The organism is Nostocoides sp. (assembly GCF_037045025.1).
Lineage (GTDB): Bacteria > Actinomycetota > Actinomycetes > Actinomycetales > Dermatophilaceae > Nostocoides_A.
In genome coordinates this window covers 113,209-226,288 of record NZ_JBAOHM010000003.1, presented here as the reverse complement: position 1 = coordinate 226,288, position 113,080 = coordinate 113,209, and the positions used below count along the sequence as shown (strand labels likewise).

Genomic DNA, 113,080 nt, shown 5'->3' with positions numbered 1-113,080 from the left:
AGCGCGCCAGGTTGCGGGCCCTGCAGCGGGACGAGTCGGTCAACGCCTACCTGGCCGAGGCCCTTCGCCGTTATGCAGACGCTGGCGATGCGATGGAGACAATGGCGCGCGTGCTCTCGATCGCCGAGGCATCGACGCATGGCACGGGGCGCGGGGGCCGGGCGTGGACCCGCGATCAGTTGCACCGTGCCTGACTTCCTCGACACCAATGTGATCGTCTACGCATTCGACAACGACGAGCCGGTCAAGCAGCGGGTGGCGCGTCAGCTGATGCGCGAGCGTCCCGACGCGGTGATCAGCACCCAAGTCCTCCTGGAGTGGTATTCGGTCGTGACCCGGAAGTTCTCCCCGCCGATGCCGTCGGACCTGGCCGATTCGGCGTTGGCGTCACTGGCCGAGCTCGACGTGGTCTCTGCCGACGCGGAACTCGTCCTGCGGGCGGCGCAAACCGCCGCGGTGCATCAGGTTTCCATCTGGGACGCCATGATCATCGAGACGGCCAGCCTGGCTGGCTGCGAGACGCTCCTGAGCGAAGACCTCAGCGACGGCGCGTCCATTCGGGGCGTGACGATCCGGAATCCGTTCCCCGTCGAGTGAGCGGGACTTGCCAAGCGTGCGACACCAACTCCGCGTCGATCAGAGCCCACGGTGCTGGGCCCACAGGGTGGCGGCCTGCGTCGCTGCCGCCTCGATCAAGGCAATCACCGCCGCGGTCTGCGGCACGGTGAACGCGGTGTACCCGCCGCGGCCGCCGGCAATCGGCCGGCCGTATGCCTTGGCCGCGAGATGGCCGTCGGGTTGAAGCCGGACGGTGATCGACGTGAGGCGATACTCCTGCCCGCGCCGCTCGTCGTTCCATTGCAGATCGTCGGGGATCGCGACGTTGAGCGCCAATGCGGCTACATCCGGAGCGTCAGACACCTGATCAGCATCCAAGCGCCTGACGCGCTACCGCAAGGACCTTTCATCCGAGGCCGCGGACTGCTGCACGCCCGTGTACTCCCTATCCATCGGCGGCGGCGGTCGGCACCGGCCCGGCACCGTTTGCGGGCTTGCCGCTGGTTTGATCTGCCGTGTTGTGGGCCGGATCAAACCGGAGGGGTCACACCCGTTTGGTGTGGTGGGCCAGATCGCCATCTCGACCCGGGTGCGGACGTGGAGCTTGGCCATCACCGAGGTGATGTGGAACTTGACCGTACTCAAGCCGATGAAAAGCTCGGCGTTGGTCCGGCCGCGGGCCACCAGCACCAGCACCTCCTCCTCACGCTCGGTGAGCGGACGATCGGCTGGCTGACCGTCGTCGGCGCTCGGTCGACGAAGGTCGCCAGCAGCCACCGCGTCACGTTCGGGGCGATCAGCGCGTCCCCGTTGGCGGTCACCAGCGGGCGACTGCGGCGCCAAGCTCCGGGCTCTGGCTCAAGAACGGTGCCGGCGCCTGGGTCGCCTCGAAGCCGCCCCCGGCAGCGCTGACCGGGGCCGCCAACGCCAGCGGCCCCTTGGACATCGACCTGCTCTGGGCTTCCGGGCCCGCCGTCACCGACGCCACATTCATCAGCGGCCCCGGCAACAGCGCCAACCCCGGTGGGATCTGGCGCTACAAGTGGAGCGGCACCAACTGGGGCGGCGGCATGTGGACCAAGGTGACCAACTCCTCCCTCTCCACAGGCGCCATCGACATCGCCGGCAAGGGCACCGGATCCGCCTTCACGCTGTGGGCCGTCAATCCAACACGACCTACAAGGCAACATCACCGGTCACCTCCGCGACCGCCGCGTTGACCGCGGTCGCAACCACCCCCAACGGTGTCGCGGTCGCCGCCGCACGCACCGCCGACCGGATCGCCGTAGCGACCAAGGCCACCGCCGGCGCCGAACCGACCCTGTGGACCTTCACCACCTCCGCGGCCAACCTGACCAACGCCCTCAGCGACAACCCCGACTACCAGGGCCAAGGCCGCTTCCCCCAGGACCTGGCGCTCAGTTCGGACGGCACCCGCGCCGATATCTCCACCGCAGGTCAAGGAGTCGCCGCCGTCGACGGCCTCTAACTCACCCCATCGAACCCTCGCAGCGCGCGGGAGCCACCGTTCGCTCAACGTGACGAGTCGGCGGCCCGCCGCCAACGGGTGAGTTCCCTCCTGGTTTTTGCCGTCCCCGGATGCTCCGGGCCGAGAACCCGCTCGGTGTCCGGAACCAGTTCGGCGAATGCGGCGGCTGCGGCGGCCGGGTCACCCGCGTACCCCTGCCAGAGGGCGAGATTGTGCCGAGTGGTCAGAGTGTCCGGGTGGTCCGGGCCGAGGACCCGCTCGTGGATCCGACGTAGCTGATCGAACGCGTCGGCCGCTGCGGTGGGATCGTCCGCCTTTCCCTGCCAGAACGCCAGATTGCCGCGGGTCGCTAATGTTCGAGGATGCTCCGGCCCGAGGACCCGGGTCAGATCCGACAGCAGTTTCTCGAACTCCGTCATCGCCGCGCCTGGGTTCCCGGTCTGGCCCCACAGCAGGGCCCGGTTGTTCCGGGTGGTCAAGGTGTCGGGGTGATCGGGGCCGAGGAGCCTCTCCTGATCACGGACAAGACTGTCGAATGCCTGTGCGGCGCCACGGATATCGCCTGCATCCAGGCGCCAAACAGCCACGTTGTTCCGGGTGATCAGGGTTTGGGGGTGTCCGGGGCCAAGGACAAGTTCCTCGTCCCGCAGAAGCTCCTCGAACGCTGCCGCCGCGCCTGCCGGGTCCCCGGCGTGGCCCCGCCAGAGGGCCAAGTTTCCTCGGGCGGTCAGGGTGTTCGGATGGTCGGGACCGAGGGCCGTTGTGGTGTCCTGGACCAGCGTGTCGAACTGCGCGACAGCGCCGGCGGCATCACCGGCTTGTCCCCGCCAGGATGCGACGTTGTTCCGGGTGGCCAACACGGCGGGATCGTCGGGCCCCAGGATCGCCTCGCGTGCGGCGAGAACGTCACCGTATTCGCGGGCGGCCCGGTGAGGGTCGCCGGACATGCCCCGCCACCCCGCGAGCTCGTGGCGGATGGTCAAGGTGACCAAATCGTCTGTTGACCGTCGCTCTGGGTGACGACGTGGGGGCCGTGATCTGTCATCGAGGTTGCCGACGGGCGGTCGCATTGGTTTGAGTGTGGTGTTCGTGGTCCTCGGCGCCATCACTGTGCCGGGCTCGGGCAAGATGGGTGGGGTATTGGACGTTCACGGCCCTCGCGCGTGAGGTGTCGTGGAAGACGTCGCGGGAGGGCCGTGCCGGATGCGCGGAGGCATCGGTGCTCACAGTAGAAGGTGATCAGGCTCGGGTCGAGTCGCGGTTGGTGTCCGGACAGATCGGTTGTCCGGGGTGTTCTGGAGAGCTGCGCCCGTGGGGGTGGGCGCGGCCGCGGCGGGTGCATGGCATCGAGGCGGTGGTGCGTCCGCGGCGGGCTCGCTGTCCGGGGTGTTTGCTGACGCACGTGCTGTTGCCGGTGACGCTGTTGTTGCGGCGGGGGTACGCGGCCGGGGTGGTCGGTGCCGCGCTGACCGCTCGCGCGAGGGGGTTGGGACACCGGCCGATCGGGCAGGCGTTGGGGGTGCCGGGGGCGACGGTCCGAGGCTGGCTGCGGGTGATGGGCTCCCGGCTTGACCCGGTCCGGTCGTGGTTGCTGCAGGTCGCGGCCCTGGCCGGGGTGGACTGGGTGGTGCCCCAAGCGCAGGGGTGTCGGTGGCGGGACCTGTTGGCTGCCCTGGCCGCGGCGAGCGAGGCGGTCACGGGCCGGTTCGGCCGGGATGGGGTGCTCGGCCCGGTGACGGGCTGGCAGGTCGCCGTCGCCTGTTCCGGTGGTCGGCTGTTGGCGCCGGGGTGGCCGCCGGTCTGGCCGGGGCGGGGCGGCAACACGAGTTGCCCCTGACGCCTGGCCCGGGCAGGCGGCATCGTCGTAAGGGTTGTCCCTGACCGTGCCGCGGTCAGGTATTCCCCTTGCTTCAGAGGAGTTGTCGTGGAGTGCACACCCGAGCAGGAGGCGCACAAGCGGCGTGAGCGCGCGCAGCTGGTGGCGTTGTTCCGCTACCAGCTGATTAGTCCGGCCCTGGATCCGGGCTTGTCGCGCAAGGCCCGCGGGAAGGTGGTGCGCGCGATCGCGGCCCGCAGCCACGTCGGCCCGTTCGGTGGGCAGCACACCTACTCGCGGGACACATTGGATCGGTGGATCCGCCGGTACCGCGCCGGCGGGTTCGAGGCGTTGACGCCCTCGCTGCGTCAGCCGGGTTCCCGGATCGACACGGCGGTGCTGGAGCTGGCGGTCGCGCTCAAACGGGAGAACCCGGCCCGGACAGCGGCGCAGGTCGCGCGGATCCTGCGGGCTTCCTCGGGGTACTCCCCGTCCGAGTCGACGCTGCTGCGGCTCTTCCACCGGCACGAGCTGATCGGCCCAGCGACCGGGCAGGCGCCGGTGTTCGGCCGGTACGAGGCCGACGCGCCGAACCAGCGGTGGGTCGGGGACGCGTTGCACGGGCCGAAGATCGGCGGGCGCAAGACCTACCTGTTCGCCTTCTTGGACGATCACTCCCGCCTGGTGGTCGGCTACCGGTTCGGGTTCGCCGAGGACGTGATCCGACTGGCCGTCGCCTTGGAGCGCGCGTTGGCCTGCCGCGGGGTGCCCGGCGCCTGCTATGTCGACAACGGCTCGGCCTACGTCGATGCGTGGCTGCTGCGAGCCTGCGCCAAGCTCGGTATCCGGCTGATCCACGCCACCCCACACCGACCCCAAGGCAAAGGCAAAATCGAACGATTTTTCCGCACCGTACGCGAGCAGTTCCTCGTCGAGGTCCCCGACACCAGCGCCGCCGACCTGGCCGAACAGGCCACCACCGCCGCGGCGGCGCTGCTGGAACTGAACGCGCAGTTCACCGCCTGGGTCGAGTCGCTCTATCACCACCAGGTGCACTCCGAAACCGGTCAGAGCCCACTGACCCGCTGGAACGACGGCTGGCAGGCCGCCGGGCACGGCCCGACCATGCCAGCCGCGGACGCGTTGACCGAGGCGTTCTTATGGTCCCAGCTGCGCACCGTCACCAAGACCGCCACCATCAGCCTGCACGGCAACACCTACCAGGTCGAACCCGCCCTGGTCGGACGCAAGGTCGAACTCGTCTTCTCCCCGTTCAACCTCGAACAGATCGAGGTCCGCCACAGCGGACGCTCCTACGGCCAAGCCGTCCCACACGTGATCACCCGACACACCCACCCCAAGGCCCGACCCGAGACCCCCGAACCAGCCCCCGCCACGACCGGGATCAACTACCTGAACCTGCTCACCGACACCCACCACACCCACGTCGCCGACGACGAACGGATCGGCTTCCACGCCCTCTACGCCAACAGCCCCGAAGCCACCACCGAGCAGATCCCCGGGCAACTGTCCCTCGATGAAATGCTCACCGACACCACCTCGCGGCAGGACGCGGCCCGGTGAGTATCCAACGCCTGCAATCCTACTGGGGATTCACGGCCATGCCGTTCGGCCGGTCCCTGGCCCCCTCGATGCTGCACCGCCACGCCGGGCACGCCGAGGCCATGGCCCGCATCGACTGGTGCATCAGCCAACACGCCCTCGGGGTGATCACCGGCGAGGTCGGCGCCGGCAAGACCGTCGCCATCCGCGCCGCCACCGCCGCCCTGGACACCTCCCGACACGTGGTCATCTACCTGCCCAACCCCTCCGTCGGCGTCCGCGGCATGCTGCACCACATCACCTCCGCCCTCGGGCAAACCCCCACCTTCTACACCGCCACCCTGGTCCCCCAAGCCGCCGAGGCCCTCGCCGCCGAACACGCCGAACGCGGCCGCACCCCCGTCCTGGTCTTCGACGAAGCACACCTGCTCGACAACCCCCAACTCGAAGCCGTCCGCATGATGACCAACCACGGCATGGACTCCGGCGCCCCGTTCGCCGCGCTGCTAGTCGGACAACCCACCCTGCGCCAACGACTCCGCCTCGGCGTGCTCGCCGCCCTCGACCAACGCATCGCCGTCCGATACACCCTCACCGGGATGACCCCCGACGAAACCAGCGACTACATCACCCACCACGTCAAGATCGCCGGACGCACCGACACCCTCTTCAGCAACGACGCGATCACCCTGATCCACAACGCCTCCCGAGGATACCCACGCGCCATCAACAACCTCGCCGTCAACGCCCTGATGGCCGCATTCGCCAAAGACACCAACATCGTCGACGAGAAAGCCGCCCGCATCGCGATCTCCGAAACCGGCGCGGACTAACCAACCCCCGTCACCACGCCGAGCACCCCGTCACCACGCCGACCACGGCCCCGCCCGCCAACCGCGGACGGGGCCGTTCCACACCCAGACCATCGGCAAACCCGATGACGCCGCCATCCGCAGAATGAGCGACGGTCAACAATCGTCCCGGCCAAAGACACGCTCGGCGTCGTGGAGCAGTCCCTCGAATCCGGCGACAGCGGCTGCGGGGTCACCAGCTTGACCGGTCGCGTGAGCAAGGTTGGACCGAGCGGTAAAGGCGACGGGGTGTCCGGGTCCGAGGGTCTCTGTCAAGGCGTAGAGGACAGCCTTTGCTTCGGGGAAAGACCAGCTGTGGATGAGCCAGCCGAGGAGGCGTTCGAGCCCGGTGTGGCCGGGGAGGGCGGCCAGGGTTTCGGCTCTGGCGATCCATTCCTGGTCGACGCTGGGTTCCTCGGTCGGGGTGTCTCCGACCTCTTCCAGGGCGGCGGTGTGGATGTGCGCGCGGAGGCTGCTGGTCGTGGCGGTCACGTCGCTGGCTTGGAGCTGGGTTTCGAGAGCGGTCCGCAACGAGACAGGGAGGGCGAGAAAGGCGTCGGCGTCACCCTCGTTCAGGGCGTGAAGAGCGTCGTCGATGGTGGCGAGCAGGCCGAGCGCGGGGACTCGTTGCGCCGCTAGCCCCGAGAGCCATCGGCTGACGTGCGGAAGCGGGTCGGTCTGTAGGGAGTCGACCGCCTGGGCGAGGTAGACGTCCTGATCCGGGCTGCTGCCCCGGTGTTGAGTGAGTTGGTTGGGGTCGAACCAGCCCTTCAGGAAGTCGATGACCATGGGCAGTGGTTCGCCGCGGGTGTCCTTGATTTGGAACGCGATCCGCAACAGCGGCTCGCTCAGCTCGTAGTACGTGCGGCGCCGATCCATCATGTCGGTGATCGGGGTGCGGACGGGCGCGATCCAGCCGGCGTCATTGAGTTCAGTCACGGTTTTGCCGAGGCTGCGCTGATCGATACCTAGACGTCGGGCGAGTTCGGCGACATGCAGCGGGTGATCGGCGCCGGCCAGTTCGATGATGACCAGGCGCTGTTGCGGAGCCAGCCGGGCAAGCCTCTCCTGGTAGTAGGGGGTCAGATCGTCGAACCGGGTCAACAACAAGTCCACGAGCCGGTCGAGTTGGTGGATCTCTAAATCTAAACCCTCACTTACCACCGCCCACATCCGGGGCTGCCCGCCGGCGAGGTGTGCGATCGCCTCGACCCGGGCCCGCATCCGCGGTGTCGTCAGCTCGTTCGCGAGGTCGTCCTCACCACGGGCCCGGGCAAGGGCCTGAAGCATCTGCTGTGCCTGCTCGACGGTGAAGGGAGCCAGTTTGGTGGTGGTGAAGAACCCGTAGAACGGGCGCGCCGGATCCGACAGGTTGCGATCCACAGTGGTGGTCGTCGCAACCAGGAGCAGGGCCAGGTGGGCCTGGAGCAGATGCCGAAGCCGCTGCTGCCCGATCTCGCCGATCTGCTCAAGGATCCGATCAAGGTTCTCCACCAACACCACGACCGGGCCGTACCGGTCAACGGCGCCTCGAATCTGAGCCTCAAGGCTCTCAGCGTCGAGGTGACGGAACTGATCAGCGCCCTGATCGGGTTCGAGACGCGCTCGGATCTCGGCGAGCAGATGCCGGTAGGAAACAATCCCCCACGGGTCCTCGGGCAGCCACGCCACCTGCACCTTTGCTCCGTTATCGATGAGATCGCAAATCCGGTAATACGCGAGGGCGAGCAGGTGGGTTTTCCCGGAGCCGCGCGGCCCGACGAGCAAGGTGTGGTTCCGGCTCACGGAAGCGGCGGCGTCAACCACCCGGTCGAGGATCCGATCCAACAGGTCGTCGCGGGCGACGAAGACTTGCTCGAGTAGCTCGCGCCGCTGCAGGGATGGGGTGAAGCGGCTGACCATGCTCATCGGGCAGTCCCACGACAGCGCAGTCGCGTCCACATCCGGCGTAGAACCTCATACCGCCAGGCGACGAAGTCGCCGTGTCGGGACAGGTAATGGTCATCCAGGAGGTGATCGACCACCCGCGCAACCTGGGCCCTGTCATGGTGCAATACCTCAGCTATCTGTGGCGGCGACATCGGCGCAGGCTGGTCCGCCATGAAATCCAGGATGGCTTTGGCCAGGTCGGCGTCCTGCCCGTAGTTGGGGTCCAGCCGCGTCAGGAAATGAAGCGCCCCACGGCTCTGGTCGCGGTCGGCGACGAACGCGTCGAACGTGGCTGCCACCTCCTGTGCGGTGACGAGGCCAGAACCGTCGTGGAGCATCGACGCGAGAATGTGTAGTAGCCACGGGATCCCACCGCTGGACTCAACCAGCGCGGTGAGGGTGTCCTCGCCCGCCGTCGGCCTGTCGATCCCCAGCAGCAGCCGCTGAGCCAGCTCGCGCGCCTCCCCTCGTTCCAGCGGCCCCAGCGGCAGCGTGTCCAGATCATTCAGATCCCCCTCGGTGGCGCCACACTCCCGCAGCACATGATGGAATCCGATCGATCCGGCCACAATCCACCTGATCCGCCGGGCCTCCCGCCGTAACCCGCGCAAGGTCTGAAGGACCTCACGTGCAGCCTCGCCACCCTCATTCCGCGCGATCTGCCGGACGGCGAGGGGACCTCGTCCATGCACACCAACAACGGCCGCTCACCGGCATGCTCATCGACCGCCAACACGACCCGGCTCAGCAGGTGGGTCGCCGACAAGCTACGCACCCCAACCTTGACTTGCACCACCCCCAAGTTCACCCCCTCGATGTTGTCGAAGAGGCCCTGCAGCAGACCCCTCGCGGGACCCGAGACACCCTGATGCTTCCCAGCGCCTCCGCGGTCCGGATCAGGAACTCCTCCGCTGTGGTGACCCCCTCGTAGTCGATCATCACCGGAACGAAATCGTCCGTGGTGCGACAGAAGTAGGTCATCCAGAAGGACTTCCCCATGCGTCGCGGGTCCGTCAACGCCAAGTTGTTCCCAGCCAACAGCTTCCGCTGCGCAATCGATGAGGCCTTCACCCGCCCCACAAAATCCGCCGGGTCAGGATTCGACCCCGGCTGTGGCTTGATCGGTTTATTCATACGGGCTATCTCCCGTACGAATATACGGCATTACCCGTACAATCAAGTCAGCCTCGCAGACTAGCACCCCGCGCCGTGGTCACGGGTGGATGATCCCCAATCCGTACCCTCCGGTGGGCGACCGCCGCTCCCGGATGACCGTCGGCCTGCAGCTTGAAGTCGAGGCACAGAGGAGAGCCTGACCCTGCAGATCCCACCCAGCCCAGTCCGGTCGTCACCCTGCCTCAGGATCAGCCAGCGCGCGCAGCCGCATCAGCAACTCGTGCAGTCGCGCGGCGTCGCGACGGCCCAGGTGGGTCGTCCAGGCCTCCTCCACTGCCTCCTCGGCGGCGCGGGCGTGGGGGAGCAGCGCCATACCCCGATCGGTGAGCCGGACCAGCCGCGCCCGACCGTCCGACGGGTCGCGGACGCGTTCGACGTAGCCGTTGGCCTCGAGCCGGTCGACAAGCACCACGGCGGTCTGCTTGGCGATTCTCGCGCGGCCGGCCAGGACCAGCAGGCGCGTGCCTGCCTCGTCGATCCCGGCAAGGAGGCGGCCCTGGGCTCGGGTGATGTCGTCGAATCCGGCCGCGGCGAGCGCCGCGAAGACGTGGTCCTCGGCGGCTCGGTATGCCGCATGCATCAGCACGCTCGACGGCAGCCGCCGCTCCTCCGCTTCGGTCACGAAAAACAGCTCCTCTCCGGGCTTGATTAGTCCTAATATAGGACTATATGGGAGGTGGATCGTGAACGACGATGACGTCTGGGCTGCGGCCGATGAGCGGTATGCCGTAGCCCCCGGTCGCTAGGTCGGGCACGAGGAGACGCAGCCATGCAGGCGCACGTGCACCCGCCGCAGGCAGTCCGGTGCCCTCGGTCGCGTACTGGGCGATGTTCTCGCCCGCCGGGCTGGCGCCGATCACGACGACGTCATACGTCCGCGTCATCGTCGCCCTAGGAGACGCCGATCAGTCGGTCGCGTTCGACTCGAGCGCGCCGTAGACGAGCGGCACGTAGTTAGCGCCTGTGAGGAATTAAGCTAGTTTGGGTCGGGCGTGTCGGGGTAGAGGGTGTAGTTCCATTCCCCGTGGAAGGTGTGGCGGTGGAGTATTCCGCGGCGTTCGAGGTCGGGGATGACGGTGTCGGCGATTCTGATGCCGGCGGGGTAGGGGTTGGTGTCGAGGTCGGCGGCGACGTGCAGGCCGGTGGTCGTGGTGGTCGCGGCGATGGTGTTGACGACGACTTCGTGGCTGGTCAGTGGGCGGCTGCGCCAGTTCATGGAGATGTGCGCGAAGAGGCGGTGTTCGATTTTGTTCCATTTGCTGGTGCCGGGGGGTAGGTGGGTGACGGTGATGGTCAGCCCAGTCCGGGTGGCGAGGTCGGCGAGTTCCTTCTTCCACAGCCGGTTTTGGTAGCCGTTGGAGCCGCCGCCGTCGGGCACAGATCAGCAGCCGGGTGGCCCCGGGATGGGCCGCGGATCCCACCCGCTGCCACCAGGTCTCGATGGTGTGCACGGCGAACGCGGCGGTGTCGTGGTCGACCCCGACCGATACCCAGCCGGCGTCGTGGGCGACGTCGTAGACGCCGTAGGGGTTGACCTTGCCGAGGTCTTTGTCGGCGAAGTCGTGGACGTTGACCCGTTCCGGCTGGCCGGCCCGGTGCCATTCCCGACCGGGGTTCTTGAACGGTCCGATGAGTTCTTTCTTCTTCGTGTCGACGCTCATCACCGGGTCCCCGCTGACCTGATGGGCCGCTGCCGCGTCGGCCAGGTAGTGGAACTGGGCATCCCGGTCCGGGTTCTGGCTCCCGTCGAGGACCTTGGCGTTGGCCTGTAGCGAGTAGCCGCCCTCGGCCAGCAACCTGCGGGTCACATGATCACTGACCCGGTGACCCTTCGCGCGTAACTCCCGGGTCAAGGTCCGGATCGACTTACTCGTCCACCGCAACGTCGACATCGGATCCCCCAGCGTGGCCGGTTCGATCAACGCATCGAAATCCGTTGCCAGCGAAGGATCATGGGCCTCAACCCGCTTGCGCCCACCGCCCGGGCGGCGCGAGCGGCCGGGCGCCAATTCCACCCCACCACTGGCCTCGGCCCGACCCCGGCGCACCGTGTCCGCCGCCACTCCGGTCGCCGCGGCGACCACCGCCACGCCCTCGGCGCCGAACTCGGCCGCCTCCGCCCCAAGCCACAACCGACGCTGGAACTCCGACAAATGCGGCGCCACCACCGCATACCGGCGCGCCAACGACTCCGACACCGACACCGCGGACGTGGACATACCACAACCGTAGCCGTCCCAACCCCTAAAACGAAGTTATTTCGTCACAAGCCCTTAGGGCCGCGAAACCCGACACGGCGCCGCCGAGGTGAGCCTCGTACCGATGCGCGGCCTCGTTGTGGGTGATGGTGATGTCGCTCACTGGTCTACCTCATGTCTTCCCCTGTGGGGTGGATGGTGCTGCTGTAGCTGTCTCGGCGGCCACGGTGACGTTATCGAGGACATCGGTGAGCCACGGCTCGATCGCGCCGCGCTCGCGGACGGTTTGCAGCCCGGCGTGGTAGCCCGGCAGGTCGTTCTCGATCGCGGTCGACAGCGACAGGACGGGATGCTCCAGCACGCGTCGCTCGGCGAGCAGCAGGTTGACCAGGATTCGCCCGACCCGTCCGTTGCCGGCGATGAACGGGTGGATGGTCTCGAACTGGTACAGCGCCAGCGCTGCCTGGATCAGCGGGGGGTAGTGGCAGCCGTCCTCGTTGACGAAATGCTCCCAGTCGTTCATCAGGCTGGGCAGCTGCTCCGGCAGGGCAGCGACGAACTCGGCGGTGTCCGGAGTCGCATCGCGCTCGCCCACCCACACCGGCGAGGTGCGGTACTCACCGGGCCAGCGCGGCGGGTCGGGCAGGTTCCGGACCAGTGCCTCGTGGATGCCGAGGATGACGCGCTGCATGATAGGCAGGTCACCCCGCAACGTAAAGGCATGCGTGGTCGCCTCAACGTGCTGGACCACCTGCTGCACGGCCTCGCTCGGCGGTGTGGCTGGGTCGCCCTGGGCGCGGCGCACCTCCTCCAGGGTCACAGGTATACCGTCCGCGCGGGTGCTCGCCACCGCGTCCCGGATGAGCAGATCCTCGACGACCGGGAACGGGTCAGGCAGGCTTGTCACCATCGAGTTCAGTGCGGCCAGCGACTCCTCGGCCGGCCCCAACCGGGCCACGACGTCAGCGCCGAGGCGAAGGTCTCGTGGGATCGGCCGGGCGGCAAAGTAGGTGAACGCGAAGGGGTTGCTCGGCTCGCGCGCGGGTCGCCCGAACGCCGGGTCGTGGTAGTTCGCGGCGAACATCGGATGGTCCCGGGTCTCAGCAGCCCAGGGCCGCGTGGATGCCGGCGATGCCCACCAGGATCCCGATGACCGGGACGATGGTGGCGTCGGTGCCGCTCATACCAGATGTCCGAACGTGCCGGCGTTGAAGTCGTTGATCGCCTGGACGATCTCCTGTTCGGTGTTCATCGCGAACGGACCGTAGAAGATCACCGGCTCCCCGATCGGCTCACCGCCGAGGATGATCGCTCGGGCGCCGGCCTCGGGTGCGGTCAGGCGCACCACGTCTCCGTCACGCTCGAACAGACCGAGCTGCTCGAGCCCGATCGTGCCGCCGTCGGTTTCCACCTGGTCGTCGAGGACGAAGACCATCATCGTGTGGCCGTCGGGGACGGTGAGCTCGGCGGTCTCGTCGGCGGCGAGGTGGACGTCCCACAGCTCGATCGGCGTGTGCGTGCGGGCCGGGCCGACCTCACCCTCGAGGTCACCGGCATACAGGATGACGGTGCCGCCGCCGGAGAGCTTGACCTTGCCCATCGACTCGGCGGTCAGCGCCTGATAGCCGGGCTCGCTCATCTTGTCGCGGCTGGGCAGGTTGACCCACAACTGCATCATGTGGAACCGGCCTCCCGTCGCCGCCCACTCCCGCGCGTGGTACTCCTTGTGCAGGATCCCCTTGGCCGCGGTCATCCACTGGGCGTCGCCGGGATAGATGATGCCGCCGCCACCGGTCGAGTCGTGGTGTTGCACGGTGCCTTCGAAAGCGAGGGTCACCGTCTCGAAGCCACGGTGCGGGTGCGGACCCACGCCGCGTTGCCGGGTCGTCGGCGGGTACTCGCGCACGGGGTTGTAGTCCATGAGCAGGAACGGGTCGGCCGCCGCCTGCAACTCGGGACTGCCGGGCAGCAGCTGGGTGACATAGAAGCCGTCACCGACCCAGTGGAAGCCGTCGCCGGCGTGGACGCCGGCGAGCTGTCGTTGTCGCCATGTCAGATCCTTCTTTCGTATGCCGCGTCGCGCAGCATGCTCGTCAGCTCGCCGAGGTCGGTGAGCTGGGTGGGGAGCCGCGCTCGGCGAGCCGATCGACCATCCGGGTCAGCCCGGTGCGCGAGAGAATGACCCGCGAGGCGAGATCGCCATGGCGAACCCGCTCGTTGGGCCCGATGTTGATGAGCACGTCGAACCTCGGACATCGACAGGCGGTGATGGGTCCGGAACCCGGCGTCCAAGGCGCCGATGAGATCGGCATGCAGTTCGAGCATGGTGCGCCACACCCGAATCGGCTGGGGTTCCATTGATGCGGCCCGGCTCTGAGCCGGGCGCGCGGGGGAGAGGCGGGCGTGCTCACGAAGCGATGCCCTCGCGGCCTTTCGGTTGCGGAACTCGGTCACCAAACACGATTCAGTGCATCTGCACCTAAATAGTGCCGCGACCTCCGCGCGTATGCAAGCCGGCCACATCGGTCGTCACTGCATCCCGACGCCGTTGTCGAGATGTCGCGACGAATGCACGACCGGTATGCGGGGCACTGGGCAGAACTCGAGTCAGGTGGTGAGGTCGGAGTGCTGCTACTCGTAGTGCGTCCACATCCGGAGAACATGCACGACGTGCTCCGCCGGATCGACCTCATAGACCAGCCGGTGCTGGATGTTGATTCGTCTCGAATAACAACCGGTCAGATCGCCGACGAGCTTCTCATAGCGCGGAGGTGTGGCGAACGGATCCTCGGCCAGCACGTCCAGCAGGTGCTGGGCCTTCGCCTTCAGACCGGAGGAAGCAAGCTTCCTGGCATCCTTCTGCGCCTGGCGTGAGTAGACCACTCGCCAGCGGGACTCGGTCACCAGTCGAGATCAGTCGAGCCCACCTCGATGCCCTCAGCGCGGGCCTGCCGGATCGACTCGGACAGGCCGGGGACCGACTCGAGGAAGAGCGTCTCCTGAATCGCGCGCCAGTCATCCTCGCCGACGAGGACGGCGTTGCCGCGCTGACCGGTGATGGTCAATGGCTGCGACTCCTCGTTGACTTGATCGATGAGCCGATACAGGTTGGCTCTGGCGGACGTTACGCTCACTGCAGTCATCTCCCACCTCCAGCTCACAGCGTACGTCATCACGTACGCCGAGGCAAGAGTGCCCACTCTCGACGCGTGCACCGATTCGCGTCAACGGCCACGTGAGTTCCGGCCACTGCGGCGTCGACCTCTGTCGCCAGGCGTTCGCCGTCTCGCGACGGCGGAACCACAAGCAGCCACTATGCCGTGAGTCCGGTGGAAGGGCGCCGAGGCGTAGCGACAGGTGCACGCTCGCGGCATCCTGTTCGGGAATGGGCATTGTGGGTGGTGACCGCCGCTGCGGTACCCCGGAGCGTCGCCGATGCCCAGCCTCTCGAGCGCGCCCGGCCCGTCAGCGGCCTCCCCAACGACCTCGAGGTCGGGTTGCGCGCCGAGGATCATCACCAGGCCGGTGCGGACGAGGTCCTGGTCGTCCGCGACGACGACGCGAATGCTCACGCCGGACCCGCCGCTGGAAGAACGGCTTCGACGATCCAGCCACCCGCGGAATCCGGGCCGGCCGAGAAGGACCCACCCGAGGAGTTGGACGCGTTCAGCCGAGTCCGCCGATCAGGTCGTGAGCTACGGGGGCAAGGGGCAACGCCAAGGTGTTCGCGGCTCAGCCGCTCGCCGGCCTGCACCTGCGGCCACCGGTCATGACTGGGTCACCGGTGCGGGACCCGAGGTCGGGGGTCATCTCGCCGACCTGTTCCTGCTCCTCACCGGTCGCAGCCTCCATCGATCGCCTGTCTGGGCCCGGCGCCGATCAGCTGCGTTTCGCTCTGGCAACGCCTCGCTGACCGGCGACACCCGCCTCGTCAGGTGCGGGCCCCGCGGGCGGCGACCTATCCGATCCGGCCGAGGTCGCCGGCGAGGGCTTCGCTGCGGTCGCGGTGCATCGGGCATGAGGAAGTAGAGCAGGACCTCGAGCGGACGAGCGAGGCCCAGCATTTCGAAGGTCTGGGTGATGCGGGTGCCCTCGCCCTCGGGAGCCAGGTCATACGTCCAGCGGGTGCTGTTGCCGGGACCCTTGGTGTGGAAGGAGAAGCGCCTCCCCGCAACGACCTCATCAATGACGCAGGGCATCGACCACCGCATTCGGCCCACCCGGCTGGTGCCCTTGAACCGGGCGCCCACTGCGGCTTCGGTCGCTCCCGTGGCGTCCGTCGGCGCGGGTCCAGACCGTGCGGGTGGACAGCTGCGGGTCACCAGCCTCGACCTCGCCGGGGAACTGGTCGCGCAGCTCAAGATCGGACGGGTCCACCTGGACGGCATACGGCGCGAAGGTCGCTGCGGCTGCGCTCATCACGTGCTCCTTGGTCATCTGTGTCCGGGCCTGGTCACCGCGACCGTTCTCGTGTTCGCCACAAGATCCCCGCGAACGGGACGCCTGGACCAGTGGCCCGGGGGCCATGATGTGTGAGGATCGGGCCATTGCCCACGCGCGACCGGCTCTTCATCGGGTCGTCATCCTCGTCCGCAACGGCGTGATCCCCATGGAGATCGGCATCCCCCACCGCCTCTTCGGGTCGCCCGCGTCGTCGAGGTGCATCAGGTCGGGGCGGCCTCTTCGCACAGGCCGTGGCCCTCGCAGCGGGGCTGGTCGAGGATCAGCTGCATGGTTTGCCTCCAGGAGGGATCGGTGGGGAGTCGCGGCGGCTGGAGGGTGGTGACGGATTCCGCTCGCCGCTTCACTGAACAGTATGTCGCGTTAGTTCACATAATGTCCAATGCATGTCTGACATCATAGATATCAACAATGTGCATGTCCTGGCGGCGTGCGTGGATCGATGATCGGAGGTCACCCGTGATCCACCGCGTGCCCGGTAAGCCCGGCGGCCCCGCCGCAGCAGTGCCGGGGGACCGGCGTGGCCCACCCGATCGGCTCGGCTCGGTGGACCGGCTCGGCTCGGTCGATCTCAATCTGCTCGTGCCGCTGTTGGCGTTGTTGGAGGAGCGGTCGGTCACTGCGGCCGCTCACCGCGTGGGCCTGACCCAGCCGGCGATGAGCCACGCGCTGCGACGCATGCGCCGGCTCCTCGACGACGAACTCCTGATCCGGCAGGGCTCGGGGATGGCGTTGACGCCGCGGGCTCTCACCCTGGTGGGGCCGCTGCGGGCGGCGCTGCGTCAAACCGCGGATCTGGTGCGGCCGACCGCATTCGAGGCGGGTTCCGATCAGCGGGTGATCACGGTGGCGATGACGAGCAGCACCGCACTCACCCTGGGCGGTGAGCTGACCCGGGTGTTCGACTCCCGGGCTGCGCAGGTGACGTTGCGGTTGCGCACGGTGGCGTTGGCGGCCCCTTCGGACGACGTGTTCAGCCACGACGGAGTCGATGTCCTGCTGCTGCCCCGGGCCTTTGCCACGGCATACCCCCGGGAGCGGTTCTATGCCGACCGGTGGGCGGTGATCACGCGTCGCGACGACGCGCCGGTGGATGAGCTGATCTCCCGTCTCCCGCACGTGGTCTTCGACTCCGGGCGCTATCGTGTCCGCCCCTACGAGGTGCTCGACGAGCGCGGCGTGACCTATTCGATCCGCACCCGCGTCTCCGATCAACTGCTCATCCCGCACCTGGTGGCGGGGTCGGGTGGCATCGCCTTCCATCGCCACCACGTCGCCAGCCGGATGAGCGCCTTCCTCGGCCTTGCGGTGCACGAATTCCCTTATCCCATCGAGGAACTCGGGATCGACCTGGTGTGGAACCCGTGGCTGGCCGACGACGGGATGCGCGCGTGGCTGGACGCGGTGCTGCGGGAGGCCGCGGTCGCGACCGGGCACGACGTGATCGCTCGGCCCGGGTGATCCCCGTCATCCCGGCAGCTGAGTTCACCCATCCTCGACGGGGTTTCGCGTCATCCAGGGCGATCCCGGGGTCGCCGTCGTGACGGCGCTCGGCGCGATCGGGTCGTGCGTCAGCCAGCGAGCAGGTCGAGTCCGGTGCGCTCGCGCAGCTGCTCGAGCGAGCTGCCGAAGGTCTCCAGCACGGTGGCGATGCCGTCGGTCAGTTCGATGACCGCGACATCGCTGTAGATGCGCGAAACGCAGGCCAAACCCGTGACCGGATAGGAGAGTTCGCGAACCAGCTTGCTCTCGGCAGCCTTGGTGAACAGCTCCATCATGACGAAGGTGCGCTTGGCGCCGATGGCCAGATCCATGGCGCCACCGACGGCGGGGATGGCGTCGGCGACACCCGTATGCCAGTTGGCCAGGTCGCCGCCGAGCGAGACCTGGAAGGCGCCGAGGACGCACAGGTCGAGGTGACCGCCGCGCATGATCGCGAAGGAGTCGGCGTGATGGAAGTAGGACGCGCCGGGCAACTCGGTGACCGGGATCTTGCCCGCATTCGTCAGGTCGTGGTCGATCTGGTCGCCGACTGCCGCCGGCCCCATGCCGAGCATGCCGTTCTCGGTGTGCAGGGTGACGCCGTGCTCGTCGGTGAGGTGGTCGGCCACCAGCGTGGGCATCCCGATGCCGAGGTTGACATAGGCACCGGGCGGGATGTCGCGGGCCAGGCGGGCCGCGAGTTGCGGACGGGAGAGGGCCGATCGCCCGGCGGCGGTGGTCACTGGTTGCCTTCCTTCTCGTCACGGGCCGCCGGTGCGGCGACGGACACCAGCCGGGTGACGAAGATGCCCGGGGTGACCACCACCTCGGGGTCGAGCGTGCCGACCGGGACGATCTCGCGCACCTGAGCGATCGTGGTCGCCGCTGCCGTGGCCATGATCGGTCCGAAGTTGCGTGCGGTTTTGCGATAGACCAGGTTGCCCACGGCGTCGGCGCGGTCCGCCTTGATCAACGCGAAGTCGGCGCGAATCGGATACTCCAGCACATAGTTCCGCCCGTCGATGGTCCGCGTCTCCTTGCCCTCGGCCAGCAGCGTGCCGTAGCCGGTGGGGGTGAAAAAGGCCCCGATGCCGGCACCGGCGGCTCGGATCCGCTCGGCGAGATTGCCCTGGGGAACGACCTCCAGCTCGATCTCGCCGGCGCGGAACTTCGCGTCGAAGTGCCAGGAATCGGACTGGCGGGGGAAGGAGCAGATGATCTTGCGCACCCGCCCGAGGCGGATCAACTCGGCCAGTCCGACATCGCCGTTGCCGGCGTTGTTGTTCACCACCGTGAGGTCACCGGCCCCATGGGCGATGAGGGCATCGATGAGTTCCACCGGCTGGCCGGCGACGCCGAAGCCGCCGATCATCACGGTTGCCCCGTCGGGGATGTCCGCCAGCGCCGGCCGTGGATCGGAATGGACAGCCGTGGCCGTGGCCGAGGCGGGGGAGGTCATCGATCTGCCTTCCGGACGGAGAAGGGCAGCACGAGCCGGGACGGGTGCTCGGCGTCGCGATAGATCTTATGGGTCACCGGGTGCCCGACCGGCAGGTGGAAGGCATCGGGCGGCAGCAGCGCATTGTGCTCGTCGGCCATCGGCTCGTCGTTGGACAGCTCCGCCACCAACCGATGGCCGGGAGCAAAGGCGTTGGCGAACGGATAGATCCGGATGACGTACTCGTTGACGGTGCCCGGCTCGACCGGGACCGACCTCGTGTGCGGGTGATAGGGATTGCCCTCGGTGGTGCGCTCGTCGAGCTCGTGGTGCGAGGCCTTGAGATACCCGGCGGTGACCAGCTGACGCGTGCCGTCCGGGGCGGCATCCCAAAGGCGGAGAATAAAGTTGGTGTCCGGCTGGTCGATCTCGGCGAAGATGTGCGCGGCGCCGGTGCCGATCATCTCGGTGGTCTCGCAGAAGGGGGCGGTCGACCAGGTGAGCATCTCGACCTGGTCCGTCACGGTCAGGGGGGCCTGGAAGAAGCCGTCGGGAGCGGCATACGCGCTGCTCATCGTCTCGGGGTCGGGGGAGAGCCGGCGTCGCGGGCGCAGATAGAGGGGCCGGTAGTCGACGGGCAGGGGCCAGGAGTCGGCCGTGACCCACTCCTTGCTGCCCTCCACGTGGATCGAGACAGCCGGCTCGTCCATGACGCCGTTGTCGATTCCCTTGAGCCAGTAGTCATACCAGCGGAACATCTCGTCGTGGCACTCGACGAACGGCCGCGAATGCATGGGCGGATAGGGGCTGATGTCGATCTTCTTCGGCCCGCGCAGGGCATGGAAGAGCTCGAGCGTGCCGTCGAGTGTCCAGCCGCGGCCCTGGTTGAGCTCGAGATAGACGGGGATCTCGATGCCGGGGGCGAGCGTGATCGGGTTGCGCTCCTCATACCATGGGCCGTCGACCTCGTTCATGACGATGTCGAACCAGGCCTCGTGGTTGGTGGGGTAGTGCAGGACGTGCACCAGATTGGGCCACGCGGCGATGTCGGGGTCCTGCAGGCGCCGGGCGACCTTGTCGCGCAGCTCCTCGGGCGAAAACGTCTCCAGCATGCGGGATTTCACCCGGTCGGTGAAGGCCCATCCGGAGTCCCCGCCGCGGCCCTCGCGCGCGGCGCGCGGCATGAGCCACATGATGCCGCCGTGATAGGTCGTCTCGTAGAAGTCGTAGTGTCCGCCCGAGACGAAGATGGCCTTGAGCGACGGCGGGCGTTCGGCGGCGGCGAGCACCTGCATCGAGCCGAAGTAGGAGATGCCGATCATGCCCACGTTGCCGTCGCACCACGGCTGCGCGGCAACCCATTCGATGACGTCATAGGCGTCCTGGCCGAGCGGGACGCCGCCCGCGTTGTAGTTGCCGATGTGCTCGCCCTCGGAGTGACCCGTGCCGCGCAGGTCGCCGATGACGTGGACGTAGTCCTGCGCGACGACCCGGGCGATGTCGCCGGCCTCGATGCAGCCATCCCACATCGGGCTCGGGCGACGTTGCGGGGGCATGGTCAGGGCGAGCGCCTGCAGTTCCTTGCCATAGGGGCTCAACGCAAGCAGGGCCGGGCGCGGCGTGTCCTCAACCCCGTGATAGGCGTCCGCGGCCAGCGTGACCCCGTCGCGCATCGGGAGGCGCAGGTCCTTGCGGACGCAGATCTCCTGCCCGCCGGCGGTGACGGTCTGGACCTCAGCCATGGCAGCGGAACTCCTTGTGGTCGTGATGGTTGGTGCGGTAGCCGTGCAGTGTCGTGAAGAACGGCGACGGCTCCAGGGTGGGGTCGGCGGTGTAGCCGAGTTCGCTCGCCACCGCCTCGAACGGGGAGTACGCCGAATCTGTCTCGCGCAGGCCCTGGTTCAGGTAGGCATCGGCCGTGGCGCGCACGCGCGCCTCAATCGCCCGGCTCTCGGCCAGCACGTGCTCGGTCTGCTCGCGGTCCAGTTCGACCCCGTATGCCGTGCCGTCCGCGGACCGGTACGGGTGACCGAGGTAGAGCCGCTGCGGTCGGATCACCGCCTGCAGGAACTCGAGGGACGACCGGTAGTCGTCCGGGCTCTCGTATCCGGGAAAACCGTTGGCGGCGCCGTGGATCTGCACGGCGTCACCGACGAACGCGCTCTCTTGACCGTCGATGAGATAGGCGACGGAGCCGGGCGTGTGGCCGGGGATTTCGAGAACCGACACCGAGACGTCCCCGCCGAGCCAGAGAGTCTCTCCTCCACTGACGAGGAGCGTCGGCTCCATCTCACCAGAAATCACCTCGCGCGCCATCGCGGTCTGCTCGGCCTCGGCGGTGGGTTTGTCCAGGTACTGGTCGCGCACGGCGAGATAGTGCTCGACGTGTGCGCGCCGGGAGCGCAGCAAGTCGGCGTCTGCCTCGTGGATGACGACCTGCGCCTTGCGCCCGGTCATCTCCCACAGCTCATGCGCCCCGCCGAGGTGGTCGATATGCCCGTGGGTCAACAAGATCCACCGCACGTCGGCGATGTCGCGGCCCAGCGCCCGCAACGCGGGGGCCATGCCTTGTGCCGGGGAGCCGGCGATGCCAGTGTCGACGATCGCCGGCTCCGGCGCATCGATGAAGAAGGTGTAGAGCCCGAAGCGACCCCACGGCGAGACGAGAGGATGAACGGTCACCTGGTCTGGCATTGGCTCTCTTCCGGTGGGTCGGTCCCGCCGTGGGTGGGCGAGGTGGTGGGCTCGGGTTGCGGTGGCGGTCAGCCGCGCAGGAACTCGGCGGTCTCGGTGAACGCCCGGTGGTATTCGGGGAGCCACGAGAAGTTCTGGATGAAGCCGTGGTTGGCTGCGGCATACCGGCAGATCGTGGTGGGAACCCCGGCGTCCTGGAGTCGCCCCCCGTAGCGTTCACCCTCGTCACGCAGCGGGTCGTGCTCGGCGGTGACGATCAGCGCAGGGGGCAGACCGCTCAGGTCGGCCCGCTTGATGGGAGAGACGAGGGGATCGTCGGGATCGGCGCCGGCGAGGTAGAACGCGTTGAACGGCTTGAGACCCGCGGTCTCGAGTCCGTAGCCGGTTGCGTTCTCCCGCAACGAAGGATAGCGCTCGGTGTCGAAGTCCAGGTCGAGCGAGGGATAGAACAGGACCTGGTGGGTGATCGCGTCGACGCCGTCGTCGTGGGCAATCGCCGCGACCGCGGCGGCGAAGTTGCCGCCGGAGCTGTCTCCCGCGATGGCCAGCGTCGCGCCGTCCCAGTCCAGGTCCGCGCCGTGCTCGGCGGCCCAGCGGACCACGTAGTAGCAGTCCTGCAACCCGGCCGGGAACGGGTTCTCCGGGGCCAGCCGGAAGCCGACGCTGACGACTTTCAGACCGGTCTGCTGCGCCAGCGAGCGGGCCAGGGCATCGTGGGTGTCCAGGCTGCCGAGGAAGAAGGCACCACCGTGAAAATAGACGAGCAGCCCGTATGCCGCGCTCTGCGCCGGCGTGTAGATCCGCACCGGCACCGGCCCCGCGGTGGTGTCCGCGGTGGTGTTAGTGACGGCATACAGCTGCGGCCTGCGCTCCTTCGGCGCGGGCACCTGGGCCGCCTCCGCCTGGCGCAGCGCAACCGGATCGAGCGGCCCGGCAGGCATCGCGGGCAGGTTCGCCAAGACAGCGGCGATCTCGGGGTGGATCACTGCGAGTCCGATCCCGTCTGCCCGGCGGCGGTCTTCTGGCCCGGGAAGACGGCGTTGACCTCGTCCTCGGTCCAACCCTGCCGGGAGATCCGCTGCAGTTCGTCGGTGACCGGCTTGCGCGCGGCCATATAGGAGGCCAGGGCCTCCGTGATCGAGGATGCCTGCGCGAGCGCGTCGGCGATGGCGCCGGCGTCGAGGATGGCCGAGTTGGCGCCTTGGCCCTGGTGGTGGCACATCGAGTGGGCCGAATCACCCAGGAGGGAAACCCGATTGGTGACCCAGTTGTCGACGGGGTCGATGTCGTAGACGGCGCGGACGTTGACCTTGTCGAAGTCGAGGTCCTGCGCCGTCTTGACGATGCGCTCGTCGAACCCCTCGATGGTGGCGAGCATGTCGTCCTTGGTGACCTGTGGGGTCCACGTGCTGTCGGCGTTGAGGGCGGTGATGTCGAAGGACATCTGGCCGCGGTGACGCAGCGGCAGGACGTAGACCTTGGTGCCGCGCCCGAGATACATGCGCAGGTTGTCGTCGATGACCAGGCCGTGGGACTTGTCGGCGTCGACGACGACCCGATAGGCGTGCTCGCCCGCGAACCGTGGCTGCTGGTCGCTGAACAGCTTCTGGCGCACGGTGGACTTGATGCCGTCGGCCCCGACGACGAGGTCGGCTTCGGCGACCTCACCGTTGGCGAAGGTCAGCGTGACCTTGTCGGGCGACTCGGCGATGTCGGCCAGCCTGTGGCCGAGCTTGATCATGCCGTCGGGGAGCACGCCGACGAGGGCCTGGATGAAGTCGTTGCGATGGATCAGGTGGGTGTGGGTCGTGACCTCGTAGTCGTCCATACCCGGCCAGGTGTCCTTCATGATCGGGTTGTTGTCTGCGGTGAGGATCTCGAAATAGTCACTCGCCGAGGTGACCTTGGCGATGTCGTCGAAGATGCCCCATCTGCGGAACTGGTCCATCGACGAGGGGCGCAGGCCGATGCCGGCGCCGACCTCGCGAATCTGGGTGGCCTGCTCATAGACGGTCACCGTGGCGCCGAGCAGGCTGAGGGCCTTGGCCGCGCTGGCACCGCCGTAGCCGCCGCCGACGATGGCGATCGTGAGCTTCTTCAGTTGGGTGCTGTCCATGGGGCTCTCTCTTCGTTGAGTAATCAAGGGGTCTGGACGGTGAGGAAGTCGGCGGGGTTGGTCTCGAACAGCCTGGTGATGGTGGCCTCGTCGACCCCGGCGGCCCGTAGGTCGGGGATGAGGTCTTCGAAGAGGTAGTTGACGGTGTGGCCCTTGACGCCGGGCCACCCGAGCGGGCTGCAGTTGGCGTCGACGCCGGCGATGGCCTGGTCGAGGAAGCCGGCGCCGAGGAAACCGAGGAAGTGCTCGAGCCGCTCCTGGCGCGGGCGGGCCCAGAAGGGCGGATCCGCCAACTCGGTCTCGTAGCCGAAGGTGTCGAAGCCGACCCGGCCGCCCAGCTCGGCGATCCACCGGTCGCGGGTCCTCTCGGCGTTGAAGCCGTCGTCGGCGTGGCCGAAGATCACCCGGTGCAGCGGCAGGCCCTCGTCGTGGAAGATCTCGATCGCCGGCTCGGCGTCGATCGCGAGGTGAGTCATGATCGGGGCGCCGGTGTGGCAGGCCGCCCGGGCCGCAGCACGGTAGATCTTCTTGTCGAGCTCGGTCATCCGCCCGCCGCGGCTGACGCCGACCTTGATGACGCCGGCCTTGCTTCCCGTGCCGCCGATGCCGACGGTGAGCTCGTGGACGAAGACCTCGGCGAGGTAGTCGACGCCGGCGCGGGCGAAGTGGGCCAGGGCGGTGTCACCGCCGACGAAGCCGGTGCAGGCGACGATGTGGACCCCGGTCTTCGCGGACAGCGACTTGTAGTAGTCGATGTCGCGGCCGTTGCAGATGCCGGTCGCATCGACGAAAGTGCCGCCGCCGTAGTCGTGGAAGGCGCGCAGCTTGGGGACGGTCTCGGCATAGCGCTGCTCGGGCGTCTTCCACCACTGGCTGTCGAGTTCGCTGCCGGGCATGCCGTAGCCGATGTGCTCGTGGATGGCCACGATGCCCAGTTCTTCAGTGGCGATCGGCCCGAGGACCGTGTTGACCGTGCGCAATGCTCTCACCTCACCGCGGAGTTCAGGGGTTGTCGATGGCCCGTCACGCGGTGCGGACCGTCAGGAAGTCGTGGGAATTGGCGACCAGCAGGCGGGTGATGTCGGCGTCTGCCAGGCCGGCGGACGTCAGCCGGGGGACGAACCGGGTCAGCACGTGGGTGAGCGCGACAGCCACGTCGGGCACGCCCTTGGCGACGCCGATCGTGTTGCTGGCCAGCACGATCCGATCGGCGTGGCCGGCTTCGAGCAGGTCGAGCACCAGCCGGGCGCGGCGCTCGTCGTCGACGTGCTCACCGCCCTCGTGGCCGACGTGGTCGATGCCGACATAGGCTCCCCGGGCGGCCACACCGAGAGCCGCGCCGGCCTCGACGGCGTCGGCGCGGTCGAGCCCGCCGACCAGGACCCGGTCGGCCGCAAGCTGCTCCTGCAGCACGATGTCGAGCTCACCGAGGGGGTCCGCGCCGAAGCGGAAGGACAGCGGCGCGCCGGTGTCGCGGGCGGCTCCGGCGGCGCCGCGGGCCAGGCTCTCGTCGGTCGGGGTCATGCCGGCTCGGGTCGCGGTCGTGGTGATCAGACCGGCTGCGGCGCCCCGCTCCAGCCGCGGGATGACCATGCCCTGCGTGACCTCCGTGGCGAACAGGTCGGCGAACTTCTCGGCCGGCCACGGGGTGGGCGGGTTGGTCTGGGGCGTCAGGAAATAGCCACCGAGCAGCTCCTCCGGACCCATGCCCGTGGAGGCGACGATGTGCACGCCGGTGGCCCGGGACAGGGCCTCATAGAGGCGCAGGTCGCGGCCGTGGAACATGCCGGTGCTGTCGACGACCGTGCCGCCGCCGACGTCGCGGAACTCCCGCAGCCGGCCAGGCGAGGATGCCGAAGACCTCGGCCCGGTCGATCGTGATGTCGGGGGCGAACTGCGCGCCGGGGAGCACCGACAGCAGTGCTTCGTGGACCGCGACGACGCCCAGCTCGGCGGTGGGGACGGGGCCGAGCACCGTGTTGACGACGGCGGTGGACGATGCGGTCGTCATGGGCGGCCCCTTCGATGGGATCAATGGTCCGGCGCCGCGCAGCTTCGCGACGCCGTGTACCTAAAGTTTACACGATGTTGTGTGAGTGTCAAGTTAGTTCAGTGAAAGATCACTCGGTGAGGAGAAATCGCCAGGACTCCGTCAGTTGGTCCACGACCGCCGTGCGGTCGAGCGTCCAGCCGGTGGAGAAGTAGCGCCGCGAGAGATACTCGAACTGGCCGAAGGCCAACAGGCTGCGCACGCGCCGGGTGACCTCGTCGAAGCGGCCGGCCTGGGCCAAGCCCTCGGCCATCTGGTCCACGACGGTCTCGAACCATTGCTCGGTCCGGCCCGAGACCTCCGGCTCGGACGATGCCTCGTAGCTCACCAGCAGGTAGGGCTTGATCGAGTCCCACTGGTCGATGCGCGAATCGAGCCACGCTCGGATCAACGCCGGCTCGCCGGTGCGGGCCACCTCGGTGAGGTTGGGGCCCTCGGTCGCGGTCAGGATCTCCTCGGCCCGAGTGAGCAACTGGCTGGTCAGGTCGGTCTTGGACGCGAAGTGCAGATAGAACGTCGTGCGCGTCGCGCCGGCCTCCTTGGCGATGTCGTCGATCGTCGCCGCGGCATACCCCTTGCGCCCGAACACGGTCAGTGCTCCCTCGAGAAGCAGGTCGCGGGTCATTGCTTTCTGGGCTTCGCGCAGGGTGGCCACGCCACCCAGTCTATGCCGTCGTTCATTGTCTGGTCATGGTGTTGTCGATCATGACTTGCTGTATGGTCAGTTCGCGCGCGCAGTGAGTGATCGCGTCCGGGCCGCCTCGCGCAGGAGGTGATCGCGTTCGGCGACGCTCGTCGCCGCGCGGGCGGCCGCGGCATACGACTGCGCCGCCTGCTCGAGGTCACCGAGTCGCTCCGCAACGTATGCCGCGACCGCCGCAAACCGCGGTATGCCGGAGTCCATTCGGTCGAGCTCCGCCCGGCCCGCCCGCGGGCCGTTGGCCTCGGTGATCGCGACGACCCGATTGAGTTGCACGACAGGGCTGTTCGTCAGCGCGAGCAACTCGTCATACCAGCTGAGGATCTGGGGCCAGTCGGTCTCGGCGAAAGTCTCGGCGTCAGCGTGCAGGGCGGCGATGGCCGCCTGGGCCTGGTATTCGCCGAGCCGGTCGCGGGCGAGAGCGTGCTGCAGGATGTCCACGCCCTCGGCAATTAGGGTTGTGTCCCATCGTGATCGATCCTGCCGGCCGAGCGGGACGAGCTGCCCGGTCGAGGTCGTGCGTGCTGGGCGGCGGGCCTGGTGGAGCAGCATCAAGGCCAACAGCCCGGCAACCTCGGGCTCGCCGGTCCCCGTGCGCAGTTGCCGGGTCAGCCGGATCGCCTCGGCGGCCAGGTCGACGTCGCCACCATAGCCCTCGTTGAAGACGAGATAGAGCACCCGCAGGACGGTCGCCAGGTCGCCGGGCTCGCCGAGGCTGACTGCGTCGAGGCCGCGCTTGGCCCGGGTGATCCGCTTGGCCATCGTCGCCTCGGGGACGAAGTAGGCAGCCGCGATCTGCGCGCGTCGTCAGCCCGCCGACCGCGCGGAGAGTCAACGCGATCGCCGAGGCCGGGGTGAGTGATGGGTGGGCGCACAGGAAGTACAACTGCAGGGTGTCGTCGCTCGCCAGGGCGGGCCCGGGATCGGGCTCGGTATCGAGCGCCAGCTCGCGGCGGCGGCGAGCGTCGTCGGCACGGATGGTGTCGAGGAACTTGCGCCACGCGACGGTGACGAGCCAGGCTCGTTCGGTCGCGTGGCGGGTCTGTCGGCCAGGCGGCCAGTGCCTGCACGAGCGCGTCCTGGACCGCGTCCTCCGCACTCGCAAAGTCGGCCCCGCGGCGCACGAGGACGGCGATGACCGCCGGAATGTGTACCCGCAGGCGGGATTCGTCCATACGAGATCTCAGTCGGTGTCCTGCCCCGGCGCGTCGGTGAGGAACGGGCGGACCTCGAGCCACTCGTGAATCGGTTTGCCACCGGGGCCGGGTGCGGCCGAGAGTTCACCAGCGAGTTCGACGGCACGCGCCCACGAGTCGACGTCGATGATCATCCAGCCGGCGATCAGGTCCTTGGTCTCGGCGAACGGCCCGTCGACGACCGGCGGCTTGCCGGGGCCGTCGTAGCGAACGAACGCCCCGTCCTCGGCGAGCGCCTGACCGTCGACGAACTCCCCACTGTCGGTGAGCCTCCCGGCGAAGTCCCGCATGTACCCCAGGTGCGCGTCGACCTCCTGCGGCGTCCACTGATCCATGGCGCCGTAGTCGGCGACCGGCTTCGGACCGCCGCGGTAGTGCTTGAGCAACAGGTATTTCGCCATGCTGTCTTCTCCTTCTCGTGACCCGGCCGGGGTGGCCGCTCACGTGGGTGACGAAGCCGGCCTCGCGTTCTGGACATCGCGGCGCGAGGTTGTCCTCGCGGTCAGATCTCGCTGAGGTCGACCCAGCGGGCCTGCTCGCTGGAGCGGAAGCACGCCTCGATGAGCTGGGTGATGTGCAGGCCGTTCTCGAAGGTCGGCCACGCGGGGATACCGGTGGTCACCGACTGGATGACCTCGGCTGCCTCGATGTATTTGGTCTCGTTGTAGCCGAGCGTGAAGTTGGCCAGCGGCAGGAAGGCGCCGTAGTTGGCGCGCTCGGGCCCGACGTCGATCGCGCGGTAGCCGCGCCGGCCCGGTCGGTCGGCGTTGGTGTAGAGGTGCAGCCGGTTGGTCTCGTCGTAGCTGTAGAGCAGGCTGCCCGTCGTCCCGTAGATCTCGTAGGTCTGGGTGAACTTGCGGCCGGTCGCGGTGCGGCTGAAGTCGATCAATCCCATCGCGCCGTTCTCGAAGCGGCACATCAGGTTGGTCGCGTCGGTGTTGGTGACCTCGGCCATCTCCTCGCGGCCGGTCACCTCGGCGGCGCCCCCGAGCGCGAAGCCCTCGACCTTGGGACGGCGAGGAGTCAGGATCACGTTGTCGGCGATCAGCTTTGCGACGCGGCCGACCAGCAGGTCGAGGATCGAGAAGACGTGGGAGCCGGTGTCGCCGACGATCCCGGTCGGGGCGAGGGCACCGTCGGCGCGCCACATGAACGGCGCCAGCGGGTCGCCGAAGCTGTCGACGTGCTGGGAGGCCTTGACCATCTTGATCTCGCCGATCTCGCCGGCGTCGATGATCTCCTTGGCCAGGTCGTGCACGGGGTTGCGCATGAAGCCGTGGCCGACCCGGGTGATCAGGTTGCCGGCCGCGGCGAGGTCGACAAGTTCGCGGGCCTCGCTCGTCTTCTCGGTCATCGGTTTCTCGCAATAGACGTGCTTGCCGGCCTGCAGCGCCGCCTTGGCGACCTCGTAGTGCAGCGCGTCGGGAAGGCAGATGTCGACCAGATCAACCTCTGGGGCGGCGATCACCTCGTGCCAGTCGTTGGTCGTGCGCACCCCCGGGATCGAGCGGGCGGTCTGCTCCAGCCGCTCGGCGCTGCCGTCCACCAACCAGGCGACCTGCGCGCTGCCCCGGTCGGTGCCGAAGAGGAACGGCAGGTTCAGGTAGGCCATCGTGTGCACCTTGCCCATCCAGCCGCATGCGCCGAGAATTCCGACCTTGACCGTCACAGTTCGCTCCTTGCCCACGATTGGCTCGATCCGCACCAACCTACGGCCGTGCCTGCGTGCATTCAAACGATCAATAGCCTCCGGCGCAGGCTCTTTGACCGCGCAAATCAGCGGTATGCCGCTCCATTGATCGTTTGAGTGTCCGCTCTCGGCGTCCGCCCCGCTATCGGGAGCCCTCCGGGGCCCGCCGACCGGGTCGGGGCACGTGGCCCCGGTGGCTGCCCCCCGGCGAGATCGTGGACTTCGTCGGCAAGCTCCCGGCCAAGGAGCGCGCCGCACTGCGGCAGCGCATCGCGCGTGGTGTCGGAGGGTTTGGAGCCGCCAACCTGCTCGGGAAGAACTATGTCAAGCAGGTCGACGTGGTGATGAGTTCCTGGGCCACCGGCCCGGAGCTGATGGTCTCGACAAAACGGATGGACTCCTCGTTCGGGGAGAACGCGGCCAATCGGGTGGAGGAGAGCTACGGCGACGCCAAGAACCTGCGGCTGCGCTATCCGCAACGTCCTAGGGGTCCGCTCTCGTGGGAAACAACAAGAACCCCGGACCAAGGGTCCCGGGTTCTAACGTGAGTCTTCTGGTCGGGGTGACAGGATTTGAACTGTTCACGCGCCCGCTTGGCTGGGATTCGCTGACCCGCACCGTAGGCATCTGACCTGCGGTGACGTAGAATCTAGCGCGTGAGAGGGCGGGGCACAAGCGGACACGAAATGTCCTCAGTTATGCCCCAATTGTGTCCAGTTGTGTCCGCTGGTGGCACGCGATGACGAGGGCCAAGCGGGACTTCGGGACCATCAGGAAACGGGCCAATGGACGCTGGCAGGCCTACTACATGGGGCCGGATCAGGCTTTTCATCGAGCCCCGTCAACCTTCGAAGCCAAGGTCGACGCCGAGGCTTGGCTCGCGGCCGAGCGACGGCTCATGCAGAACGACGAGTGGTCGCCGAGCAAGTCGCGTCGTGCAAGGGTCGTGCGCTCGACCGAGTTGTTCGGTCCGTATGCCGAGGCCTGGCTGGAGCAGCGGGAGCTCAAGCCACGGACCAAGGCGCTCTACCGCCGACTCCTGGATCGCTTCATCCTCCCGGCGTTCGGTGAAGTGTCCCTCCGGGACATCACCCCGCAGGTGGTGAGGACATGGCACAGCGGCTTGGATGCCAGCCGGCCGACGCAGCGGGCGCACGCCTACAGCCTGTTGCGTTCGATCCTGTCGACAGCGGTGACCGACGAGATCCTCGCCTCGAACCCGTGTCGCGTGCGCGGCGCTGGGTCGGTCAAGCGCGTCAGGTCGATCGAGCCGGCCACCCTGGGTGAACTCGAGGTGCTGCTGGAAAGGATCCCGGCGCAGTATCGAGCCTTGGTGCTCATCGGCGCGTGGTGCGCCCTGAGGTTCGGCGAGGTCTCCGAGCTTCGCCGCAAGGACGTGGATCTCAAGGCGGGGACCATCCACGTCATGCGCGGCGTCGTGCGGATCGGCAAGGACGTCCGTGTCGGTGAACCAAAGAACCTCGCAGGGGTGCGGGACATCGCGGTGCCTCCACACCTGCTGCCGATCCTCGAGCAGCACCTCAAGGATCACGTCGCGCTCGGTCGCGAAGCGCTGCTCTTCCCATCGGTCAAGGACCCCGACGTGCAGGTGCACACGAACACCTTGCGGCGGCACTGGTTGAAGGCTCGGGTGGCTGCTGGTCGCCCTGATCTGCGCGTCCACGACCTGCGGCACACGGGTGCCGTTTTCGCGGCGCAGTCTGGCGCGACTCTCGCCGAGCTCATGGCGAGGATCGGGCACTCCACCCCCCAGATGGCCTTGCGCTATCAGCACGTCGCACGGGGGAGGGACGCCGAGATCGCGGCGCGGATGTCCAAGGAAGCGAAGAAGTGGGCCAAGAAGCGTGAGACTCGTGGGCGGGGGGACTAGGCTCACGGCCCTTCGGGCGCTGCGCGTGGCGTGCCACCGTGAGCCTAGTCCCCCCGCCATGACGAAACCCCGGCGATGTGGCCTGAGCCAGGGATCGTTCCGGGGTCTTCACAACCCACGCTATCGGAACGTTTGTGTGCTGGCGAGGGATGGACGGATGTGTACACTAAGCGCATACCGCCCGGCCCCTCAGGGGCCGGGTTTATTCATGTCACCATCCGACGGGTCGGCTGAGCCGACCGACCGTCGTAGGCATCTGGTGCCTCGTGAAGTCTGCGGTTGTGAGTTGGTGCCACCAGTGACCACCGACCCCGGTGCCAGGGCCAGCGTTCAGAGCCCCGGCGGGATATCCCTTGGTCGGGTTGATGAGTCCCAGCGGAACATGCTGTCGGACAACATCAATGGGCATCTTCAGGTCGCTGTCGTTGCTCACGACGACGGCAGCGTCCACGTCCCCGCCCAGAACGTCGACGAGCATGTGACTTGCGACGTTGACATCGCTGCCCTTCTCTTCGCGCCGCGCCACAGATGCCATGAACGTCGCACGAGCGACGTCGGACCCCTGGGCGTCTCGAACCATGACGGGCCAGTTGGCCTCGGTGAGGACGGGGCGTCCGCGGCGATCGGCTGTGGCCAGCGGGGCCGTGGCTGTCCTGGCCACGTAGTTTCCGTACTCGATCACGTCGACGGCGCCGTGATGGACCAAAGCTCTGAGATAGGTGTCCTGGTCGCGCTGGCTGCTGACGTTGTCGCGACCGCGGATCCGGGCCGTGCAGAACACCACTCGGGTGTCGACCTCTGCCGACCACGGAGACTGGGCGGCGATGACGGCCTCGAGCATCGCCCGCAGGTCCAGCCACCGCCATCCCGCGACGCCTCGGCCGCATATGCCTCGGCCGCCGTAGTAGAGGTTGTAGCCATCGATGTACATCCCTACGCGCATGGCCCGATTCTCCCAACTCCTAGTGACAGCCATCGCTCGCCGCCGACGACGGCTGCTCCGCCACTTTGGTGTCGATGGGATCGATCACCGCTCTTCGAAGTGGTCTCGAATCACGTCGATGAGTTCGACGATGACAGCGCTTGCGCCGGATGGGAACTGCTCGATGGAATGTGAGCGCGTCAGCTCTTCAGCGCGAAGCAACAGATCGCGAGGGTCGCTGACGGCGCGTGGCAGAACCTTGTACGCATCGCGGAGGTTGGCGTGTGGCATCGGCGTCATGAGGAGCGCGTTCGAGCCGAGTCGCCAGAGCCGGAGAGCAACGGGGTCATGGTCTTCCTGCTCAAGCGAATCCTGAAGGGCGCTGCCGGCGTCGCCGATGAGGGCAGCCACTTTGACCCAGTCATATGTAGCGTCGGTGTACGTCATGTCGCTAGTGCATCAACGCTGACGCTTGTCGATCCACCTCCGGGAAGACCCTGTGGACGACAGTCGCTAAGGACGGAACCTGTGGACAGAAGCCACGGAGTCCCTACTCCGGGGGCTCTCGAGGTGGCCGTTATATTTCTTATAATCTAAGGAATCTACGGGGACGGGCAGATCGCACGCCCTACCCGACCGTCGGTATGCGGACCATCAGCCGGTCCACGTCGTCGGGATCCAGGCGAATGACGCGTGGCCCGTTCCGGTAGGCGATGAGGTCGCCGGCCGCGATGCGGCGGCGCAGAGTCCTGGTGCTGAGCCCGGTGCGCTCGGCGGCGCGGGCGAGGGTTTCGAATTGACGACGAGTCCTGAGTGTCATGGCAAGTCCTCCTTCGTCATCCGAAAGCGAGCATTCGCCGCTGGAGGATCAGGACTGTGACCAAGAACTTCCGCCCGCTGCCGCGGCCCTAGTCGTGGTCCTCATCGGAGCCCTCTTGCATGGCCACCTGTTCCGCTGCCCGGTGAACGTACGCACGCAGGCTGTCGCAGCTGGTGAAGACCAAGTAGCCGAGCGACTGCAGGCGAGGCTCGTCCACGACATCGGCATCGAGGTCAAGGACAACGGGCTGGCCGATTCCGACTTGAAGCCCGTCCGGCCAGAATGCTTCAGCGCCGGCGAGGACCGCCCCGGACTCTGGATCTGTCACTTCCACGTCAACGTCGGCGTCGGCGTATCCCTGGCTCGAGAGCCAGACCAAGAGTTCAGAGATCTCGGCGTCTCGCGTGTCCAGGTCGGCGACCGGTGAAGCCACAGCGGTAGGCCCTGCTGACTGATCCCATTCAGAGGTCGGGCTCGTGCCGCTCGTCCCGTGTGAGAGTTCATCGAGGAAGGCATTGGATGCCTCTGCGAGAAGTCGGCGTCTCTCGGCCAGGAACGCGGGATAGTTTTCGATCCGCCAAAGCTCCGGATCCATGGGGATCCACTGGCTTTCCAGCGCACCCGGGTGTTTGCCCGCAATCTCAGGCATGTACTTCTCGGGGAACCGATCCGAAATGTCCAGGTTCGTGCCTTGGGTGAGGAAGCAGAAGTTCGCGATGGCGTTCACCTCGCCGCGGCTGTAGCCGTGGGCGTAGAGGCGCGCCTTGGGGAAGATGTGGTGCACCTGTAGTCCGCTGAGTTTGCCCAACAGGTGGGCGGAGAGTGGCGTTCCATCTCCCCAGTCCTGCGCCCCGCGGGTGCGCGTGAGCAGGTAGAGGACTGGGTAGAAGCGCGCGCCCAGGCTGTTGCCGGCGAAGTCCTCGGGGCGAACTGTCAGGTCCCCTCGGACTGCACGGAGGTTCTCCATCAGGCCGTCGACGCCCTGCGTGTCAACTGCCTTGAGGTCCTGATTGAGGACGGTCTCGGTCGATCCCGCATACCGCCCCCACATGCCGGCGTGGACAAGCCAGGCGAGCAGACGATCGCGGTCGGCTGAGGTGGGGGGCTTGCCGCCTTGCAGATGCGTGTAGCGGGCAAGCACCAGGACTGCGAACTTGCCGAACATCACCCGATCGTGGTCGAGGCCGAGGCGTCCAGAGATGACGTTGAGCCACCCGTCGACGTACTTGGTGACCTCACCGAGGCCGGACTCGATCTTGGCGACCGGGACGTCGGCCAGGGCACTGAACAGGGCTTCGCCGGTGACGATGGCGTTGACTCCGCGGAGCAACCAATCGAGTCGGAAGTCGAAGCCGGCCGAGCGCCAGGTCGTCAGGTGCGCGTTCATCTCCTGTCGGGCTTGGGGCCACGAGGCGCCGATCTTCGCCAGAGCCAGGTCGCCCTTCGACAGCTTCGTCCCGCCGGAGTTGACGCGATTGAAGATGTCCACCACCACGTCGACCGTCTTGTCCGCTCCGGTCACCTCGTCGATGTGCAGATCTCGCTCTTTGATCTGGAGGATCTGGTTCACGCGGTTCACGTAGCGCGTAAAGGCGTCGTTGTCGCCGTTGGCGAGGACCTGCAGGGAGCCCAACACTCCGCCGAGCCCGTCGGCCATCAACTTTGAAACATCGACCCAGTTGGGGTTGCCCTTCATTTTCGAGGGCGCGTAGAACTCGAACGTTTCGTCCTCGAGATTGAAGTGCAGTCCGGTGAACGCATTCGCGTGGCCCTCGAAGAACTTCGGAGCCCGTCCGCGGATGACGCCGTACAAGGTGGTGGCGCGCTGTTGACCGTCGAGAAGGAGCTTGACAGTTCCGTCCACTGTGACGGGGCCGCCGCGGGCTGTGGCGCCCTCGGCCTTGGTGTTCCACGTCATGAATCCACCGACCGGGTATCCGCGATAGAGGCTGACAAAGAGACCACGGACCTGATCGCGATTCCAGACATAGCCCCTCTGGAACTCGGGCAGTGCGATGTCCCCACTGTCGATCTGATCGAGGATCTGCGAAACCTTCACGAGCCTCCTTCCTTGAGTCTGCATCGGCCTGAGCCAACGCGAAGTAGGTAGTCATAGACCCTGCGCGGTGGTCGGGCGCGTTTCACCAGCTTCCGGGCAGCAGCGAGAACGTCTTCGCGTGCGGTCATTTGCCATCCCCTCTCAGCTCCAGTGGCGGGAGGCCGTCGACGACGGTCATGGTCTCCAGGCTGACCGTGACGACTCGGGCGAGCAGGTCGACGATGTATCGCGGGTCGCCGACCTCGCGGGACCAGTCGTTGGGGTCGTTGACGATCCCAGAGGCCTTGTCCGTCTTGACCTGGTAGCGATCGAGAATCCACTCGATCGCCGATCGGCTGCCGAGTTGATAGCGGTACGCCTCCTCAGGGATGCCGCTGAGCGTGATTCTCGAGTTGTAGATGACCGTCGAGCGGTCGGCGACCAGCTTCTTCGTCTCCGGGTCGCGGACCTTGGCGAAGGCCATCTTCTCGACGCGGAAGTGGTCGTATGCCGCTTCGCCCGTTGGCGCCGGATCGTCCAGTCCCGCAAGGGGATAGGGCTCGACCGACTCGTAGCCGAGGTGCAGCTCGGAGAGTCGGCGGCCAGCCTCGACGTAGGGCCAAGGGTCTGTCACGAGCGGGAGGCGAGGGAGCATCTTCTTGAGGTCGGCGGCGTAGGTCTCGCGGTAGTCGGGGGAGTGAAGAAGCCCGTAGACGTAGAAGAAGATGTCGTCCTTGGTGACGTCGTCGCCATAGGCCGCGCGGAAGGTCGTCAGGGCGTGGTCGGTGATGTTGTCGATCCGCCGGTACCCATCGATCACCTCGACATCGCCGTCGTATGCCGTGTCGAGACTGAGCATCCCCTCCTCCGTCTCGACCTTCTCGTACCGCCAGCGCGCGAAAAACTGTGCCGTAACGGTGTAGAAGGAGAGGTCAGGGATCGCGTCGATCATCAGGGTCGCGAAGCTGTCGACATCGGCCCGTGGTGCCATAACAGCGATTCCGTGAACAGGGAGGCCGCGGTGACCGATCGCCTTAAGACGACCCGGTTCATCGACCAGTGTGGGCGAGTAGTGCAACCACTCCTTCGCGAACGGTCGATAGGCACCCGTGAGTGCCTTATCGGGGTTGGCATCGACGTACTGGCCCCTTGCCACGCGCTGGGCCATTCCCCTCGACCAGCTGACCTCGGTTGGAGACGGAAGAGCGTCGGTCGAGGAGTCGATGAGACGTGCAACAGCTGTTGCGGTTCGTGCCACATTGGTTGCCAATGCTGTTCGGCCGAAGTTCCAAGCCCAAACGTCTCGGTTCGTCTTCGGGCCTCCGGCGAAAGTCTCGAACAGCGATGCGTCCACCGGACTAGTGCAGCCGATCGGCAAGAAGTCCCCGAAGTCGTCGCGACGCTGGTTGATCCAGTCGCCGTGAGCATTTGGGAAGATCCGTCTTGAGGCTTCCATGCCCGCGACCGAAGCCGCCGCCTGGACTCTGCTCAGCTTTTCCTCGCGGCTCAGGTAGTCCCCGATGTCGGTGTAGTGGATCTTTGTTGAACCAGGCCTTCTGGGGTCCTTGACCAACACGGTGACCGCCACGGTCGCCCGGGATCCGCCGCCAAAGACTTTGCCGCCTTCCTTGCGTGACTGCTCACCGGCGGTGCGTTGGTTGCCCCGGAGGTTGAAGATGTGGATGTCGCTGAACTCGTCCGCGAGCGTGAGTCGCATCCCGTCGGCGGTGTTGGAGTCGAGCCAGCCACCGTTGGTCACGAACGCGACGACGCCACGGTCGGAAATCCTGAGTGATGCCCACTTGATGGCCCTGATGTAGGAGTCGTAGAGGGAGTTCCTCAGTGTCGCGCTCGAGCGGGCCGCGTACGTGTCGCGGATCGCGGCGTCGAGGGTGGGGTAGGACTCGTTGGCGTTGTCGTCGTTGGCGGAGTCTTGGCCAGACGAATACGGCGGATTGCCGACGATGACCTGGATGTCGAGGGCCTTGAGGCGCTCGAGGCGCTCGTTGTTCTGGACGAACACCGTGGTGTCGAGGGTGTCGCCTTCCTCCCACGACTGGAAGGTATCGGTGAGGATCAGGCCGGGGAACGGCTCATAGTCTCCGGGGTCGCCGAGCTCCCCCCGCAGGTCCTGATAGGTCGTCTCGATGTTGACGGCAGCGATGTAGTAGGCGAGGAGCAGTATCTCGTTGGCGTGCAGCTCGTGCGCGTACTTGCGGGCGAGGTCCTTCGGTTCGATGAGCCCGAGTTGCAGAAGTCTGGTGATGAAGGTGCCGGTGCCGACGAAACCGTCGAGGATGTGCACGCCCTCATCGGTCAGGCCCTGGCCGAAGTGCTCATGCAGCACGTCGTCGGCAGAACGGAGGATGAAGTCGACGATTTCGACGGGCGTGTAGACGATGCCGAGCTTGTCGACGGTCTTCTTGAAGGCGGTCGCGAAGAAGGTGTCGTAAAGCTGGACGATGAGCTTCTGCCGGCCCTCGGCGGTGTCGACTCCCTGGACCCGCATCCGGACCGAGTCGTAGAACTTCTCGAGCGAGTGGTTCTCGTCGTCGAGGTTGTGCTCGTCGAGCGCGGTGAGCATCCGCTCCATCGTCTGGGCGACGGGGTTGTGCGCCGCGAAGTCGTAGCCGCCGAAGAGAGCATCGAACACCGGCCGGGTGATGAGGTGCTGGGCCAGCATGTCGACGGCGTCGGCGCGGGTGATGCCGTCGTTGAGGTTGCCACGCAGGCCCGTGAGGAAGCGGTCGAACTCCTCAGCGACCGACGTATCCCCGCCATCGAGGAGGGCAGTGATGCGGGTGACGTGTCGCCCCGCGATGTCGGCGATGTCCTTGGCCCAGTCCTCCCAATAACGCCGGGATCCGACCTTCGCGACGACCTTCGCGTAGATCGCCTCACGCCACTCGTCGAGGAAGGTCAGCGCGAGAGCGCCCTGGGTGCCGGTTGAGTCGCCGCCGCGGTCTCCGCCGCCGTCCGGGCCGGGGACGCCGATGACGTTGATCTTGTCGTCGCGTTGCTTGACCAGCTCGATCCGGTTGACCATCGCGTTGAATCGCTCGTCATGGGCGCGGAGGGCCTGCAGGACTTCCCACACCGCGGCATACCGCTTGTTGTCCCGCAGTGCCTGCTCGGGAGTCATCCCGGCCGGGATGCCGACCGGCAGGATGATGTAGCCGTACTGCTTGCCCGGGGCCTTGCGCATGACCCGACCGACGGACTGGACGATGTCGACGACCGACTTGCGCGGCGACAGGAACATGACCGCGTCCAGGGCCGGCACATCCACGCCCTCGGAGAGGCAGCGTGCGTTGGTGAGGATGCGGCATACGCCGTCGGGGACATCGGCGCGCAGCCAATCCAGGCGGGTGTTGCGCTCGAGTGCGTTGAAGGTGCCGTCGACGTGCTGGATCTCGCAGGACAGGACCGGATCGCCGGCGGCGTCATCAAGATCGTGGGCCGCGGCATACTGCCGGACCGTCTCGGCGAAGAGAGACTCGATGTGCTTGGAGTCCTTGATCGTGCCGGCGAACGCGACCGCACGCCGCATCGGCGCCGGGTCGGCCTCAAAGGAGTGCTCAGCAGAGCCGCGCTTGGCCAGGCCGTTCCAGCAACCGACGATCTTCGCGGCATCGTCAAGGCGCAACTCGTTCCCCTCGTCGGCGAGCTGGAGCTGGAAGGTGCGCGAGACCGCGGTCTCGTCGACGGCCAGGACGAGGACCTTGTAGTCGGCCAAGAGGTCCTGGGCGACGGCTTCACCGAATCCGAGCCGGTGGAGTTCTTCGCCGAAGAGGTCCTCGTTGTCCATCGACGCCAGGACCGCGCTGGCCTCGCCGGCCTTGGCTTTGGAGGCGTCGTCGTAGATCCGGGGCGTGGCGGTCATGTAGAGCCGCTTGGCTCCGCGGATGTATGCCGCGTCGTGGATCCGGACGAAAGCGGACTCGTTTTCACCGGCGAGCGTCGTGCCCGTCGTGCGGTGGGCCTCATCGCAGACGACGAGGTCGAAGGCGGGCAGGTCGCCTTGGCTCTGTGCCTGGGCGACGACGTCGATCGACTGGTAGGTCGCGAAGACGACCGTCATCGAGTCCGTCTCGCCGACTGCCTGGGTCCAACGGGACTCGAGGACGGCAACGTTCGTCGTCGAGGGGAGGGCGAGGTCGACGGCGGAGATGTCCTCGTTGGTGGCCTTGGAGCGGGCGGTGGCCTTGCGGTCAGAGCAGACGGCGAGGGACGCCAGAGGGACTTCGGCCTCGGTGGCCCACTCACGCAGAGTCTGCGACAGCAGACTGATCGAGGGGACGAGGAAGAGGACGCTGCCGCCCGCGCCCACGAGCTGCTCGGCCAGCCGGAGGGAGGTGAAGGTCTTGCCGGTGCCGCAGGCCATGATCAACTTGCCACGGTCGGCGGTGTCGAGCCCGCGGCATACGTCCTCGATGGCCTTGCTCTGGTGCGGGCGGAGCTTCTTCCTGTCGGTGACCGGGAGAGCCTCGGGGGTGGCCCAGTCGAAGGCGTCCCAGTCGATCGTGGACGCCTCGAGGTCGGCGAGGCCGATGCGCCGGACTGGCACCTGCTGGCCCTGGATCGCGTCCTCGGCGTGGGCGTTCCACTTATCCGTGGTCGAGACGATGATGCGTTGGGTGAAGCCCTCCTTGCCCGAGGCGGAGAGGAAAGTGTCGATGTCGGGCTTGGAGATCGTCGACCTCGGGTCGAAGAACTTGCACTGGATCGCGACATGGCCGCCGGTCAATCGGTCGACGGCGACGATGTCGATGCCCGTGTCGTGTTTGCCGCCGCGGCCAGGCCAGTCCTGCCACAGCCAGACGTCGCTGAACTGCTCGGCGTAGACCGGATCGGTGCGCAGGAACTGGGCCATCAGGCGCTCGAGCTTGCTGCCCTTGTCGGCCTTCGATGTCGACTGCCCGTCGAGCTCGTCCAGCACCTCGTAGATCGACGTCGACATGGGTCGATCCTGCCCTATGAGCTGGTTGGGCTCTGGTCGGCCTCGCCGGTCTGGCGTTCGGCCAGGGTGCGCATGCGCCGAGCCTCGCGCTTGGTAAGGGTGATGCGTGACCAGGCGACGGCCTCGTCGAGGGTCAGGTGCTCGCCGCGAGTGAGCGCGATGAGGATGTCACCGGCGCGCCGGTCCCAGCGTTGTATTGCTTCGTCGCGACGAACCAAAGTGAGCGCGAGCTTCGTCGCGAGTCGACTGATGCGTTGGTCTCGCTGCGCTGCGGCGATGCGGGCTCTCATTGCCGGATCTATGGCCCGGCGTCGTGCCCGCTGTCGTGCCGCCTGCTGTGAGGTCAACTCGATCACGCTCCTTCGTTCGCTGCCAATCACTCGGTCTTGTGCTCCAGAAGCGAGACTCGCGCCTCGGCGGATCACGGTGACGTCTGTCCGACGGACACTCGAGTCGTGCTCACGCAATGTCAGACACACCTCTTGCATTCGCGGAGCAGCGTCATTTCGCTGTGATGTAATGAATGAATGGAATCGTCCGTCGAGAAGGCAGGCGATCGGGCGGTTGCTCGCAAGTCCCCCCGGGCGCCTGGGCAGGTCTTGGAGTGTGGCTGGTGCGGTGGGCCGGTCATCGTCCAAGTCCGCGGACGCATGCCGAAGTGGTGTTCCTCGACCTGCCGGACGCGGGCCTCCGAACGGCGCCGGGCCGCGGCCGATGGGCTCACGGCTGTCAAGGTCTTCGAACGCGACATCGAGCGAGTCAAGACGGTCACGGTCGTTCAGCACCACACGCGCAAGGTTGAAGTCGAGGCGGTCCGCTGGCCCTCGGCGACGAGCGATTGGGTGTCGGCTATCCAGGACCTGACGCGGCGCGTGGAGACCGGCAGGGTCTACGACCGAGACCTTGAGGCGCTGGCGGGAGCCGTCAACGACCTGGTCGGCGCAATGGTCCGGCGAGGGCAGCATCGCTGACCGGCGGTGAGGCCGCCTACCGCAGTCGTAGGCGGCGCTGTGTTCCCGGGGCGTCCCGCCAATCGTCCCAAGCGTATTGGGACGATTGGCGCTGAAGGCGGCAGTGCCCTGCCGCCTCGTCGAGGCGCCTGCGCTAACTACTTGCGCCGTTTGCGGTGGCGCCCATTGCGGAGGCGGTCGAGTGCGCTATCGATGTCGACCTCGCGCAACCCCCCTGGCTTAGACAACTTGTAGACGAACGGCCCCGTTCGATCGGCCAAGGGTTCCAGGAGATGCCAGTACGTCATGAGTGTCTCGAGCTGCCCCCACTTGTTCCGGGAGAGGTCCCCTGTCAGGCACACCATCTTGACCAGGTGAGCCTGCACCGCCGTCAGTTCCGACAGCGAGTCCTGGATGTTTCGGTCTCGGGAGATGGTGAGCCATCCTTCCCGGCCTACAGTCGGCAGCCAGTCGATGTCTTTGGCGCCTTCAGGAATCGGTGAAGGCTGTCGTGCTCGCTTATGGACACGCGCACCCGCATCTCCCGGATACGTGAGGTCATGCCTCAGCCCTCCCAACAGAATGCCCGCTCCACGCAAGTCCTGATCCACGTAGAACCGGACCACCGCCGGGCGTGGTTGGGTCATGCGGCTTGAGTCGCCTCGTATGCATAGGCCCAGCGCACATCAGACTCGGCGAGCCCGAAGTCTGCCGAGGCTTCTGCAACGCTGGCTCCGGACTCGATCTCGTCGAAGATGGCTGCGGTGCTAGTCCCATTGACCGACGGGCGGCCGAACCGAACAAGTGGATCGATGACAACCGGAGAACCTTCCTCGGACGACGGACGGAAGCCCGAAACGACGCCGTCCGGGGCTTCCCATCGCACCCGATTCAGAAATGCCTCACCGGGGAAGGTCAACATCAACTGGTCGTTGGAGACGAGCCAGAACTCTTGCTCTAGCTCAGCGACCTGCTGCGAGTTTCGGAGCAACTCGCGCCCGGACGTCCACGGCTGCGCGTGGGCGAGCGGGTACGTGACACCGAGCTCGGTTCGGAGGATGTCGATAAACTTACGCAGCTGCGGCATGGGCACGCGCTCATTGCGGTACTGCCGCAAGAGGCCGGCCTCGACAAACTCTCCCCAAGTCACTGTCCGGCTGCCGGTTGGGTTTGGCCGGATGATTGGCAGGTAGGTCTTCTTGCCGCGACGTCCACCTTCGAGCCAGTAGTGAAGGGTGCTTTGAGGCGTGCGAAGAAGCCGAGACGCCTCCGCCTCGGTGTAGACCTCGCGCTCGAGGAGTTCAACGCCGTTTCCCATTAGGTACATCACACCAGACTTCCTGAGGTTGCTGGGTGACATTCTCATGTCGCCGTACGGGCATGGGTGTGGGAATCCCTCCCAAAGAGCCGACCTCGCGTTGATTCCAGCCCACGCCGTCTGGCCTGCCCTCGGTTGAGGAGCAGGCTGTCCGCTAACCCGCAGGTGGCGTGGCCACAACCGCACTGCAGGCGACCCGCGCCGGTTCGAGAGTCTTGAAGGTCAGTCACCGGGGGCGTCGATCGTTTTGGTGTCGCGGCTGAGGCCCTGTCCAGCGCCGCGTCGAGCGTCGAGGGCTACGCCATGGACCACCGCCTGCCCAACGCCAGGGCAGATCGACACAAGCGACGACACAATGTCACAGGACGCACACCGGCCAGGAGCTCAACGCCCTTCACGGGCGGAGCGTCCACGGCTACCATTGACGTCACGTCAGCACCTCGAACTGCTGTCGTCCGACCCCCGGAGGTTGCCGCCTCGCGGGGGTCTTACCTGTCCGCGATCGGTGCCCTTATGCCCCATTTATGCCCGGAGGCTGGGGAAGCAGAAGGGCCCCGACCGCGTTTCCGCAGGTCAGGGCCCTTGAGTCTTCTGGTCGGGGTGACAGGATTTGAACCTGCGACCTCTTCGTCCCGAACGAAGCGCGCTACCAAGCTGCGCCACACCCCGTGGCTGCCGTGACCGCGGTCACGGATCGTCGCCACCCAGTGGATGGCGACGCCACAGGATAACGCAGCCGCGGCATACGGCTGAAATCGGTTAATCCTGGCGCGGGAGAAGCGTCAGCAGGCTGGCCTCGGGGCGGCAGGCGAAGCGCACAGGGCCATAAGGGGAGGTGCCCAGACCGGCGGAGACGTGCAACCAGGTCGCGTCGGCGGGCGCGTTCGCCGACGGTATGCCGTTCGCTCCCGGCCACCAGCGCGAGACGCCTTTGGCGCGGCGGGTGTCGAGGTCGCAGTTGGTGACCAGCGCGCCGTAGAACGGCAGGCAGAGCTGGCCGCCGTGGGTGTGTCCGGCGATGATCGCATCGACCCGGTCGCGGGCCATCGCGTCGAGAACCCGCGTATAGGGCGCGTGCATCACGCCGAGGAAGACGTCGCTCTCGGGCGCGCGCGGGCCGGCCACCTCGTCGTAACGGTCGTAGTCGAGGTGCGGGTCGTCGACTCCCACGAACTCGACCCGCAGCCCCGAGAGGGACATTGTCGAGCGGGCGTTGTTGAGGTCGCGCCAGCCGGCCTCGGTGAACCCAGCGGTCAGCTTCTCGGTCGGCAGCCGGGTGTAGTCCTCCATCGGCGCTCGGGGGTCGGTGCGCAGATAACGGGTCGGGCTCTTCAGCCGCGGCGCGAAATAATCGTTGGAGCCCATGGCAAAAACACCCGGCAGCTCCATCAGCGGCTCCAGGGCGCGCAGCGCGGCCGGGACGGCATCGAGGTGGGCGATGTTGTCTCCGGTGTTGACGACCAGGTCGGGCTGCAGCCGGGCCAGCTCACGCACCCAGGTGACCTTGCGCCGCTGCCACGGCACCAGGTGCATGTCGGTCAGCTGCACGATGCGCACCGGCCGGGCACCGGGCGGGAGCACCGGCAGCTCGAAGCGCCGCAGCGTGAACAGATTGCGCTCGATGAGCGCCGCATAGCCGACGCCGGCCGCGCCCAGCCCGATGGCACTCATCGCCGAGGGCAGGATCGGGTGCATCCGCCCATTATCCCAGACGATCCACACTTCACCCGCTTTCCCGTATGCCGCTGGCTCGCCAAATCCGGTTGCCTCACCCTGCGAAGATGGTCGCCATGAGCATCTCCAAAGCCGGCCTGCAGGCCGACCTCACCGAGGCTATCCGCGGCCGGGACCAGGTCACCGCGGCGACCCTGCGGATGGCGCTAACCGCCATCACCACCGAGGAAGCCGCCGGCGAGCAGCACGCGCTCACCGAGGAGCAGGTGCAACAGGTGCTGGCCAAGGAAGCCAAGAAGCGGCGGGAGGCGGCCGCGGCATACGAGCACGCGGGGCGGCCCGAGCTGGCGGCCACGGAGTTGGCCGAGCTCGCGGTCTTGGAGGGCTATCTGCCGGCCCAGCTCGATGACGCCGCCATCGCGGCGCTCGTTGACGAGGCGATCGCCGCGACCGGGGCAACCGGGATGGCGCAGATGGGCCAGGTCATGAAGGCGGTCACAGCCAAGGTGGCCGGGCGGGCCGAGGGCGGCCGGGTGGCTGCGCTCGTGCGCGCGAAGCTGTCGGGCTAGGCGACCTCGAGGTTACGGCGCCGCCGCCGCATCAGCCGGGCGGGGGAGTGGACTGGCTACCCGGTGTCCGATGGTTCGGCGGTGGCGTGTCGATCGTCTCGGTTCCCCCGGGTTTAGTGCTGGTGTTCCCCGGGGGCGTGCTGGGGCCATTGCCCGGTGGGGTGCTGCTCGGCGGCGGCGTGCTCGTGTTGGCTGGGGGCTTGTCGACCGTCGGCGGCGGCGGGACGAATCCGGTCGAGGTATAGAGCCCGACGGTCGTGCCCTGCGCCGCGGTGCCCGATGGTGCCGTCGCCACGACCAGCCCGGCGGCCATCGTGCTGTTCTGCGTCCCTTGCACGACCGCATCGAAGCCGGCCGCCCGCAGCGTGGCGATCGCCGCGTCGGCGCTCATCCCGATCACGCTGGGCAGGGCCACCTGGTTGCCATAGAGCGTGGCATAGCTCGGCCGGGGGAAGTCAGCCCACGGCAGGTTCGCCGAGATATAGTTCATGATCTGTCCCCACAGCGGCGCGGCAATGTCGCCGCCGAAGACCTTGGTGTAGCACCGGCCGCCGATGCAGGCCCGCCAGCCCTCCATCGGGAAGGAGGTGATCGGCGTCCCCACCCACACGGCGGTAGCCAGCTGCGGGGTGTAGCCGACGAACCAGGACTGCATGTGGTCCTCGTGGGTTCCGGTCTTGCCGGCGGCCGGGCGGGCGAAGAAGTTACGAGCTCGAGTGCCGGTGCCGTTGGTCAGCACCCCGCGCAGCAGCTCGGTGGTCCCGCGCGCGACCTCGGCGCTGATCACCTGTTTGCACTTGTTCGCCGGCAGCTTGTAGGTCTTGCCCCTACCCTCGATGGAGACGATCGGGCTGACCGGGCAGTATTTGCCGTCGGCCGCGAGCGTGGCGATCGAGTTCGCCATCGTCAGCGGCGGCACCGACCCGGAGCCGAGCACGAGGTCGGACGGGTTGGTCGTGATCTGCTCGCCATTGCCCTGCAGCAGGCCCATCTTGGTCATCGTCTTGCGGACCTCACAGCCACCGAGGCTGATCATCGCCGCCGCGAACGCGGTGTTGATCGAGTTGGCCGTCGCATACCGGAAGGTCATCGCCGTCTCCTTCGTGAGGAAGTCGTTGCGCACCTCCCACGGCTTCGGACTCATGCACTCGTCCTTGTATCCCCAGGTCGGGAAGACGTGCCCCTGGCCCAACGAGGGGCCGGCGGGTGGGGCGGAGATCATGCCTTCGACCGGCCAGCCCTTCTCCAACGCGGTCACGATCGTGTAGATCTTCGCGGTCGAGCCGATCGGGAAGCCGCGGGTGCCGCCGTATTTGATCGGCACGATCCAGCTCTGCGAGGTCCGCGCGGTCGTCGACTTCTTGCCGGTGACGTCGAATTGGGACGTTTGCACCATCGCGAGCAGCTTGCCGGTGCCCGGCTCGACGACGGCCGCGCCGGCCCCCACCCCACTGGGGTCGCCATTGGGGACCAACGAGGTGAGCTGACGATAGATCTGGCGCTGCCAGTCCGAGCGCAGGGTCGTCTTGATCTTCAGCCCATAACGGTTGATCTTGATCAGCCGCTCGGCCTTATTCTCGCCCAGGCTCGGCAGGCTCAGCATGTAGTCCATGACGTACTGGCAGAAGAACGGCTGCGAGGACTTGGCGCACGTGCCCCCCGTGTCGTCCCGGATCCGGAGCATGGAACGGACCGACGGCTTCTTTGCCGCGGCGGCTTCCTTGGCGGTGATGACACCGACGCGCACCATCCGGTCGAGCACGACATTGCGGCGGTATTCGGCGACCTCCGGGAAATTGTGCGGGTCGCTGGTGCCCGGGCTCTGCACGACACCGGCGAGGGTGGCCGCCTGGCTGAGGTTGAGCTCCTTGGCCGAGACGTCGAAGTAGTGGTGGGCCGCGGCCTCGATGCCATAGGCGAGATCCCCGTAGTAGGCCAGGTTGAGATAGCCCTGCAGGATCTGGTTCTTGGTCATCGTCTCTTCGACGTGCATGGCCAGGCGCATCTCCCGCAGCTTGCGGGCGTAGTTGACGCTCACCGCCTCCCGTGCGGCCGTCTCGTCGCCGCGGGCGAGTGCCTCCTCCTGCAGGGTGAGCTTGACGTATTGCTGGGTCAGCGACGATCCGCCCTGGGTGGCCTTCTCGGAGGCATTGTTGATCAAGGCCCGCATCGTGCCGCGCACGTCAAGCGCGCCGTGCTCGTAAAACCGGCTGTCCTCGATCGCAACCTGCGCCTTCCGCATGATCGGCGCGACATTCTTCAGCGTGACGATGATCCGGTTTTGGTCATAAGGCGTGGCGATGACGTTGTTTCCAGCATCGTAAATGCGGGACTGCTGGGCGAGAGTGACCTTGCCGAGGTCGTCGGGAATGCTCTCGAAGGAGTCGATCGTCGTGTTGGACAACTTGCCAAAAGCCCCGACCGCGGGGATGAAGATGCCGGCCGCGACCACCCCAAGCGCCACGCTGACCGCGACAAAGGCGGCCAGCAGCGACAGCAGGTGGGGCATCGAGGCGCGATCAGGGCGAGCACGCATGGGGGTCAGGGTAACCCGGGGTCCTGAGCGTCACCGCACGACGCGGCCGAGAAGGCGCTGGCCACGCTGGTATCAGCGGTGTCCGAACCCGCTCTTTAGGGATGTGACGCACACGATTACTCCCTCGCCCGCCCGCGCGCTGCGCGTGCTCGCGCCGGATGACACCAATTGGGCGGCGCAAGGCGCCTGCGTCTCCGAGGACCCGGACGCGCTCTTCGTCCGCGGGCGCGCGCAACGCCAAGCCCGGCTCGTATGCCGCTCCTGCCCCGTCCGCCTGCAGTGCCTCGCCGACGCACTCGATAACCGGACCGAGTTCGGGGTGTGGGGCGGAATGACCGAGCGGGAACGCCGAGCACTGCTCAACCAGCACCCCAACGTCCGCTCCTGGCGGGCCGAGATCGGCCGCCAGCTCCTCGCCCAGCAAACGCCAGCCACCCGTTCAGCCTGAGCCGCGAGCCGCCCCTCGCTGAGCCGCCCCCGTAAACCCGCATATTCACCCGCTCAGGGCGGCACCGACCGAGCGCAGGCCGTCCAGGTCGTGGATGTCCAAGGCGGCGGCCGGGACCTCGACCGTCGGGATGCCGGGGTGCGCGGTGGTGAACCGGCCGATATGCCCGCGGTGAAGCGCGGCGGTCGCGGCCAGGTCGGCGTGCAGCCGCAGCAGCGCCGCCGTCGTCGCGCGCCGGGGTTCCTCCTGCAGCCGGTCGGCCGCATCCTCGGCGCGGCCCCGCTCCAGGGTGCCGCCGCGCTGTTGCACCCGGTTGAACACGACACCGGCCAGCGGCATCGACTCCAGCGCCAGCCGCTCGACGAAGAAGCTCGCCTCCCGCAGTGCATCCCGCTGGGGGGCGGCGACCACGAGGAAGGCCGTCTCGGGATTCTGCAGCAGCGCATAGGTCTGGTCGGCCCGCTCGCGGAAGCCGCCGAACATCGTGTCGAGAGCGGCGACGAAGGTCTGGGCATCGCGCAGCAGGTCGCCGCCGAGCAGCTTGGTCATCACCCCGATCGTCAGATTCATCCCGGCGGTCACGGCCTTGAGGTAGGCCTTGCCGCCCGCCTTGGCCGGCGCCATCAACAACCGGATGAAGCGCCCGTCGAGGAAGGAGCCGAGCCGCTTGGGCGCGTCGAGGAAGTCGAGGGCCGACCGGGAGGGGGGAGTGTCGACGACGATGAGGTCCCACGACCCGTCCCGCGCGCTCTGGGCGCGCAACTGCCCGAGCTTTTCCATCGCCATGTATTCCTGGGTTCCGGCGAACGAGCTGGAGACCGCGACATAGAACGGGTTGGCGAGGATCGCCGCGGCCTTCTCCGGGCTGGCGTGGGCTTCGACGACCTCGTCGAAGGTCCGCTTCATGTCGAGCATCATCGCGTCCAGCGAGCCGCCCGCCGCGGTGTCGATGCCGGCCACCGGCCGCGGGATGTTGTCCAGCAGGGTCAGGCCGAGCGACTGGGCGAGCCGGCGGGCCGGATCGATCGTCAAAACCACGGCCCGGCGTCCCTGCTCCGCCGCGCGCACGCCGAGCGCGGCGGCGGTCGTCGTCTTGCCGACGCCACCGGCGCCGCAGCAGACGACGATTCGGATCGCCGGGTCTGCGAGCAGCGCGTCGACGTCGAGTTCGGCCCGGGCAGCGGGGGGCATCAGATCATCTCCTGGGCGCGCAGCTCGTCGGCCAGCACGCCGATGCCGCCGGTTTCGAGCCCGTCGGCGAGCGCGGGCAAGTAGTAGACCGCGCGTCCCAGCGCCCGGATTCGCTGGTCCTGCTCGGACTGCAGGTCCAGCCGGTCGATGTGTTCGCTCGCCTCGCGCAGCAGCACGGGGGCGTTCCGCTCGGGCTGGGGGACGCCGCCGGCGGCCAGGTCGCCGGCCACCTTGGCGACCAGCTCGGGGGTCACGCCCGCGGCGATGGTGTCCAGGTCCTCCTCGGATAGCACCGGGTCGCGGACCTGGTTGACGACGATCCCGCCGACGTTCAGCCCGACCGCGCCGATGTCCCGAACCGCGTCGATGCACTCTTGAACCGGCATTTCCTCAAGCAACGTGACGAGGTGGACGACCGTGACCCGGCTTTGCAGCAGGCTGGTGATCGAGTCCGCCTGGGCCCGGATCGGCCCGACCCGCGCCACCTGCGCCAGCTCGTCGTTGACGCCGAGGAAGCGCACGACGCGCCCGGTGGGCGGGGCATCAAGGATGACCGCGTCATACGTGCACCGCTTGCCGCGGCCCTCGGTGCGGCCGACCGCCTCATACACCTTGCCGATGAGCAGCACATCGCGCAGACCCGGCGCGATCGTCGTCGCGAAATCGACGGCGCCGGCCCGCTCCAGCAGCGACCCGGCCCGCCCGAGTTTGTAGAACTTGTGCAGGTATTCCATCAGCGCGGCCTTGGGCTCGACCGACAACCCCCACAGGCTGCCGCCGGACGGATCGGCGAAGATCTGCACCTCCTCGATCCCAAGCGGGCTGATGTCGAAGAGCTGGCTGATCCCCTGGCGGTCTTCGACCTCGGCGAGCAGCACCTTCTTGCCGTCCCGGGCCAGCGCGATCGCCAACGCCGCGGCCACCGTGGTCTTGCCGGTGCCGCCCTTGCCGGTGACAACGTGCAGGCGAACGCCCCGGGAGGTGCGGGTGGCGGAGCTGGTCACCCGATCACCCTACGAGCCGCACAACCCGCACGGGCGATAAGGTCCGTGAGCATGACCACATGGGAGTACCTCACCGCGCCGCTCCTGGTGCACAACACCAAACAGATCCTCGATAACTTCGGCAGCGACGGCTGGGAGCTGGTCACGGTGATCCCCGGGCCCGACGGCCAGAGCCTGGTCGCCTACTTCAAACGCCCGAAGGCGTGAGATGAGCCGCGCCGAAGATCGCCTGGGCGAGCTCGGGCTGAGCGTTCCCGACGTCGTGCCGCCGGTGGCGGCATACGTGCCGGCGGTGGAGTGCGGCGGGCTGGTCTATGTGTCCGGTCAGCTGCCGATGGTCGCCGGGCAGCTGCCGGCGACCGGCAAGGTCGGCGAGGGCGAGGGCCTGGTCGACCCGGCCACCGCCACGCAGCTGGCCAGGAATTGCGCGCTCAACGCGATTGCCGCAGTCAAGTCGGTCGTCGGCGACCTCGACCGGGTCACCCACGTTGTCAAGGTCGTCGGCTTCGTCGCCAGCGATCCCGCCTTCAGCGGGCAGCCGGGGGTCGTCAACGGCGCCAGTGAGTTGCTCGCCGCCGCCTTCGGCGACGCCGGCCGGCACGCCCGCTCCGCGGTCGGCGTCGTCGCGCTGCCGCTGGATGCCCCGGTCGAGGTCGAGATGGTCGTCGCCATCCGCTGAGAGGAGCCCTTTGTATGCCGCTTCGCGACTTCCACATGCGCGGCACCGACCAGCCGACCGAGATCTTCGAGCGGTGGTCGGCCAACCCCTGGGATCCGGTGGCTCCCAAGACCGCCGCCACGGTTATCCTTGTCCGCGACGGCGCGGCCGGCGTCGAGGTCTTCCTCCAGCGGCGGGTCGGCACGATGGCCTTCGCCCCGAACCGTTATGTCTTCCCTGGGGGTGGCCTGGACGCCGGCGATGCCGACCGGCTCCCGTGGTCCGGGCCGTCGGAGGTGGAGTGGGCGCAGATCCTCGACACCTCGCCGGAGCGTGCCCACGCCCTGGTCGCCGCGGCGATCCGGGAGCTCTTCGAGGAGGCGGGGGTCTTGTTGGCGACGCCCCCGGCGGGTGGTGCGGCGACCGACCCGGACGTGCTCGGCTCCGCCCGTCGGCGGCTGCTCGACCGGCGGGTGACGCTGGCCCAGATCCTGACCGAACTCGGGTTGGTGGCCCGCACCGATCTGCTCGGCTTCCTGGCGCACTGGCTCACGCCCGGGTTCGAACCGCGCCGCTACGACACCTATTTCTTTTCGGCTCTGGTTCCGCCGGGCCAAGTGGCCGATGCCGAGACCAGCGAGGCCGAGCACGCCGACTGGGTCCTGCCCTCGGAGGTCCTCGCCCACCCGGCGGGGCTGCTCATGCCGCCGACGATGGCCTGCCTCGAACGCCTGGCGTCGGCGTCCTGTGCGGAACAGGTCGTGGCCCACCGGGTCACCGTCCCCCTCGTCGCGCCGGTCCTGGTGCGCACGCCGGACGGCTGGGCGATGCGGGCGGAGCTGCCGTGAACACGCCCACGCCGCAGCCGCCGGTCCCGCAGCTGTGGGCCAGCGGGCCGGCCAGCGCCCGCGCGCATTGCCTGCTCGCGCCCAACCCGGGTCCGATGACGCTCGACGGCACCAACACCTGGGTGCTGCTGGAGCCGGGCTCGACCGAGGCGGTGGTCATCGACCCCGGACCGGACGACGTCGGCCATCTGACGGCGATCGTCGAGCACGTGGCCGAGCGCGGGGCGCGCGTGTCGACGATCGTGCTCACCCACGCCCACCTCGACCACTCGGAGGGGGCACCCGTGCTCGCCGAGCGGACCGGCGCACGAGTGCGCGCGGTCGGGCCCGGCCACGACGACCTCGGTCACGGCGATGTGGTGCGCGCCGGCGCGCTGGAGGTCCGCATCGAGGCGACCCCCGGGCACACCGCCGACTCGGTGAGCCTGGTCCTGGCCGCCGATCGGGCGCTGCTCACCGGCGACACCGTGCTCGGGCGCGGCACGACGGTGGTGGCGCACCCGGACGGCGAGTTGGCGGCATACCTCGAATCGCTGGACCGGATCCGCGACCTGATCGGTGGCGGCGACGTCGTGCGGATCTATCCCGGGCACGGCCCGCTCATCGAGGACGCGAGCGGGATGGTCGCCTACTACCGCGTGCACCGGCGCGAGCGGCTCGATCAGGTCCGTGCGGCGCTGAGCGCCGGGGCCAACGACGTCGAGAGCGTCCTGCGGCAGGTGTATGCCGATGTGCCCGAGTCGGTCTGGCCGGCGGCGCGGATGAGCATCGCCGCGCAGTTGCTCTATCTGCGCGAGCGCGGGGAGTTCACCGAGCGCGGCGCTTGAGCCGGTCGAGGTCGAGCAGCAACACCGCCCGGGCCTCCAGCTTGATCCAGCCGCGGGTGGCGAAGTCGGCCAGCGCCTTGTTGACGGTCTCGCGGGAGGCGCCGACGAGTTGGGCCAACTCCTCCTGGGTCAGGTCGTGGGCGACCATGACCCCCTCCTCCACCGGCCGGCCGAAGCGACCGGACAGCTCCAGCAGCGCCTTGGCCACCCGGCCGGGGACATCGGTGAAGACCAAGTCGGCGACGCTCTCATTGGTGCGACGCAGCCGCCGCGCCAACGCGGCGAGCAGGGTCAGCGCGGCCTTGGGATGGTCGGTCAGATAGGCGTGCAGCGCGTCATTGCTCAGGCCGACCAACTGGGTCTCGGCGACGGCGGTCGCCGTCGCCGTGCGCGGGCCCGGGTCAAAGAGGCTGAGTTCGCCGAACATCTCGCCGGGGCCCAGGATCGCCAGGAGGTTCTCGCGGCCGTCGGAGCTGCTGCGCCCGAGCTTGACCTTGCCCTCGGTGATGACATAGAGGCGGTCACCGGGGTCGCCCTCGTGAAAAAGTTCGTCTCCACGTTCGAGTCGCAGCGGCCCCATCGAGGCCAACAAATCGTGAGTCGCCTGCTCGTTCAGGCCGGCGAACAGTGGGGAACGGCGCAGCACGTCGAGATCCACGGGGGTAGTCTGCCAGATGCGCTCGGCCCGCGGCCTGCGGATGAGGCCGAGGCGCGGGCGCAATACAGTTGCGCCGTGCCGCATACGGAAACCACCCTGGCCCGCACCCGCCGGGCCCGCCGGATGTATCGCATCCTGGCGGCCTACTATCCGTATGCCCACTGCGAACTCGACTTCACCAACCCGCTCGAGCTGCTCGTCGCCACGATCCTGTCCGCGCAAACCACAGACGTCGGCGTCAACAAGGTCACCCCCACGCTCTTTGCCCGCTACCCGACCGCCGCCGCGTATGCGGCGGCGGACCGGGAGGAGTTGGAGCAGCTGATCCGCCCGACCGGCTTCTTCCGCGCCAAGAGCGACTCGTTAATCAAGCTTGGTGCGGCGCTTGTCGAAGGTTTCGGGGGACAGGTCCCCGATCGCCTCGACCAGCTCGTCACTCTGCCGGGCGTCGGCCGCAAGACGGCTAATGTCGTGCTGGGCAACGCCTTCGGGGTGCCGGGCATCACCGTGGACACCCACTTCGGGCGGCTCGCGCGTCGCTTCGGCTGGACCGACGAGAGCGACCCGGTGGCCGTCGAACTCGCCGTCGGCGCGCTCTTCCCCAAGACCGATTGGACGATGCTGTCGCACGTGCTGATCTTTCACGGGCGGCGCATCTGTCACGCCAAGCGGCCCGCCTGCGGGGTCTGCCCGGTGGCCAAGCTGTGTCCCTCCTTCGGTATCGGTGAGGTCGACCCCGAGCGGGCCAAACGGCTGTTGAAGTTTGAACTCGCGCCGGTGCCGGATCTGCCGGTGCCGGTCGGCGGCATACCGACCGAGCCCGGGCATGGCTGAGCACGACCGGCCGCCGCCGGCCTGGCTGACCGCGCTGCCGGACCGGGTGGCCGAGCTGGACCCGGAATACTTCGCGATGTTTGCCCCGCCCCCCGAGGTCGCCAAGCGGTCGGCCGTCCTCATCCTCTTCGGTGGCGCGCCGGGCGGTGGCGAGGATGTCCTGCTCACCGAGCGCAGCTACGACCTGCGCTCGCATGCCGGTCAGGTCTCCTTCCCCGGCGGCCGGATCGATCCCGAGGACGACGGTCCGGTCGCGGCCGCGCTGCGGGAGACCTGGGAGGAGGTCGGTGTCGAGCCGTCCGGGGTTGAGGTGGTCGGCGAACTGCCGGGCCTGTTCCTGCAGCCCAGCGGCAATGCCGTCACCCCGGTGCTCGCCTGGTGGCGGCATCCGTGCACGCCCGACATCGCCAGCCACCTCGAGGTCGCCCGGGTGGTGCGCGCCCGCGTTGACGAGCTGGTCGACCCCGCCCGGCGGTTCACGGTCATCGGGCCGAGCGGTTATCGCGGCCCAGGATTCGATGTCGACGGTCTCTTTGTCTGGGGGTTCACCGCGAAGCTGCTGGAGGCGGTGCTCGACCTGGCCGAGCTGTCCCGCCCCTGGGACGAGTCGCTCACGCGCCCGCTGCCGCAGGAGATGCTCACCGCCGCCCTGCGCGACCGCTCCCGGCGCCAGTAGCGCGGCCCTTAAAAACCTCGCCGAGTGCGCGGCCCTCAGAAATCCCGCCGAGGTCTGCGCTGTTTGCCGAGGTCGTACGATCAGTCATCCGACTTCGGCAAAAAAAGCAGACCTCGGCGCCTGGTTCGGATCAGTCGGCGTGGCCGAGCCAGTCGATCAGGGCCCGGGAGAGGGCGCCGGGAGCCTCCTCGGGGACGAAGTGGCCGGCGTCGGGGATGATCTCGACCCGGATGGGGCCGACGGCGGCGCTGGTGACGCCCAACGCCTGCGGCAGGGGCACGACCGGGTCCCGGGCGCCGTGGGCAAGCAGCAGCGGGACGGCGATCGTCGGCCGCGCGCGGATCGCACGCCGCTCGCTCGCGCCCGGCCGCAGCCGGTCGAAGCACTCCTTGCGCGCGTGCGCGACGAAGGGTTGATTCACGGCGGCGGTATGCCGGGCGATCACCTCCGGCGTGATCCAGTCCGTGCTCGCCGACCCCACACGCAGGACCCGCTCGACCTCGCTCTCCAGGGAGGGTCCGCTGCCGGGCTCCCGGCCCGGCGACAGCTGCAGCGCGCGTTCGTAACGGCGCACACCGAGATGGGGGCCGGGCGCGGCATACGGGTGCAGGCGACTCGGTGAGGGCGGCGAGACGAGGGCGATCGCGGCGGCAACGGCGGGGGCGAAAACCCCGAGATGGCGCACCGTCCAGGCGCCCAGGCCGTGACCGACGAAGACCGCGCGTTCCTCGCCGAGGCTGCGGGTGATCCCGGCCAGGTCGGCCACCGCCGTGCCGAGGTCATAGCCGCCAGGCGGTTTGTCCGAGCCGCCGAACCCCCGCACGTCAACGGCGATCGCCCGGAAGCCGGCCTCGGCCAAAGCGGGCAGCACCTCCCGCCAGGTCCACCAATAGCCGGGGAACCCGTGGACCAGGACGACCGGCCGCCCCGATCCGGCGACCGCGAGATGGAATCGGGCGCCGTTGGCGGCGAGCAGCCGGTGCTCCCACGGGCCATCGGCCCGGTCCGCCTCCTCCACCGAGGGACTCTCGGGCTCAGGCGGCGGACTTGACCGCGGCGATCGTCTTTTGGGCCTCGGTGATGGCCTTCTCCGGCTTGGGCTTGGCCGAGGTGACCGCCTTCTTGCCCATCAGGCCGAGGATCGCGGCGACGATGAAGAGCAGCGCGGTGACGATGCCGAAGGCCGCTGAGATGGGCAGCCAGATGGCGAGCACGAAGCCGAGGGTCTCGAACAGGAAGATCAGGCCGAGCAGGGCGACGAATCCGGCACCACTGAGCAAACCGACGCCCTTGCCGGCCACCTTGACGCCACCGGTGACCTCGGCCTTGGCGAGGGCGATCTCGTTGCGGACGATCGTCGACATATCGTGCGAGGCGTCGGCGACGAGTTGACCGATCGTGCGCTCATCCTGGGCTGGGGTGGTTGCCACGTCGTTCACGATAGCGGCTCCGGCGCGGGCGTCGCCCGATAGCAGTCGGGAACCCCGTCGGCGTCGCTCTCGCGGATCTCGTCCTGGCGGAGCCTCCGATAGTGCGCGTTGCGCCGACGCAGCACGATCGCGGCCACGGCGGCGGCGAGCAGCGAGCCGAGCAGCACGGCCACCTTGGCGTGGCCATCGCGCTCGCTGCCGGCGCCGAAGGCCAGCTCGCCGACCAGCAGGGAGACCGTGAACCCGATACCGGTCAACGCCGCCAGCCCGGCGACGTCGATCCAGCCCAGGTCGGCGTCGAGTTCGGCGCGCGTGCAGCGGGCGAGCAGATAGGTGCCGCCGAACACTCCGATGATCTTCCCGACAACGAGACCGGCGACGATCCCGAGGACGACGGGGTCGCCCAGCGCAGCCGCGAAACCGCCGCCGACGACGCGGACGCCGGCCGCGAAAAAGGCAAAGACGGGGACCGCGACGCCGGCCGATAGCGGCCGCAGCCGGTGTTCGAACCGGTGAGCGACATCGGTCCGGCCGTCGTGCCGGCTCCAGGCCGGCACCGAGTGCCGTGGTTTGACCGGAACGACGAGCCCGAGCAGGACTCCCGCCACGGTCGCGTGCACGCCGGAGGCATGGATCAGCCCCCATGTGGCACCCGCTAGCGGAAGCAGGAGGAACCAGTGCGTCATCCGGCGTTGGGTCAACACGGCGAACGCGAGCAGGGGGACCGCGGCCGCCAGCAGCGGGGCGAGCTGCAGATCGGCCGTGTAGAACAGCGCGATGATCGTGATCGCGATGACGTCGTCGACGACGGCGAGCGTGAGCAGGAAGGCGCGCAGTGCGTCCGGGAGGAAGGACCCGAGAACGGCGAGCACGGCGAGCGCGAACGCGATGTCGGTGGCCGTGGGCACCGCCCATCCTCGCAGGGCAGCGGCATCGCCCCCCAGCGCGAGCACGACCCCGGCGAACACCAGCGCCGGCACCACGACGCCGCACGCGGCTGCTACGACCGGCACGGCGGCCTTGGCCGGATCGCGCAGATCGCCGACGAGAAGTTCCCGCTTGAGCTCAAGGCCGGCGACGAAGAAGAAGATAGCCAGTGCGCCGTCGGCGGCCCAGTGGCCGAGGGAGAGGTTGAGGTGGCCCCAGTCGATCCCGATCTCGGTGTCGCGAACGGCTGTGTACGCCTCGTGCCACGGGCTGTTCGCCCAGAGCAGCGCGCCGAGGGCGGCCGCGAGCAGCAGCGCCCCGCCGACCGTCTCCGTCCGCAACGCGGCGCGGACGGCGCTGGCCTCGGGCCAGGAGGGTCGGGTGAGAATGAGCTTGTGCAGCGGTGAGGAAGCCATATGAGCGCCTTCGGGTCGAGACAGTGTCGATTGCCGACCAGACTTCCCGGCGCACCAGTTGCGTTAAGCACCCCTATTCTACCAGCCACCACTCCCAGGGAATTGTCAGCCAAGACCCAGAGGGGGTGCAGCCGACCGCGCCAGGATGTGCCGTATGGCGAACCCAACCGGCACCCTTGCCCCGCTGGCGATCGGGCCCGCACCTCGCGCCCGGCGCTGGCCGCTCGCGCTCGTCTTCGTCCTCAGCCTCGTCCTCGCTGAGCGGCTCTACCGCGCCGGCGGCGCGGATCTCGTCGGCGTCTCGCGTGCCTTGAGCCTGGTGCTAGTCACAGTGACCGCCGCGTGGGTGGTCTTCGCCCTGCGCGGCCTCGGCGATTAAACCTTTAGCTGACGTCGAACAAGGAGTGGGTTGTCGCACCGAAGCTTAGAGTTGGGCCGTGACCACAGATGACACCGCCGGCGTGGGCCCGCAGGAGGCGGCTGGGGAGATCCTCGCCCAGTTGCATCGTCTCCTGGAGGTTGTCGGCCGCTATCAGCCGGTCGGCTCCGGATGGCTGCTCGCCGATGAGCTGAGCGAGCATCTGGGCGGCCCGGCCCACGAGATGGCCGTCCTCAGCGAGGAGATCCCCAACCATCGGTTTGTCGACTTCGACATCGCCGCCGAAGACATCGCCAGCCGCGATCGGCTCCATAGATCCGTCGGTGTCGGCGGCGGCGAGGCCCGCTATCACTTCAACCTCCCCGACATGATCCAGCCACCCGGCGTCGGGCACGGCGCGCCGCTGCCGCTCGCCCAGGTCGACTACGCCAATGTCGCGACTGGCCCCGACAGCGAGCGGGCCGCGATCGCCTGCGGCGTGCGCCTTTTCCGGTATGCCGACACGCCCGTCGCACTCCTGCACCGCAAGGCCAACCCCCACCGCGGCCGCGGCCAGGCCCTGCTGGAAGTGCTGTGTCCGGACCGGGAGGTCTCGGCCCGGCTGCTGGAGGAGTTGCGGGAGACCTCGCTGCGGCGCAGCGTGCTGCGTGGCCAGGTGGTCTCGCTCGCCTCCTCGGGATACGAGATGTCCGAGGAGGGGCTGACCTTCGTGCCCAGGCCGCAGTTGTCGGCCGACCAGGTCATCCTCCCCGACGGGGTCCTGGGGCAGGTTGAGGGGCACGTCGTCGGCATCGCCGAGCACGCCGAGGAGCTGCGGAAGCACGGCCAGCACCTCAAACGGGGCGTGCTGCTGTTCGGGCCGCCCGGCTCGGGCAAGACCCACACCGTGCGTTATCTGCTGAGCACGACGCCGCGGCATACGGTCGTCTTGCTGGCGGGGGACACCCTGCGCTATGTCGGGCTGGCCGCCAAGATCGCGCGGGCGATGCAGCCGGCGATCGTGGTCCTCGAGGACTGCGACCTGATCGCCGAGGACCGGGACATCAACTATGGCGCCAAGCCGCTGCTCTTCGAGGTCCTCGACGCGATGGACGGGCTGGACGCCGACGCCGACGTCACCTTCTTGCTGACGACCAACCGGGTCGAGGCGATGGAGCGGGCCTTGGCGCAGCGGCCCGGCCGGGTCGACCTGGCCGTCGAGATCCCGCTGCCCGACGAGGCCGGCCGGCTGGCGCTGCTGCGGCTCTATGCACCGGACGGCGCGTTCAGCGATGCGATCCTCACCGCGACCGCGCGCCGCACCGAGGGCACGACCGCCTCGTTCAGCAAGGAGCTGATCCGCCGGGCGGTGCTGTTCGCTGCGCACGATGGTGTGGGACCGGACGACGATCACCTGGTCACGGCGACCGACGGCATCCTCGCCGACGGTGAGCGGCTCTCCCGGGTCCTGCTCGGTGTCGCCGGAGATGATGACGCGGAGGATCCGAGTGGGCACGCGCGGCGGCACCGGGGCCCACGGCCCGGGCTGTTCCCCGGCTGACCAGGATCGCCCGTCCCCGCTTCGGCTCAGTGGGCCGCTGTGCCCGCGCCAACGCCAGCCCGTCGCTGACCAGTCCCGCGGGTCGAGAGGACCCGGTCGGCGCGGTTATCGCGAGAAAGGTGCCGACACGCTCCTCTCGACCCGGCCGGGCCGATCATCCGCCGCTTAGTCACCAAACTCTTTCGGCTCAGGCGTGCGCGCTTCGGCTCAGGCGTGCGCGCGTTCACGCACCAGGCTGGCAGCGGATTCGTCGTCGACGGTGTCGAAGAAGCCGCCGACGACGTTCTCGAGTTCGGCGAGCGATTCGGCGCAAAAGAGCACCGGCTGATACGTGGTGATGTCATAGGGGATGGTCGCCATCGCCGCCAGGTCGAGCGGGCGGAACTCCATGTGCCGGTAAGCATCCATCTCGCCGAAGCTGGACAAGATGCCCGCGCCGTAGGCCCGGATGTCGCCCCGCTCGCGCATGACGCCGAACTCCATCGTGAACCAGAAGACATCGGCGATCGCCTTGACGGCGAGGTCGGTTTCCACGCGCCGGGTGGCCCGCCCGGCGGCCGCGGTCAGCCGCGCGAACCGCGGGCTGGCCAGCTGATTGGCGTGGCCGACGACCTCGTGGATGACGTCCGGCTCGGGGGTGTAGAGCGGCTGGGAGGGATGGCGCAGGTATTGCGTCGAGTGGAAGACCCGCCGCCCGAGTGCGCCATAGAACTCGCGCAGGGCGACCAGCCCGGGCGCGGCGACATAGGTCCACCCGGTCAACGGCCGCAGCCGGTCGCCGACCTCGGTCAGCTGCGGGATCCGGTCGGTCGGCAGGTCGAGCGCGGCCTTGGCGCAGCGGTATTCGCTGTGCGCAGACCGGGCGTGTTTGGGGGCGAGTTCGGCGCAGGCGATGCGCCATACCTCGTGCTCGGCGTCGGTGTAGTCGATCCGCGGCGGCGTCGCCCCGCCGGCCGCGATCGCGGCCGCGGCGATCTGCTCACGCCGGGCGCGATAGACCGGGTCGGTGACCCCGGGGTGGTCGGCGCCGAGATGGACCTCGACTCGCCCGTCGGCGTGCTGGGTCACCGGCGAATAGAGCTGGCCTTCCTCGAACATCCGAGTCACCTCCTGATCCGTTGACGGCGTCGTGAACGCGGTCACCTGTGGGTGGCCACTGAAACAGGCGATGGCGCTCGTTGGCTAGTGTGTATGGCCGCACTGGGCACACGGGCCAGAACTGCGTGGTTGTCGCGGCCCGGAGCTGGGCAAAATGTCCAGCTCCGGGCTCGGTCGGTCAGTTGCCGCCGGAGCCGAGGCCGTCCTTGATCAGCCCCATGACCGAGGAGTCGGCGAGCGTGGTGACGTCACCGATCTCGCGGTTCTCGGCGACATCCTTGAGCAGCCGCCGCATGATCTTGCCCGAGCGGGTCTTGGGCAACTCGGTGACCACAAGGATGGTGCGCGGCTTGGCGATCGGGCCGATCTCCTTGGCCACGTGGTTGCGCAGCGCGGTGACGATGTCGGAGTTGTCGTCGCTCTCATGCCCGCTTCCCGCGCGCAGGATGACGAAGGCGACCACCGCCTGACCCGTCGTCTCGTCGCTCGCACCGACGACGGCCGCCTCGGCGACGTGCGGGTGGGAGACCAGCGCCGACTCGATCTCCGCCGTCGAGAGCCGGTGCCCGGAGACGTTCATGACGTCATCCACGCGGCCGAGCAGCCAGATATTGCCGTCGGCGTCATACTTCGCGCCGTCACCGGCGAAGTAGTACTCCGGGCCGAAGCGGCTCCAGTAGGTATCCCGGTAGCGCTGCGGGTCACCCCAAATGCCGCGCAGCATCGCCGGCCACGGCTTGGTCAGCACCAGGTAGCCGACCTTGTCGGCCTCGGTGAACGGGTGGCCCTCGTCGTCGAGGATCTCGGCGCTGATTCCCGGGATCGGCTTTTGCGCCGACCCGGGCTCCAGCGTGGTGACGCCCGGGAGCGGGCTGATCATGATCGCGCCGGTCTCGGTCTGCCACCAGGTGTCGACGATCGGGCAGCGGTCGCCGCCGATGTACTTGCGATACCACAACCACGCCTCGGGGTTGATCGGCTCGCCGACCGAGCCGAGGACCCGCAGCGAGGACATGTCGAACTTCTGCGGGATCTCGTGGCCCCATTTCATGAAGGTGCGCACCGCTGTCGGGGCGGTGTAGAGGACCGACACCCCGTACTTCTCGATCAGCTCCCACCAGCGGCCCTGGTGCGGGGTGTCCGGGGTGCCCTCATACATCACTTGGGTGGCGCCATTGGCCATCGGCCCGTAGACGATGTAGGAGTGGCCGGTCACCCAGCCGATGTCGGCGGTGCACCAGTAGACATCGGTGTCCGGGTGGACGTCGTGAACGATCGCGTTGGTGTAGGCGCACTGGGTGAGATAGCCGCCGGTCGTGTGGAAGATCCCCTTGGGCTTGCCCGTCGTTCCCGAGGTGTAGAGGATGAACAGCGGATGCTCGCTGTCATGCGGGGGTGCCTCGTGCTGCTCGCTGGCCGGGCCGACCACGTCGTCCCACCACAGGTCGCGCTCCTCGGTCCACGGGGTCTCCTGGCCGGTCCGCCGGACGACGAGGACCTTTTCGACGGTGGTCTCGGCGTGCTCGAGGGCGGCATCGACGGCAGGTTTCAGGGCGCTCGGTGCGCCGCGGCGATAGCCGCCGTCGGAGGTGATGACCAGCTTGCAGGACGCGTCGTTGATCCGCGTGTTGAGGGCCTCGGCGGAAAACCCGCCGAAGACGACGGAGTGCGGCGCGCCGATCCGGGCGCAGGCGAGCATGGCGATCGCCGCCTCGGGGATCATCGGCAGATAGATCGCGACCGTGTCGCCCGCGGTCAGGCCGAGCGACTCCAGCGCGTTGGCGGCCTTGCACACCTCCCGCTGCAACTCGGCATACGTGATCGTGCGGGTGTCACCCGGCTCTCCCTCGAAATGAATGGCTACCTTCTCGCCCTTGCCGGCCTCGACGTGCCGATCGACGCAGTTGTATGCCGCGTTCAACTCGCCCCCGACGAACCACTTCGCGAACGGGGCGTCGGACCAGTCCAGCGTGGCGTCGAAGTCTTTGGCCCACGTGATCCGCTCGCGCGCCTGCTGGGCCCAGAAGGCTTCCGGGTCGGCGTCGGCGTCGGCATACATCTGCGCGGTGCCGTTCGCCTGGGCCGTGAAGGCGGGGTCCGGCGGGAATGTGCGGTGCTCGTGGGACAGGCTCTCCTCGGACACGGGCTCCTCCTTGGGCTGCGGGTGAACGCCACCACCCTGGCCTGAACCGCGCCGGAGGGCAACCGTTGCCGCTCGTGGCGCGCCCGGCGGGTCCGGCGCTGCGGCGAATGGCGCCCGCCCGAGGCCGCGACCGGGCCCGATCAGGGATGCTGGTCGGGTGGGCCGTCGCAACCTCGCCTGGCTGGCCGGGCTCGCGTTGGCCATCCTCGTGGTCGCGACGTGGCCGGTGGTGCGCGCGGGGATTTGGGCCGGTGGCGAGCCCGCGAGTGCGACGACGCGTGCGGTCGCGCAGGTGCCGGGCGGCATACCGCGGGATTGTTCGGTCGATGTGACCGCGCGGCTGCAGCGCTGGATCGACGCGCAGCCCGATGGCGATGCGGGTGACCCCCAGGTGCTCGATCTCGGCGCGGGATGCTTCCGGCTGGGCTCCGCGCAAGCGGGCACGCGCGGGGCGAGGGGCGATCTCGGACCGCGCAACGGGCTACTCCTGATCGGCCGCATGCATCTCGTGCTGCGCGGTTCGGCGCGGCTGGTCGCCGTCGGCGAGGCCGCCGCGGACGGGGGCAGCCCGATCCCGCGCGCCCTGGTGTGGATCGAGGACAGCGACGACGTCCTGGTCACCGGTGCCGACGTCGACCGGGACGGGCGGGTCGGTCCGGTCGAACGGCTGCGGATCGAGGGCACCCACCGCGGTGGTCGTTATGACCCGGTGCGCGAGCACGACCACGGCATCCGAATCCTCGGCGGCCACCGGATCCGGGTGCGGAACGTCGCGATCGAGCGGAGCTGGGGCGACGGGGTTTATGTCGGCCCGAGCCCCACTCGAGGGCGCGCCGAGCCCGCCCGCGAGGTCGAGGTGAGCGACAGCGTGATCCGTGACTCGGGGCGGCACGCGATCAGTTGCGTCGGCTGCGACGGTCTGCGGGTGCGGGACAACCGGCTGACCGACGTGGGCTATTGGGTCATCGACCTGGAGCAACAACTGGCGCTGGTCCCGATCCGCGATGTCGCCATCACCGGCAACGAGGCGCAGGGCGCACGCTATGGGTTCACGGCGATCTCGGCTGTGGGCTCGGCCGCGGCCGGGATCGCGGACGTCGTGGTGCGCGCAAATACGTTCACCAACTCCCAGACCTGTCTCGAGTTCGTCTCGATCAACGGCGCCGAGGCTGTGGGCGCACGCGCCCCGACCGAGCGGATCACGATCAGCGACAACGTCTTCCACGTCAACCAACACGGGATTCTCGCTCGCGACGTCACCGAGCTGACCGTGACCGGCAACCGCGGAGTGACCCGCAGCGCTCGGTCGTGCCCCCTCGCCCCGGGGCCGGGGCTGCCGGATCGGTATGCGTTGCTCGTGGCGTTGCCCGGAACGGCCGGCCTGACGCTGGGCGACAACAGCTTCGCCGCTGCTGAGGACGACGGACCGAGAATCCCGACCGCCGAACTGGTCCGGGTCACCGCTCCGCGCAACGGCTGACCCGGGAGTCTGGCCCAGGACGGCACTCAATGGTTGGCTATGCCCTGACCCCGACGCTCGACCAATCCAGCAGGAGGCCTGACCATGAGCATCGTCGTCGCCTACACCCCCGACCCGGCCGGGCAGGCCGCGCTCGACCTCGGCCTCGCCGAGGCGAAGCTGCGCGGCCAGGAGCTGATCGTCGTCCACGCGACCTCCGGCGACACCGGCCGGCATGGACGTGCCGCCCATGCCGACGAGATCCGCTCGGTCGAGGAGGCGCTCGCCGAGGCGGGCGTGCAGCATACGGTCAAGGAGCCGGTCGGACCCGACATCGCCGACCTGGTGTTGGCGCAGATGGAGCAGGCCGGGGCAGAGCTGCTCGTCGTCGGGCTGCGCAAGCGCTCGCCCGTGGGCAAGTTGTTCCTGGGCAGCGTCTCTCAGCGGCTGCTGCTGGACAGTCCGGTGCCGGTCTTTGCCATCCACGGCAAGAAGTAGAAATTCGGCGCGGCGCGCGAACTGACCTACCCTTGGTTGGTGCGCGAGCGTGATAACCGGCTGTTTCTAGCCCAGATGGCGGGAGCCGACCCCGACCGGCTGCGCACCACGCCCGAAGACATCAAGGTCTATACCCTGCTCGGATCGACGGTCTTCATCTCCTCGGGGATGGCGGTCGTCGGCATGTTCGTCACGCTGTACTTCGCCTTCGCCTATGGCGACGACGGCTCGTTCTTCACGATCGTGCTCATCGCGCTGCTCGCGCTCGCCTATGGCGCGGTCATCCTGATCATCGACCGGATGCTCGTCGCGCTGCCGCTGCGCAGCATCGACTTCGTCGAGGGCAAGGACGGGCAGGTGCGCGTTCGCAACGGCTCGCTGCTGCGGATGGGCGTGGCGCTGCTCCCGCGTGTCCTCCTCGCCCTGACCATTGGCATCCTCGTCGCCGAGCCGCTGCTGCTGCTCGCCTTCCGCGAGGAGGTCGACGCGCGCGTCGGCCGGATCGCCACCTCGGCGGCGCGCGAGGCGCAGGCCGCCGACGCCGTCCGCTATCAGGATCTGATTGACCAAGCCGCGCTCAAGACCCCCGAGCAGCAGCAGTTGGAGGCGCTGATCGCCCGGCGCACCGAGAACCTCGACCAGATCGGCACCCTCACCGAGAAGGCCGAGAGCGAGGAGGCCCTGGCTCGGGCCGAGGCCTCCGGCACCAACGGCGACACCTTCGGCGAGGACCTGTCCGGGCTGCAGGGCTGCGGTCCGCGCTGCCAGGGGCACCAATACCAGGCGAGCAAGGCCCGCGCCGAGATCAAGACGCTCCAGAGCGCCAACGACCAACTGACCACCTCGATCGACCAGCTGACCGAGCGCGTCGGCAACGCCGAGTCCGACCGAGTCGCGGCCTACAACCGCTCGCTGGAGGACCTCAAGGCCGCCCAGGCGGACTCGGGCAATCTCAACGCCTACAACCAGGGCATCCTCATCCGCATCCAGGCGCTGGAGCAACTGGCCACCAGCGACTACCCCTTCGGCGGCGACCCGGCCAACCGGCCGACCGTCGCGACGCCGGCCACCCCGAGCGCCACCTCGACGCCTGCCCCCTCCGGGGAGGCGTCCTCCTCGGCGGCCTCGGGCTCGGCGGGTGCTTCCGGCAGCAGGAGCGCCAGTGCTTCCGGTAGCGGCTCGGCGAGCGCGGCCCCGAGCGCATCCGGCAGCAAGTCGGCGAGCGCGTCCGAGAGCACCGGTCCGGGCTCCGTCGCCCCGGTCTCACCGACCGGCCCGGCCGTCACCGCCCGCGACTCGGCGGTCGAGTCCGACTCGCTGCGCGCCCACCGCTGGCTCGGGCTGACGCCCCTGGCCGTCGCCATCAACATCACCCGGCTTTTCCTGATCGCGCTGGACACGATGCCGATCCTCGGCAAGGCGCTGGTCTCGTTGCGCAAGCGTCGTCCCTACGAGACGGCGGTCGCCCGGGCCGAACACAACCGGGTTCTGGAGCAGATCGTCGCCGTCGACGCGGCCGAGGCCGAGTCCGACCTGCTGCGCGCCTCGATGCGTGAGTCGCGCCGGGCCGCCTTCGACACCGCTGGTGGCGCGTGGGTGGCCGGGCCGTGGGGCGACAGCTTCGTCGGCCCGGACGGGTCGCTCACCCTGCCCGACGGCGCCCACGCTGGCGTGCACGGGCTGTCCGTGGAGCGCGCCACCGACGGCAGCTGGTCGGTCGGCACCCGAGATGACGGCGTGGTTCCCGGGCCGCCGGCGCCCCGCCGCGAAACGGCGCCCCGCGGGGCCACCACGGCGGCGAGCACGACCGCCGGGGCCACGACGGCGGGGACCACGACGGCGGGCAACGCGACCACGGCGAGCACGACCACGGTGGCTCGCCCGGCACCCGGCGATGAGACCGCCCCGCTGCCGGTGACCGATCCGGGTCCGCCGCGCCCGAGCCGATGAGGCGGCCGCCGCCGCCCTCGGACGATTTGAGCCAGGGCCCGGTCCACCTCGACGCCGGTCAGCCGAGCCTGCAGATCCCGACCGAGTCGGGAGAGCCGATCACCGTCCGCATCCGCGCGGCCCGCGGCGCCGCCGCGCGTCGCCACAGCAGCGCGCGACGCCTGGAGAATATCCTCGGCGTGCCCCGGCCCTGGACCGGCGATCCCGGCCAGGAACCGCCGGGAGTGCCGCCGCTGAGCCGGGCGCAACGCAGCCGGCATACGCGCGGGCTGCCGCCGATCCAGGAACTGGCGATTCAGGTCCGTGGGCTGCGCGTGACCACCCCCGGCGGCCGCACGGTGGTGGGGGATGTCTCCTTCGACGTCGCCCCCGGCGAGGTCCTCGCGATCGCCGGCCCCGACCAGAGCGCGGTTGCGGCCGTGGTGCAGGCCCTCGTCGGCAGCCGCCCGTTCACCGGCCGGATCTCGTATGGCGCCGAGCACCTCACCGGCGAGACCGCGCCCCGCGTGCGCTCGGTGCTCGGGATCATCCCGCGGCGGGAGTTGCCGGCCGGACCGATGCCGCTCGGACGGGCGCTCGAGCACGCGGCGCGGTTGCGCCAGGCGGGCTCCTCGGCGCCGGCGCGCCGGGAAGCGGTGGCCGAGGTGAGCCAGGCCCTGGGGCTCGCCGGGGAACTGCACCTGCCGCTCGATCGGCTGAGTGCGGCCAGCCGCAAGCGCGCCGCCGTCGCGGCGGAGGTCGTGTCCCGGGCCAGCGTCATCGTGCTGGAGGACCCGACCGAGGGACTCGACCCGGCCGAAGGGGCCGAGTTGCTGCGGATGCTGCAGGCGCTCGCGTTGACCGGGCGCCGCACGATCGTGATCACCACGAATGCGACCGCTGCCTTGTCGGCCGCCGACAGCGTCGTGCTGCTCGACACGACGTCGAGCGGCTCGGCGCGGTTGGGCTACCACGGTCCCCCGGAGGCCGCGCCCGCGCACTTCGGCGCCGGCCGCGACTGGGACTTCGCGCACGTCTACGCCCAGCTCGCCGACCCCGCGGCCGATTGGGCGGGCTCGTTCCGGCCGCGGCTGAGCGCCTTCGACCCCGACATCCCCGGGGGGCCCGCGCTGCACCGCCGGTCCTGGCCGGGACTCGTCGGCTCCGCGTGGCGGTTGGCGGCGCAGCGAGTGGAGGAGTTGCGCTGGGCGCCGGGCACCGTGGCCGCGCTGGCGGGCCCGGCCGTCGCCCTGGTGGTGATCGCGCTGGCCGTCCTCGGCTGGGGCAACTTCGACCCGACGCCGCCGACCGCGGCGGCGACCAGCCCCCGACTGCTGCTGGGGTTCGCGACCCTGGTCGCCGTCCTGCCCGGCCTCTTGGTCGCCGGCGCGGAGGTCGTGCGTGAACGCCGCCGGCTGGATCGAGACCTGGCCGTGGGGCTGAGCCCGGCGGCATACGTCCTCGGCAGGTGGGGAGCGCTCGCGGTCGCGAGCGTGCCGCCAGCGCTGCTGGCCCTCGTGCTCTTCGTCGGCCAAGGCGGCGGACCGGGTGTGCTCGCGGCGGCCGTCGTGCTGGTCCTCGGCGCGGCGGCAGCGGTGGCCCTAGGGCTTGCGGTGAGCGCCCTGAGCCGGCGGCAGGCGCCAGGCTTGTGGGGCGTGGGCGCGGTGCTCGTGGCCCACGTGTTGCTGTGCGGCGCGTTCGTCGCGGTCGAGGACAGCCCGCTGCGGTTCGTGGCTGCCCTCAGCCCCGGCTATTGGGTCTTCCGCGGGCTGGCCACCAGCGCCGACCTGGCCCGCCTCGACGACGCGACCCCGTGGGCGGTCGCGGGCGGGGTGGGTGGGCCGGTGATCGCCCTGGTGATGCTCACCGCCGCGGGGCTGCTCGCCGCGGCCCTGCTGCTGTGCTTTGGTCCACGGTCACCAGTTGTGGGCGACGTCGACGACCAGGCGTGAGGTCGTGCCGTCGGTGAGTTTGGTGACCCGCATCGGCAGCCGGGCACGGACCCCGACCCCGATGCCGCTGGTGCCTTCGAAGGAGCCGAGCCAGCGCACCTGGCGCAGCGTCTGGTAGCCGGTGACGTTGAGTGCCTCGGCGGGGTTGGTGGGCTGATAGTGCAGGTTGCCACCGGCGTCGTAGGCCGGGGCGTTAACCGTGATCTTGAGCTTTGCGCCGCCCCGCACCGGCAAGACGGCGCCGGAGCCGTCCTGGACGATCGCGGCGACATACTCGACCCGATAGCCGGGGGCCCGGCCGGTGAGGTCGACGACGATCCGGTCGAAGCAGGTATGCCGCCCGCTGCGCAGGTTCTCCACCGGGCCGGTCGTCGACGTCCGGTCGGTCTTGGCCAGCGAGCCCCAGGTGTAGTGGCAGACGGTGGGCGCGCTCGATGTCGGCGCGGCGGCTGCGGGTAGCCCCACCGACGAGCCGGTGGCGACCCCAGCTGCGGCGGCGATAGCGATCAGGCGAGCGGCGGTGTGGTGGGTCATCGCGGGCGTCCTCTCTCAACAGTGACGCCTCTTTCACGCGGCAGGCGCCGCCCCGGTTGACCGGAGCGGCGCCACGAAGCCCACGAACGACTGGCGGGCTTCAGTGCTCGATGGCCGAGGCCACACCGTGGCCGGTCAGGCTGCGCACCTCCATCTCGGCATACTTGGCCGCGTCGAACTCCTTGCTGGTCACCGAGCCGAGCCAGCCGAGGAAGAAGGCCAGCGGAATCGAGATCAGGCCGGGGTTGTCCAGCGGGAACCAGTGGAAGTCGATAGTGGGATCGGTGACCATCGACGGGCTCAGCATGGCGGTGGTGCCGTCCGCGAGTTTCGTGGCAACGCCCGGCTTGCCGGAGACGACCGGGCTGAAGATGATCAGGCCGATCGAGGAGATCAGGCCGCCATAGATCGACCACAACGCGCCCCGGGTGTTGAACCGTTTCCAGAACAGCGAATAGAGGATCGTCGGCAGATTCGCCGACGCGGCGACCGCGAAGGCCAACGCCACCAGGAAGGCGATGTTCTGGCTCTTGGCGAGCATGCCACCGAGGATGGCGACGATGCCAATGCCAATCGCGGCGACGCGGGCGACCCGGACCTCTTGCTCCTGGGTGGTCTGGCCCTTCTTGACGACTTCCTTGTAGAGGTCATGCGCGAAGGTCGCCGACGCGGTGATCGTCAGCCCGGCGACGACCGCGAGGATCGTCGCGAACGCGATGCCGGCGACGATGCCGAGCAGCGGGGTCCCGCCGAGCTTGTAGGCGAGGATCGGTGCGGCGGCGTTCTGCTTGCCGGCGGCGGCGTTGATCTCGTCGGCACCAACGAGGGCGCCGGCGCCGAAGCCGACGACGAGCGTGAGCAGATAGAAGCCGCCGATCAGCCAGATCGCCCATTCGACCGACTTGCGGGCGGCCTTGGACGTCGGGACCGTGTAGAAGCGCTGCAGGACGTGCGGTAGGCCGGCCGTGCCGAGGACGAGCGCCATCGACAGGGAGATGAAGTCGATCTTGGCCTGGGTGGTCGTCCCGTACTTGGTGCCGAAGTGCAGCAGCTTGTCGGCGACGGCTTCCGGCGTCGTCGTCGTGCCGGCCTTGGCGGCCGTGGCAACCGCCTTGGCCGTGGTCGTGGAGCCGGCGGACGTGTCGACCGCGTCCGTGAACAGGGAGGAGAGGCTGAAGCTGTACTTGCCGAGCACCCAAAGCGTCATGATCGCCGTGGCGGTGATCAGCAGCAGCGCCTTGATGATCTGCACCCACGTGGTGCCCTTCATCCCGCCGATGAGGACATAGGTGACCATGACCGCACCGACGATTGCGATGACGATGTTTTGGGCCGCCTCGCCGGAAACCCCGAGCAACAGCGAGACCAGCCCGCCGGCGCCGGCCATCTGGGCGAGCAGATAGAACAGCGAGACGCACAGCACCGAGACCGAGGTGGCGATGCGGACCGGGCGCTGCTTGAGCCGGTAGGACAAGACGTCGGCCATCGTGAACCGGCCGGTGTTGCGCATCAGCTCGGCGACGAGCAGCAGCGCGACCAACCAGGCGACGAGGAAGCCGATCGAATAGAGGAAGCCGTCCATGCCCTGCAGGGCGATGGAGCCGGCGATGCCGAGGAAAGAGGCGGCGGAGAGGTAGTCGCCGGCGATGGCGATGCCGTTCTGGCGGCCGGAGAAGGCGCCGGCAGCGGTGTAGTATTGCTCGGCGGTCTTCTTGCCCGAGGCCACCCGGATGACGATGGCCAAGGTGATGACGACGAAGCCGCAGAAGATGCCAATGTTGACCGCGGGCTCGCCGTAGGTCTTGGGCTCGTTGAGGAACGGAAGGGCGAGGGTCAGGGCGCTCATGTCAGTGCTCCGCTCCGCCGTCGAGCTCGGCACCGATGGCGTCCGCGGCCGGGTCGAATTCCCGGTTGGCCCAGCGGGCATAGATGAACGTAATGGCAAATGTCGTGACGAACTGTAGGAAGCCGAAAATCAGCCCGACGGAGATCTTGCCGAAGACGAACTTGTTCATGAAGTCCGAGGCAAAGATCGACAAGAAGACGTAGAGGAAATACCAGGCGAGGAAGAAAGCGGTCATCGGGAAGACGAACCCGCGGAACTTGCGCCGCAACGATTGGAACTCCTGCGACTGTTGCACGGCCAGATAGGCCTCGCTGGTGGTGGATACTTCGGAACTCACGGGCCACCTCGATGGTCGTCGGCGGGCGCCCTCGCCCGCCGGTGGATGGGGCCTAGCGTGGTGGCTGGCCACGCCGAGGCACCACTAGGGCATTGGGTCGTGGCGCTGAGCGGGTGGCGGGCTCGCCGTGCGGAGGAGCCCGGAGCGCCGAGCGGCAGTTCGTTGCGCCGAACGGTCGCCCCGCGGGCGCGGTGAACCGGTGTCGGCCCGGTTTGCGTCAATAGGGGCGTGGAGGAGCGCCTCGAGCCGGACGACGCGCAGCTGCTGAGCCGTGTCGCCGCGGGCGACCGGGCCGCCTTCGGGCTGCTCCACGACGGGCTGGCGCCGCTCATCCTGTTGCGGCTGCGGCGCCGCTGCACCGACGAGGAGATCGTCGCCGACGTCCTGCAGGACACCTTTGTGACCGTATGGCGCTGCGCCGCCGGCTTCCGTGGCGATGGCGAGGTCGCCGCGTGGGTGTGGACGATCGCCAGTCGCCGGTTGATCGACGCCTTCCGTCGCCGGGCGGCCCGCGGCGAGGTCATCCCGGTCGCGCGGGTGCCCGAGACGGGCAGCGCGGCCTCGGCCGAGGACGTCGCGCTGGCGGCTTCGCCGGACGTGGTGGCCACCCAGCTGGGGCGGTTGTCGCCGCAGTTACGCGCGGTGATCCAAGCGCTCGTCCTCGACGAACTGACGGTGCGCGAGACCGCGGTGCTCCTCGGCATACCGCCGGGGACGGTCCAGACCCGCGCGCGCCGCGCGCGACTGCAGCTGCGGGAGGGATTCGAGTGAACGAGTGGCACCTGTCCCGCGCCGAGATCGAGGCGTATGCCGCGCAGCGGGCCGGCGAGGTCGCGTCCTGGTCCGCGGAGGAGCACCTGATCGCCTGTGCCTCCTGCCGCGGCTGGCTCTCGTCCGTCGTTCGCGCGGGTCCCGTGGGCGTGGCGCTCGCGGCGGCGCGGGAACGGGCGCAGGCGGCGCTGGATGAGGTGAGCCCGGTGCGGATGGAGTCCCGGGGCGGCGTCTTGGGCCCGGCCCTCGGCCGGGCTGTGGGGCTGACCCGGGCCCCATGGCTGTGGGTGACCCTGCTGGCCAGCGCCAGTTGCCTGGCGGTGGCCGGCCTGCTGTTGGTGGCCGGCGGCGCGGCGCTTGCCAGCTATCGCGGGGTCGTCCTTGCCCTGGCGCCGCTTGCCCCGATCGCCGGGGCGGCAGCCAGTGCCCTGCGTCGGGCCGATCCGTGCGCCGAGGTGGTCGCAAGCACACCCGACTTCGGCCTCGGCCTGATCTTGCGCCGCTGTCTGCACGTGCTGCTGGCGGCGCTGCCGCTGACCGCGCTCGCCGCCATGTGGGCGGGCGGCCGGTCGGCGCTCGGCGTGCAGGTGGTCTCGATCGCGCTGGTGTCGGCAACCTTGGTGCTCGGGAGCCGGCTGGGAGTGGAGCGGGCCGGCATGCTGGTGGCGCTCCTTTGGACGGTGGTCGCGGCGGCGCCCGCGATGGCGCTGCGCCCGACCGTTGCTTTCGCCGACCCGCGCACGGCCGTTGTCGCTGCCGTCGTGGGGGCGGTTGCGGGAGTAGGTGTTCTGGTCCGCCGAGACGACTTCGCGCTGCTGTCCGCCGCTACCGGGTCGCGCCAAGGGGACCTGGCGTGAACGCCGCGGAGCGGCTGGCAAGCACGGAGCCGACGCCCGGATTCGCCCTGGAGGAGGTGTCCGTTCGCTTCGGGGACCGGCTGGCGCTCGACGGCGTCACGCTCGCGGCGGCGGCCGGCGTGCACGGGCTGCTGGGCCCCAATGGCGCGGGCAAGACGACGCTGATCCGGCTGCTGGCCACGGTGACCACCCCCACCAGCGGCGCGATCACGCTGCTCGGGCTGGATGCCCGCCGGCGCGAGGCACGCCCCGAGATCCGCCGGCGCCTGGGCTACCTGCCGCAGTCCTTCGGCTTCTATCCGCGCTATACGGTCCGGGAGTTTGTCGCCTATTTCGCCTGGCTCAAACAGCTGCCTGCGCGGGAGATCCCGCTCGCGGTCGACCGGGCGCTGGAGCGGGTGGGCCTGCTCGAGCGTGCCGACGATCGGATGAAGTCGCTGTCCGGCGGCATGGTGCGCCGCGCGGGCATCGCCCAGGCGATCGTCAACGACCCCGCGCTGCTGCTGCTCGATGAGCCGACCGCGGGTCTCGACCCCGAGCAGCGGGTCAGCTTCCGCGAGCTGGTCCGCGAGGTCGGCGTCGATGCGTTCGTGGTGATCAGCACCCACCTCGTCGAGGACGTCGCCGCCGCCTGCACCCGCGTCCAGTTGCTCGACGCCGGCCGGGTGGTCTTCACCGGCAGCCCGCAGGGACTGATCGACCTCGGCGAGGACCCGGCCGGCAGCGGGGACACGGCAATCGAGCGCGGCTACACGGCCGCGTTGCGCCGGGCGCGCCGTGCGGCTGGTGGCCCGTGAGCGCGCAAATGGTGACCGCGGCGGCGAGCCCGCGGCATACCGGCGGAGATGGGGAGCGCGTCGGCCTGCTCCGGTTCGCGTGGACCGAATTCGCCCGGGGGACGGGCGGATTCGCCCTGGTCGTGCTCAGCGGAACCGGGCTCGTGTTAATGTTCACCGCCAGCGGTTGGGCGGGGGAGTGGATGAGCGCCGCCCGCGACCAGCGGACGATCCTGATCATCGTGTTGCCGATGACGCTGACGCTGGCCACCTGGCAGGCCGGGCGGGAGCGCCGGCGCGGAGTGCGCGAGCTGCTCGCGTCGGCGGTCCGGCCGACGTGGCAGCGCGATCTCGTCTCGGCAGCGGGGCTGCTGCTCGCGGCCTGGGCCGCCCACCTGGTGGTTTTTGCCGCCTGTGCGGTCGTGCTGCTGCGGCAGTCGACGATGGACAGTTGGTGGTGGCTGGCTGTGCTCGGGCTCGGCCTGGCCGCTTATCCCGCCGCCGTCGGTGTGGGCTGGCTGATCGGGCGGATGCTGCCGGGTCGGGTGGTCGCGCCGCTCGCCGGGATCGCCGCCTTCCTGGCGATCGGGGTCCCGAGCTACAGCGACCACCCGCTCGTCGCGTTGCTGCCCAATGGGGGCGAGCTCGGCTGGATCGATCGGCGTCCGGCGGTGCCGGGCGCGGCAGCCTTCGTCGTGCTGTGGCTGGCGGTTGCCGCCACGGCGTTCCTGTTCGCCGGTGATCCCTGCTCGCGCCTCCTGGCGATCATTGCCGGCCTGGTCGTTGTCGCGACCCTGTGGTGGGTTGATGCCCAGGCCGACAGTTCGCGCTGGTTCGTGGTTCGCGACCCGCGCGCGGGGCAATTCGTCTGCACGGCAACCGGGCCCCGGGTCTGCGTGCTCACCGCGCACGCGACGTGGCTGGGCCGGACCGCAGCCGTGGTGCAGCCGGTGTTGTCCCGCTCCGCCGATCTCGCCCGGATGGGCGCGGCCGAAGACCCCTGGGGTGATCGTCCTGGTCCGCCGATGCAGCCCCTCGACCTGTACACCCAGATCCCCCTCTGGGGTTCGCAGTTGACGTCGCCCGAGTCGCTGCGACTGAACGCGGCGGCGGGACCCTTCCTCGGCTGCCCGACCGACCCGAACGAGCCGCCGCTGGGATTCGGGCCGCTGGCGAACGCCTGGCAGGCGCTGTTGCTCCCCGACGATCCCGGGATCGTCTTCGAGGACTACCGCCCGGTCGTCGACCGGATCCGCAGCGCATCGCCGCAGCGGCAGCGGGAATTCCTGGCCGCCTATTTCGTCGCCGGGAGGCGGTGCGATCCGGCGGCGCTGGCCGAGTTGGAGCGGGTATGGGGCGTGCGCCCGTGAGCGGGTGGGGCCCGGCGGTCCTGGTGGCCCGCTCGCGGGGCGTCGGCAGCGGCGTGGCGCTCGCGGGCGGGGTGATCGCGCTGTCCTGGTGGGCAGCATCGTGGCTCGCGAGCCAGCCGCAGTTCGACGGCCCGCGGGCCCGCGTCCCGGTCGTGGCCGCGGCGCCGCTCGCGCTGGCGATGCTCCTCGCCGCCCGCCTGGGCAGCCCCGATGTCGCTCTCGACCGGACCTCGCCGCGCGCATGGTGGCGCCTGCGGCTCGCTGGCGTCCTGTCCTGGGCCGCGGTGACCGCGGTGGGACTCGGGGTCGGGCTGCGGGCCGAGCCCGCGGCATACGGGGCCGGGGCGGTGGTGCGCAACATCCTCGGGTATGCCGGGCTGGCCTGCCTGGCCGCTGGCGTCGTCGGGGCGGGGCTGGCGTGGGCGCCGGGCTTCGTGCTCGGCTCGGTGCTCTATCTCGCCGCGCCCCACCCGGTCCCCCCGGCGGCGGCCTGGTGGGCCTGGCCGATGGCGCCGGGGGGCTGGGACGGATCGTGGGTGAGCGCGACCGGGCTCTTTGTCATCGGCGTCGGCTGGTATGCCGCGCGCGGCCCGCGCGAGAGCCCGGCGCCGGACTGAGGTGTTCAGGTCGTCAACGCTTCTGGAGTATGCAGCCGGGCGAGGGTTCGGCTGGTGTGCGGTGGTGTCCGCGCCGGCGTGAGCAGCGAGACGACGATCGTGGTGGCGAAGGCCAGCGGCGCCGACCAGGCGACCGGCTGGCCGAGCAGCGCGGCCGGCCACCCCGACGGGGCGGGTCCGGCGAGGATCGACGCCGTGATCGCCGCGGTCGCGCAGCCGGCGCCGACGACCAGGCCGGCCGTCGCGCCCGCGGTGGTGAGCTGCCGCCACCACACGCCGAGAGCCAGCAGTGGGGAGAAGGTCGAGGCTGCGATGGCGAAGGCGAGGTTGACCGTCGTCGCCAAGCCCACCGGGGCCAGCAGCCAACTGATCACGCAGGGCACGATCACCGAGACCAGGCTCGCCAGCCGCAGCCCGAGCTTCTCGGGGAGGTCACCGCCGGCCAGGCGGGGCAGGATGCGGCGCATCAGGTCCTGATCGACGATCCCGGCGACCGACATCAACAGCCCGGACGCCGTGCTCAAGAACGCGGCGAAGGCGCCGCCGGCGAGCAGCGCGGCGAGCAGCGTGGCGGCGCTCCCGTCGAGGACGAGCGACGGCGTGAGCAGCACGACCGAGTCGGGGCGGGTGCCCGGCGGGAGGTGGGCGGCATAGGCCCGGCCGATCGCGGCATACAGCGGAGGGAAGAGATAAAACAGGCCGAGCAGGCCGAGCACGGCGACCGTGGTGCGGCGGGCGTCGCGGCCGCCGGGGTTGGTATAGAAGCGCACCAGGACGTGCGGCAGGCCCATCGTGCCGAGGCAGAGCGCGAGCAGGGTCGAATAGGTCGCGTACAGGCCGTGCCCGGGGTCGGGACTGGGCAGTTCCCACAGCCCCGGGTCGAGGGCCGGCGCGGCGCGGTCGGAGCGCCATACGGCCAAGAGCACGAAGGCCGGGATCGAGATCGCGGTCAGCTTGAGCCAATATTGCATCGCCTGGACGAGCGTGATCGAGCGCATCCCGCCGGCGCTGACCGCGAGCGTGACGACGACAGCGACGACGACCCCGCCAATCCACGCGGGCCAGCCGGTGACCTGCCGCAACGCCAGGCCGGCCCCCTGCAATTGCGGGACGAGATAGAGCCAGCCGATCCCGACGACGAGCGCGGAGCACAGCGCCCGGACACGGCGCGACTCCAGGCGCAGCTCGGCGAAGTCGGCGAGGGTATAGGCGCCGGAGCGGCGCAGCGGGGCCGCGACCAGGACGAGCAGGACGAGATAGCCGACCGTGTAGCCGATCGGGAACCACAGCATGTCGATGCCGCGCTGATAGACCAGCCCGGCGACGCCGAGGAAGGAGGCGGCCGAGAGGTATTCGCCGCCGATCGCGCTCGCGTTGCGCCACGGGGTCACGGTGCGGCCGGCGACATAGAAGTCGGAGGTGCGCCGGGAGATCCGCAGCCCGTAGCTGCCGACGACGAGCGTGGCCAGGCACACGACGACGATCGCCACCAGGCTCGCCGGCTGGGTCACGAACGGTTCACCACGTCGACGAACGCCTTCTCGAGGTTCTCGCTGGAGCGGACATAGAAGTGCGCCGCGGCGACGGCTGCGGGATAGACGAGGACCCCGAGGACGAGCCACGGCAGGGGGAGCGGCCCGATCCGGTAGGCCCGCGTTTGAGGCCACAGCGTCAGCACGAGCGGGAGCGCGCCCAGCACGAGCGCGCCGACGACGAGCACGCTCGCCGCCAGACGCAGCTGAGCGCGCATCAGCCCGGCGACGTAGACCTCACCCAGATGGGTCTGCTCGCTGACGTCCTCGGCGACCGGCCGGTTGGTCGGGTGGGGGGCGCCTCGCCGGGAACTGGTCACCCGCACCCGCGGCTGGCCCGGCTGGGTGCTCATGGGCTCTCTCGCGGCCGCAGCAGTTGGGCGCGCACGTCGCGCAGGTGGCGGCGGCTGACCGCCAACTCGACCCGGCCGACGACCACCGAGCATTTGCCGTGATCCATGCGGACCTCGGTGACGTGAGGCATGGCGACCAGCGTGCTGCGGTGGATTCGGACGAAGCCGGCCGAGGCCCAGCGCTCGGCGAGCGAGGCCAGCGAGATCCGCACCAGGTGGGAGCCGGTGTCGGTGTGCAGCCGGGCGTAGTCGCCGTGCGCGAGGACATAGCGGATGTCGGCCCGGTTGATGAACCGGGTGACGCCGCCCAGCTCAACGGGGATCGTCTCATCCGGGACCGCGTCGCTCTCGACGGATCGGGAGCCGGCCACCAGGGCGGCGGCCCGCCGCGTCGCCTCGGCCAGTCGCTCCGGGCGCACCGGCTTCATGACGTAGTCGACGGCGTCGACGGCGAAGGCGTCCACGGCGTGCCGGTCGTGGGCGGTGACGAAGACGAGCGCGGGGCGCTGGGCGAAGCGGCCGAGGATGCGGGCGAACTCCATCCCGTCCAGGCCGGGCATCGAGATGTCGGTATAGACGACGTCGATCGGTTGGGCGTCCAACAGCCGCAGGGCGTCGGTCCCGGATGCGGCCACGTGGATCGCGCCGATGCGCTCGTCGCGTTCGAGCAGATAGCGAAGCTCCGATCGCGCCGGTGCTTCGTCATCGACCACCAGCGCGGTCAGGCCGGTGCCGGATGCTGCGCTCATCGTTAGCTGCAGCTTAGGGGAGACTCACCCCATCGTCTGCGGTGCGAACTTGGGGATCCGGAAGGATACCCGCGTGCCTGCTCCGGGGGCGGTCTCGACGACCAGGCCATGGTCGTCGCCATAGAGGGCCCGCAGCCGGGAATCGACGTTGCCGATGCCGTGGGAGTCGCCCGGGTCGGTGCCGTCGAGGACGGCCGCGATGCGCGCTGGGTCCGCGCCGACGCCGTCGTCCTCGATGACGATCTCGGCTTCGCTGCCCCGGTCGGCGGCGGTGATCGTGACCGTGCCGACGCCCTCCTTGGTGGCCAGGCCGTGCCGGACGGCGTTTTCGACGAGCGGCTGGACGGCCAGATACGGCAGCGACACCGAGAGCACCTCGGGGGCGATGAGCAGCCGGATCTGCAGGCGTTCACCGAAGCGGGCTTGCTCCAGGACGAGGTAGCGCTCGACATTGCGCAGTTCGTCGGCGAGCGTCGTGTAGGCGCCGCCGCGGCGCAGGGCATAGCGGGTGAAGTCGGCGAACTCCAGCAGCAGGTCGCGCGCCCGGTCGGGGTCGGTGCGCACGAACGAGGCGATCGCGCCGAGCGAGTTGTAGATGAAGTGCGGGCTGATCTGGGCGCGCAGGGCGGCCAGCTCGGCCTCGGTGGCCCGGGTCCGCTCGCGGCCGAGTTCGGCCAGCTCGACCTGGGTGGAGACCCAGCCGGCGACCTCGGCGGTCGCTCGCGCCAGTCCCGCTGAGACCGACGGCGCGTATGCCGCGAGCGCCCCGACCACCCGGTCCTCGCTGACGATCGGGCAGACGACCGCGGCCCGCAGGTAGCAGTCCGCGGTCGTGCAGCTGATCTCACCGTGGTCGAGGATCGCGGTGTCGCCGGTCGCCAACGTGCGCGCGGTCACCTCGGGCACGGCGGCAGCGTGGTGGCGGCCGGCGCCCTCCCAGGTGACGGCGCCGCTGAGATCGGAGACCGCCAGCGCGGGGATGCCGAGCAGGTGGCGCAGGGGTCGAGCGGCTTTGGCGGTGCCATCGGGCGTCAGGCCGGAGCCGAGCCAGCGCGCCGCCAACCCGGCGGTGTGCAGGGTTTGGTAGGTCGCCCGGTCGACATCGCTGAGGAAGCCCCGGGAGCGGCCGCGCACGCGGGCTCCGAGCCACCAGGCGCCGAGCCCCAGCGCGATGATGACCACGACGGTGATCGCCGTCGGCCAGTCCACCGCGTTGCGCACACCGGTCAGCGTAGGAGACGCGTCCGAGTTGGCGACCGAAAAGGATCGGCCCCGGTTGGGGGGGAGACAACCGGGGCCGAGCCCGTGCCGCCTCGGGGGGGTTGGTGCGGCACGGGCAGGTAGCTCGACCCGAAGGGAGCCCACCCACGAACAATCGTGGGGCATAACGCGTCCGCGTGCAACCTGAACACGCGCAATCTCGATTGCTGATGGGACGGAGCCCGCCGGCAGGGGGAAAAAAGGTGGTGCCCGCCCGGGCCTCGGCGGCTCGGGCAGGCACCATCGCCGTGGGGCGGACCAGGAGCTACCAGGCGTGCGTCGTTGCCGTCGCCCGGGGAGTATCCCCGGCGCGACCGGTCCATCAGTGGACTGCCCGCGCGTGGGTACTCCGTTGCGTCCCACGAGTTCTCGCGGCCCCCGCAGGGGTATATCACCAGTTGTACTCTCCTGCGGGCGCCCCCACAAGGGGCGGCGCGCCGCGGTTCAGCTCAACCGGCCCGCGAGCACGGCGTCGGCGATCTCGCGGCCCTCCTGGGCCGCCGCGACGAGCGCGTCGGCGCAGTGCTCGATCCAGACGGTCAGCCCCTGCTGCGTGCCCAGTCCGTATGCCGCCAGCGCCCCGTGGTAGGCCGCCATCCCCCGATGCAGGTGGCCGGCCTCGGGGACCGCGACCCCGGTCGGGTCCAGCCCGCTGGCCTGGATCACGATCCGCTCGACCGCGCGGGCCACCAGCCCGTTGCCGCGCACGAACGGCCGGGCGTGGGCGATCTCGGCGTGGGCGATGGCGGCGGCGACCAGGGCGGGGCTGGCGGGATCGGCGAGCACGGTGTCGAGGGCTGCCAGGCGGGCGGCGGCGGCGCCGGCGTCGGGCGCCGGGCCAAGAATGGCGAACTCGGGGCTGTCGCTGCCCTGCGGCCGGGGCCGGCCGAGGTGATCGGGCTCGACGAGGGCCGCCGCGGCGGCGGTGTGCAGCCGGGCGATCGCCTGGCGGGGGGCGGTGCGGACGAGCTTGGTGAGGGTTTCGGTGGCGGCGGTGGCCGCCATCGCGCCGGCGACGATGTGCTCGGCCGGGTCGGGGTTGGCGGGTGCGGGCTGGGCGCCCATCATCCTCGCCCGGACGATGTCGAGGGAGGAGCGGGCGCCGTCGAGCTCGGCGCTGGCCCAGGCGCCTCGGATGCGGGACTCGGCGGCGGCCTCGGGGATGCGCCGGCGCAGTGCCTGGTGCCAGCGCAGCTCGGTGCAGGCCGCTCGGGCTCGGTCGCTGGCGGTGCGCACCAGCGGCCAGGAGGCGATGGCGGCGAGGGCGGCGGTGGCGTCGGACACGGAGCCCCACTGTAGCCAGCAGCCGCTGATGGGTTGCGTGGCCGAAGTTATCCACCGACGCTCGCGGCGAGCCCGGACGGTTGTCCACAGGCAGTCGCGGGTGCAGTGGCCGAATCGATGGGTGCGCCGCATGCTCGAGACATGACGATTCTCGGGATAACCGCAGCATCCGGGGGGCTGGGGGCCTCCACGTTGACGTGCGCGCTCGGCCTGGCCGCGGTGCGTGCCGAGTGGGCGGCGGCGGTCGTCGACGGCGAGGTGTTCACCGGCGGCCTGCAGGTGACCGCCGGCGTCGAGCACGAGCCGGGCCATCGGTGGCGCGAGTTCGTCGAGGTCGACGGGCCGGTCGACGGGCAGCGGCTGCTCAGCCATCTGCCCCGGGCGCAGGAGGTCGCCGTGCTCTCGGCCGGGCGGCATACGGCAGCACCGGAGGGGCTGGTCGAGGAGGCGGTGAGCCCCCCGGCGTTCGCCAGCGTGGTGCGCGCCCTGGCGAGCGCCTGCGACTTCGTGGTGGTCGACTGGGGCCGTTCGGCCGGCCAGCCCGGGCTGGCGGACGCGACCGTGCTGTTGTCCGGGCTGAGCCCGCGCGGGCTCGCCGACGCGTTGAGCATTCTGTCCCGGGAGGGCCGCGAGCGCTTTGCCGGGATCATCACGCGCGCACCCAAGCAGGATGCGCGCCTGTCGGCTGCGCTGGCCGAGCATGTCGGGTTGCCCCTGCTCGGCCAGCTGCGCGACGACCGCTCGGTGGGGGCCGCGGCGGCGCAGGGGGTGCTGCCGGGCCAGCGGCGCAGGGGGCCGCTGGCCCGGCTTGCCGACTCGTTGGTCGCGGCGATCGCGGCCGCGCAGGAGGAGCCCGTCCGGGCCGCTCGGGTCCCGGCATTCGCGCGGTGACGCCGTGAAGTATGCCGAGCCGATCGACGCCCAGGTGCGCGCCGGCGTCGCGCCCGACACCGCGAGCATCCATCGGGTCGTTCACGACCTGGCCGAGCGTCTCGGCGCCCGCGGGGTGCTGCGCGAGCAGGAGCGGCTGGTCGCTGACCTGGCCGGCCTCGGGCCGCTGGCCCCGCTCGCCCGCGAGCGCGGTGTGACCGACATCCTCGTCAACGGCGACGGCCTGACGTGGGTCGACCGCGGGCGTGGCCTGGAGCGCGAGCCGGTCCATGATTTCGCGGGCGCCGAGATGGTGCGCCGGTTCGCCGTCCGGCTTGCCGGCATCGCCGGGCGGCGGTTGGACGACAGCCAGCCGTGGGTCGACGGGCTGCTGCCCGGCGGCGTGCGACTGCACGCGATCCTTCCCCCGCTGGCGAGCGATGGCACCTGCATCAGCCTGCGGATGCTACGCCGCGGCAGCCTGCGCCTGGCCGACCTCGAGGCGGTCGGGATGTTCACCGCGGAGCAGGGCGATCAGCTGCGCGCGCTCATCGTGCAGAAGTCGGCGTTCGTCGTCACCGGGGGTACCGGAGCGGGCAAGACGACCTTGCTCGCGGCCTTGCTCGCCGAGGTCGACCCGAGCGAGCGGATCCTCGTCGTCGAGGACGTCTTGGAGATCCCGCTGGACCACCCGCACGCCGTGCGGCTGCAGGCCCGCCCGGCCAATGTCGAGGGCCACGGCCTGGTCACGCTCGTCGACCTGGTGCGTCAGGCGCTGCGGATGCGCCCCGACCGGGTCGTCGTCGGCGAGGTCCGCGGGGCGGAGGTGCGCGAGCTGTTGTTGGCACTCAACACCGGTCACGAGGGTGGTTGTGGCACGTTGCACGCCAACAGCCCGGCCGATGTCCCGGCGCGGATCGAGGCGCTGGGCGCGCTGGCGGGGATGACGCGCGACGCGGTGCGAGCCCAGATGGCCACCGCCTTGCACTCGGTCGTTCACATCGTGCGCCGTCCCACCGGCCGGGTCGTCGCCTCGATCGAGCCGCTGCGCTTGTGAGGCGGCGTTGGTGAGGCAGGCCCGGTGAGGCAGCGCCGGTGAGGCAGCGCCGGGTGGGGTGGGGCCAGCCACCGGGTGAGGAGCGGACAAGGCGAGGGGAGAGCGGTAGTGAGCAATCTCGGGGCGATCCTGGCAGGTGCCCTACTGGCCGGCATCGCGGCGCTTGTCTGGCCGCGGCACCGACGCCGCCGTCGGGTGCGGGTCGCCGAGAAGGAGTCGCTGCGCGCGGACCGGGTGGCCTCGGCGCTGGACACGATCGCCATGTGCCTGCAGGCCGGGCTCACCCCCGCCCGGGCGCTGTCGATCTCCGGGACGCGGGTCCCGGAGGCCTCGATCGTGCGCGGTGTGCTCGCCGACGTGCACCGTTCGCTCGCGCGCGGCGACCCGGGCGGGGTGGCGTGGCAGCGGCATACCCGCCAGCTGCCGGAGCTGCAGATGCTCGCCGGGGCCTGGACCCTCACCGAGTCCAGCGGGGCGTCGCTGCAGCCGGCGGTCGCCTGGTCCGCGGGCCACCTGCGCGAGCGGCGGGCCGCCGCCGAGCGGCTGGGCGCGGTCTCCGCGGGCGCCCGCTCGTCGATGTACCTGATGCTGCTGCTGCCGTTCACCGGTGGCCCCATTGGCTTTTTTATCGGGATCCCGCCGTGGGAGCTCTATGGCAACGTCCCGGCGGCGATGGCGTGCATCCTCGGCTTCGGGTTTGCCTTCGGCGGCGTGGCGATCTCGCGGCGAATCCTCGCCCGGGCACTACGGCCGGCGGCGCTGCCGACGGACCCGCCGCACGAGGACAGCACGATGACCGATGTTACCGACGCGGCGCTGCTGCTGCACCTCGCGCTCGCCGGCGGGTCGGGAATCATCGAGTGCCTCGAAGCCGTGGTGCCGACCTGCCGCGGGCGGGTGCGGGCCGACCTGGCCCGCGTCGCCGCCGCCTATCGCTGGGGCAAGTCCCACGACGAGGCCTGGGCGTATGCCGCGGACGCCTGGGAGCCGGTCGCCATCGCCCTCGGGCTGGCGCTCGACCACGGCGCCGCGCCCGCCGAGGCGGTCCGCTCGGCCGCCAACCGGCTGCGGGCCTCGGAGACCGTGCGGCTGGAGGCTGCCGCGGGCAAGGCTGGGACGCTGCTCATCGTCCCGCTGGCGATGATGTTCCTGCCGGCCTTCATGTTGACAACCGTGCTGCCGTTGGTCATCAACCTGGTGCCGGGAGCGATGGGTGGTGGCTGACGAGGTGGGTTGTCCACAGGCTCCGGAATCGAGGAAATCCGTTTCTCCACAGTAATTTTCCTGCCGTTGGCGGTGAGCCTTGGCACGGGGAAGAGTGACGGTATGGCCGGCAGGGGGTCGGCCGCAACGAAAGGGGTTCCGCATGACCAGCAAGCTCGCCGCGAGGTATGTCGTGGCCACCACCCGCGCCCGAGACGCCGCCGCCCGAAAGGCCGAGGAGGGCATGGCTACCGTCGAGTGGGCGTTCGTCACGCTCATGGTCGTGGCCTTCGTCCTGGTCGCCCTGTCGGCCATCGGCACGGTGGGCAAAGAGGGCGTGGAAACGATTCTCAAGGAAGCCTTCGGCAAGCGCTAGGCAGATGGCGTCCATCCAGATCGCGGGGCGGGCCGGTCACCGGTCCGCCCCCCGGGGTTCTCGGTCTCCGGCCGGGCCCCCGTTACGGTCGCGGTCGTGGGTGGCGGACGGGATCGTCACCGTCGAGGTCGCGTTCATGTCCTTTGCGCTGGCGTTCTTCCTCGCCGTCGCCGCGACCGCCCTGGCCACCGGCGTCGACCACGTCCGGTGCGCCGAAGCGGCCCGGGTCGGCGCCCGCCTGGCGGCCCGCTCCGAATCGTCCGGCGAGGTGGTCGCCGGCGCCCTCGACACCGCGCCGAGGGGCTCGAGCGTCAACGTCGCCCGGGGCGGCAGCACGGTGACGGTCACCGTGCGGGCTCCCGAGCGTGCGTTCTTTGCCCGGATCGGTTTCCACTTCGCCGGCGTCGGCCGGGCGGTCGCGCCCACGGAGGTGCGGGGCAATGCCTGAGCAACGCGTGCTTGAGCAGCGCCGGCCGGAGCAATGCCGGCCTGTTCAGCTCAGGCTCGGCCCTCGGCCGGGGCGCGCGCGCCGGAGTTCAGCCGCGCAGCCCGCCGAGCAGGTTCAGGGCTCGGGCACGATGCTGATGATGATCGTCATCGGCGCGGTGATCATCCTGCTGCCGCTCGTCCTCGGTGTCGTGACGGCCGTGCAGGCCAATGCGCGCGCTCGCGCCGCGGCTGACCTCGGCGCCATCGCGGCGTCGGACTACTACCTCGCGGGGAACACCCCGGAGGCGGCGTGCGGTGTGGGTGCGCGCATCGTCCGGGCCAACCGGGCATCGCCAGCCGGCTGCTCGATCGAGTCCTCCGGCCGCACCCAGATCTCGACGCGGGTGACGGCGAAGCTCCCGATCCTGGGCATGCGCACGACCAGCGGCCGGGCGCTCGCCGGCCCGGTCCTGGTCCGCGATTGAGGGGGGCTCAGGAGCGCGGCGGCGGGGGAGGAGGCGTCGAACTGCCCGCCCCGGTGGCCGTCGACGTGCCCGAGGAGGCGGCGCCGTCGCCGGGGTCGGCGAACGGGCGGCGATAGGAGTCGTGGGTGCCGGAGGTGGCGTCGATTCTGGCGTTGCGTTCCTCCGCGAGGCGGCGGCTGGCCGCCTGCTCGGCGGCGACGCGGTTGGCTTCGGCGGTGCGCTCGAGTTCCTTGCGTTCCTTGCGTTTGCGAGCACCTCGGCCAAGCCCGGAGCGGATGAGATAGAGGCCGATCAGCAACCCGAGAGTGACGCCGGCGCCCGCGATGAGCAGCGAGAGTGGCTCGAAGCCGATTGTCATACCCCAGGCCGACAAGTCTCCGACTGTGCCGACCGAGTCAATGCTGGCGAGATACAGCCAGGTGCCGGCAACGGCTGCGGCTGCGATCAACAGCAGACCGATGAGAATCATCCGGAAAGCCTCCTCGGCGGGGTCCCCGCCATCGTTGGTGTGCAACCGTCGATTTTAGTCGGCTGGGCGCCGCCGAGCGCGCGCAGACGCGGGTGAGTTCGGGCTTACCACCCCGCCTCAGCCCGAGGGTTGGCGACGCCCATCGCGTCAGGTGAGCGACAGCGACGCCATCGGGTCGCTGCGGGCTCACCTGACGGTGGGACGGGCCAATAATTCCAGCAGGGCCACGGCCCCCGCCTTGTCCAAGGGGGCGTTGCCATTGCCGCACTTGGGGGAGTGCACGCAGCGCGGGCACCCGGTCTCGCACGGGCACCCAGCGACGGCGTCGCGCGTCGCGGCGAGCCAGTCCGCGGCCACGCGGTGACCGTGGGCGGCATAGCCGGCGCCGCCGGGGAAGGCGTCATAAATCAAGATCGTCGGCAGCCCCGTTTGGGGATGACACTCGGTGGACACCCCACCGATATCCCACCGGTCGCAGGTCGCAAACAGCGGAAGCATGCCGATCGCGGCGTGCTCGGCGGCGTGGGCGGCGCCCGGCACCTGCTCGGCGGCGACCCCGGCGACTGCCAGCGCGTCGGGGTCGATCGTCCACCACACGCCCTCGGTCTGCAGCACTCGCTCCGGCAGGTCGAGCCGGTGCTGGCCGATCACCTCACCGGAGGGCAGCCGGCGCTGGAAGGAGACGACCCGGGTGCGCACGGTCACCGGGCCGCGATGGACGCGGACCGCGCCGCGGTGGACGCCGACCGGGCCGGCTTGCTCCATTTCGGCGGCCTCACCCAGCTCAAAGGTCGACTGAGACGCCGCGACCGTCGACCACCCGGGGTCGCCGCGGGTGACGGTGGCCACCGCCAGGTCGAGGTCGAGATCGGTGACCACGAAGCTCGCGCCCTGGTGGACGTGCACCGCGCCGGGATGGACCTGGACGTGCGCGGCGTTGGAGTCCACCGTGCCGACCACCCGGCCGCTGCGCTGCTCGACGATCGCGACGACCGCGTCGGTGCCGCGCAGCGAGCCGGCATCGGGCGCCGCGTCATGCGGCCAGAACCATCCGGCCGGACGCCGCCGCAGCCGGCCGGCGGCGACCAACTCCTCGATCACCGCGCCCATGCCGGGCCCGAAGAACTCCGCATCGGCCTCGGTCAGCGGCTTCTCGTTGGCGGCGGCGCACAGGTGCCCGGCCAGCAGCCGCGGATTGCCCGGGTTGATCACGGTCTGCTCGACCGGCGCGCCAAAAAGGATCTCGGGATGGTCCAGCACGTAGCCGTCCAGGGGATCGTCGGCGCCGACCAGCACGGCGGCCGCGCGGCCGCCGCCTCGGCCCGCGCGGCCGGCCTGCTGCCAGACCGAGGCGATCCGGCCCGGCCAGCCCGCCATGACCACGGCATCCAGCCCGTGGATGTCGATGCCCAGCTCGAGGGCATTGGTCGCGGCCAGGCCCCGCAACCTGCCCACCCGCAGGTCGGCCTCCAATGCGCGCCGCTCCTCGGGCAGGTAGCCGCCCCGATAGGCCGCGACCGGCGTCTGCGCGCCTCTCGGCCCCAGCTGGCGCGCCGCGGCCGCGGCCACCGCCTCGACACCGGCCCGGGAGCGAGCAAAAGCGAGCGTTTGCACGCCCGAGTCCACCAGCCCGGCGAGCAGATTCGCGCTCTCGCTGGTCGCCGAGCGCCGTCGCAGGCTCCCGTCGCCACCCATGACGAGTGGGGGCTCCCACAGCACGAAGCCGAGCTCGCCTCGAGGTGAGCCGTCCTCAACCACGGCCGTCACCGGCAGCCCCGTCAACGCGCTCGCGTGCCCCGCCGGGTCACCCACCGTCGCCGAGGCGAGCACAACGACCGGGTTGGCGCGATAGCGCTGCAGGATCCGTCGCAGCCGCCGGATGACCAGGGCCACGCTGGACCCAAAGATCCCCCGGTAGGCGTGGCACTCGTCGATGACGACGTAGCGCAGGGCCCGAAGGAAGGGTCTCCACTGAGCATGGCGCGCCAGCATCGAGTGATGCACGAGATCGGGATTGGTGAGCACGACATTGGCGTGCTGGCGGATCCAGCGACGCTCCTCAGACGGAGTGTCGCCGTCATAGGTGGCCGGCCGCACTCCCGGCACGAGCAGCGAGCCGATCCGCGTCGCCTGATCGGCGGCCAGGGCCTTGGTCGGCGCAAGATACAACACCGTTGCGCCGCGCCCCGACGGCTCCCGCGAGCCGGCGGCCACCGCCGTGATCGCCGGCAGCAGATAGCCCAGGCTCTTGCCCGAGGCGGTTCCGGTCGCGAGCACCACATGCCGGCCGGACATCACGAGGTCGGCCGCGACCCGCTGGTGGCGCCACAACTGCCCGATTCCCACCCCGTGTAGGGCCATCGCCAGGCCGGGATCGAGCCACTCCGGTAGCGGCACGACATCGGCGGCCCGGGCGGCGATGGTCTCAACGTGGCGGATCCGGCCGGCCCCATGGCGGCCGGCCAGGGCGATCGCCACCGTGGCGGGGTCGCTGATCTCGGGATCGGGCGAACCCGCACGGCTCTGACCTGCGGGGTTGTGTGGCAGCTGGGGCATCGCGTGGTCTACGGTATGCGCGAGTCCCGACAACACCCCCGTCCGGGACCTCCGCCCATCCCGAGGAGTGCTCCCACGCCATGCTCACGGTCGACGCCCGGCGTCTAGGTGATATCGGCATCGTGACCGCGGCTGGTGAGGTCGACGCGCACAGCGCGCGGATCTTGCGCGACGCGCTGGTGGCGGCGATCACCGACGGAACCATTCGCCTGGTCGCCGACCTCAGCGAGGTGACGTTTTTGGATTCCAGCGGCCTCGGTGTGCTTGTCGGCAAGCTGAAGGATGTCCGGGTCCGCGGCGGCGAACTGCACGTGGTGGCCGTCCACGACCGGGTGGTGCGTGTCTTTGCGATCACCGGCCTGGACAGGGTCTTTGCGCTCCATGATTCGCTGGATTCGGCGCTGACGGACCTGGGTTCCCCGGGACAGGTGTGAAGCGTGGCACATCTGAGGTGAGCCGGGGCACATCAGTTCGGGGCGGCCATCCCCTCCCGGTAGCCTGAATCCGATCTTGGCCTGACCGCGACCGAACGGGCCACCAACCCCATCGAGGAGGATGGCGAATGACTGGCCGTGCGCCCATGCTGCCGTTGGCAGAGTCCAGCCTTCAATTGACCGGCAACAACCAGACATTGACGATCGCCGTAGCGGCGATTTCCGTCTTCGCTTTGGTGATGGCGGTTGTTTTCCGCCGCCAGGTGCTGGCGCACAATGCCGGCACCGAAAACATGCAGACCATCGGTGCGGCGGTGGAAGAGGGCGCCCAGGCCTACTTGCGCCGCCAGTTCCGCACCCTCGGTATCTTCGTCGTCCTCGTCTTCGGCCTGCTGCTGTTGTTGCCGGCCGATACCGCCGGCGTGCGCTGGGGCCGGTCCGGCTTCTTCGTCGTCGGCGCCCTGTTTTCGGCGATCATCGGCTACCTCGGCATGAGCCTGGCCGTCAAGGCCAATGTCCGCGTCGCCGAGGCCGCGCGCGAACGCAAGCGCGACGAGGGCATGAAGGTCGCCTTCCGCACCGGCGGCGTCGTCGGTATGGCGACCGTCGGACTCGGTCTTCTCGGCGCCTCTGTCGTCGTGCTCCTCTATGAAGGCGACGCGCCGAAGGTCCTCGAAGGCTTCGGTTTCGGCGCCGCGCTGCTCGCGATGTTCATGCGGGTCGGCGGCGGCATTTTCACCAAGGCCGCCGACGTTGGCGCCGACCTCGTCGGCAAGGTCGAGGCGGGCATCCCCGAGGATGACCCGCGCAATGCGGCCACCATCGCCGACAACGTCGGTGACAACGTCGGCGACTGCGCCGGCATGGCGGCCGACCTGTTCGAGTCGTATGCCGTCACGCTCGTCGCCGCGCTCATCTTGGGCTCGGTCGCGTTCGGCACCTACGGTCTGGTCTTCCCGCTGATCGTGCCGGCCATCGGCGCGGTCACCGCGCTGCTCGGCGTGTTCATCACCCGCGCCCGCCCGGGCGAGAACGCCCTGCGCGCGATCAACCGGGGCTTCTACATCGCGGCCGCGATCTCGGCAGGCCTGTCGATTCTCGCCGCCTACCTCTACCTGCCGGACACCTTCGCCAAACTCGGGTCGACCAACCAAGAGGTCGCCGAACTTGCCGGTGACCCGCGCCGGATCGCCTTCGTCGCCGTGCTGCTCGGCATCGTCCTCGCCGGCGTCATCCTCTGGCTGACCGGCTACTACACCGGCACCGAGCACCGGCCGACCAATGACGTCGCCCGCACCTCGCTGACCGGCCCGGCCACGGTGGTCCTCTCCGGCATCGGCGTCGGCCTGGAGTCAGCCGTCTTCACCGCGGCGATCATCGGCGCCGCCGTCTATCTCGCCTTCCTCCTCGGCGGCGGGGCCACGGCCCTGGCGCTCTTCCTCATCGCGCTCGCCGGTTGTGGCCTGCTGACCACGGTCGGCGTCATCGTCGCCATGGACACCTTCGGCCCGGTCTCCGACAACGCCCAGGGCATCGCCGAGATGTCCGGCGACGTCGACGGGGAGGGCGCCCAGATTCTCACCGAACTCGACGCGGTCGGCAACACGACCAAGGCGATCACCAAGGGCATCGCGATCGCCACCGCAGTGCTCGCCGCGACGGCGCTCTTCGGCTCCTACTCCGATGCCTGGCAGGGCGAACTGCAAAAGATCCTCGACGCCGGCGAGGTCACCGAGGAGCCGAGCAAGCGCATCCAGGGCCTGTTCGAGCTGACGATCGTCACGCCCAACGTCCTTGTCGGCCTGCTCATCGGTGCCGCGGTGGTCTTCCTCTTCTCCGGGCTGGCGATCAACGCCGTGACCCGGGCCGCCGGCGCCATCGTCTTCGAGGTCCGCCGCCAGTTCCGCGAGATCCCCGGGATCATGGAGGGCACCACCAAGCCCGAATACGGCAAGGTCGTCGACATCTGCACCCGCGACAGCCTGCGCGAGCTGGCGACCCCCGGCCTGCTCGCCGCGCTGATGCCGGTCGCCGTCGGCTTCGGCCTCGGCATCGGCGCCCTGGCCGGCTATCTGGCCGGCGCCATCGGTGCGGGTGCCTTGATGGCCGTCTTCCTCGCCAACTCCGGCGGCGCCTGGGACAACGCCAAGAAGCTCGTCGAGGATGGCCACTTCGGCGGCAAGGGTGGCGACGCGCACGCCGCAACCGTCATCGGCGACACCGTCGGCGACCCCTTCAAGGACACCGCCGGCCCGGCGATCAACCCGCTGATCAAGGTGATGAACCTGGTCTCGGTGCTGATCGCCCCGGCGATCGTCACGCTCACCGTCGGTGAGAGCGCCAACGGGGCGATCCGCTACGGCATCGCCGCCGCCGCGCTCGTCGTGGTCATCGCCGCCGTCGCGGTGTCCAAGAACCGCTCGATCTCCATCGGTGGCGAAGCCTCCGAACAGGGCGCCATCCACGGACGTAGTCCCGTCCCAGCGGGCGAGGCCGCACCGCCTGCGTCCGACGCGGCGGCCGAGGCGATCGACTCGGCCGATGCGCTGCCGACCTCGCAGGTCAACCTGGAGAAGTAGGCACCGTAACAAAACGATCACGGGCCCGGTGTGGGTGCGGATAACCGCACCTCACCGGGCCCTAACGTCGTGGTAACCCCGGCAACCCGATCGGCGTCTCGCGCGTCCGCAGATGCACAGGAGCGGCCGGACCGCAGCGCCGCCCACGTCGAGGGGAGCAACCACGATGGCCAAGGTCGTCGTCATCAGCCGCGCCGGCCGGGCGAGTCTGCCGCGCGCCGCCGTCAAGGCGATCGAGGTCCGGCACGAGGTCGTCTTTGCCCAACGCGACCTCGCTCCCCGGCCCGCCGAGACCCTCGCCCTGCTGGGCGGTGCGCACGTGCTGGCCTCGACCAACGTCACCCTGCCCCGGCTGACCGACGAGATCCTTGACCGCCTTCCCGATCTGCGCCACCTCGTCCTGTATGCCACCGGCTACGAGCACATCGATGTCACCGGCCTCGCAGGTCGCGGGATCGGCCTGTCCACCCTGCCGGAATACGCGACGAATGCCGTCGCCGAGCACGCGCTCGGCCTGCTCTTTGCCAGCGCCACCCGGATCCACCTGGCCAACGACAAGGCCCGCGGCCGGGCACCCGATTCGGTTTCGCTGCGCGGCGTGGAACTCACCGCACGCACGCTCGCCGTCATCGGAGTGGGCCGGATCGGCACGCGGTTGGCCGAGCTTGCCCGGGGCCTCGGGATGCGGGTCGTCGGTGTCGACATCGACGCAGGAGCAATCGCGCGGGCGCGGAGGCGCGGCATACCGATGCTCGCGATGGCGGCGGCGCTGGCCGAGGCCGACGGCGTCGCGGTCACCGCCTCGACGATCCCGGGGACCTTCCCGATCCTCGGCCCGACGGAGTTGGCGCGCCTGCACCGCGATGTCTTCGTCGTCAATGTCGGCCGCCCCGTGCTCGTCGACCAGGAGGCGATCTGCCGGGCGCTGACGGCCGGCCACCTACGCGGGTATGCCGTCGACGAGGTCTGCTTCGACCCGAACAACCCCCTGGAAGGCACCCTCGTCGACGAGGGCAGGGTGCTGCAAAGCGCCCACAGCGCCTGGTGGCGCGACGAGGTCCTCGCCCGCGGCGCGCAGATGTTTGCCCAGGCAATCGCGGCTGCCGCGGACGGAGCGCCCATCCAGGTCGTGTCGCCGGCGCTGGCGGCCGTCGGTCAGGCAGGCTAGAGCCATGATCGTCGCTGTGTCCCGGGCACGCATCCGCCTGGTCGTCCTGCTCCTCCTGCTCGCCGTCGCCGCTCCCGCAGCGCTGGCCGCCGCGAAATACCCCCGCTATTGGCTGTGGATCGCGCCGGAGCTGACCCCGATGACCTGGCTGCAGACCGTCGTGCTCGTCCTGGCTGCCGCGGCCGCCGGACTGATCTCGTTCACCGGCTCCCTGCGCGGCTGGTCCGGCTGGCAACGCCTGCCCTATGCCGCGCTCGGCCTCGGCCTGCTCTATCTCGCCTTGGATGACCGCTTTGCCGTTCACGAGCGCATCCGCGACCGGATCCTCGCGCCCCGGAATCTGCGCATCCCCGGCCTGACCTGGTTGGCTCCGGGTGACTTCCAGATGCTGCTGATGGCCGTCGCCGGCCTGCTCCTCCTGCCCTTCGTCCTGCGGGCCCTGCGCCGCGACCGGCTCGCGTTCCTCCTGTTCATCCTTGGTGCGGTCACTGCGGCCGTGGCCATCGGCATGGACTCGATCGACCCGAGCACGATGCCGGTGGAGACCGAGCGCCTGGAGCAGACCGCCGAGGAGTGCCTCGAGCTGCTTGCCGGGTGCCTCTTCCTCGCTTCTCTCGGGGCCCGGCTGCTCGGCCTGATCGGTGAGCCGGCCGCGGCCAGCCGCTGGACCAAGCTGGCCGTCCCCGACCACCCAACGGCCCCGGATCACGCCGTGCCCGCCGCGCCGGCCGCCTCCGGGGAGGCCACGGTGGCCCTGCCGCAGCGGCCGCGCGAGAGCGACGGCGGGCGGGAGCTGGTCAGCGTTCATGGCACCGGCAACTGACCTCGGCCTGATCGCGGCGCTGCGCGCGGACCTGCGCGCGGCCGAGTTCACCGTCGAGCGGCTCGATGCGATCCTCGGACCGGTCGCCGGGGCGGCGCTGGCGCGCGAGCAGGTCATCCCCGCGGAGTTGCTCACTCGGGGCAGCCGCGATCCCGCCGCGATCCTCGTGCGCCTGTTCACCCTCGGCGACCCGGTTGACACCGAACTCGTCGACCTGGCCCTGCCGACGTTGACCGCGGCAGGCGTCGAACGGCTCGGGTTGGGCCGCTTCGAGGGGGACGCTATCGTCGCCAACGTGGACGTGCGCCCCTATGGCGACGAGCAGCACACCTGGTGGGTGGCCTCCGACCTGAGCGAACTGGCCACCCGAGCGCCGCTGGAACCGGACCATGTCCTGGGCATCGGCGGCGCGTCGGCGACGCTGGCCGCGTGGACACCGCGGCCACGCATCGGCCGGGCCCTGGACCTCGGCACCGGCTGCGGGGTGCAGGCCCTGCACCTGGCGACGCATTGCGCGCACGTGGTCGCCACCGACACCTCCCGGCGGGCCTTGGAATTTGCCGCATTCAACGCCGCCCTGAACGAGCAGGACTGGGAGCTGCGGCGCGGCTCGCTGCTCGAACCCGTTGCGGGAGAACGCTTTGACCTGATCGTCAGCAACCCGCCGTTCGTCATCACCCCGCGAGATCACGGCCTGCCGACCTATGAGTACCGTGACGGCGGCGCCCACGGCGACGCGGTCGTCGAGCAGCTGATCGCCGGTGTCGGGGACCACCTCGCGCCTGGCGGGATCGCCTGCCTGCTCGGCAACTGGGAGATACCCGCGGGCCAGGACTGGACCAACCGGGTCGGCGGCTGGGCCCGCGCCGCCGGCGTCGACGTGTGGATCATCCAACGCGAGAGCCAAGACCCGGCGCAGTATGCCGAGACCTGGGCCCGCGACGGCGGCCATCACCCCGCGAGCGCCGAATACGCCCGGATGTATGCCGCCTGGCTCGCCGACTTCGCCGCTCGCGAGGTGGCCGCCATCGGCTTCGGCATCGTCACCCTCCACCGGCCGCTCACCGACCGCGAGCCGGTCATCGATCTGCAGGAGGTCCGGGGGCCGGTCGAGGCGGCGCTCGGCGCGACGGTGGCCGCCGGCATCGCGGCGCGAGCCTTGCTCGCCGAGCACACCGACGACGAGATCCTCGCGCTGCCCTGGCGGGTCGGCGACGATGTGACGATCGAGCGGCACTACCGGCCGGGCGAGGCCGATCCGCGGGCCATCCAGCTGCGTCAGGGAGGGGGGCTGCGGCATACCGAAGCGCTGGGGACCGAGGCGGCGGCGCTGCTGTCGGTGTGTGACGGCGAGTTGACGGCCGCCGCGGCGATCACCGCGATCGCGGCGATCCTCGGCGAGCCGGAGCACGAGCTGCGGACGGCGCTGCTACCGGTGCTGCGCGGCTGGATCGCCGCCGGCGTCGTCCACGCGTGATCGCCGCCGGCGTGCGGTTCAGGGCGTGATCGGGGTCAGCTTGCAGCCGCGGGAGGCCAGCGTTTTGGTGACCCGATCGAAGGTCACCGGGTTGGTCCGTGCGGTCGCCGGCTCGACGACATGGCCCACGAGATTGACCTTGGTCGGCAGATAATTCGCCGCCTGGGTGATCTTTCCGGCCTCGTCGCGGTCCAGGGTGACCTCGGCGATCATCCCCTCCTGGGTCTCCGGTCGCAGCGTGGCGTCGACTTGCGGTGACTGGTTGGACAGGAAGTTGCCGAGGCCATAAAAGACGAACTTGCCGTTGATCTGTTCGCATGGTTGAACGACGTGCACGTGCGTGCCGAGGATGAGGTCGACGTCGGGGGAGGCGAGCAGTTTCTTGGCGAGCGCAACCTGGTCGGCATTGGGCTCGGTCTCGTATTGGTTGCCCCAGTGCAAGCTGATGACGACGACGTCCGCGCCGTCGGCCTTGGCCTGCTTGGCGTCGCGCAGGATGCCCTCCGCGCCGGTCGCCGGCCACAGCGACTCGCCCATCCACGGGGCCTCCTTGGGCAGCGTGGTGTTGGGACCCCAGTCGTTGTAGACCGTGTAGCTGTAGCCGAACTGGGCGATGCGCAGCCCGTTGGCCGAATAGTGGGCGACGATCTGCGGCTGCTGCGCGGTTGCCCCCGCCCCGGCATACGCGATCTTGGCGGCCTTAAAGACCGAGATCGTGTCCGCGAGCCCGGCCAGGCCCTGATCCCAGGTGTGGTTGGAGGCGAAGTCACAGCCCTCCCAGCCGGTGGTGCGGATGGCGTCGGCGATCTCGTGGGGGGTGTTGAACACGAGAATGCCCGACTGGGTCAGTCGCGTGTTGGTCGAGGTGAGCGGGGTCTCCATGTGGCAGATCGCCAGATCGGCCTTCTTGAGGATCGGCGCCACCTGGGCAAACATCGGCGCGAAGTTATAGCCGCCGGCGGCCCCGGCATATTGCTGGGCGCTGCGCAGCACGGCGGCGTGGCTGAGCAGGTCGCCGCTGCCGGCGATCGTCACCCGGGCGCTCAGGTCGGCTTCCTTCGCGTCGTCCTCGGAATTGGGGCCGGGGCCAGCCCCGCTCCCCGCCGACGGGCTGGCGAAGCCCGAAACCACGCCGGAGGCCGCGGTGCACCCGGCCAACGCGAACGTGGCCACCGCCAGCAGGAGTGTCGAACTGCGCCTCACCCCGCCAGGGTAAGCGACCCGGGTCTTCCCCCCGGCGTCGACACCCCGCGGGCTAGGCGAACTGCCAGGAGCGCTTCGAGAGGCCGAACCAGAACCCGTCGACGGCGCTCTGTGCGCTCAGGTCGCCGCTGCCGGATGCCGCCCCGAGCGTCACATACAGGGGCGCCCAGTGCTCGGTCCGGGGGTGGGCGATCGCCGCCGCCGGTGCCCGGTGGGCGAAGTCGAGGAGGGCGTCCACGTCGCCGGCGGCGACGGCCTCGGCGGCCCACTGGTCGAACTCGGCCGAGGCGGCCGGCGGCGGGGCGCCGGCGGGGTTGTCGGGGTGGAACCAGCGCAGGTTGTGGGTGGTGAAGCCCGAGCCGACGATCAGCGTGCCGTTCTCGCGCAGCGGCGCCAGCGCGCGCCCGACCTGGAAGAGCGCCTGCGGGTCGAGCATGGGCAAGGACAGCTGCAGCACCGGCACGTCGGCATCCGGATACATCTCGACGAGCGGCACATACGCACCGTGATCGAGCCCGCGCGTCTCCTCGCGGCGCACCTGGCCGCCGAGAGCGGCGCTGACCGCGTCGGCGAGCGCGGGGGCGGGCGGAGCGGCATACGTCACGGAGTAGTAGTGCTGGGGGAATCCCCAGAAGTCGTAGACGAGCGGCACCCGCGCGGCGCTGGCGCTCACCGTGATCGGCGCCTGCTCCCAGTGGGCCGAGATTATCAAGATCGCCTCCGGGCGGGCGATCCGTGCGGACCAGGAGGCAAGTTCGCCCGGCCAGACGGGATCGTCGGCCAGGGGAGGGGCGCCGTGGGAGAGGAAGAGCACCGGCGGGAGGGATGACATAAGCCCAGCCTAGCTGCTAGTACAACTTTCAACGGGCCACAGACTGGCGTCGTGTTGCGCGCCGCAGCGGGGCTCGGTATACCGTGCTCCCGGCGTGCCCGTCCGGCGGAGACTCGCGCGCCGGGATTTCAGGAAGGCAGTGATCAGGTGGCGGGGCGCAAGCTCGTTATCGTCGAGTCGCCGGGGAAGATCAAAAACCTCTCGGCCTATCTCGGCCCGGAGTATGCCGTGGAGGCCTCGGTTGGTCACATCCGCGACATCCCGACACCCTCCGAGCTGCCCGCCGACATGAAGAAGGGGCCGTTCGGCAAGTTCGGCGTCAACGTCGAGCAGGGTTTCGAGCCCTACTACGTCGTCGACCCGGACAAGAAGAAGAAGGTCGCCGAACTCAAGCGGCTGCTCAAGAACGCCGACGAGCTCTACCTCGCCACCGACGAGGACCGCGAGGGCGAGGCGATCGCCTGGCACCTGCGCGAGACGCTCGCGCCGAAGGTCCCGGTCAAGCGGATGGTGTTCACCGAGATCACCCCGGAGGCGATCCGCCGGGCGGTGGCCAACACCCGGGACATCGACGAGAACCTCGTCGAGGCCCAAGAGACCCGCCGGATCCTCGATCGGCTTTATGGGTATGAGGTCAGCCCGGTGCTCTGGCGCAAGGTCCGGGCGGGCCTGTCGGCCGGCCGCGTGCAAAGCGTCGCCACCCGCCTGGTCGTCGAACGGGAACGGGAGCGGATGGCCTTCCGGGCGGCGTCCTATTGGGATGTCGAGGCCGAGCTGGCGACCCAGGTGGGCGAGAGCTATACGGCCCGGCTGAGCGCCCTGGACGGCGTGCGGGTGGCCACCGGCCGCGACTTCGGCGACGACGGACAGCTGCGGTCGGCGGCCGTCCAGCTCGACCAGGCGGGAGCGGAGGCGGTCGCCGCGGCGCTGCGCGCCGTGGCCGCGCGGGTCAGCAGCGTCCAGGACAAGCCCTATACCCGCCGGCCGTATGCGCCGTTCATCACCTCGACCTTGCAGCAGGAGGCCTCGCGCAAATTGCGCCTGTCGGCGCGCGAGACGATGCGGATCGCCCAGCGGCTGTATGAGGGCGGCTACATCACCTATATGCGCACCGACTCGGTGTCGCTGTCCGAAACCGCGCTGACCGCAGCCCGGGGCCAGGCCCGGGAGATGTTCGGCCCGGAGTATGTGCCCGATACGCCCCGCCGCTATCGCTCCAGCAACGCCGGAGCCCAGGAGGCCCACGAGGCGATCCGGCCCGCCGGTGACGTTTTCCGCACCCCGGCGCAGGTCGCGGGCGAGCTGCGCGGCACCGAATACGCCCTCTATGACCTGATCTGGAAGCGCACCGTCGCCTCGCAGATGGCCGACGCCGTCGGCTCCACCGCCACGGTGCACGCCGAGGCCCGGCTCGGCGACGGGCGGGTCGCCCAACTGTCGGCGAGCGGGACGGTGATCACCTTCCGCGGCTTCCTCGCGGCATACGAGGAAGGGCGGGACGAGGAGGACACCCGGGCCCGGCAGGCCGCCCGCGAGGCGGGCGAAGAGGAGCGGCGGCTGCCGCACTTGCGCGAGGGCGACGGGCTCGATGTGCGCCGCACAAAGGCCGCCGGTCACGAGACCTCCCCGCCGGCGCGCTACACCGAGGCGACCCTGGTCAAGGCGTTGGAGCAGAAGGAGATCGGCCGCCCGTCCACCTACGAGCCGACGCTGGCGACGATCCAAGACCGCGGCTACGTCTACAAGCGCGGCTCGGCGCTGGTTCCGACCTGGCTGGCCTTTGCCGTCACCCGGCTGATGGAGGAACACTTCACCCGGCTGGTCGACTACGACTTCACCGCTTCGATGGAGGACGACCTCGACCAGATCGCGGCCGGGGACCGGCAGCGGGTCGAGTGGCTGCAGCGGTTCTACTTCGGCGATCAGGCAACCTCCTCCGAGGGATTGCGTGACCTCGTCGACGACCTCGGCGACATTGACGCCCGCGAGATTTCCACGATCGAGATCGGCGACGGCATCGTCGTGCGCGTCGGCCGCTACGGACCGTACGTCGAAGACACCCGGGGGGCTCTCCCCCACGCCCACGGGGCTCCGTCCAGCGTGGCACCCCCGGACGGCGCGGACGGCGCCGGCGCACCGACGGCCCCCGCAGCGGCGGCAAGCGACTCCGTCGTGCCGCCGCGCCGGGCCACCATCGGCGACGACATCGCCCCGGATGAGCTGACCCCGGCGCGGGCGCGGGAGCTGCTGGCGATGTCCGCCGACGACGGCCGGGTGCTCGGCGTCGACCCGGCGACCGGACATGAGATCGTCGCCAAGGCCGGCCGCTACGGTCCATACGTCAGCGAGATCCTCCCGGAGACCGAGAGCCCGGGCGCACGAAACGGCGGCCCAACGAAGAAGGTCGCAGCCGCCAAGCCGCGGACGGCGTCGCTGTTCAAGGACATGGACCTGGCGACCGTCGACCTCGACACCGCGCTCCGGTTGCTGCAGCTGCCTCGAGTGGTGGGCGCGCACCCGGAGACGGGGGCGGAGATTACCGCCCAGAACGGCCGCTACGGGCCCTATCTGAAGATGGGCACCGACTCCCGGTCGTTGGCCAGCGAGGCGCAACTGTTCGACATCACTCTCGATGAAGCCGTGGCGATCTATGCCGAGCCCAAGCAGCGGGGCCGGGCCGCCGCCAAGCCGCCGCTGAAGGAACTCGGCGCCGACCCGGTCAGCGGCAAACCGGTGACCGTCAAGGACGGCCGCTTCGGTCCCTATGTCACCGACGGCGAGACCAATGTGACGATCCCGCGGGGCGAGGACCCCGAGACGCTGACGGCGGATCGGGCATACGAGATGCTCGCCGACAAGCGCGCCCGGGGCCCTGTGACCCGCAAGCGGGCGGCCAAGAAGACGACCAAGAAGGCCGCCAAGAAGACCCCGACCCGCAAGGCCGCGGCCAAGAAGTCCTGACCGCCTCCTGGTTAGCTGGCCTTCCAGTCCCGCGGCACGATCCGGTAGGTCGCCGAGCCGCGCAGCAGCGTGCGCTGACCGGAGCCGTCCCGCGAGCTGAACGTCACCAGGTCATAGATCGCGGCGCCGTCGACGTCGTTGGTGCGGCGGGCGCCGATCTTGGCGTCGTTAGGCGACCAGACCGGGTCGTCATAGGAGACGTTCGCCTGGTAGGTGGTCAGATACGTCGCCCGGGTGGCGTTGATGTTCACCCGGAAGACGTCCTGCTCGGAGAAGGCCCAGTCCCAGTCCACGGCCGCGATCGCGGTTCCGGCGTTGTTGAAGCTGGCCTCGTAGCCGCCCCAGGATTTGCCGGCGATCAGGCCGCCGGTCGGCCGGGCGAGAACGGTGGAATAGACGAAGTGGTCGTCGTCGCAGAGCTTCGTGACGGCGATGGCGTTCCCGGTGGGCGACCACTTCGGGTCGCGGTAGCCCAGGTAGTAGCAGCCGGCGCCACCGTCCACGTTACCGGCGAGGATTCGGCGGGCGGCCGCGCCAGCGCGTGCCGGGGCGGTGTAGATGTGTTCGTTCCCGTTGGCCAATTCCCGGCCGAAGGTGAGTTTGGTGCCGTCCGGGGACCACGACGGGTTCTCGCCCGGGTAGAGGCGGGCCGAGCTGCCCCCTGCGGCCGGCATGACGAAAATCGTCGGGGTTCCCGCGACGTTCTTGGTGTAGGCGATCCGGCGCCCGTCGGGCGAGTAGGCGGCATCCGAGATGCCGCCCCCGCTGGTGATTGGGCGCAGCCCGGTGCCGTCGCCGCCGATCGTGTGCAGATTGCCGTTGATCGTGAGCAGCATGGTCCCGCCCGCGGGCGCGGAACTGCCCGTGGCCGGTGCCGCGACCGCCGTGGCTGCGGTGACGGCGCTCGCCGCGGCCAGGATCGACATCGTGGTCTTGCGGTGTGTCATCTGTCCTCCTGCGGATGCAAAGACGGGTCCCTCCATGGCCCGCCCGCCCTTCACCCTCGGCGTTATCGCCGCCAACCGCAACCAACGCGGCCCAGCTGTCCTTGAAATGTCCAGGTCAGCGACCCGGTCCCGGTCTCTCGCGGACAACCGGACCTTCCCGCCAGTCGCGCTCGGCGATGCTTGCCTGCGTGGGGGTGTCCTGCAATGGGTGAGGTATACGGCACCTTCTGCAGGACGGCGACGCGACCTGACGGCATACCCGGTGCGCTGTCATGGCCGCGGCATTGTCGGGGTGGCCCAGTAGGGTTTCGACATGCGCGCGGACGGCTATTTCGTGGCCCTCGAAGGGGGTGACGGGGCGGGGAAGTCGACTCAGGCGCGCCTGCTCGCCGACGCGCTGCGCGGCGCCGGCCGGGAGGTGCTGCTCACCCGCCAGCCGGGAGGCACCCGGCTCGGGGGCCAGCTGCGGGAGCTGGTGTTGCACGGGGACCACATGGCTCCGCGCGCCGAGGTGCTGCTCTTTGCCGCCGACAAGGCCCAGCACGTCGCCGAAGTGATCGCGCCGGCGCTGGCGGCCGGCCAGGTGGTGATTACCGATCGCTATGTCGATTCCGCGGTCGCCTATCAGGGGGCGGCCCGGGGCCTCGGCGCCGACGAAGTGCACCGCCTGCAGCTGTGGGCGGTCGATGACCTTATCCCCGACCTGACCATCGTCATCGACCTGCCCGAGGCGCAGGGCCGGCAGCGGCGCGGGGTGGTCCACGATCGGCTGGAGTCCGAGGACGACGCCTTCCACGCGGCGGTCCGGGCGCACTTCGTGGCGATGGCCCACGGAAACCCGCTTCGCTATCTCCTCCTCGACGGCATGGCCGCGGCCGACCAGCTGCACGCCGCGATCCTGCAGCGGCTGCGCGCCGACGGCGTGATCACGTGACCACGGTGACCGAACTCGCGGCCCCAGTCCTGCGCGATGTGCACGCAACGACACCGATCTGGCTGGCCGTCGATGCGCTGCCTGGACTCGGGCCGGATGAGGTGGTGCGCGAGGTCAACGCAGAAGCCGTAGCGGTAAGCGACAGCGGACCGATGTGGACCTGTCCGAGGTGCACGGTGAGGGTGGAGATTGGCTGCCTTGACGACACCTGAGACCGACCCGTTGACGGGCATCTGGCGTGACCTGGCCGGGCAGGAGCCCGCGGTCACGGTGCTGCGGCGCGCGGTGGCCGACCCGGCGCTGATGACCCACGCCTGGTTGATCACCGGGCCCCCCGGCTCGGGGCGCTCCACCGCCGCGCGGGCCTTCGCCGCGGCCCTGCAGTGCCCGAGCGGGGGGTGTGGGGAGTGCCGGGAGTGCCACACGGCATACGAGGGAAGTCACGCCGATGTCGATCTGGTCTCGACCGAGGGCTTGCAGATCAAGGTTGACCAGGCTCGCGAGCTGGTCCAGCTCGCGGCGCGAGCGCCCTCGGTCGGGCGTTATCGGGTGATCGTCATCGAGGACGCCGACCGGCTCAACGACTATTCCGGCAATGGGCTGCTCAAGGCGATCGAGGAACCGTCGCCGCGGACGGTGTGGCTGCTGTGCGCCCCGTCGGTCGAGGACGTGCTGATCACCTTGCGCAGCCGCTCCCGGCAAGTCCGGTTGCGCACCCCGCCGGCCGCCTCGGTCGCGCAGCTGCTGACCCGCCGTGACGGCATCGAGGCGCCGATGGCCCTGTATGCCGCGCGCGCCGCCCAGTCGCACATCGGCCAGGCCCGGCGCCTGGCCCGGGACGAGGGCGCCCGCATCCGGCGCCACCAGGTCGTCGGTCTCGCCGGCCGGATCACCGGTGTCGGCGAAGCGGTCGGGGCGGCCGCCGACCTGATGGCGATCGCCGAGGAGGAGAAGCAGGCGGCGCTGACCGAGCGCAATGCGAGCGAGCGCGAGCGGCTCGTGCTGACCCTGGGCGCCGACCCGGCCGCGCGGACTCAGCCGCCGCACATCCGCGCCCAGCTTTCGGCCCTGGAGCGCGAGCAAAAGACGCGCGCGACCCGGTTCACCCGCGACGTCATCGACCGGACGCTCATCGACCTGCTGTCGGTCTATCGGGACGCGCTGGTCAGCTCCGCGGGAGGCGGCGTGGAACTGGTCAACCAGGACAATGCCGCGCTCGTCGGCCAGGTTGCCCGGGCCTTCTCACCGGCGGGATTGCTGGGCGCCATGGACGCGATCGGGCTGGCGCGCGAGCGGATCGCGGCCAATGTGCCGCCGCTGCTGGCGCTGGAGGCGATGGCGATTTCATTACAGCTGCCCCGATGATTGCCGGAGCTGTCGGGTCGGTGAGCTACCGTCTCGGCATGCCGGTGAGACGACGTGCAGCCCGGGGCGGGGCGGTGGTGGCGACGCTGGCGCTGCTGCTGACCGGCTGCTCGATTCCCAACCCCTTCGACCGGCGCGAGTCCAGCTCCTCGACGACATCCTCGGCGGCGCTGCCGTCCGGGCAAGAAGCGCTCGCGACCTTCTATCGCCAGCAGCTGGCCTGGACCGACTGCGACTCGGCCAAGTGCGCCAAGTTGACCGTCCCGCTCGACTACGCCAAACCCGACGGCGCGACCATCGAGCTCAGCGTCTTGAAGGTCGCGGCCCGCAGCTCCCGCAAGCGGATCGGCTCGCTGCTGGTCAACCCGGGAGGCCCGGGGGGCAGCGGCGTCGAATACGCCCGGTATGCCGATTTCGTCGTCGGCGCGCCCGTCCGGGACACCTATGACGTCGTGGGCTTCGACCCGCGAGGAGTCGGCGACTCCGACCCGGTCGAGTGCCTGACCCCGCCCGAGATGGACCATTATCTCGGCTCCGATCCCACCCCCGACGATGCCGCCGAGGAGCAGCAGTCGGTGACGACCGCCAAGGATTTCGGCGCGGCGTGCAAGACCAACGCGAGCCCGCTGGCCGAGCACGTGTCCACGGTCGAGGTCGCCAAGGACATGGACATCCTGCGCGCGGCCGTGGGGGACGCCAAGCTCAACTACCTCGGCAAGTCCTATGGCACCTTCCTCGGTGCCACCTATGCCGGCTTGTTCCCGGCCAATGTCGGGCGGATGGTTCTCGACGGAGTGCTCGCGCCCGACCTGACACCCGAGGAGGTGCTCATCGGGCAGGCCAAGGGCTTCGAGGTGGCCACCCGGGCCTGGGCCGCCGACTGCGTCCAGGAGGGCCAGTGCCCGGTCGGGTCCTCGGTGGCTCAGGTGATGACCGGCCTTGGCGAGCTCTTCGACAAGCTCGACGCCACTCCTGCCCCGGTGACCGGCGATGCCCGGGTCAAGCAGCTGACCGAGGGGTGGGCGGCATACGGCCTGGCGCAGGCGATGTATGACCAGGGCTTGTGGGCATCGCTCACCAGCGCACTGAAGGCCCTGGTCAACCAGAACGACGGGACCGCGCTGATGGGGCTGGCCGACTCCTATGCCGAGCGCAACGTCGACGGCACCTATTCGGGCAACATGCTGCAGGTGTTCAACGCGGTCAACTGCCTCGACTCGCCGGACAGTCCCGATATCGCGGTGCACCGTGCCCGGGCCGAGAAGGCCGAGAAGGAGGCGCCGCTGTTTGGCCGGTTCATCGGCTGGTCGGGCCTGATGTGCGGCAACTGGCCAATCCCGGCGACCGGCAAACCCCATAAGATCGCCGCGGCCGGCGCGGCGCCGATCGTCGTCGTCGGCACCACCCGCGACCCGGCAACGCCGTATGAGTGGGCGACCCGGCTGGCCGAGCAACTCGACTCCGGGGTGCTGGTGACCTACGACGGGGACGGGCACACGGCATACACCCGCTCCAACGCGTGTATCGACGATGCGCTCGACGACTTCTATGTCAAGGGCACGGTCCCGCAGGACGGGTTGCGCTGCTGAGGTGATCAACCCGCTCGCCCTCGCCAAGGCGATTGTGACCACGCGCCTGGTCGGTCCGGCGCTGCCGCACCGCTATGTCGGACAGCTCGCGGCGTTGGCGTGGTGGGGGTTCGGTCTGGTCGGCGAGGCGGCCCAGGCCGCCCGGATCGCCCCCAACGCGGTCGCCGTCGATGACGAGGACGCGGGGGAGATCACGTATGCCGAGCTGCTCGACCGGGCTGCCCGGGTGGCGGTGGCCTTGCGCGAGCGCGGGGCGGGGCCGGGTGTGCAGATCGGGATGCTCGCTCGCAATCACGTCGGCGCCCTCGAGGTCATGCTCGGGGCGAGCATGCTGGGCGCCGACCTGGTGTTGTGCAACACCGGCCTGTCCGCCCCACAGCTGGCCGAGGTCGCCCGGCGGCAGGCATTGACCCTGCTGGTCCACGATGACGAGTTCGCGGCTGTCGTCGGTGGGTTGCCGCAGGCCGTGGCCCGGCTCGGTGAGGGCGAGCTGGGCGCTGCCGCGGCGGCGCTGCCGCGGGGCACCGGGCCGGGCCGGCCGGCGCGGGCGGGGCGCACGATCATCCTCACCTCGGGCACGACCGGCACGCCCAAGGGCGCGGTGCGCCGCAACCCGGGCGGCATCGGCCCGCTGGTCTCGATCGTCGACAAGATCCCGTTGCGGGCGGGTGAGACCGTGCTCGTGTCGGCCCCGATCTTCCACACCTGGGGGTATGCCGCGATCCAGCTGTGCCTGACCCTGCACGCGCGCATCGTGCTGCGGCGCCGGTTCACCCCGGAGGCGGCGGCGACGACGCTGCTGGAGGCGGGCTGCCAGGTGATGTTCGCCGTCCCGGTGATGCTGCAACGGATGCTCGAGCAGCTGCCCGCCGAGCCTGCCGGCCGGTTTCCCAAACTGCGCATCGTCGCGACGTCCGGGTCGGCCTATCCGCACGGCTTCGCGACCCGGTTCATGGACCGGTTCGGCGACGTGCTCTACAACCTCTACGGCTCGACCGAGGTGTCCTGGGTGTGCATCGCCACGCCGACGGAGCTGCGCCGCAATCCGGATTCGGTGGGCACCCCGCCGCACGGCACCGTCGTCACGATCCTCGACGACGACGGCCATGAGGTCGCGCCCGGCGAGGTGGGACGGATCTTCGCCGGGAATTCGATGGTCTTCGACGGCTACACGGCGGGGTCGGGCAAGCCCATGCACGACGGGCTGATCGACACCGGCGACCTCGGCCACATCGAGGACGGTCTGTATGTCGTTGACGGCCGCGCCGACGACATGATCGTCAGCGGCGGCGAGAACGTCTATCCCGCCGAGGTCGAGTCGGCGCTCCTCGCCCACCCGGCGGTGCGCGAGGCCTGCGTCATCGGTGTCCCCGATGAGGAGTATGGCCAGCGCCTGGCCGCGTTCGTCGTCCTGCGGGACGGTGCCCGGCTGACCGCGGACGACGTGCGTGACCAGGTGCGAGCTCAGCGGGCACGGCACTGCATCCCCCGCGACGTTGTCTTCCTCCCCGAGTTGCCCCGCAATGCCACCGGGAAGGTCCTCGCGCGCGAACTTGGCCGGCGGCTGTGACGCCTCTTGGGGGCGTGCTCACGTCCGTGCCGCGTGGTCATGTCGCCCCCTTCCGAGATCGCGATTGGGCCGAGGGGCAATCGACTACGTATACTCGTTCGGCACCCTGGGGCCCAACGCGACCCCGGAGCGCACGCCGCTTTAGCTCAGTCGGCCAGAGCGATTCACTCGTAATGAATAGGTCGTCGGTTCGATTCCGACAAGCGGCTCGGCTGGCGCCCCCGACTCCACGTCGGGGGCTTTGTCACTTGATGCAGGGCAAGCAGGGCGCGGGGGCCGGCGAGTGTGTCCATGTCAGTCGCGGGATCGTGACGATTCCGTTACCCGATACCGAACGGGTGATCGAGATCGCGCCCTGGCCTGCGGAAGCACAGTGATGTAAGCATCCTGAGTAACTTGCGTAACACCCGCCACAGGCAGCTTTCTCGTCGCCGGGGGTTTTCAGAGGGTTGCTCGGTTCATTACCCTGCCAGGGCGGGCGCGCGCGTTCCCCCACGCCTGGCCGTCAGCCCGTGAAGGAGTCCCAGAGCGCATGCCCCCGTTGCCCCCGCGACACCCAGCCGCCAAACCCGTCGCACGCACGGCGCGGCTGGCGGTGTGGGGTGTCAGCCTGACCTGCGCGGCGGTGCTCGGCGGCGGCTATGTCGCCCAGGCCGACCCGGACAGCGGCATACCCAGCCAGGCCGAGGTCGACGCCGCCCGGGCCGCTGCCGCCGACGCGGCCGGCCGCGTGGCGCAGCTGGATGCGGCATACGCGCGGGCGGCGGTCGATCTCGCCGCCACCCAGGAGCGTGCGGCAGCGGTCGCCGAACAGGCCAATGGCGCCCGCTGGGAGCTGGAGCAGCGCACCCGGGCGGCACGTGAGGCCGCTCGCCGGGCCAAGGAGGCGTCAGCAGCGGCGACCCGCGCCGACCAGCTGCTGCGCGACTACGCCGCGCTGTCCTACCAGCAGGGCGGCAGCCTGGAGAGCCTCGCCCCGCTTCTGGACGCCCGCGGGCCGCAGGAACTGAGCGACCGGATGAGCGCACTCACCTTCGTCGGCACCCTGTATGCCGATCGCCTCGACGATGCCCGCGTCGCCCAGAGCACCGCCGCCTCGCTGGAGGCCACGGCCGACGCCGCCACCGCCGCGCAGCGCCAGGCCAGCGAGCGGGCCGAGGCCGCGGCCGCGTTGGCACGCCAGGAATTGCGCCGGGCCGAGGCCGACACCGTCCGGGTCGCCGGGCAGCGCGAGGTCCTCGCCGGCGAGTTGGCCCGCCTGCGCCAGACATCGACCGCCACCGAGCGCCGCCGGCTCGACGGCCTGGCCCAGCAGGCCCAGGAGCACGCGGACCAGAACCCGCCGGCCTCCCACACCGGCAGTTCAACCACGCCACCCGGCCACACGAACAGCTCGACCCGGCCGCCGACCACGACATCGACGAGTTCGCCGCCGCAGACGAGCACGTCGACCACGAGTCGCCCGCCCAGCACGACCTCCACCCCGCCGCCGACCACGACCAGCACGCCGCCCCCAACCACGACCTCGACCACGCCCCCGCCGACCAGCACACCCCCGCCGACGAGCACCAGCACGCCACCACCGCCGTCCGGCGGCGCGTCGGCCGCGATCGCCTATGCCCAGGCCCAGCTCGGCAAGCCCTATCAGTGGGGTGCCGCCGGGCCGGACAGCTTCGACTGCTCGGGCCTGACGATGATGGCTTGGCGCCAAGCCGGGGTCTACCTCTCGCACTACACCGGCGCCCAATGGGCCGAAACCGCCCGGGTGCCGATCGCCAGCCTCCAGCCGGGCGACATCGTCTTCTACGGCTACAGCGGCGAGTCGAGCACGCACGTCGGGTTGTATGTCGGCGGCGGGCAGATGATCGAGGCGCCGCACACCGGCGCGGTCGTGCGCTACGCCTCGATCTACCGTAGCGACCTGCTGCCCTACGGCGGCCGCCCGGGCTGAGAGGGCAATTCCCCACCCAATCCGCGGTGGCAGGACGCGCAGCCGGCTCAGGGCGAACAGTCAAACGATCAATGGGTGTCGGCCGCGCGGATTTGATCGTGCAATTGCGGGGGATCGATCGGCTTTGATCGTTTGAATGTCCGCGCGTCGTGGTCGGGTGTGCCCGCTAAGAGCGCTCGTCCTTCAACGGCTTGTCCTTGGTGGCCAGCTCGCTGTCGCGGATGCCGTCGGTATCGCTGAGCGGCCGCTCCCGGCTGGCGAACTCCACGCCGGCGGACGAGTGGGCGCCGTGCGAGGCGCCGGCCGGCTCGGCCTGGGAGCGGGACTCGGGGGTCGGCATCCGCCAGCGGGCGGTCGTCATCCCCGCCGACTTAGCGCGCTCCAGGGCCTCGTTGACCGTCTGCTCGGCCTCCTCGCGGCCGGTCCAGTGGGCGCCCTCGACGGACTTGCCCGGTTCGAGGTCCTTGTAGGTCTCGAAGAAGTGCTGGATCTCCAGGACGTCGAACTTGCTGACGTGCTCCAGCTCGGTGATGTGGGTCATCCGCGGATCCCCCGCCGGCACGCAGAGGATCTTGTCGTCGCCGCCGGCCTCGTCCTTCATCCGGAACATCCCGATCGGCCGGGCCCGCACGAGGCATCCCGGCCAGGTCGGCTCATCGAGCAGCACGAGCGCGTCCAGCGGGTCACCGTCCTCACCCAGGGAGTCCTCGACGTAGCCATAGTCCGCGGGGTAGGCCATCGAGGTGAACAACAGCCGGTCGAGCCGGATCCGCCCGGTCTCGTGATCGACCTCATACTTGTTGCGCGCACCCTTGGGGATCTCCACGGTGACGTCGAATTCCACTCCGGCCTCCCTGACCTTCGATGACCTAGGCTCACTGGACAGTGCCCACGCGCCACCACGCCTGCGGAAAGGGGGGTCCCGGTGCGCAAGCTGCTGGCGGCGAGCCTGCTCAGTCTGTCACTCCTTGGCACGTATGCCGCAGCCGACGTCCTCGACATCGCCCCGGGCATCCTCACTCGCCAGCAGCCCACCCCCCTCCCGGCCACGGCCACCCCGAGCGGCCCCTCGCCGACGCTCGCTCCGCTGCCCACTCCGGCAGGCGAGGGTGCCGTGCTCGCCGCCCTTCCCGGCGATGCCCCGGTCCCCACCGCGGCGGGCCTGCGGACGGCGCTCGGGCCCGCCCTGGCGCAGGCCGCGCTCGGCCCCAGTGTCGGGGTCAGCATCCGTGACGCTCGGACGGGCAGCCAGCTGTTGAGCATCGGTGCCGAGAAGCCGCGGGGGGTCGCCTCGACGGCCAAGATCCTCACCGCCGCCGCGGTGACCCAGACCCTCGACCTCGACGCGGTCATGACAACGCGCCTGGTCCGCTCCGGCCCCACGGAACTGACCGTGATCGCGGCCGGCGACACCCTGCTCGCTCGAGGCGCGGGCGATTCGGGCGAGGTCGCCGGGCACGCGGGGCTCGGCGACCTGGCCGAGCAGGCCGCCGCCGCGCTGACCGCGGCCGGTGAGGACGACGCCGCGTTCACGGTGCGCATCGACGCGAGCTACGCCGCGGGGGAGCGCTACCCGGCCGGCTGGAATATGGCCGACGTCGCCGCGGGATATACCCAGGGCGTCTCGATGATCGGCCTGGCCGCGCAGCGCCCGAAGCCGGGTGAGCCGTCCCCGACCGACCCCGAGGCCGAGGCCGTGACCGCCCTGGCCGAGCAACTCGCCAAACACGGCATCACCGCGAAACCAGACACGGGGCAAGACGGACGGCTGCGGCCGGCTCCCGCCGACGCCCCCCTCCTGGCCAGCGCCGACTCCGCCCCCTATCGCGAGGTCCTGGCGATTGCCCTCGACGAGAGCGACAACGCACTCACCGAGAACCTTGCCCGCCAGGCGGCGATCAAGGCGGGGGGAGACGGCAGCTTCGCGGCCAATGCGGCATACGTCACCAGCGAGCTGAAGAAGCTCGGACTGGACCTGAGCGGCACCCACCTGCTCGACACCTCGGGCCTTAGCCGAGGACAAACCGCGACCGTCGCGCTGCTGTCGGCGGTCGTCGCCAAGGCCCGGGCCGGTGATCTGCCCGGCCTGGACGACCTGCTGGCGCGGCTCCCGGTCGCCGGCCTGGACGGCACGCTGTATGACCGCTTCCGCGAGGCACCCGCCGATGCCGCGGCCGGGATCGCCCGCGCCAAGACAGGCACGCTCACCGGCATCTCCGGCCTGCTCGGTACGACGGTCACCGCCGACGAGCGGGAAATCGACTTCGTGATCATTGCCGACGCCGTCCCGCCCACCTCGGGAACGTGGGCGGCCCGGATCGCGTTGGACCGGTTCGTGGCCGACCTGACCGCCTGCGGTTGCCGCTGACGGCGTCGGCCCAAACCAGAAGGAGACCCGTTGAGCGAGATCACCACCGACCAGGGCGGCGCCCCGGCGTTCGTCGACTGGGAGTTCGCCAAGGCCACCGGCCGGCGCCTGGTCCCATCCGGGCCGAGCGTCGCCCCGGACGAAGCACGCGAGATCGTCGCGCGCATCCGCGAGGCGGCGGCTGCCGCGCAGGCCCCGGTGGCCGAGACCACCCGGATGCACGCCCCCGGGGTAGCCCCGGATGCGCTCGTCGTCGACCGGGCCACCTGGATCGACCTCAACGTCGACTCGATGGCGGCGCTGATGAGCCCCGTCTTCGAGAAGGTCGCCTCCGGCCGTTCGGTCATGCCCGGACCGACCGCCACCGCGATCGGCGGCAAGGTCACCGGCGCCGAGACCGGCGCGCTGCTCGCCTTCATGGCCGCCAAGATCCTCGGCCAGTACGACCTCGCGCCGCAGGGCACGCCACGCCTGCTGCTCGTGGCCCCCAACCTCGTGGCGGTTCAGCGGGAACTGGACGTGGATGCCGCCGACTTCCGCGCCTGGGTCTGTATGCACGAGGAGACCCACCGCGTGCAGTTCACCGCGGTGCCGTGGCTGCGCGAGCACATGATCGGCCGCGCCCACGAGTTGGTGCGCGACCTGACTCCCACCCCGAGCGAACTCGGCGAGCGGCTGCAGCAGCTGGTCAAGCGCCTGCCCGACGCCATGGGCTCGGGCGGCGGCGGCCTGGCCGAACTGTTCGCCACCCCCGAACAGCGCGAGAAGATCGCCGCGGTCACCGCGATCATGAGCCTGCTCGAGGGCCACGCCGATGTCGTCATGGACGAGGTCGGGCCGGCGATCATCCCCAGCGTCGCCGACATCCGCTCGAAGTTCGAGGCCCGCCGCGGCGGGGTCAGTGCGCTGGACAAGGTGCTGCGCCGGCTGCTCGGCTTGGACGCCAAGCTCGCCCAATACCGTGACGGCGCGAAGTTCGTCCGGGGCGTCACCGACCGAGTCGGCGTGGACGGGTTCAACGCGGTCTGGACCTCGCCCGAGACCCTGCCGCTGCCCGCCGAGATCCACGACCCGCAGGCCTGGGTCACCCGCGTCCACGGCTGACTGGGCCGCCGGGCTGGGGGCCTCCACTAACCCGAAGTTACGGCTGGTTGACGTGGCGAACCCCCTGCTGGGCAGGGGGTTCGCTGGTTTGGGTGTTGGTGGTTCTGTCTACTTGCCGTTGATGGTTAGGGGGATGGGGGCGTTTAGGAGGGCGAAGGTGTGGCGTTGGGTGGGGGTGGGTTCGGCCAGGGTGGGCACGAGGGGTGTGGTGTGGTCGGTGCCGTAGCGCAGGTCGTTGCGGGTCAGGGTGGCGAGGTGTTTGAGCAGGGCCGGGAAGGACCGCACGGGCTGGTCGTGGTCGTCGGTGTGTCGGGAGGCTTTGCGGTCCGCGGCTGGGGAGCGGTGGGCGGGGGCGACCGGGTCGGCGGGTGTTGGCGGGTGTTCGTCGGTGTAGGTCAGGGGGGCTAGGGTGGCGCGTAGGTGCCAGGTCAGGTAGGCGGCGAGCATCACAATCAGGACGTGGGCGCGGACGCGGTCTTCGAGGCGGTGGTAGATCGGGCGCAGGTCGAGGTCGGTGGCTTTGATGCTGCGGAAGTCGCGTTCGACGTGGGCGAGGTTTTTGTAGGCCTGGACGATGCTGGCGGGGGTGAGGGTCTCGGCGGGCGTTGGGGTGCGTAGCACGTAGATGCCGTCGAGGGCGGCTTCGGCGGCGATCTGGCTGGTTTTGCGGGTGATCACCACGGTGGTGTCGGTGATGGTCAGGTCGAAGTGTTTGGCCATCGGGTATTTGTTGAGGAGTTTGCCGACCCGCAGGCCGATCGTGTCGGCGCCGGCTAGCCGGCCCTCGGCCACTGCTCGCTGGGTGGGGGCCAGGGCGGTTTCGGTGGCGGTGAGCAGGTCCTCGCGTTTGCGGGCGCGTTCGGTGGCCAGGAACGGGTTGCGGCAGGCGATCAGCCGTTCCCCGGGGTAGTCGGGGTGGCTGATTTCGGCCAGGTTGTGTTCATCGAACAGGGTTGGTTGAAGCGGGCCGCCCTCGGCGGCAAGGGTTTTGATCGCGGGGGCGCGCAGCGCGGTGATCCAGCCGAGGTCGGCTCGGGTGGCCGGGTCGGTGTTGGTGTGGCGGATCGCGGTGATCCGGGCGGTGGTGATCATGCCGCGGTCGCCGACCATGACCATCTCGGTGAGTTTGAAGGTGTCCCGCACCAGGGTGACGGCCTCGATGAACGCGGTGGGGTCGGCGGTGTTGCCGGGGAAGACCCGGATCGCGACCGGGCGACCGGCCGGGTCGGTCAGCAGCCCGTACTCGATCTGGGTGCGGTTCTTCTTCCCGTCGCGGGAGTAGCCGCGCCGGGCCAGTGGGCAGTGGCTGCCTTCCATCCACGAGGACGATAGGTCGAACAGCGCCATCCGGGCGGGGTTGGCGTCGGCGGCCAGGTGGCGCCGGGCCAGCTGCTTCTCGATCGCGTCCTGGCGCCCGAGTAGCCAGTCCATCGCCGCGTAGACCTCGTCGGTGGAGGCACCGGCCAGGTCGAGGTCGACGCCCAGGGTGGTGTCGGCCCACCAGGAGATGGTCGCCAGCTTCGAGCCGGGTGCCAGCACTCGGGCGATGATCAGCCCCATCGCCAGGTCCCGGGCCCGCCCGGGCGGCCCGAGTAGCCCGGGTAGGCCCAGGGCCCGGGCTTGGGCCCACACCGCGGCCACATGCCCGTGCGGCAGGGAGCGGGTGATGGTGGCGGCCTGGTCGGCCGGGATGAACGCCTGCCCGGCCAGGCGGGCCCGGATCACCTCGATCAGCTCGGCCGGCAGGTGGGAGAGGTTCGCGACCGTCTCGTTGCGCACCTTGCCGTTCTCCCGCCAGGAACGCCGCAACAGGTGGGTCTCGTAGTCCCGGGCCACCCCGTCCTTACCAACATAGTGACGACGGTGCGTGGTCACATGAACCGCTCCACCACGTTTCGCCATACCGCCAAAATATCACACCGTGCCGGATCGATCGATCCACTTTAGTGACGACACACCGAGGGGTTAGAAGCCGCATCACTGCAGGTCAAAACGGGGATCAGCCCTCAAACCACTCGCAACTTCGGCTTAGGCGGGGGCCCTT

General features: G+C 69.6%; 113 protein-coding genes, 2 tRNA genes and 1 pseudogene (2 of these 116 running past the window's edge). 51 read left to right on the top strand and 65 right to left on the bottom strand.

Annotated elements, in window-relative coordinates:
- Positions 1-194, top strand: the 3' portion of a protein-coding gene (locus V9G19_RS01240; RefSeq protein ID WP_462283677.1) for a hypothetical protein. 40 nt of this gene lie to the left of the window's left edge; only the last 194 of its 234 coding nucleotides appear in the window; its start codon lies off the left edge, out of view; its stop codon occupies positions 192-194.
- On the top strand, positions 187-597 hold the full coding sequence (locus V9G19_RS01235; RefSeq protein ID WP_462283676.1) for a PIN domain-containing protein: 411 nt from the start codon (positions 187-189) through the stop codon (positions 595-597). The genes V9G19_RS01240 and V9G19_RS01235 overlap by 8 nt, the downstream gene beginning before the upstream one ends.
- A 39-nt stretch (positions 598-636) precedes the next feature.
- Here the strand turns inward: V9G19_RS01235 and V9G19_RS01230 are convergent, their stop codons facing one another.
- The 3 genes from V9G19_RS01230 to V9G19_RS01220 are packed head-to-tail and all read right to left on the bottom strand — an operon-like array spanning position 637 to position 1,576.
- Positions 637-921 (bottom strand): hypothetical protein, encoded by a 285-nt coding sequence (locus V9G19_RS01230; protein ID WP_462283675.1) that lies wholly within the window; start codon positions 919-921, stop codon positions 637-639.
- Positions 922-948: 27 nt separating this feature from the next.
- Positions 949-1,335, bottom strand: coding sequence for a response regulator transcription factor (locus V9G19_RS01225; RefSeq protein WP_462283674.1), 387 nt, complete (start codon positions 1,333-1,335; stop codon positions 949-951).
- Between the two features lie 40 nt (positions 1,336-1,375).
- Positions 1,376-1,576, bottom strand: coding sequence for a hypothetical protein (locus V9G19_RS01220; protein ID WP_462283673.1), 201 nt, complete (start codon positions 1,574-1,576; stop codon positions 1,376-1,378).
- A gap of 135 nt (positions 1,577-1,711) precedes the next feature.
- Here V9G19_RS01220 and V9G19_RS01215 point away from each other — a divergent pair, with 135 nt between their 5' ends.
- Entirely contained in the window at positions 1,712-2,047 is a 336-nt protein-coding gene (locus V9G19_RS01215; protein ID WP_462283672.1) for a hypothetical protein, read from the top strand.
- Positions 2,048-2,091: 44 nt separating this feature from the next.
- Here V9G19_RS01215 and V9G19_RS01210 read toward each other — a convergent pair whose 3' ends face one another.
- Positions 2,092-2,994, bottom strand: a complete 903-nt coding sequence (locus V9G19_RS01210; protein ID WP_462283671.1) for a tetratricopeptide repeat protein — start codon at positions 2,992-2,994, stop codon at positions 2,092-2,094.
- Positions 2,995-3,449: 455 nt separating this feature from the next.
- Between V9G19_RS01210 and V9G19_RS01205 the strand changes: the two genes are divergently transcribed.
- From V9G19_RS01205 to V9G19_RS01195, 3 genes are all read left to right on the top strand, one after another.
- On the top strand, positions 3,450-3,884 hold the full coding sequence (locus V9G19_RS01205; protein ID WP_462283544.1) for a hypothetical protein: 435 nt from the start codon (positions 3,450-3,452) through the stop codon (positions 3,882-3,884).
- Between the two features lie 87 nt (positions 3,885-3,971).
- Positions 3,972-5,447 (top strand): DDE-type integrase/transposase/recombinase, encoded by a 1,476-nt coding sequence (locus V9G19_RS01200; protein WP_462283670.1) that lies wholly within the window; start codon positions 3,972-3,974, stop codon positions 5,445-5,447.
- Positions 5,444-6,259, top strand: coding sequence for an ExeA family protein (locus V9G19_RS01195; protein ID WP_462283669.1), 816 nt, complete (start codon positions 5,444-5,446; stop codon positions 6,257-6,259). Before V9G19_RS01200 ends, V9G19_RS01195 begins: the two co-directional genes overlap by 4 nt.
- Before the next feature lie 135 nt (positions 6,260-6,394).
- Here V9G19_RS01195 and V9G19_RS01190 read toward each other — a convergent pair whose 3' ends face one another.
- Positions 6,395-7,660, bottom strand: coding sequence for a MarR family transcriptional regulator (locus V9G19_RS01190; protein ID WP_462283668.1), 1,266 nt, complete (start codon positions 7,658-7,660; stop codon positions 6,395-6,397).
- Positions 7,661-7,693: 33 nt separating this feature from the next.
- Between V9G19_RS01190 and V9G19_RS01185 the strand changes: the two genes are divergently transcribed.
- Positions 7,694-8,140 carry a hypothetical protein gene (locus V9G19_RS01185; protein WP_462283667.1) on the top strand — a complete coding sequence of 149 codons (447 nt, stop codon included), beginning with the start codon at positions 7,694-7,696 and terminating at the stop codon, positions 8,138-8,140.
- 41 nt (positions 8,141-8,181) lie between these two features.
- Here V9G19_RS01185 and V9G19_RS01180 read toward each other — a convergent pair whose 3' ends face one another.
- The 12 genes and pseudogenes from V9G19_RS01180 to V9G19_RS01125 form a co-directional block, all read right to left on the bottom strand.
- Entirely contained in the window at positions 8,182-8,775 is a 594-nt protein-coding gene (locus V9G19_RS01180; RefSeq protein ID WP_462283666.1) for a hypothetical protein, read from the bottom strand.
- A 235-nt stretch (positions 8,776-9,010) separates the two neighbouring features.
- Entirely contained in the window at positions 9,011-9,340 is a 330-nt protein-coding gene (locus tag V9G19_RS01175; RefSeq protein ID WP_462283665.1) for a hypothetical protein, read from the bottom strand.
- 214 nt (positions 9,341-9,554) lie between these two features.
- Positions 9,555-10,004, bottom strand: a complete 450-nt coding sequence (locus V9G19_RS01170) for a MarR family winged helix-turn-helix transcriptional regulator (protein ID WP_462283664.1) — start codon at positions 10,002-10,004, stop codon at positions 9,555-9,557.
- A 43-nt stretch (positions 10,005-10,047) separates the two neighbouring features.
- Complete coding sequence (locus tag V9G19_RS01165; protein ID WP_462283663.1) at positions 10,048-10,266, bottom strand: hypothetical protein; 219 nt, start codon at positions 10,264-10,266, stop codon at positions 10,048-10,050.
- 92 nt (positions 10,267-10,358) lie between these two features.
- A protein-coding gene (locus V9G19_RS01160) for an ISAzo13 family transposase (RefSeq protein ID WP_462283662.1) occupies positions 10,359-11,601 on the bottom strand; the annotation gives its coding sequence in 2 pieces (ribosomal slippage) (positions 10,359-10,754 and positions 10,756-11,601; 1,242 coding nt in all).
- A 151-nt stretch (positions 11,602-11,752) separates the two neighbouring features.
- Positions 11,753-12,664: a Fic family protein gene (locus tag V9G19_RS01155; protein ID WP_462283661.1), complete on the bottom strand. Its 912-nt coding sequence runs from the start codon at positions 12,662-12,664 to the stop codon at positions 11,753-11,755.
- A gap of 96 nt (positions 12,665-12,760) precedes the next feature.
- Entirely contained in the window at positions 12,761-13,636 is an 876-nt protein-coding gene (locus V9G19_RS01150) for a pirin family protein (RefSeq protein ID WP_462283880.1), read from the bottom strand.
- 37 nt (positions 13,637-13,673) lie between these two features.
- A complete protein-coding gene (locus tag V9G19_RS01145) occupies positions 13,674-13,820 on the bottom strand; it encodes a hypothetical protein (protein ID WP_462283660.1) in 147 nt (48 codons plus the stop codon).
- 391 nt (positions 13,821-14,211) lie between these two features.
- Complete coding sequence (locus tag V9G19_RS01140) at positions 14,212-14,484, bottom strand: Txe/YoeB family addiction module toxin (RefSeq protein ID WP_462283659.1); 273 nt, start codon at positions 14,482-14,484, stop codon at positions 14,212-14,214.
- Positions 14,481-14,723: a type II toxin-antitoxin system Phd/YefM family antitoxin gene (locus tag V9G19_RS01135; protein ID WP_462283658.1), complete on the bottom strand. Its 243-nt coding sequence runs from the start codon at positions 14,721-14,723 to the stop codon at positions 14,481-14,483. Before V9G19_RS01135 ends, V9G19_RS01140 begins: the two co-directional genes overlap by 4 nt.
- A gap of 303 nt (positions 14,724-15,026) precedes the next feature.
- Positions 15,027-15,152 (bottom strand): annotated as a pseudogene (locus tag V9G19_RS01130) (response regulator transcription factor); the annotation flags it as partial.
- Positions 15,153-15,762: 610 nt separating this feature from the next.
- On the bottom strand, positions 15,763-15,999 hold the full coding sequence (locus V9G19_RS01125; RefSeq protein WP_462283657.1) for a hypothetical protein: 237 nt from the start codon (positions 15,997-15,999) through the stop codon (positions 15,763-15,765).
- 501 nt (positions 16,000-16,500) lie between these two features.
- Between V9G19_RS01125 and V9G19_RS01120 the strand changes: the two genes are divergently transcribed.
- Entirely contained in the window at positions 16,501-17,502 is a 1,002-nt protein-coding gene (locus V9G19_RS01120; protein ID WP_462283656.1) for a LysR family transcriptional regulator, read from the top strand.
- 110 nt (positions 17,503-17,612) lie between these two features.
- On the opposite strand, the gene V9G19_RS01115 is transcribed toward V9G19_RS01120, so the two are convergent.
- From V9G19_RS01115 to V9G19_RS01055, 13 genes are all read right to left on the bottom strand, one after another.
- Positions 17,613-18,266: a 3-oxoacid CoA-transferase subunit B gene (locus tag V9G19_RS01115; RefSeq protein WP_462283655.1), complete on the bottom strand. Its 654-nt coding sequence runs from the start codon at positions 18,264-18,266 to the stop codon at positions 17,613-17,615.
- Positions 18,263-18,982, bottom strand: coding sequence for a 3-oxoacid CoA-transferase subunit A (locus V9G19_RS01110; protein WP_462283654.1), 720 nt, complete (start codon positions 18,980-18,982; stop codon positions 18,263-18,265). Before V9G19_RS01110 ends, V9G19_RS01115 begins: the two co-directional genes overlap by 4 nt.
- Entirely contained in the window at positions 18,979-20,703 is a 1,725-nt protein-coding gene (locus V9G19_RS01105; RefSeq protein WP_462283653.1) for a CocE/NonD family hydrolase, read from the bottom strand. The genes V9G19_RS01110 and V9G19_RS01105 overlap by 4 nt, the downstream gene beginning before the upstream one ends.
- A complete protein-coding gene (locus tag V9G19_RS01100) occupies positions 20,696-21,643 on the bottom strand; it encodes an MBL fold metallo-hydrolase (RefSeq protein WP_462283652.1) in 948 nt (315 codons plus the stop codon). The genes V9G19_RS01105 and V9G19_RS01100 overlap by 8 nt, the downstream gene beginning before the upstream one ends.
- An 80-nt stretch (positions 21,644-21,723) precedes the next feature.
- Entirely contained in the window at positions 21,724-22,596 is an 873-nt protein-coding gene (locus V9G19_RS01095) for an alpha/beta hydrolase (protein WP_462283651.1), read from the bottom strand.
- A gap of 41 nt (positions 22,597-22,637) precedes the next feature.
- Positions 22,638-23,771: an FAD-dependent monooxygenase gene (locus V9G19_RS01090; RefSeq protein ID WP_462283650.1), complete on the bottom strand. Its 1,134-nt coding sequence runs from the start codon at positions 23,769-23,771 to the stop codon at positions 22,638-22,640.
- 23 nt (positions 23,772-23,794) lie between these two features.
- Complete coding sequence (locus V9G19_RS01085; protein WP_462283649.1) at positions 23,795-24,751, bottom strand: phosphotriesterase family protein; 957 nt, start codon at positions 24,749-24,751, stop codon at positions 23,795-23,797.
- Positions 24,752-24,794: 43 nt separating this feature from the next.
- A complete protein-coding gene (locus V9G19_RS01080) occupies positions 24,795-25,607 on the bottom strand; it encodes a phosphotriesterase family protein (protein ID WP_462283879.1) in 813 nt (270 codons plus the stop codon).
- Positions 25,525-25,782, bottom strand: coding sequence for a hypothetical protein (locus V9G19_RS01075; protein WP_462283648.1), 258 nt, complete (start codon positions 25,780-25,782; stop codon positions 25,525-25,527). Before V9G19_RS01075 ends, V9G19_RS01080 begins: the two co-directional genes overlap by 83 nt.
- A 109-nt stretch (positions 25,783-25,891) precedes the next feature.
- Positions 25,892-26,476 carry a TetR/AcrR family transcriptional regulator gene (locus V9G19_RS01070; RefSeq protein WP_462283647.1) on the bottom strand — a complete coding sequence of 195 codons (585 nt, stop codon included), beginning with the start codon at positions 26,474-26,476 and terminating at the stop codon, positions 25,892-25,894.
- A 66-nt stretch (positions 26,477-26,542) separates the two neighbouring features.
- Positions 26,543-27,283 carry a DUF6596 domain-containing protein gene (locus V9G19_RS01065; protein WP_462283646.1) on the bottom strand — a complete coding sequence of 247 codons (741 nt, stop codon included), beginning with the start codon at positions 27,281-27,283 and terminating at the stop codon, positions 26,543-26,545.
- A gap of 421 nt (positions 27,284-27,704) precedes the next feature.
- Positions 27,705-28,118, bottom strand: coding sequence for a YciI family protein (locus V9G19_RS01060; protein WP_462283645.1), 414 nt, complete (start codon positions 28,116-28,118; stop codon positions 27,705-27,707).
- A gap of 101 nt (positions 28,119-28,219) precedes the next feature.
- Positions 28,220-29,386, bottom strand: a complete 1,167-nt coding sequence (locus tag V9G19_RS01055) for a Gfo/Idh/MocA family protein (protein ID WP_462283644.1) — start codon at positions 29,384-29,386, stop codon at positions 28,220-28,222.
- Positions 29,387-29,520: 134 nt separating this feature from the next.
- Here V9G19_RS01055 and V9G19_RS01050 point away from each other — a divergent pair, with 134 nt between their 5' ends.
- Entirely contained in the window at positions 29,521-29,955 is a 435-nt protein-coding gene (locus tag V9G19_RS01050) for a hypothetical protein (protein WP_462283643.1), read from the top strand.
- A gap of 191 nt (positions 29,956-30,146) precedes the next feature.
- Positions 30,147-31,298 carry a tyrosine-type recombinase/integrase gene (locus V9G19_RS01045; protein ID WP_462283642.1) on the top strand — a complete coding sequence of 384 codons (1,152 nt, stop codon included), beginning with the start codon at positions 30,147-30,149 and terminating at the stop codon, positions 31,296-31,298.
- A 211-nt stretch (positions 31,299-31,509) separates the two neighbouring features.
- Here the strand turns inward: V9G19_RS01045 and V9G19_RS01040 are convergent, their stop codons facing one another.
- From V9G19_RS01040 to V9G19_RS01015, 6 genes are all read right to left on the bottom strand, one after another.
- Positions 31,510-32,241 carry an NYN domain-containing protein gene (locus V9G19_RS01040; RefSeq protein WP_462283641.1) on the bottom strand — a complete coding sequence of 244 codons (732 nt, stop codon included), beginning with the start codon at positions 32,239-32,241 and terminating at the stop codon, positions 31,510-31,512.
- A gap of 84 nt (positions 32,242-32,325) precedes the next feature.
- On the bottom strand, positions 32,326-32,667 hold the full coding sequence (locus tag V9G19_RS01035; protein WP_462283640.1) for a hypothetical protein: 342 nt from the start codon (positions 32,665-32,667) through the stop codon (positions 32,326-32,328).
- Between the two features lie 181 nt (positions 32,668-32,848).
- Entirely contained in the window at positions 32,849-33,040 is a 192-nt protein-coding gene (locus tag V9G19_RS01030) for a DNA-binding protein (protein WP_462283639.1), read from the bottom strand.
- An 88-nt stretch (positions 33,041-33,128) separates the two neighbouring features.
- The gene (locus tag V9G19_RS01025; RefSeq protein WP_462283638.1) at positions 33,129-35,123 is read right to left on the bottom strand and encodes a GmrSD restriction endonuclease domain-containing protein; all 1,995 of its coding nucleotides are present in this window, start codon (positions 35,121-35,123) and stop codon (positions 33,129-33,131) included.
- A 100-nt stretch (positions 35,124-35,223) separates the two neighbouring features.
- Positions 35,224-40,038: a DEAD/DEAH box helicase gene (locus V9G19_RS01020; protein ID WP_462283637.1), complete on the bottom strand. Its 4,815-nt coding sequence runs from the start codon at positions 40,036-40,038 to the stop codon at positions 35,224-35,226.
- A gap of 14 nt (positions 40,039-40,052) precedes the next feature.
- On the bottom strand, positions 40,053-40,328 hold the full coding sequence (locus V9G19_RS01015) for a hypothetical protein (protein WP_462283636.1): 276 nt from the start codon (positions 40,326-40,328) through the stop codon (positions 40,053-40,055).
- 237 nt (positions 40,329-40,565) lie between these two features.
- Between V9G19_RS01015 and V9G19_RS01010 the strand changes: the two genes are divergently transcribed.
- Positions 40,566-41,009 carry a hypothetical protein gene (locus tag V9G19_RS01010; RefSeq protein ID WP_462283635.1) on the top strand — a complete coding sequence of 148 codons (444 nt, stop codon included), beginning with the start codon at positions 40,566-40,568 and terminating at the stop codon, positions 41,007-41,009.
- A gap of 137 nt (positions 41,010-41,146) precedes the next feature.
- Here the strand turns inward: V9G19_RS01010 and V9G19_RS01005 are convergent, their stop codons facing one another.
- The 4 genes from V9G19_RS01005 to V9G19_RS00990 form a co-directional block, all read right to left on the bottom strand.
- Positions 41,147-41,635 (bottom strand): PIN-like domain-containing protein, encoded by a 489-nt coding sequence (locus V9G19_RS01005; protein ID WP_462283634.1) that lies wholly within the window; start codon positions 41,633-41,635, stop codon positions 41,147-41,149.
- Positions 41,632-42,306 carry a DUF433 domain-containing protein gene (locus V9G19_RS01000; protein ID WP_462283633.1) on the bottom strand — a complete coding sequence of 225 codons (675 nt, stop codon included), beginning with the start codon at positions 42,304-42,306 and terminating at the stop codon, positions 41,632-41,634. The genes V9G19_RS01005 and V9G19_RS01000 overlap by 4 nt, the downstream gene beginning before the upstream one ends.
- 592 nt (positions 42,307-42,898) lie before the next feature.
- Positions 42,899-42,975: transfer RNA gene (locus V9G19_RS00995), tRNA-Pro, on the bottom strand.
- Between the two features lie 90 nt (positions 42,976-43,065).
- A complete protein-coding gene (locus V9G19_RS00990) occupies positions 43,066-44,001 on the bottom strand; it encodes a metallophosphoesterase (protein ID WP_462283632.1) in 936 nt (311 codons plus the stop codon).
- A 95-nt stretch (positions 44,002-44,096) separates the two neighbouring features.
- Here V9G19_RS00990 and V9G19_RS00985 point away from each other — a divergent pair, with 95 nt between their 5' ends.
- On the top strand, positions 44,097-44,549 hold the full coding sequence (locus tag V9G19_RS00985) for a GatB/YqeY domain-containing protein (protein ID WP_462283631.1): 453 nt from the start codon (positions 44,097-44,099) through the stop codon (positions 44,547-44,549).
- A gap of 31 nt (positions 44,550-44,580) precedes the next feature.
- On the opposite strand, the gene V9G19_RS00980 is transcribed toward V9G19_RS00985, so the two are convergent.
- Entirely contained in the window at positions 44,581-47,085 is a 2,505-nt protein-coding gene (locus tag V9G19_RS00980; protein WP_462283630.1) for a transglycosylase domain-containing protein, read from the bottom strand.
- Positions 47,086-47,188: 103 nt separating this feature from the next.
- Here V9G19_RS00980 and V9G19_RS00975 point away from each other — a divergent pair, with 103 nt between their 5' ends.
- Positions 47,189-47,533 carry a WhiB family transcriptional regulator gene (locus tag V9G19_RS00975; protein WP_462283629.1) on the top strand — a complete coding sequence of 115 codons (345 nt, stop codon included), beginning with the start codon at positions 47,189-47,191 and terminating at the stop codon, positions 47,531-47,533.
- Between the two features lie 45 nt (positions 47,534-47,578).
- Here the strand turns inward: V9G19_RS00975 and V9G19_RS00970 are convergent, their stop codons facing one another.
- Both V9G19_RS00970 and V9G19_RS00965 read right to left on the bottom strand, forming a co-directional pair.
- A complete protein-coding gene (locus V9G19_RS00970; protein ID WP_462283628.1) occupies positions 47,579-48,724 on the bottom strand; it encodes an ArsA family ATPase in 1,146 nt (381 codons plus the stop codon).
- A complete protein-coding gene (locus tag V9G19_RS00965; protein WP_462283627.1) occupies positions 48,724-49,728 on the bottom strand; it encodes an ArsA-related P-loop ATPase in 1,005 nt (334 codons plus the stop codon). Before V9G19_RS00965 ends, V9G19_RS00970 begins: the two co-directional genes overlap by 1 nt.
- A 51-nt stretch (positions 49,729-49,779) precedes the next feature.
- Here V9G19_RS00965 and V9G19_RS00960 point away from each other — a divergent pair, with 51 nt between their 5' ends.
- The 4 genes from V9G19_RS00960 to V9G19_RS00945 are packed head-to-tail and all read left to right on the top strand — an operon-like array spanning position 49,780 to position 52,061.
- Positions 49,780-49,935, top strand: a complete 156-nt coding sequence (locus V9G19_RS00960) for a DUF4177 domain-containing protein (protein ID WP_462283626.1) — start codon at positions 49,780-49,782, stop codon at positions 49,933-49,935.
- 1 nt (position 49,936) lies between these two features.
- The gene (locus tag V9G19_RS00955) at positions 49,937-50,407 is read left to right on the top strand and encodes a RidA family protein (protein ID WP_462283625.1); all 471 of its coding nucleotides are present in this window, start codon (positions 49,937-49,939) and stop codon (positions 50,405-50,407) included.
- A 14-nt stretch (positions 50,408-50,421) separates the two neighbouring features.
- Positions 50,422-51,234 (top strand): NUDIX hydrolase, encoded by an 813-nt coding sequence (locus V9G19_RS00950; RefSeq protein WP_462283624.1) that lies wholly within the window; start codon positions 50,422-50,424, stop codon positions 51,232-51,234.
- Positions 51,231-52,061 carry an MBL fold metallo-hydrolase gene (locus tag V9G19_RS00945; RefSeq protein WP_462283623.1) on the top strand — a complete coding sequence of 277 codons (831 nt, stop codon included), beginning with the start codon at positions 51,231-51,233 and terminating at the stop codon, positions 52,059-52,061. Before V9G19_RS00950 ends, V9G19_RS00945 begins: the two co-directional genes overlap by 4 nt.
- On the opposite strand, the gene V9G19_RS00940 is transcribed toward V9G19_RS00945, so the two are convergent.
- Positions 52,042-52,719 carry a Crp/Fnr family transcriptional regulator gene (locus V9G19_RS00940; RefSeq protein WP_462283622.1) on the bottom strand — a complete coding sequence of 226 codons (678 nt, stop codon included), beginning with the start codon at positions 52,717-52,719 and terminating at the stop codon, positions 52,042-52,044. The two genes, V9G19_RS00945 and V9G19_RS00940, sit on opposite strands and share 20 nt — an antisense overlap.
- A 123-nt stretch (positions 52,720-52,842) precedes the next feature.
- Here V9G19_RS00940 and nth point away from each other — a divergent pair, with 123 nt between their 5' ends.
- The gene (gene nth, locus V9G19_RS00935) at positions 52,843-53,553 is read left to right on the top strand and encodes an endonuclease III (RefSeq protein WP_462283878.1); all 711 of its coding nucleotides are present in this window, start codon (positions 52,843-52,845) and stop codon (positions 53,551-53,553) included.
- Positions 53,546-54,229 carry an NUDIX hydrolase gene (locus tag V9G19_RS00930; protein WP_462283621.1) on the top strand — a complete coding sequence of 228 codons (684 nt, stop codon included), beginning with the start codon at positions 53,546-53,548 and terminating at the stop codon, positions 54,227-54,229. Before nth ends, V9G19_RS00930 begins: the two co-directional genes overlap by 8 nt.
- Positions 54,230-54,359: 130 nt before the next feature.
- Here V9G19_RS00930 and V9G19_RS00925 read toward each other — a convergent pair whose 3' ends face one another.
- From V9G19_RS00925 to nhaA, 3 genes are read right to left on the bottom strand one after another with little or no spacing between them, the layout of a single operon-like run.
- On the bottom strand, positions 54,360-55,247 hold the full coding sequence (locus V9G19_RS00925) for an alpha/beta fold hydrolase (RefSeq protein ID WP_462283620.1): 888 nt from the start codon (positions 55,245-55,247) through the stop codon (positions 54,360-54,362).
- Between the two features lie 16 nt (positions 55,248-55,263).
- The gene (locus V9G19_RS00920) at positions 55,264-55,659 is read right to left on the bottom strand and encodes a phage holin family protein (protein ID WP_462283619.1); all 396 of its coding nucleotides are present in this window, start codon (positions 55,657-55,659) and stop codon (positions 55,264-55,266) included.
- 5 nt (positions 55,660-55,664) lie between these two features.
- Positions 55,665-57,002, bottom strand: a complete 1,338-nt coding sequence (nhaA, locus tag V9G19_RS00915; protein ID WP_462283618.1) for a Na+/H+ antiporter NhaA — start codon at positions 57,000-57,002, stop codon at positions 55,665-55,667.
- Between the two features lie 154 nt (positions 57,003-57,156).
- On the opposite strand from nhaA, the gene V9G19_RS00910 reads away from it, so the two are divergent.
- Together V9G19_RS00910 and V9G19_RS00905 are read left to right on the top strand one after the other, a co-directional pair.
- A complete protein-coding gene (locus V9G19_RS00910; RefSeq protein WP_462283617.1) occupies positions 57,157-57,381 on the top strand; it encodes a hypothetical protein in 225 nt (74 codons plus the stop codon).
- 58 nt (positions 57,382-57,439) lie between these two features.
- Positions 57,440-58,921 (top strand): AAA family ATPase, encoded by a 1,482-nt coding sequence (locus V9G19_RS00905; RefSeq protein ID WP_462283616.1) that lies wholly within the window; start codon positions 57,440-57,442, stop codon positions 58,919-58,921.
- Positions 58,922-59,128: 207 nt separating this feature from the next.
- On the opposite strand, the gene V9G19_RS00900 is transcribed toward V9G19_RS00905, so the two are convergent.
- Positions 59,129-60,019: a phenylalanine 4-monooxygenase gene (locus V9G19_RS00900; RefSeq protein WP_462283615.1), complete on the bottom strand. Its 891-nt coding sequence runs from the start codon at positions 60,017-60,019 to the stop codon at positions 59,129-59,131.
- Between the two features lie 178 nt (positions 60,020-60,197).
- The gene (gene acs / locus V9G19_RS00895; RefSeq protein WP_462283614.1) at positions 60,198-62,162 is read right to left on the bottom strand and encodes an acetate--CoA ligase; all 1,965 of its coding nucleotides are present in this window, start codon (positions 62,160-62,162) and stop codon (positions 60,198-60,200) included.
- A gap of 157 nt (positions 62,163-62,319) precedes the next feature.
- Here acs and V9G19_RS00890 point away from each other — a divergent pair, with 157 nt between their 5' ends.
- From V9G19_RS00890 to V9G19_RS00875, 4 genes are all read left to right on the top strand, one after another.
- Positions 62,320-63,642 carry a right-handed parallel beta-helix repeat-containing protein gene (locus V9G19_RS00890; RefSeq protein WP_462283613.1) on the top strand — a complete coding sequence of 441 codons (1,323 nt, stop codon included), beginning with the start codon at positions 62,320-62,322 and terminating at the stop codon, positions 63,640-63,642.
- Positions 63,643-63,726: 84 nt separating this feature from the next.
- Positions 63,727-64,119: a universal stress protein gene (locus V9G19_RS00885; protein WP_462283612.1), complete on the top strand. Its 393-nt coding sequence runs from the start codon at positions 63,727-63,729 to the stop codon at positions 64,117-64,119.
- A 39-nt stretch (positions 64,120-64,158) separates the two neighbouring features.
- The gene (locus V9G19_RS00880; RefSeq protein WP_462283611.1) at positions 64,159-66,069 is read left to right on the top strand and encodes a DUF4407 domain-containing protein; all 1,911 of its coding nucleotides are present in this window, start codon (positions 64,159-64,161) and stop codon (positions 66,067-66,069) included.
- 26 nt (positions 66,070-66,095) lie between these two features.
- The gene (locus V9G19_RS00875; protein WP_462283610.1) at positions 66,096-68,000 is read left to right on the top strand and encodes an ABC transporter ATP-binding protein; all 1,905 of its coding nucleotides are present in this window, start codon (positions 66,096-66,098) and stop codon (positions 67,998-68,000) included.
- Here V9G19_RS00875 and V9G19_RS00870 read toward each other — a convergent pair.
- The 3 genes from V9G19_RS00870 to V9G19_RS00860 form a co-directional block, all read right to left on the bottom strand.
- Positions 67,965-68,534, bottom strand: a complete 570-nt coding sequence (locus tag V9G19_RS00870; protein WP_462283609.1) for an AMIN-like domain-containing (lipo)protein — start codon at positions 68,532-68,534, stop codon at positions 67,965-67,967. The genes V9G19_RS00875 and V9G19_RS00870 overlap by 36 nt on opposite strands.
- Positions 68,535-68,634: 100 nt before the next feature.
- Positions 68,635-70,380 (bottom strand): solute symporter family protein, encoded by a 1,746-nt coding sequence (locus V9G19_RS00865; RefSeq protein WP_462283608.1) that lies wholly within the window; start codon positions 70,378-70,380, stop codon positions 68,635-68,637.
- A gap of 1 nt (position 70,381) precedes the next feature.
- The gene (locus tag V9G19_RS00860) at positions 70,382-70,717 is read right to left on the bottom strand and encodes a DUF485 domain-containing protein (protein ID WP_462283607.1); all 336 of its coding nucleotides are present in this window, start codon (positions 70,715-70,717) and stop codon (positions 70,382-70,384) included.
- Between the two features lie 228 nt (positions 70,718-70,945).
- Between V9G19_RS00860 and V9G19_RS00855 the strand changes: the two genes are divergently transcribed.
- From V9G19_RS00855 to V9G19_RS00835, 5 genes are read left to right on the top strand one after another with little or no spacing between them, the layout of a single operon-like run.
- The gene (locus V9G19_RS00855; protein ID WP_462283606.1) at positions 70,946-71,488 is read left to right on the top strand and encodes an RNA polymerase sigma factor; all 543 of its coding nucleotides are present in this window, start codon (positions 70,946-70,948) and stop codon (positions 71,486-71,488) included.
- The gene (locus tag V9G19_RS00850; RefSeq protein WP_462283605.1) at positions 71,485-72,345 is read left to right on the top strand and encodes a hypothetical protein; all 861 of its coding nucleotides are present in this window, start codon (positions 71,485-71,487) and stop codon (positions 72,343-72,345) included. Before V9G19_RS00855 ends, V9G19_RS00850 begins: the two co-directional genes overlap by 4 nt.
- Entirely contained in the window at positions 72,342-73,142 is an 801-nt protein-coding gene (locus V9G19_RS00845; protein WP_462283604.1) for an ABC transporter ATP-binding protein, read from the top strand. Before V9G19_RS00850 ends, V9G19_RS00845 begins: the two co-directional genes overlap by 4 nt.
- Positions 73,139-74,491, top strand: coding sequence for a hypothetical protein (locus V9G19_RS00840; RefSeq protein ID WP_462283603.1), 1,353 nt, complete (start codon positions 73,139-73,141; stop codon positions 74,489-74,491). Before V9G19_RS00845 ends, V9G19_RS00840 begins: the two co-directional genes overlap by 4 nt.
- Positions 74,473-75,108 carry a hypothetical protein gene (locus V9G19_RS00835; protein ID WP_462283602.1) on the top strand — a complete coding sequence of 212 codons (636 nt, stop codon included), beginning with the start codon at positions 74,473-74,475 and terminating at the stop codon, positions 75,106-75,108. The genes V9G19_RS00840 and V9G19_RS00835 overlap by 19 nt, the downstream gene beginning before the upstream one ends.
- 5 nt (positions 75,109-75,113) lie before the next feature.
- Here the strand turns inward: V9G19_RS00835 and V9G19_RS00830 are convergent, their stop codons facing one another.
- The 5 genes from V9G19_RS00830 to V9G19_RS00810 all read right to left on the bottom strand — a co-directional run bounded on the left by V9G19_RS00830 (position 75,114) and on the right by V9G19_RS00810 (position 80,286).
- Entirely contained in the window at positions 75,114-76,619 is a 1,506-nt protein-coding gene (locus tag V9G19_RS00830) for a sodium/solute symporter (protein WP_462283601.1), read from the bottom strand.
- Complete coding sequence (locus tag V9G19_RS00825; protein ID WP_462283600.1) at positions 76,616-76,993, bottom strand: hypothetical protein; 378 nt, start codon at positions 76,991-76,993, stop codon at positions 76,616-76,618. Before V9G19_RS00825 ends, V9G19_RS00830 begins: the two co-directional genes overlap by 4 nt.
- Positions 76,990-77,742: a LytR/AlgR family response regulator transcription factor gene (locus V9G19_RS00820; RefSeq protein WP_462283599.1), complete on the bottom strand. Its 753-nt coding sequence runs from the start codon at positions 77,740-77,742 to the stop codon at positions 76,990-76,992. The genes V9G19_RS00825 and V9G19_RS00820 overlap by 4 nt, the downstream gene beginning before the upstream one ends.
- A gap of 24 nt (positions 77,743-77,766) precedes the next feature.
- The gene (locus tag V9G19_RS00815; protein WP_462283598.1) at positions 77,767-78,963 is read right to left on the bottom strand and encodes a sensor histidine kinase; all 1,197 of its coding nucleotides are present in this window, start codon (positions 78,961-78,963) and stop codon (positions 77,767-77,769) included.
- Positions 78,964-79,446: 483 nt separating this feature from the next.
- On the bottom strand, positions 79,447-80,286 hold the full coding sequence (locus V9G19_RS00810) for a Fic family protein (protein WP_462283597.1): 840 nt from the start codon (positions 80,284-80,286) through the stop codon (positions 79,447-79,449).
- A gap of 141 nt (positions 80,287-80,427) precedes the next feature.
- Between V9G19_RS00810 and V9G19_RS00805 the strand changes: the two genes are divergently transcribed.
- The 6 genes from V9G19_RS00805 to V9G19_RS00780 all read left to right on the top strand — a co-directional run bounded on the left by V9G19_RS00805 (position 80,428) and on the right by V9G19_RS00780 (position 84,706).
- Positions 80,428-81,177: a CpaE-like family protein gene (locus V9G19_RS00805; protein ID WP_462283596.1), complete on the top strand. Its 750-nt coding sequence runs from the start codon at positions 80,428-80,430 to the stop codon at positions 81,175-81,177.
- Positions 81,178-81,181: 4 nt separating this feature from the next.
- Positions 81,182-82,213 (top strand): TadA family conjugal transfer-associated ATPase, encoded by a 1,032-nt coding sequence (locus tag V9G19_RS00800; RefSeq protein ID WP_462283595.1) that lies wholly within the window; start codon positions 81,182-81,184, stop codon positions 82,211-82,213.
- A 108-nt stretch (positions 82,214-82,321) separates the two neighbouring features.
- The gene (locus tag V9G19_RS00795) at positions 82,322-83,437 is read left to right on the top strand and encodes a type II secretion system F family protein (RefSeq protein WP_462283594.1); all 1,116 of its coding nucleotides are present in this window, start codon (positions 82,322-82,324) and stop codon (positions 83,435-83,437) included.
- Positions 83,438-83,579: 142 nt separating this feature from the next.
- Positions 83,580-83,792, top strand: a complete 213-nt coding sequence (locus tag V9G19_RS00790; RefSeq protein WP_462283593.1) for a hypothetical protein — start codon at positions 83,580-83,582, stop codon at positions 83,790-83,792.
- Positions 83,793-83,892: 100 nt separating this feature from the next.
- Entirely contained in the window at positions 83,893-84,240 is a 348-nt protein-coding gene (locus tag V9G19_RS00785) for a TadE family type IV pilus minor pilin (RefSeq protein ID WP_462283592.1), read from the top strand.
- Positions 84,233-84,706 carry an Rv3654c family TadE-like protein gene (locus tag V9G19_RS00780; protein WP_462283591.1) on the top strand — a complete coding sequence of 158 codons (474 nt, stop codon included), beginning with the start codon at positions 84,233-84,235 and terminating at the stop codon, positions 84,704-84,706. Before V9G19_RS00785 ends, V9G19_RS00780 begins: the two co-directional genes overlap by 8 nt.
- Before the next feature lie 7 nt (positions 84,707-84,713).
- Here V9G19_RS00780 and V9G19_RS00775 read toward each other — a convergent pair whose 3' ends face one another.
- Together V9G19_RS00775 and V9G19_RS00770 are read right to left on the bottom strand one after the other, a co-directional pair.
- Positions 84,714-85,220 carry a DUF4169 family protein gene (locus tag V9G19_RS00775; RefSeq protein ID WP_462283590.1) on the bottom strand — a complete coding sequence of 169 codons (507 nt, stop codon included), beginning with the start codon at positions 85,218-85,220 and terminating at the stop codon, positions 84,714-84,716.
- A 141-nt stretch (positions 85,221-85,361) separates the two neighbouring features.
- Positions 85,362-87,731 (bottom strand): DEAD/DEAH box helicase, encoded by a 2,370-nt coding sequence (locus tag V9G19_RS00770; RefSeq protein ID WP_462283589.1) that lies wholly within the window; start codon positions 87,729-87,731, stop codon positions 85,362-85,364.
- Positions 87,732-87,811: 80 nt separating this feature from the next.
- On the opposite strand from V9G19_RS00770, the gene V9G19_RS00765 reads away from it, so the two are divergent.
- The 5 genes from V9G19_RS00765 (at position 87,812) to V9G19_RS00745 (ending at position 94,212) form a co-directional block, all read left to right on the top strand.
- Positions 87,812-88,165 carry an anti-sigma factor antagonist gene (locus V9G19_RS00765; RefSeq protein ID WP_462283588.1) on the top strand — a complete coding sequence of 118 codons (354 nt, stop codon included), beginning with the start codon at positions 87,812-87,814 and terminating at the stop codon, positions 88,163-88,165.
- 128 nt (positions 88,166-88,293) lie between these two features.
- Positions 88,294-90,744 carry a sodium-translocating pyrophosphatase gene (locus tag V9G19_RS00760; protein ID WP_462283587.1) on the top strand — a complete coding sequence of 817 codons (2,451 nt, stop codon included), beginning with the start codon at positions 88,294-88,296 and terminating at the stop codon, positions 90,742-90,744.
- A 166-nt stretch (positions 90,745-90,910) separates the two neighbouring features.
- Positions 90,911-91,912 (top strand): 2-hydroxyacid dehydrogenase, encoded by a 1,002-nt coding sequence (locus V9G19_RS00755; RefSeq protein WP_462283586.1) that lies wholly within the window; start codon positions 90,911-90,913, stop codon positions 91,910-91,912.
- Between the two features lie 4 nt (positions 91,913-91,916).
- On the top strand, positions 91,917-92,735 hold the full coding sequence (locus V9G19_RS00750; protein ID WP_462283585.1) for a hypothetical protein: 819 nt from the start codon (positions 91,917-91,919) through the stop codon (positions 92,733-92,735).
- Positions 92,719-94,212 (top strand): DUF7059 domain-containing protein, encoded by a 1,494-nt coding sequence (locus V9G19_RS00745; RefSeq protein WP_462283584.1) that lies wholly within the window; start codon positions 92,719-92,721, stop codon positions 94,210-94,212. Before V9G19_RS00750 ends, V9G19_RS00745 begins: the two co-directional genes overlap by 17 nt.
- A gap of 18 nt (positions 94,213-94,230) precedes the next feature.
- Here V9G19_RS00745 and V9G19_RS00740 read toward each other — a convergent pair whose 3' ends face one another.
- Positions 94,231-95,415: a CapA family protein gene (locus V9G19_RS00740; RefSeq protein WP_462283583.1), complete on the bottom strand. Its 1,185-nt coding sequence runs from the start codon at positions 95,413-95,415 to the stop codon at positions 94,231-94,233.
- A 52-nt stretch (positions 95,416-95,467) separates the two neighbouring features.
- The gene (locus tag V9G19_RS00735) at positions 95,468-96,247 is read right to left on the bottom strand and encodes a DODA-type extradiol aromatic ring-opening family dioxygenase (RefSeq protein WP_462283582.1); all 780 of its coding nucleotides are present in this window, start codon (positions 96,245-96,247) and stop codon (positions 95,468-95,470) included.
- 147 nt (positions 96,248-96,394) lie between these two features.
- On the opposite strand from V9G19_RS00735, the gene topA reads away from it, so the two are divergent.
- Positions 96,395-99,208 (top strand): type I DNA topoisomerase, encoded by a 2,814-nt coding sequence (gene topA / locus V9G19_RS00730; RefSeq protein WP_462283581.1) that lies wholly within the window; start codon positions 96,395-96,397, stop codon positions 99,206-99,208.
- Positions 99,209-99,219: 11 nt separating this feature from the next.
- Here the strand turns inward: topA and V9G19_RS00725 are convergent, their stop codons facing one another.
- The gene (locus V9G19_RS00725; protein ID WP_462283580.1) at positions 99,220-100,155 is read right to left on the bottom strand and encodes a TolB family protein; all 936 of its coding nucleotides are present in this window, start codon (positions 100,153-100,155) and stop codon (positions 99,220-99,222) included.
- Between the two features lie 313 nt (positions 100,156-100,468).
- On the opposite strand from V9G19_RS00725, the gene tmk reads away from it, so the two are divergent.
- From tmk to V9G19_RS00690, 7 genes are all read left to right on the top strand, one after another.
- On the top strand, positions 100,469-101,089 hold the full coding sequence (gene tmk, locus V9G19_RS00720) for a dTMP kinase (protein WP_462283579.1): 621 nt from the start codon (positions 100,469-100,471) through the stop codon (positions 101,087-101,089).
- A complete protein-coding gene (locus V9G19_RS00715) occupies positions 101,086-101,301 on the top strand; it encodes a hypothetical protein (RefSeq protein WP_462283578.1) in 216 nt (71 codons plus the stop codon). The genes tmk and V9G19_RS00715 overlap by 4 nt, the downstream gene beginning before the upstream one ends.
- Complete coding sequence (locus tag V9G19_RS00710) at positions 101,288-102,454, top strand: DNA polymerase III subunit delta' (RefSeq protein ID WP_462283577.1); 1,167 nt, start codon at positions 101,288-101,290, stop codon at positions 102,452-102,454. Before V9G19_RS00715 ends, V9G19_RS00710 begins: the two co-directional genes overlap by 14 nt.
- 38 nt (positions 102,455-102,492) lie before the next feature.
- Complete coding sequence (locus tag V9G19_RS00705; protein ID WP_462283877.1) at positions 102,493-104,043, top strand: alpha/beta hydrolase; 1,551 nt, start codon at positions 102,493-102,495, stop codon at positions 104,041-104,043.
- A gap of 1 nt (position 104,044) precedes the next feature.
- Positions 104,045-105,613 carry an AMP-binding protein gene (locus tag V9G19_RS00700; protein ID WP_462283576.1) on the top strand — a complete coding sequence of 523 codons (1,569 nt, stop codon included), beginning with the start codon at positions 104,045-104,047 and terminating at the stop codon, positions 105,611-105,613.
- A gap of 135 nt (positions 105,614-105,748) precedes the next feature.
- Positions 105,749-105,822: transfer RNA gene (locus tag V9G19_RS00695), tRNA-Thr, on the top strand.
- Positions 105,823-106,145: 323 nt separating this feature from the next.
- Entirely contained in the window at positions 106,146-107,564 is a 1,419-nt protein-coding gene (locus V9G19_RS00690) for a C40 family peptidase (RefSeq protein WP_462283575.1), read from the top strand.
- Positions 107,565-107,730: 166 nt separating this feature from the next.
- Here the strand turns inward: V9G19_RS00690 and V9G19_RS00685 are convergent, their stop codons facing one another.
- Positions 107,731-108,408 (bottom strand): inorganic diphosphatase, encoded by a 678-nt coding sequence (locus tag V9G19_RS00685; RefSeq protein WP_462283574.1) that lies wholly within the window; start codon positions 108,406-108,408, stop codon positions 107,731-107,733.
- Between the two features lie 81 nt (positions 108,409-108,489).
- On the opposite strand from V9G19_RS00685, the gene dacB reads away from it, so the two are divergent.
- Both dacB and V9G19_RS00675 read left to right on the top strand, forming a co-directional pair.
- Positions 108,490-109,932, top strand: coding sequence for a D-alanyl-D-alanine carboxypeptidase/D-alanyl-D-alanine endopeptidase (dacB, locus tag V9G19_RS00680; protein ID WP_462283573.1), 1,443 nt, complete (start codon positions 108,490-108,492; stop codon positions 109,930-109,932).
- A 30-nt stretch (positions 109,933-109,962) separates the two neighbouring features.
- Positions 109,963-111,036 carry a zinc-dependent metalloprotease gene (locus V9G19_RS00675; protein WP_462283572.1) on the top strand — a complete coding sequence of 358 codons (1,074 nt, stop codon included), beginning with the start codon at positions 109,963-109,965 and terminating at the stop codon, positions 111,034-111,036.
- Positions 111,037-111,144: 108 nt separating this feature from the next.
- Here the strand turns inward: V9G19_RS00675 and V9G19_RS00670 are convergent, their stop codons facing one another.
- Both V9G19_RS00670 and V9G19_RS00665 read right to left on the bottom strand, forming a co-directional pair.
- Positions 111,145-112,938 (bottom strand): IS1634 family transposase, encoded by a 1,794-nt coding sequence (locus V9G19_RS00670; RefSeq protein WP_462283571.1) that lies wholly within the window; start codon positions 112,936-112,938, stop codon positions 111,145-111,147.
- 140 nt (positions 112,939-113,078) lie between these two features.
- Positions 113,079-113,080: a 2-nt sliver of a HAMP domain-containing sensor histidine kinase gene (locus V9G19_RS00665; RefSeq protein ID WP_462283570.1), read on the bottom strand. 1,270 nt of this gene lie beyond the right edge of the window; a 2-nt sliver of its 1,272-nt coding sequence is all that appears in the window; its start codon lies off the right edge, out of view; the stop codon is cut by the window's right edge — 2 of its three bases fall inside, at positions 113,079-113,080.

Coding starts and splice junctions, on each gene's coding strand:
- V9G19_RS00820 (WP_462283599.1), bottom strand. CDS start 77,742: ATGAGCGCAGCATCCGGCACCGGCCTGACCGCGCTGGTGGTCGATGAC.
- V9G19_RS00760 (WP_462283587.1), top strand. CDS start 88,294: ATGACTGGCCGTGCGCCCATGCTGCCGTTGGCAGAGTCCAGCCTTCAA.
- nhaA (WP_462283618.1), bottom strand. CDS start 57,002: ATGGCTTCCTCACCGCTGCACAAGCTCATTCTCACCCGACCCTCCTGG.
- V9G19_RS01165 (WP_462283663.1), bottom strand. CDS start 10,266: ATGACGCGGACGTATGACGTCGTCGTGATCGGCGCCAGCCCGGCGGGC.
- V9G19_RS01060 (WP_462283645.1), bottom strand. CDS start 28,118: ATGGCGAAATACCTGTTGCTCAAGCACTACCGCGGCGGTCCGAAGCCG.
- V9G19_RS01015 (WP_462283636.1), bottom strand. CDS start 40,328: ATGAGAGCCCGCATCGCCGCAGCGCAGCGAGACCAACGCATCAGTCGA.
- V9G19_RS01025 (WP_462283638.1), bottom strand. CDS start 35,123: ATGCAGACTCAAGGAAGGAGGCTCGTGAAGGTTTCGCAGATCCTCGAT.
- V9G19_RS01125 (WP_462283657.1), bottom strand. CDS start 15,999: ATGAGCGCAGCCGCAGCGACCTTCGCGCCGTATGCCGTCCAGGTGGAC.
- V9G19_RS01010 (WP_462283635.1), top strand. CDS start 40,566: ATGGAATCGTCCGTCGAGAAGGCAGGCGATCGGGCGGTTGCTCGCAAG.
- tmk (WP_462283579.1), top strand. CDS start 100,469: ATGCGCGCGGACGGCTATTTCGTGGCCCTCGAAGGGGGTGACGGGGCG.
- V9G19_RS00985 (WP_462283631.1), top strand. CDS start 44,097: ATGAGCATCTCCAAAGCCGGCCTGCAGGCCGACCTCACCGAGGCTATC.
- V9G19_RS00865 (WP_462283608.1), bottom strand. CDS start 70,380: ATGAGCGCCCTGACCCTCGCCCTTCCGTTCCTCAACGAGCCCAAGACC.
- V9G19_RS00705 (WP_462283877.1), top strand. CDS start 102,493: ATGCCGGTGAGACGACGTGCAGCCCGGGGCGGGGCGGTGGTGGCGACG.
- V9G19_RS00870 (WP_462283609.1), bottom strand. CDS start 68,534: ATGACCCACCACACCGCCGCTCGCCTGATCGCTATCGCCGCCGCAGCT.
- V9G19_RS01030 (WP_462283639.1), bottom strand. CDS start 33,040: ATGACACTCAGGACTCGTCGTCAATTCGAAACCCTCGCCCGCGCCGCC.
- V9G19_RS01110 (WP_462283654.1), bottom strand. CDS start 18,982: ATGACCTCCCCCGCCTCGGCCACGGCCACGGCTGTCCATTCCGATCCA.
- nth (WP_462283878.1), top strand. CDS start 52,843: ATGTATCGCATCCTGGCGGCCTACTATCCGTATGCCCACTGCGAACTC.
- V9G19_RS01090 (WP_462283650.1), bottom strand. CDS start 23,771: ATGGACAGCACCCAACTGAAGAAGCTCACGATCGCCATCGTCGGCGGC.
- V9G19_RS01045 (WP_462283642.1), top strand. CDS start 30,147: ATGACGAGGGCCAAGCGGGACTTCGGGACCATCAGGAAACGGGCCAAT.
- V9G19_RS01155 (WP_462283661.1), bottom strand. CDS start 12,664: ATGTTCGCCGCGAACTACCACGACCCGGCGTTCGGGCGACCCGCGCGC.
- V9G19_RS00780 (WP_462283591.1), top strand. CDS start 84,233: ATGCCTGAGCAACGCGTGCTTGAGCAGCGCCGGCCGGAGCAATGCCGG.
- V9G19_RS01040 (WP_462283641.1), bottom strand. CDS start 32,241: ATGCGCGTAGGGATGTACATCGATGGCTACAACCTCTACTACGGCGGC.
- V9G19_RS00805 (WP_462283596.1), top strand. CDS start 80,428: ATGACGATTCTCGGGATAACCGCAGCATCCGGGGGGCTGGGGGCCTCC.
- V9G19_RS01000 (WP_462283633.1), bottom strand. CDS start 42,306: ATGGGAAACGGCGTTGAACTCCTCGAGCGCGAGGTCTACACCGAGGCG.
- V9G19_RS00835 (WP_462283602.1), top strand. CDS start 74,473: ATGGGGCGTGCGCCCGTGAGCGGGTGGGGCCCGGCGGTCCTGGTGGCC.
- V9G19_RS00910 (WP_462283617.1), top strand. CDS start 57,157: ATGGCGAACCCAACCGGCACCCTTGCCCCGCTGGCGATCGGGCCCGCA.
- V9G19_RS00960 (WP_462283626.1), top strand. CDS start 49,780: ATGACCACATGGGAGTACCTCACCGCGCCGCTCCTGGTGCACAACACC.
- V9G19_RS00900 (WP_462283615.1), bottom strand. CDS start 60,019: ATGTTCGAGGAAGGCCAGCTCTATTCGCCGGTGACCCAGCACGCCGAC.
- V9G19_RS00735 (WP_462283582.1), bottom strand. CDS start 96,247: ATGTCATCCCTCCCGCCGGTGCTCTTCCTCTCCCACGGCGCCCCTCCC.
- V9G19_RS00790 (WP_462283593.1), top strand. CDS start 83,580: ATGACCAGCAAGCTCGCCGCGAGGTATGTCGTGGCCACCACCCGCGCC.
- V9G19_RS00670 (WP_462283571.1), bottom strand. CDS start 112,938: ATGGCGAAACGTGGTGGAGCGGTTCATGTGACCACGCACCGTCGTCAC.
- V9G19_RS01135 (WP_462283658.1), bottom strand. CDS start 14,723: ATGACTGCAGTGAGCGTAACGTCCGCCAGAGCCAACCTGTATCGGCTC.
- V9G19_RS00770 (WP_462283589.1), bottom strand. CDS start 87,731: ATGCCCCAGCTGCCACACAACCCCGCAGGTCAGAGCCGTGCGGGTTCG.
- V9G19_RS01020 (WP_462283637.1), bottom strand. CDS start 40,038: ATGTCGACGTCGATCTACGAGGTGCTGGACGAGCTCGACGGGCAGTCG.
- V9G19_RS01075 (WP_462283648.1), bottom strand. CDS start 25,782: ATGACGACCGCATCGTCCACCGCCGTCGTCAACACGGTGCTCGGCCCC.
- V9G19_RS00725 (WP_462283580.1), bottom strand. CDS start 100,155: ATGACACACCGCAAGACCACGATGTCGATCCTGGCCGCGGCGAGCGCC.
- V9G19_RS00745 (WP_462283584.1), top strand. CDS start 92,719: ATGGCACCGGCAACTGACCTCGGCCTGATCGCGGCGCTGCGCGCGGAC.
- V9G19_RS00825 (WP_462283600.1), bottom strand. CDS start 76,993: ATGAGCACCCAGCCGGGCCAGCCGCGGGTGCGGGTGACCAGTTCCCGG.
- V9G19_RS01035 (WP_462283640.1), bottom strand. CDS start 32,667: ATGACGTACACCGACGCTACATATGACTGGGTCAAAGTGGCTGCCCTC.
- V9G19_RS00930 (WP_462283621.1), top strand. CDS start 53,546: ATGGCTGAGCACGACCGGCCGCCGCCGGCCTGGCTGACCGCGCTGCCG.
- V9G19_RS00690 (WP_462283575.1), top strand. CDS start 106,146: ATGCCCCCGTTGCCCCCGCGACACCCAGCCGCCAAACCCGTCGCACGC.
- V9G19_RS01065 (WP_462283646.1), bottom strand. CDS start 27,283: ATGGCCAAGCGGATCACCCGGGCCAAGCGCGGCCTCGACGCAGTCAGC.
- V9G19_RS00885 (WP_462283612.1), top strand. CDS start 63,727: ATGAGCATCGTCGTCGCCTACACCCCCGACCCGGCCGGGCAGGCCGCG.
- V9G19_RS00750 (WP_462283585.1), top strand. CDS start 91,917: ATGATCGTCGCTGTGTCCCGGGCACGCATCCGCCTGGTCGTCCTGCTC.
- V9G19_RS00765 (WP_462283588.1), top strand. CDS start 87,812: ATGCTCACGGTCGACGCCCGGCGTCTAGGTGATATCGGCATCGTGACC.
- V9G19_RS01105 (WP_462283653.1), bottom strand. CDS start 20,703: ATGGCTGAGGTCCAGACCGTCACCGCCGGCGGGCAGGAGATCTGCGTC.
- V9G19_RS00755 (WP_462283586.1), top strand. CDS start 90,911: ATGGCCAAGGTCGTCGTCATCAGCCGCGCCGGCCGGGCGAGTCTGCCG.
- V9G19_RS01175 (WP_462283665.1), bottom strand. CDS start 9,340: ATGAATAAACCGATCAAGCCACAGCCGGGGTCGAATCCTGACCCGGCG.
- V9G19_RS00970 (WP_462283628.1), bottom strand. CDS start 48,724: ATGCCCCCCGCTGCCCGGGCCGAACTCGACGTCGACGCGCTGCTCGCA.
- V9G19_RS00980 (WP_462283630.1), bottom strand. CDS start 47,085: ATGCGTGCTCGCCCTGATCGCGCCTCGATGCCCCACCTGCTGTCGCTG.
- V9G19_RS01210 (WP_462283671.1), bottom strand. CDS start 2,994: ATGTCCGGCGACCCTCACCGGGCCGCCCGCGAATACGGTGACGTTCTC.
- V9G19_RS00955 (WP_462283625.1), top strand. CDS start 49,937: ATGAGCCGCGCCGAAGATCGCCTGGGCGAGCTCGGGCTGAGCGTTCCC.
- V9G19_RS00950 (WP_462283624.1), top strand. CDS start 50,422: ATGCCGCTTCGCGACTTCCACATGCGCGGCACCGACCAGCCGACCGAG.
- V9G19_RS00990 (WP_462283632.1), bottom strand. CDS start 44,001: ATGCACCCGATCCTGCCCTCGGCGATGAGTGCCATCGGGCTGGGCGCG.
- V9G19_RS01005 (WP_462283634.1), bottom strand. CDS start 41,635: ATGACCCAACCACGCCCGGCGGTGGTCCGGTTCTACGTGGATCAGGAC.
- V9G19_RS01095 (WP_462283651.1), bottom strand. CDS start 22,596: ATGCCTGCCGGGCCGCTCGATCCGGTTGCGCTGCGCCAGGCGGAGGCG.